This window comes from Amycolatopsis orientalis (assembly GCF_000943515.2).
GTDB classification, from domain to species: domain Bacteria; phylum Actinomycetota; class Actinomycetes; order Mycobacteriales; family Pseudonocardiaceae; genus Amycolatopsis; species Amycolatopsis orientalis.
This window is the reverse complement of record NZ_CP016174.1, coordinates 7,865,869-7,981,211: the sequence shown is the minus strand read 5'-3', so window position 1 is coordinate 7,981,211 and position 115,343 is coordinate 7,865,869. Positions and strand designations below refer to the sequence as shown.

Genomic DNA, 115,343 nt, shown 5'->3' with positions numbered 1-115,343 from the left:
GGTCGCCGGACCGCAACCGGGAAAGCGTCGCCGCGTTACGGCAGGTGGCGGCCACGTAGCCGCCGCCGATCGCCACCGCCGCGTCGGCGGCCCGCGCGTAGAAATCGGCGGCGTTCGCGCCGTAGCCGAGCAGGTCCAGTTGTTCGGCGGCGGCCATGCTCACCGAGATGTAGGAATGCCCGGTGTCGCCCGACTTCTGCAGGATCTCGGCGAGGACGGCGTATTCGTCGAAGGCGCGCGAGGATTCGCCGAGCGCGCGGTAGGCGTCGGCGTACATCCACCGGCAGCGGTGTCCCCAGTCCGGGAGCCCGGCGAGCAGGCCGATGGTGCGGGGTGCGACGTCGAGCACATCGTCGTGGCGGCCGGAACCGTGCAGCGCGGTGACGAGGACGTACCAGTGTTCCGCGGTGTCCTTTCCCCTCGATGCGGCGATACCGAGCGACACGTAGGCGTCGTCGACCGCTTCGGCGAACCGGCCGGTGCCGATCAGGGACATCGCCCGGAGCTGGCGGAGGTGCCCGCGCAGCCGCTCCGGGCCGCTCTCGGGCAGCGTCGACAGCAGGTGCTCCACGAAGACGTCCAGTTCGTCGAGCGATCCCGCGCGCTCGTAGGCGATCCGGGCCTGTTCGACGGCTTCGACGGCCTTCTCGCCGACGTTCCCGATGATGAAGGCGTCGATGGCCGCCCGGGCGAGTTCCACCGTGGGCACCGGATCCTCGCCGTCGCCGTTCCGCAGCGACGCCTCCAGGCACAGCAGGGTGCCGAGGAGCAGGGGATCGCCTGCCGAGCGGGCCCGGTCCGCCCCGCGCCGCAAGGCCTCGTACGCCTCGGGAGTGCGGCCCTGTCCGGAAAGTACGTGCGCCAGCCAGTATTCGCCCCAGCAGGCGGCGACGTCGTCGGTCCCGGCGCGCAGCCGCGCCGCGGCCACCGTCGTCAGCGCGACCCCCGTCTCGGCCTGCTCGTCGAAGACCAGCCAGAGGCCGAGCCAGCATTGGTTGAGCAGGAACCGGACTTCGTCGCCCTGGCGCCGGAATCCGGCGGCCGCGCGGCGCAGCCGTTCTTCGGTGTCGCCACCCTGGAAGAAGATCGCGCGCAGTTCGGCCAGTCGCGGGGCGATCCCCTCTTCGACGGTGCCGATCGCGGCGAGACAGGCCCGCGCCTCGTCCGGTTCGCACCGGTGATTGTGGATTTCGGCCCGGACGACGAGTTCCTCCGCCGACAGGTCCGGCGGCGGCAGGATCGGGACCCGGGGGAGTGCGGAAGGCAGGAGCGGCACGAAGTCCGCGACCGGTTCCGCGGACATCTTCTCCTGGGCGTACTCGGTGAAGTGGGTGCTGCCTTCGCCTTCTCCTTCGTCGAGTTCCTCGGCCTCGACGAACGCCGCCGCCCGCATCCGCCGGTGCAGCAGGCGCAGGGTGAGGCCGTCGTACGGTCCGTTGAGGACGAACCGGATCTCGCCGTATCCGGTTTCTGTCAGCCGCCGCGTGAGCAGCGCCGCCGCGGCGAAGAACTCCAGCCTGCCGACGGCGTCACCGTGATCTCCGACACCGTCCAAAAGCGACAGAAGTTCGAGACCGGTGTGCTCGTTGCCGGTGAGCGCGCAGAACTCCAGCCGCAGCGCGTGATCACCGTAGGGGCGCGCGTCCCCGGTCGAGGCCCTGGTCACCCACCGGTAGGCGGCCGCCGCCTCGGCGTACTTGCCGGCGGCCGCCAGCGGCACCAGCGTCCGGCACAGCCGGGTGATCTCGGCCCCGCCGGCGCCGCCCGCGTCCGCGCGTCGTGGATCCACTTCCATGGTTCTGCCCCCAGAACATGACGTCGACGCCGGATCTTAACTCCCGGACCTCCGTCATGGCCCTGCTTTCGGGGGGTTCGTGGCGGACGGGCGGCGGGCTGGACGACAGGGGGAGAGCGGACTGGCTAGGCTCAGCCCATGTCCGAGACTTCGACGGCCGACGACCGGCTCCAGGTGCTCGAAGCCATCACCGACACCGCTTTGGCCAACCTCGGCCCGGGCAAGGTGATCGCGACGATCCTCGACCGGGTGCGTGAGGTATTCGGGGTCGACACCGCCACCGTGCTCCAGCACGAGCCGGAGGCGCAGGTGCTGCACGCCATCGCCGCCTCGGGGATCGAAGAGGAAGTCTTCCAGGACGTCCGGGTCCCCATCGGCGCGGGTTTCGCCGGCCGGGTGGCCGCGGAACGGATCCCGGTGGTCCTCGACCAGGTCGACGAGACCACCGTGGTGAACGCGCTCCTGCGGGAGCGCGGTCTCCGCGCCATGCTCGGCGTGCCGATGCTTTCCGGCGACGAGCTGGTCGGTGTGCTGCACGTCGGCTCGGTGACGCCGCGTGAGTTCGTCGAGGCCGACGTCGAATTGCTGCGACTGGTGGCCGCGCGGCTCGCGCTGGCTGTCCAGCTCGACGTCTCCGCCTCCGATCGCGCGGCCGCGGCGGCGCTCCAGCGGAGTCTCCTGCCGGGGCGGCTGCCGACCGTCACCGGAATGCAGTTCGGCGCGCGGTACGTGCCGGGTACCGAACCCGGGGTCGGCGGTGACTGGTACGACCTGTTCACCCTGCCGGGTGACCGCTTCGGCATCGTGATGGGCGACGTCGCCGGGCACGGTCTCAACGCCGCCGTGATCATGGGGCGGCTGCGCAGCGCGCTTCGCGCCTACGCCCTCGAATCGGACGACCCGGCGGAGGTGCTGACCAGACTGGACCGGAAGGTTCACCATTTCGAGCCGGGGGCGCTGGCCACCGTCGTGTACGGGCTGATGCCGGCTTCGCGCGACAGCATGGCGATCTCGCTGGCCGGCCATCTGCCCCCGGTGCTCGCGGTGCCCGGCCGCCCGTCGGTGTTCGTCGACGTCCCGGTCGACCCGCCCATCGGCGTCATGGGGCCGAAGCGCCGAAGAACAGTCGTGGACCTGCCGCCCGGCGGCTTGATCGCCCTTTACACCGACGGCCTCGTCGAGCGCCGGGATCACCTGATCGACGTCGGGCTGCAGCGGCTCGCCGACGTGGTCACCGCCGACCAGCCGGGCGCGGTGTGCGCGCGGGTGATGGCCGCGCTCGTCGGCACGACGGCCGCGCAGGACGACATCGCCCTCCTCGTCGCCAGGCGCGAGAGGAAGTGACTCACCGGACCGGGTGGTTCGCGCGGCGGTTCACGGCCGCGAGTTCGACGGTCCTGTCGATCCGCCGCGCCCGGGTCTCCGGCCTCTTCGCCGTCAGGATCCATTCCAGGATCAGCCTTTTCGACGAGGGCGGGAACTTCTCGAAATGGGTGCGGGCGGCCTCGTCGGCGTCCAGCCGGACCCGCAGATCCTCGGGGACGCCTTCTCCGTCGGGCACGACCTGCCAGCGGCCCTTCTCCTTCGCCAGCTCGATCATCGCCTGGCCCCGCGCGGTCATCTGCCCCTCGGCGATCAGGCGGGCGGCCCGTTCGCGGTTGACCCGGCTCCACGAACTCCGGGGATCGCGCGGGGTGAACCGCAGCCGGGAGCTGGTGGCGTCGTTCTTGCGGTGCAGTCCGTCGATCCAGCCGAAGCACAGCGCCTGCTCCATCGCCTCGTGGATGCGGATGCCGGGGATCCCGCTGTCCTTGTGCGGGATGATCAGCCAGACCTCTTTCTCGCTGCCGGCGTTCTCCGCCAGCCAGGCACGCCATTCGGCGGGGGTGGTGGCGGTGAAGGTGGTCTCGTCCATGACCGGGTTCCTCTCGTCGCAGGAGTCTGGGTTCATCATCGGAAGCAAAGTGCTCATCGACTGAGCACTTTTCGAGGAGAGGTGGTCCGAGATGGAGATCTGGGTGAACCCGGCGTGCACCAAATGCCGGTCGGCGGTGTCGATGCTGGACGAGGCCGGGGCCGAGTACACCGTGCGGAAGTACCTGGAGGAACCACCGACGGCGAAGGAACTGAAGGCCGTCCTCAAGCGGCTCGGGCTCGAGCCGTGGGACATCACCCGCACCGCCGAGGCGATCGCGAAGGAACTCGGGCTGAAGACCTGGGGCCGTAAACCCGCTGACCGCGATCGGTGGATCGACGCGCTGGTCAGCCATCCGAAGCTGATCCAGCGGCCGATCATCACCGCGGACGACGGCACGACGGTCGTCGCGCGGACGCCGGAGGCCGTCCAGTCCGTTCTTCCCGGTTGAGGGGTCAGGGCACGAACCGCAGGATGGCGCCGACGCCCTCGGGCAGCCCTCCAGGATCGTCGGTTCATTGCCGATCTTCGGATACCCGCGAGGTCCGGGATGAATCATGGAGCGCACGCAGGCCCGGCAGCAGCGCCAGGATCACCGCCGCCGTCATCGCGAACACCGGCCGCAGGCCCACGGCTTCGGCGAGCAGCCCGCCCGCCGCGCTCCCCAGCGGTTTGGTGCCCCACGCGACGAGCCGGTGCGCGCTGGTGCCCCGGCCCAGCAGGTGGTCCGGGATGATCCGCTGCCGCAGGGAGACGACGATGACGTTCCACACCACGACTCCCGCGCCCCCGGCGAAGAACGCCACGCCGATCACGTACGGATTCGTGGTCACCGCGGGGATCCCGACGAGTACGGCGCCGGTGAGCAGGCTGAGGACCAGCGCCCCGGTGCGGCCGAGGGCGCGCTCGATCCACTCGGCCACGAACGAGGCGGCGAAACTGCCCGCGGCGACGACGGCCAGCAGGAAGCCGTAGGCCTGGTCCGTCAGGCCCATCGGTGACGACGGGCCCACCGCGTAGAGCACGAAGAGGGTGAACATCGCGCTCGTGGCGAAGTTGAACCCGCCGATCATGATCGCCGTGACCCGGAGAAACCGGTTCTTCGCAAGGAAACGCAGTCCTGCGGTGAGATCTTCGCGCACGCTCGTCTTCTGGGTCCTTTCGACGCGGAACGATCCCGGGACGAAGAAGAGCGCGCCGATCGCGACGAGCCAGAGCGCCGAGGGGACCGCGAACGCGGCGAATGCGCCCGCGGCCACGAGGAAACCGCCGAGCGGCGGCCCCGCGAACTCGTTGGCGGTGAGTTCGGCGGCGTAGAGGCGGCTGTTGGCCCGCGTCAGCCTGTCGCGGCCGACGACCTGGGGCAGGATCGCCTGCGCGGCCGTGTCGTGGACCGTTTCGGCGAACCCGAGTCCCAGCGCGACCGCGTAAAGCAGCCAGATCGACCCGAAGCCGAGTGCGATCGCCACCGCGAGTACGGCGAGCAGGCCCGCGCGGAGCACGTTCGCGGTGAGCATGGCGCGACGGCGGTCGACGCGGTCGACGAGAACCCCGGCGTGCAGGGCCGATACCAGCCACGGCAGGGACAGGGCGAACGCCAGTCCCGCGATGAGCGCCGGTGAGCGGGTGAACTGGACGGCCACCAGGCTGAGCGCGACCTTGACGATCCCGTCGGCCAGATTCGACAGGCCCGACGAACTCCACAGCCGCCAGTAGGCGGTCCCCAGTGAGGTCACCCGATCGAGGATCGCACATCGATTGAGAAAACTCCATCGATGACTGTTCTCTCCATCGGTCTAGGCTGGCGGGATGGACGATCAGCTCGCGGCGAGGATCGCGGACCGGCGGCGTGAGGCGACGGCGCGTGAAGCCAAGGCGCTCGGCCATCCGTTGCGGCTGCGCGTCCTGCGGCTCTGCGGTGAGCGGGAGCTGACCAACAAGGAACTCGCCGAGCGGCTCGGCAAGGATCCGGGCACGGTGCTGTACCACGTGCGGCAGCTGGTCGAGGCCGGTCTGCTGGAGCAGGCGCCGGTGCGGACCGGTGCGAGCGGCGCGCTGGAGAAGCCGTACCGCGGCGCGGGCAAGAGCTGGTGGCTGAACGGACCGTTGAACGACGAGGACGAGGACACCCGGTTCGGGCCGATCGTGGCGTTCCAGGACGAACTCCGCGAGGCGGGGCCCGGTTCGGTGCGGATCGTCGAGCGGTTCGCGCTGCACCTCTCGCCCGAGGAGGTCACCGAACTCGACAACCGCATCCTCGACATCCTCGACGAGTACGTGGCCACCGACCACCAGCGGCTCGACCGGCCACTGCTGAACGGGATCTTCCTGCTGCACAGCCTGGCCGAAGACTCGTGAGTGGTAATGACGGTTAGAACCGTCACTACCACTCACGAGGCCGTGGGCACCTGCGTTTACTGGGTCACGCCAGCTTGCTGAAGAACTCCCGGATGTCGCCCAGCAGGAGGTCCGGAGCGTCCTGAGTCGCCCAGTGGCTGCCGCGGTCGAATTCCTGCCAGGACACGATGTTCGCGTGGTCCCGGTCGGCGAATCGCCGCAGCGGCCGGAAGTCGTAGGCGAAGCTCGCCAGGCCGGTCGGCGCCGTCGTCGGCTCGGCGGGGTGCTCGGCGTGCTTGTCTTCGTAGTAGAACCGCGCCGCCGAAGCCGCGGTGTTGGTGAGCCAGTACAGCGTGGCGTTGGTGAGGACGTGGTCGTCGTTCGTGCCCGCCAGCAGCTGCGCGCTCCAGGCCAGCTGCCCGGTCGGCGAATCGGCCAGCGCGTGCGCGAGGTTCTGCGGCGCGCTCTCCTGGAGTTTCGCGTAGCCCGACATGTTGTCGTTGAAGTGCTGCAGGAACTGCAGGTACTCCAGTTCCTGCTCCGTCATGCCCTCGAACTCGGCCGGGTCACCGCTCGGGAACGAGAACAGCTGCGTGACGTGCACGCCGATCACGTGCTCCGGGTCGACGCGGCCGACCTCGGGGGCGACGAACGAACCGGCGTCGTTCCCGTGCGTGCCATAGCGTTCGTAGCCCAGCCGGCGCATCAGCTCGGCCCACGCCTTCGCCGTGCGGTAGCGGTTCCAGCCCTTTTCGTGGGTGGGACCGGAGAAGCCGAACCCGGGCAGCGACGGGATCACCACGTGGAAGGCGTTCGCCGCGTCGTCGCCGTGCGAGCGCGGGTCGGTCAGCCGGTCGATCAGGTCGAGGTACTCGAAGACCGAGTTCGGCCAGCCGTGGGTGAGGATCAGCGGCGTCGCGTCCGGTTCCGGCGAGCGGACGTGCAGGAAGTGAATCCGTTGTCCATCAATGACTGTCGTGAACTGCGGGTACGCGTTGAGCTTCGCCTCCCACGCACGCCAGTCGTAGCCATCGCGCCAGTAGGCGACCAGTCGCTGCACGTATTCGAGGGGCACGCCGTACTCCCAGCCCGGCGTGACCGGTCCGCGCTGCACCCCGTCGGTCACCTGGTCGGCGGGCAGCTCGTTCGCCCAGCGGACTCTGGCGAGGCGGTCGGCCAGGTCGTCGAGGTCGGCCTGGGGGATGTCGATGCGGAAGGGCTTGATCTCGGTGTTCTCGTTCATGAGACCAAGGTAAGGTGCCATTAGGAACACTACGTTCCTAATGAGGAGGCAGGCTCGAAGAATGTTGGAAACTTCGGCAAGACTGCTCCGTTTGCTCTCCCTCCTGCAGACTCCCCGTGACTGGACCGGCACTGAACTGGCCGAACGCCTCGAAGTGAGTGCCCGGACGATCCGCAACGACGTCGAGCGGCTGCGCGCGCTCGGCTACCCGGTGAACGCGACCCGCGGCTCCGTCGGCGGCTACCGCCTCGGCGCGGGCGCGGACCTGCCGCCGTTGCTGCTGGACGACGAGGAGGCCGTCGCCGTCGCGATCGGCCTGCGCACCGCGGCGGGCGGCACCATCGCGGGCGTCGAGGAGACGTCGTTGCGCGCGCTGGCCAAGCTGGAGCAGGTGCTGCCGTCGCGGCTGCGGCGCCGCGTGAACGCCCTGCAGGCGTACACGATCCCGGTGCCCAGGGACGATCCCGGACCACGCGTCGACGCGAAGACGCTCACCGTGCTGACGGCCGCCTGCCGCGACCACGAACAGATGCGTTTCGGCTACCGGGCCCACGACGGCTCGGAGAGCGTCCGCAAGGTGGAGCCGTATCGCCTGGTGAACTGGGGGCGCCGGTGGTACCTGGTCGCGTGGGACCTCGATCGCGGCGACTGGCGCACCTACCGCGTCGACAGGCTGACCCCGCGTGTCCCGATCGGCCCCCGGTTCACGCCGCGTGATCTCCCCGAGGACGTCACGGACCGGGTACGGCGCGGCGTCTCGTCCGCGGCGTGGCGGTATCGGGCGAAGGTCACCGTCGACGCGCCGGCGGAGGAGGTGACCGCGCGGATCAACCCGGCCGTCGGGACGGTGGAGGCGGTCGACGAGAGCACCTGCCTGCTGCACACCGGCGCCGACAGCATCGAGACGCTGGCCGTCCACTTAGGACTGCTCAACGCCCCTTTCCGGGTCACCGAACCCCCGCAGTTGGTCGACTACTTGCGCACGCTGGCCGACCGGTATCGCGACGCGACCCGCGTTTAGTCCTCTGGATGCGGGGGCTGGCGAACCCCCGATCGCGTTTAGCCCGCTAAACGCGATCGGTTTCACCGGGCGAAAGTGGTCAGGAAGCGGTCCCGGAACGCGTTCATCCGCCAGACCGGCGCGTTCCGGTCCGGGTTCAGCCCGTCCTGCCAGTTCCACGCGGCGATCCTGTCCAGTACGGCCTTGTCCCGCGTGACGACGGTGATCGGGACGTCGCGGTCCGCGCCCTCCCCGGCGACGATCGGGTTCGGCTGGTGGTCGCCGAGGAACACGAGCACCAGCTCGTCGTCCCCGTACGTCTCCACGTACGAGATCAGCGAGTTCAGCGAGTAGGCGATCGAGTCGCCGTACGCGGCCCGCACCTTCGCGGGGTCGGTGAAGACCTCCTCGGGCGTCTTCCCCTGCGAGGGCATCGGGTTGTAGACCGAGCCGTCGCCGACGGCGTTCCAGTCCACCATCCGGGGGAGCGGTGTCCACGGCCAGTGACTGGTGACGAGGTCGATTTCCGCCATCAGCGGCGGGTGGCCCGGTTTCGCGCGTTCGGCGCGCTGGAAGGCCGAAAGCGTGAACTGGTCCGGCATCGTGGCGTAGGAGAACGGCGGGCCGTGGTAGCCGATGCCGCGCGAGTCGTAGTACCGGTCGTAGCCGTAGACCTGCCCCTCCGGCCAGTCCTCGGTGTGCGCCGGGACGACGCCGACGGTCTCCCAGCCGGCCCGTTTGAACGCCCCGCCGAGGGTGAACCGGTCGGTCTTGACGAAGTCGTCGTAGCGGTGCTGGCTGTCGACCCAGACGCCGGACTGGAACGTCGAGTGCGCGAGCCAGCTGCCCGCGCTCGTCGTCGGCGACGTCAGGAACGCGCTGCGCGAGCCGTATCCGGCGGTCTTCAGCCGTGCGGTCCCGGCGTCGAGGACGGCGTCGACCTTGGGGGCGATGTCGGAGTCCTGGACGGCCACCCGTCCGTAGCTCTCGACGAAGGTGAACAGAACGTCCTTGCCGCGCAACGCGTTCAGCAGCCCGGACGGCGGAGTGCCGCGGAAGGCGTCGGCACCGACCTCCGCGGCGAACGCCTCCCGGTCGCGGATACCGGCCCGCACCTGCCGGAGGTCGTCGTAGGCGTAGGCGGCGGCGCTGCGTGACGCGAGCGGCTGCCCCGGCGCGAGCTGGACGCCGAACACCGCGCAGCCGATCCAGAGCACGCTGAGCACGGCCACCACCCGGGTCGAGGTGGTGCGGCGGCCGGCCACCACCCGGCTCAGCCGCACCATCGACAGCGCCATGAGCACGACGACCGCCACGGCCAGCAGCGCCAGCCCGAAGAACGACGCGAGCGCGCCGGTCCGGCCGATCGACGTGCCGAGCAGGTCGACGCCGTTGCCGACGACGCCCCAGTCGAACACCGGGTTGAACCGCCGGTTCAGCGCGATCCCGAAGCCGATGTCGATGGCCTTCACCACGGTCAGCAGCCCGAGGACAGTGCCCGCGGTCAGCGCGACGATCCGCCGGGCGCCGTCGCGCAGCATGAGCACCACCGCCACCCCGAGCAGCGCTTCGACCGGGAGCCGCACGAACGCCTCCGGCGTCAGCCTGTCCAGGTCGTTCGGCGCGAGCAGGGCGAACAGCACGAGGACACCTGCCAGGGTCGTCACCGCGCTGGACGCGATTTCGCGGGCGGCCGTCCGATCCCCCGGCAGGCCGACCAGAGCGGGGCGCGTGAAAACCGACAAGGCGGGTTCCTTCCAGGGTGCAGGAGCCTTCATCGGGTTACACGGACGGCGGGCGTTCCCGGTTCAGCCCGATCGCCAGGTGCGCAGCGCCCACCACCAGGCGACGGTGTGCCGCACCTGCGATCCGTCGTCGTCTTCCGGCAGGTCGAGCGACGCCCCGGTGATCTCGCCGAGCCTCCCCAGCCGGTACCGGACGGTGTTCGCGTGGACGTGCAGGGCCGCGGCCGTCTGGTCGAGCCGCCGCCCGTGGTCGAGGTAGGCCAGCGCGGTCGAGACGAGCTGTTCGTGAAAGGCGTCGCCCCGCGTCAGCGCGCCCAGCAGGGCGCCGCCGAGCAGCGCGGCGAGCCCCGGCTGGGCGGCGAGCGCGGTCTCGACGGCCAGGTCGGCCACCTCGTGCAGGCCGCGCGCCCGTTCCCGCGCGGCCGTCGGCAAAGCCATCGCGCACAGGGTGTGCATCCCGCGGACCTCGGTGAGCGGGACGGCGGGGGAGACCACCATGAGGACGTCGTCGCCGAGCGCCGACGGCGTGGGCAGCCGCGGCGCCAGCCCGGCCAGCCGCCCCTCCACCAGCCCGAAGATGCCGCCGGTCCCGCCGAGCCGCCGCTCGACCACCAGCGCCTGGTACGGATCGCCGACGTCGGAGAGCAGGCAGTGGTAGCGCCCGTCCGGGTTCAGCCCGGCGTGCGCGACCTCCTCGGCCGACGGCACCGCCGTGTCGCCGGCCAGCAACCGCCGCAGCAGACGGGCCCGGCTGTCGTGGACCGTGCGGGAGAGTTCGAGTTCGGCTTCGTGGTAGCCGGCGATCACCTGCCGTTCGAGCGCGCGGGTGTTCCGGTCGAAGTCGACCAGTGCCGCCAGCATGACGTCGTCCGGGACCCCGGCCGCCTTGCCGCGTTCGACGGCGATCTCGACCGCGCGGCTGCGGCCGGCCTGTACCCCGCGCAGCAGCGCGGCGATCGGCACGCCCTGCGCCGCCCGGTCGGCGCCGAGGACGGCCGCCGCGGCGTAGTCCTGCTCACTGGTCCCGCCCGGCCGTTCGAACGACGCGAGCCCGGCGGCGAGCACGATCGCGACGTGCCGCCGGTTCTCGTGCACCGGCAGCCGCGCCACCTCCGGCGACTCCGTGCGGGCGGCCCGGACGACCTCCTCGACGACGTCGGCGTCGGCCGCCATCGCCCGCAGCACCTCGTGCAGCAACCGGTGCGCCATCGCCACCGCCTTCCCGCGGCCGGTTGTGACCCGTGCACAACGAACGGCGCGGCCCTTGGCGACCGGCCCCTACCGAGGGTGTCCGATCGGTTGGTTTCCTGTGAGCTACCGAAAGGTAACAGGACTTCGCCGAAGGGTGCGCGTGATGCGGAAACGCCGGTTGCTGAACTTCGCCCTCGTGGCCTGCCTCGCCGTCACCGCACTGAGCTCGGTGCCAGGGACCACGGCGGCGAGTGCCGCCCTGCGGCAGGTCCTGTTCGTGGGCAACAACTGGGAGGGGACCGCGGACGTCATCCGGCCCTCCGGCGACTACGCGAAGATCGCGCGGGTCGACATGGTGCCGGACAAGGACGAGCGGCTCGCCGAGATCTACCTGAACCCGATCAAGCTCGCGTTCTTCCTCGGCATCCGCAACGGCGTCGGCGAGGGCCACGACCAGCTCGTCGACGATCTCTACACGACGCCGGACGGCCGGTCGGTCGTCGCGTCCCGCCCGAGCTTCGCCGACGTCGTCTCGATCGACCTCGCCACCGGCCGCGTCAACTGGCGCTTCCCGGTGTCGGGTTTCCGCTCCGATCACATGGCCGTCTCGCCGGACGGGCGCAGTATCGCGGTGTCCGCCTCGACGTCGAACACCGTCCACGTGCTGAACATCGACACCGGGCAGCAGCTGGGGTCGTTCAAGACCGGCGACAAACCGCACGAGAACACCTACACCGACGGCGGACGGCGGCTCTGGAACAGCTCGATCGGTGACGTGAACACCGCACTCGACGCGCCGTGGCAGGACTTCACCAAGGGCGACCGGAAGCTCACCGTCGCCGACGCGACGACCTTCCAGCAGGTCAAGGTCATCGACATGCGCCAGCGGCTGGACGCCTTCGGCCGAACCGATCTGTCCGACGCCATCCGGCCGATGGCGTTCACCCCCGACGAGTCGAAGCTGTACTTCCAGGTGTCGTTCTTCAACGGCCTCCTGGAGTACGACGTCGCCGCCGACCGCATCACCCGGTCGAAGACGCTCCCGAAGAACCCGAACACCAGTGAGGACCGGACGACCTGGGTCAACGACTCGCGGCACCACGGGCTGTCGATGAGCCCGGCGGGCGACAAGCTGTGCGTCGCCGGGACGATGGACGACTACGCGACCATCGTGGACCGCGCGACCCTGCAGGAGGCGCGGCTCGTGACGGCCGCGAAGCCGTACTGGGCGACGGTGAACGGCGACGGAAAGCATTGCGTCATCTCGGAAAGCGGGGCAGACCAGGTGACCGCGATCGACTTCGCGACCGGCGCGAAGGTGAAGTCCGTCCCGGTCGGCGACCACCCGCAGCGGATCCGGATCGGCCATGTGCCGAACGGCTGGACGGGGCCCGCGGCGCGCTGAGCACGGTCCGCTCAGCGCACGATCTTGGCTCCACTGTGGCACCGTGACGGGAATGAGTCTGCTCCTGGGTCCGTTGCTGCGCCACGTCGACGAGACGTCGGCGACGGTGTGGGTCGAGACCGGCGCCGCGAGCGAGGTCGAAGTCCTCGGCGTCACGGCGAGGACGTTCGAGATCCGGGGCCACCATTACGCCCTGCTTGTGCTGACCGGGCTCGAACCCGGCACCAGCACCGAGTACGAGGTGCGCGTGGACGGCGAAAAGGTGTGGCCGCTGGAGGATTCCGGCTTCCCGCCCAGTCGCATCAGGACGCTGCCCGCGCACGAGTCCGGGGTCCGGCTGGTGTTCGGCTCCTGCCGTAAACCGCACGACGGGGACACCTTCGGCCCGGACGCGCTGGCCGCGTACGCCCGCCGGATGGCCGAGAGCGACGAGACCGAGTGGCCGCAGGCGCTGCTGATGCTCGGCGACCAGGTCTACGCCGACGAAACCACCGATGAGACGCAGGAATGGCTGAAGCGGCGTCGCGACACCTCGAAGCCGCCCGGGACCGAGGTGACGGACTTCGAGGAGTACACCCACCTCTACCTCGAAGCCTGGGGTGAGCCGACGATCCGCTGGCTGCTCTCCACCGTGCCCACGTCGATGATCTTCGACGACCACGACGTCCGCGACGACTGGAACACCTCGCATACGTGGCGGGAGCACATGCGGGCGCAGCCGTGGTGGCAGGAGCGCCTGCGCGGGGCGATCATGTCCTACTGGGTCTATCAGCATCTCGGGAACCTGGGCCCCGCCGAACTCGCCGAGGACTCGACCTACCAGAAGGCCCTCACCTCCGGCAGGGACAACGCCGGCCTGCTCGTCGCCTACGCCGACGAAGCCGATAACGAACGCGACGGCACCAAAGGCGCGCGGTGGAGTTATCGGCGCGATTTCGGCAAGGTGCGGTTGCTGGTCATCGACAGCCGGGCGGGGCGGATCCTGGAGCCCGGCCACCGGGCGATGGTCGACGACGACGAGTTCGACTGGGTCGAGGAGAACGCCGCCGACGCCTGCGACCACCTGCTCATCGGGTCCTCGCTGCCGTGGCTGCTGCCGCCGGTCATCTCCCACCTGCAGTCCCTCAACGAACGGGCCTGCGCCCGCCCCGGGTGGCGGGGACGGCTCGCGGAGAAGATCCGGCAGGCGGGCGACCTCGAACACTGGGCGGCGTTCCGCGCGTCGTTCGACCGGCTCGCCGCGATGATCGCGCGCGAGGGACGACGGGAGGAGCCGCCCGCCACCATCGCGGTGCTCTCCGGCGACGTCCATCACGCCTACATCGCCGAGGCGCGGTACCCCGAACCGGTGACGTCGGCGGTGTACCAGCTCACCTGCTCGCCGGTGCACAACGCGATGCCGCGGCCGCTCCGGCTGGCGTTCGCCGCGACCTGGTCGGCCGGGGTGGCGTCACTCGCGCGCCGGTTTGCGGAGCGAGGCGGCGTCGAACCCGTACCTCTCGCTTGGCGAAAGACGTCGGGACCGCATTTCGGCAATGTGATCGCCACGGTCGAGACCACCGGCCGCTCCGCGGTCACGACGATCGAACAGGCCACCGGCGACGGGCTGACCGAGGTGGCCAGGCAGAGGCTGGCCTGACGCGAACCCGCGCTCGGTAATATCGCGGCGTGACCACCTCTGCCGAAACACTCGAGTTCCAGTCGGAGGCACGTCAGCTCCTGCAGCTGATGATCCACTCGATCTACTCGAACAAGGACACCTTCCTCCGGGAACTGGTGTCCAACGCCTCCGACGCACTGGACAAACTCCGCCTCGAAGCGTTCCGTGACAAGGACCTCCAGGCGGACACCGACGATCTCCACATCGAGATCGAGACCGACCCCGAAAACCGCACCCTGACCGTGCGGGACAACGGAATCGGGATGAGCCGGGACGACGTCGTTGCGCTGATCGGCACCATCGCGAAATCCGGCACCGCCGAATTCCTGAAGAAACTGAAAGAGACCAAGGATTCCGCGGCCTCGCAGGATCTGATCGGCCAATTCGGGATCGGCTTCTACGCCAGCTTCATGGTGGCCGACAAGGTCACGCTGCTGACCCGCCGCGCCGGATCGGACGAGGGCGTCCGCTGGGAGTCCGAGGGCGAAGGCACGTACACCATCGAGACGGTCCCGGACCTGCCGCAGGGCACCTCGGTCATCCTGCACCTCAAGCCCGAGGACACCGAAGACCAGCTCTTCGACTACACCTCGGCCACCAAGATCAAGCAGATCGTCAAGAAGTACTCCGACTTCATCACCTGGCCCATCCGGATGACCGAAGGCGACGAGATCGTCACGGTCAACTCGATGAAGGCGCTGTGGGCCCGCTCCTCCAGCGACGTCACCGAAGCCGAGTACAACGAGTTCTACAAGCACGTCGCGCACGACTGGAACGACCCGCTGGAGACGATCCGCCTCCAGGCCGAGGGCACCTTCGAGTACCAGGCGCTGCTGTTCCTGCCCGGCCACGCGCCGCTCGACCTGTTCATGCGGGAGCGCAAACGCGGCGTCCAGTTGTACGTGAAGCGCGTCTTCATCATGGACGACTGCGAAGCGCTGATGCCGGAGTACCTGCGCTTCGTGAAGGGCGTCGTCGACGCGCAGGACCTCTCGCTCAACGTGTCGCGCGAGATCCTGCAGCAGGACAGGCAGATCCAGCTGATCCGCCGTCGCCTGGTGAAGAAGGTCCTCTCGACCGTCAAGACCCTGATGGCCGACGAGAACCCCTACAAGTACGAGACGTTCTGGAAGGAGTTCGGCCGCGCCGTCAAGGAAGGGCTGCTGGACGACTTCGAGAACCGCACCGCGATCCTCGACATCTGCTCGTTCGCCTCGACGAACGACCCGGAGAAGCTGACGTCGCTGCGCGACTACGTCGAGCGGATGAAGGACGGCCAGGAGCACATCTACTACCTGACCGGCGAATCGCGGCAGAGCATCGAGAACTCCCCGCATCTGGAAGCCTTCAAGGCCAAGGGTTACGAGGTCCTCGTGCTCACCGACCCGATCGACGAGATGTGGGTCGACGCGGTGCCCGGCTTCGAGGAGAAGCAGTTCCAGTCGGTCGCGAAGGGCGAGGTCGAACTCGACTCCGACACCACCGACGAGCAGAAGGAGGAGTTCTCCGGGCTCCTGACCTGGCTGACGACGGCGCTCGGCGAGCAGGTCAAGGAGGTCCGGCTCTCGTCGCGGCTGACGACGTCGCCCGCCTGCATCGTCGGCGACACGAACGACGTCACCCCGACGCTGGAGAAGATGTACCGCGCGATGGGCCAGGAAATGCCGCAGATCAAGCGGATCCTGGAACTCAACCCGGGCCACCCGCTGGTCTCCGGGCTGCGGGACGCCTTCGCGAAGCAGGGCGAGAACGAGGGCCTCGCCGAGACCGCCGAACTGCTCTACGGCATGGCTCTGCTGGCCGAGGGCGGCGAACTCGCCGACCCCTCACGCTTCACCAAACTCCTCGCCACCCACCTCCAGAAAACCCTGTAGCCGTTCCGTGAAGGCCTCCTTCCCTCGGCTCAGCCGAGGGAAGGGGGCCTTCACGCGCTCGAGGCACCAGTGCCTCGCGCTGTCGAGACGCCTTCCGCCGACCGGCCCCGACCTCCCGAGCGGCTCGGACCGCCGGCCCGGACCACGCCTTCGCCCAAATGGCCACTTGCTGTGACTGGTGGCACGCAATTGTGACCGCTAGTGAGGGGTGTGTGGATTTAGAGACGTTCAACGTCTCTAAATCCACACACCCCTCAGCAGCCCTGCGACTTTGCCAGGACCCTGGCGCTAGACGCGGTGAAGGCCCCCTTCCCCGCATAAGACGCCACGAAAGGGCCCTTCACCGCATCGCATGCGGTGAAGGGCCCTTTCGGCTCTACGGCCGGGTACGCCAGAGCACCAGCACGAAGTACGGCGTCCCGACCAGCGCGATGACCAGGCCCGCCGGGATCTGCGCGGGCGCGATGACCGTCCGGCCCAGGGTGTCCGCGACGCTCACCAGCAGCGCCCCGAGCGCCGCCGCCACCGGGATCACCCGGCCGTGCCGTCCGCCGGCCAGCGACCGCGCCAGATGCGGCGCGACGAGCCCGACGAAGGCGACGACACCGATCGCGGACACCGCCGTGGCCGCCAGGATCCCGGACGCCGCCAGCACCACCAGCCGCGACCGTTCGATGCGCATCCCGAGCACTCGCGGGGTGTCCTCGTCGAGGGCGTGCAGGTCGAGTTCCCGGTGCTTCAGCCACAACAACGGCGTCAGCGCGATCAGCGACAGCGCCACGGGCGCGACCTGTTCCAGGGTGCGGCCGTAGGTCGACCCCGAGAGCCACGTCAGCGCCTTCGCCGAATTCCACGGATCGGAGACCACGATCAGCAGCGTGATCAGCGCCATCCCGGCCGACCAGACCGCGATACCGATGATCCCCAGCCGGTCCGAATCCAGCCCCGAGCGCCACGCCAGCCCGTAGACCAGCGCGAACACGACGGCCGCGCCGATTCCGGCGGCGCCCGCGATCTCCCACGCGCCGACCGCCGGGACCATGGTGATCAGCGTGATCGCGCCGAGCCCGGCGCCCGAGGTGATCCCGAGCAGACCGGGTTCGGCGAGCGGGTTGCGGCTGACCGACTGGATCCCGCAGCCGGACACCGCCAGCGCGGCACCGGCGAGCAGTGCGGCGAGAACCCGCGGAAGCCGTTGGTCCAGCACGAAAGTCAGCGCCGTGCCGGTGTTCCCGGTGACCCAGTTCGCGAGGTCGCCGAGCAGCACCACGCGGTCGCCCAGCATCAGGCCCACGACGGGCACCACGGCCAGCAGCACCACCAGCGCGACGGCGACGGCCACGAGCCGCCGCTTCGACCCGGCGACGCCGACCCGCCCCGCCGGTGCCGGACGACGTGAGCCACCGCCCCGGCCGCGGCGCGCCAGCCACACCATCACGACGGCGCCGACGATCGTGGTGACGACCCCGGTCGGCACCCGTACGGCGGCGGCCGACCCCATGACGGCCCGCAGGACGACGTCGGCGCCGAGCACCGTCACCACCCCGACCAGCCCGGACACCGGCAGCAGCACCCGGTGCTTGGCGATCGGCAGCAGCAGCCGCGTGATCACCGGCGCGCTCAGCCCGACGAAACCGACCGGCCCGGCGACGGTCACCGCCGCTGCGGTCAGCGCGACGGTCAGCAGGATCGCGCCGACCCGCGTCCGCCGTACCCGCAGGCCGAGCACGGTCGCGTTGTCGTCGCCGAGGGCGAGGACGTCGAGTTTGCGGCCCATCGCGACGAGCGCCACGACGGCGAGCACCACGATCGGCGTCATCTGCCCGGTCGCCCGCAGATCGGACACCGTCAGCGAACCGCTGCCCCAGGCGAACAGCCCGGACGTCTCCTGCTCGAACATGAGCAGCAGCAGGATGGTCACCGACTGGAGCGCCAGCATCACCGCCGAACCGACGAGCACCAGCCGGGGACTCGCCGAACCACCGCCCGCCAGGCCCAGCACGATCACGGCCGCGGCGAGCCCACCGGCGAACGCCGCCCCGCCCACCGGCACGAGCGGCAGCGAAAGCCCGAACGCGGAAATGGCCATGACGGCGAAATGCGCGCCCGCGTTGACCGCGAGCGTGTCGGGTGAGGCGAGCGGATTCCGCGCCACGGACTGCATTCCCGCCCCCGCGACCCCCAGCGCGACGCCCAGCAGCAACGCGGCGAGCAGCCGGGGGACGCGCGAACCCTCCAGTACCGCGAGGGTCTGCGCGTCCCCGTCACCGAAGATCGCCTTCACCACGTCCAGCGGACCGGACGTCGAAGTGCCCTGGGTCAGATGGAGGCCGGCGAGGACGGCGATCAGCGCCACCAGCGCCGCCGACACCACCGCGGTGCGCACGGCTTGCGGCGCACGCAGGTCCTCGATCATCAGGCGGTGATGGCCTTCACGATCTGGTCGGCGGTGAAGGCGATCGACTTCGGGCCGCCGAAGGTCCATGTCCCGGCCTCCAGCTTGTGGATCTTCTTCGACACCACGAACGGGAGCCGCTGGTACACCGCGTTCTGCGCGAGCCCGGTGGTGAAGACGTCCTCTTCGGACGCGCTGTAGAACAGCACGGTCTTCGGGTCGGTGATCGCGGTCAGGCCCTCGACGTCGGTCTGGCCGAGGCCCCACTGCGGGTCGACCTTGCCGGTCCACACGTTCTTCAGCCCGACGGCCTCGGCGGTGTCGGAGACCAGCGAGCCCTTGCCGAACGGGCGGATGCTGACGGTGCTGCCTTCGAGGTAGCCGTCGGCCATCAGGAACGGCGTGCCCGTGGCGCCCTTGGCCTCGACGGCCTTCTTGCCCTCCGCGAGTTTGGCGTCCATTTCGGACAGTTGTTTGTCCGCTTCGGACTCCTTGCCGACCGTTTTCGCGATCAGCTTGAAGTCCTCGCGCAGCCGGTCGAAGTTCCGGCTCGCGTCACTGGATTTGGTGACCACGACGGGGACGTACTTCTCGATCTGCGGCACCAGGGTCGAGTCGCGTTCCTCGGCCATGATGACGACCTCGGGGTTCAGCCCGACGATCGCGTCGACGCTGGGTTCGTTGCGCTTGCCGACGTCCTTGACCTCGGCGGTCAGCGGGACGGCCTTGTCCCAGACGTTGTAGCCCGCGACGTCCGCGGCGCCGACCGGCATGACCCCGAGCGAGGCGACCATCTCGGCCTCGCCCCACTCCAACGCGACGACCCGCTTCGCCGGGGCCTTCAGGGTGACGGCCTTGCCGCGTGCGTCGGTCACCGTCACCGGACCGCTCGTGGCGGCGGGCTCGCCCGGCGCGGCGGCGGGGTTCTCGGTGGTGCCGCAGGCGGACAGCAGCAACGCCGCCGTCACGAGGAGGGCAGGGGGCAACACTCGCATGGTTCTTCCTGGATCTCTCAGGCGGGCCGGGGCGAATGCCGCCCGAGTGGCCTGCAGTGGACAGCACCCGTGACCGGGTCGTTCGCGACGTGGACGGTGACGCCGTAGGCCTGGGAAAGGTGCTCGGTGGTGAGCACCCGCCCGATGTCACCCGTGGCCACGATCGTTCCCTCGCTCAGCAGCACGACCTCGTCGGCGATGATCGCCGCGTGGTCGAGGTCGTGCAGCACCACGCCGACCGCGACACCCTCGTTGGCGAGATCGCGGACGACGTCGAGGATCTCGACCTGGTAGCGCAGGTCGAGATGGTTGGTCGGCTCGTCGAGCAGCAGCACCGACGTCTGCTGCGCGAGGCAGGAGGCGAGCCAGACCCGCTGGAGCTCACCGCCGGACAGTTCGTCGACACCGCGTTCGGCCATCGGCGTCACACCGGTCAGTTCCATCGCGCGGCGGATCGCGGCGGCGCCGTCGGTGTCCACCCCGCGCCAACCCGAGCGGTACGGATAACGGCCGTAGGAGACGACGTCGCGGACCGAGACCCCGCTCGGCGTGGGCCGGTGCTGGGTCAGCAATGTGACCTGACGGGCGAACTCCTTGCCGGACAACGCGTTCGTGCCCCAAACGGCACGCTCGCCGAGCCGGACGTTGCCCGCGCGGGGCTTGTGCAGCCGCGCCAGTGAACGCAGCAGCGTCGACTTGCCGGAGCCGTTCGGCCCGACCAGCGCGGTCACCGTACCGGCGCGCAGCGACAGGGACACGCCGTCCACCACGGCCCGCTCTTGGTGCGCGAGCACCAGGTCATGGCCGGTGAGCAGCGCGTCTTCCGTAGACATGAGGGCAGCCTAACCTAATGAGATAGCCCGGCCGGTGTCGTGAGTGACACAGCGCGCGGGGTGATTGTCCGGTTACCGGGAGCGCGCGATCCAGAAAACGTCCAGTCGTCGTCCGTAGCCTTCCGAGCGACGAAGGCGGGGGAGACGCATGGAAGGCCTGTACAAACTGCTGTGGGATCGCGTGGACACCAACGCCCGGCGCGCGGTCGACGTCTATCTCGGGGAGCTGCCGGATTTCCGCGTGATGGCCGAGGACGCGGCCGCCCGGACCGCGATGCTGGACTTCGCGGTCCTGCTCAGACGCCGGGAGGCCGAACTCGCCGCCGATGGCGCGGCCTTCGCCGGTGAGGATCTGGCGATGCTGACTGCTTTCGGTGAGCGACGCGGCGCACAGGGCATCTCGCTGGCTTCCGGGCGGCGCGTCCTCGATCTGCACGACGTGCTCACCCTGCGCGAGATCCACGAAGCGGCCGGGTTGCACGAGGTCACCCACGTGACCGAGATGATCGGCTGGCTGCCCGCCAACGGCCTCGCCGGGAAGAAGGCGTACCTCCAAGGGTTCCTGACCGGGCTGCAGCGTGGCTCGTCGTACGTCAAACGGGCCGCGGAACTCGCCGTGACGCTGCTCGACGACGGAGCCGCGCCTCCCGGGCTTCCGGAAAGCCTCGACATGGTCTCCACCGACAGGTACCTGATCACGGTCGTGCGGTTCTCCGGCGGCCCCCTGCCGTCGGGGGAGCGGCGTGAGGAGATCGTCGGCACGTTGCTGAAGCGCCATCGGGTGCCGATGCTCTGGCGTGAGCCCGGCGAGCTGATTGCGCTTTTCCCTTGCGTGGACCCCGAAACGACACGGCAACGCGCGTTGGGCCTGGTCCGCGAATGCGCGGAGGCGACCGGACGGCCGTGCGCCACCGGCGCGGCCACCGGACGCGTTCACGCGCTCCGGGACACCGCCACGCTGGCCCGGCGGATCAGCCGGGTCGCCCCCGTCGAGGCCAGGCCCGCCCGGCTGCCGGTGATGACCGACGTCTTCGTCGAACTCGGTGTCGCCCGGCTGCCCCCGGTCGACGACTGGCTGCGCGGGATCGCGCGGCGGCTGGAGACCGGGCCCGATCTGGTGGCCACGCTCGACGCCTACTACCGGCACGACATGAACCGGCTGCACACCGCCGCGGCGTTGCACATCCACCCGAGGACCCTGGACTACCGGTTCCGCCGGGTCCGCGAACTCGCCGGGCTGGAGCCGGGTTCGTTCCAGGGCGTGCGGGTGCTCGGCGCCGTCATCGCCAGGGTGCTCGCCGGCCGCTGGAGCTGATCTTCGCGACGACCGCCCGCGGTTTTTCCCGAATCCGCGGGCAGGCGAGTCCGTGATCCGGTATCAAGGTGCCGGTCGCGTGAGGACGCGACAGAAACTGGGGATGTAACAAATGAAGAGATTCCGTCACGCGCTGGTCGTTCCGGCCATCGCGGGCCTCATGCTGAGCGGGTTCACGCCCGCCTTCGCGACCATCGATCCGGTCGACGAAACCCTGCCGATCAACTCGACGGGAATTCCCGCGAAGTACGCCGAGCAGCCGATCAACTGGCATCCGTGCGCGGACGACGAGTTGCCGTCCAAACCGCCCGCCGGTGCGGAGAACATCCAGTGCGCGACCTACCTGACGCCGCGCGACTGGACGAACCTCGCCGACACCCGCGATCTCACCATCGCGATCAGCAGGCTGCCCGCCACCGGTACGGCGACACAATCGCTGTTCATCAACCCGGGTGGCCCTGGTGCGGCGGGGCGGATCTGGCCGGTGAAACTGCGCAACCAGCCGCGGGTGCGGGCGAATCAGGAAGTGATCGGCTTCGATCCGCGCGGCACCGGGATGAGCACGACGATCACCTGCGGTGGCGCTCTGGACAACCCCGAGTACCTCGACCCGCGTGACCGGGATCCGGCGAACCTGAGCCGCATTCTCGATGTCACGAAGGAGGCTGTCGGGCTGTGTAAAGAGCGGTCCGGCGACCTCGGGCCGTTGATCACCACCGACCAGACGATCCACGACATCGATCTGCTGCGGGTCCTGCTGAATCGGCCGAAGATCAACTGGGTCGGCTACTCGGCGGGCACCTGGATGGGCGCGTACTACGCCCAGCGCTTTCCGGAGCGGGCCGGGCGGTTCCTGCTCGACTCGCCGGTCGAGTTCACCACCACCTGGCAGAAGGCGTTCGACTGGCAGCCGATGAGCTTCGAGCGGCGCTGGCGTCAGGATTTCCTGCCGTGGATGGCGAAGTACGACAGGCTGTATCACTTCGGCACCACCGCTGACGCGGTCCGGGAGACGTTCGAACAGGTCCGCGCGAAGCTGCGAACGCGTCCGGTCGACTACGGCGGCTTGAAGGTCGGGCCGAACATCCTCGACTCGTTCGCGGCCGAAGGCATTTACGCCAAGAGCCAGTTCCACGGAACGGCGACCATGCTGGTCGACATCCGCACCCTGACCGAGCAGACCGCGTCCGCCGACGAACGGGCCGCGGCGGCGAACCGGATCTCCTCGGCGCGCCGGCACGAGGACGTGCTGATCCCGAGGCTCGGCGCGGCCGCCGCCGAGCCGTTTTCCACCGCGTTCTGGACGATCCGGTGCAACGAGGGCCCGTGGACCGGTGACCGCGACAGCGTCGTCGCGCAGTCACAGCAGTACCTCGACCGGCAGCAGACGTTGGTCGGTGGCAAGTGGATGGTCCAGCCGTGCATCTACTGGGACAAGCCGCGGCCGCCGCTGCCGGTCATCGACGGCAAGGGTGTGCCACCGGTGCTGATGCTGCATTCGGAACACGACCCGGCCACCGCGATCGAAGGAGGCAGGCGCGCGCACGCGGCCTTCGCGGGTTCCCGGATGGTCACCGTCACCGGTGAAGGCGACCATGGCCTGTACGCCACCAGCGGCGCCAACAACAACAAGACGCTGGACAGTGTCGTCCAGGACTTCCTGGCCGATGGTGTGCTGCCACCCGCGGACCTGACCGTTCCGGGGATGCCGCTTCCGGTGCCTCCCGGCGCCTGATCGTTCTATGGCAGGTGAGGCCGCCCTCAGGACAGTGGGACGTCCTGAGGGTGGCCCGCCCGCGCGGCTTCCCGCCTGCGCTTGGCCAGCCGCTTCCCGACGATCCCGTGCCGCGGCCCGAACAGGTACACGAGCGTGAACCCGGCGCCCTGCACCAGCACGATCATCCCGCCGGACGCGGTGTCGAGGTGGTAGCTCAGGTACAGCCCGGTCACCGCCGCGAGCACCGAGAACGACGGCGCGATCACGAGCATGCGGCCGAACCGGTCGGTCAGCAGGTACGCCGTCGCGCCCGGGATGATCAGCATCGCCACCACCAGGATCACGCCCACCACCTGCAGCGCCACCACCGCGGTCAGCGCGAGCAGCCCGAGCAGCGCCGCACCGAGCAGCCGCGGGTTGAAGCCGATGGCGTGCGCGTGCGTGGGATCGAAGGCGTACAAGGTGAAATCGCGGCGTTTGAGCACCAGGAGAGCCAGGGTGATGGCGCCGAGGACGCCGATCTGGATCAGGTCCGCGGTGTCGACGCCGAGCAGGTTGCCGAAGATGATGTGGTTCAGGTCGGTCTGGCTCGGCGTCACCGAGATCAGCACGAGCCCGAGCGCGAACAGCGTGGTGAACACGATGCCGATCGCGGCGTCCTCCTTGACCCGGCTGGTGTCGCGGACCACCCCGATCAGGGCCACGGCGAGGAAACCGAAGACGACGGCGCCCAGCGCGAAGGGCGCGCCGAGGATGTACGCGAGGACGACGCCGGGCAGCACCGCGTGGGAGACCGCGTCGCCCATCAGCGACCAGCCGATCAGCACCAGCCAGCAGGAGAGCACCGCGCAGACCACGGACGCGACGACCGTGGAGGCCAGTGCTCGCACCATGAAGCCGTAGTTCAGCGGTTCGAGGAGGAGGTCGTAGAGGTTCACGCGGGTTCTTCTTCCCGTCGCAGGACATCGAGTCCGAAGGCCAGCGCGAGATTCTCGGGCCGGAGCACCTCGTCGGGGGAGCCGTGCGCCAGCACCTTGCGCATGAGCAGGATCGCTTCGTCGGCGAGGCCGGGCAGCGCGTGCAGGTCGTGGGTGGAGATCAGGACGGCGGCGCCGTCGGCCGCGAGTTCCTTGAGCAGCCGCGTGATCGTGGCCTCGGACCGTTTGTCGACGCCGGCGAACGGCTCGTCGAGCAGCAGGACCCGGGCGCCCTGCGCGATCCCGCGCGCGACGAACGCGCGTTTGCGCTGACCGCCGGACAGCTGCCCGATCTGGCGGCCGGCGAGTTCGGTCAGTTCGACCCGCTCCAGCGCCTGCTCGACGGCTTCGTGGTCGGCCCGGCGCGGCCGCCGGGTGAAGCCGAGATGCCCGTAGCGGCCGGTCATCACCACGTCGCGGACCGAAAGCGGGAACGACCAGTCGACGTCCTCGCTTTGCGGCACGTAGCCGATCGCGCCGGTTTTGCGGGCCCGGGCGGGCGGACCGCCGTCGACCGACACCGTGCCGGTGTCCGGCCGGACCATCCCCATGATCGTCTTGAACAGCGTCGACTTCCCGGAGCCGTTCATCCCGACCAGCCCGCAGACGCGGCCGTGTTCGAGGGTGACATCGACACCGTCGAGCGCGAGGACCTCGCCGTAGTGGACGGTGACGTCTTCGACGCGGATCGCCGCGGTCACGGCTTCGCCCCGGTGAGCGCGGCCACGATCGTCTTCGAGTCGTGGCGGATGAGGTCGAGGTAGGTCGGCACCGGGCCTTCGGGGCCGGACAGGGAGTCGACGTAGAGGACGCCGCCGAACGCGGCACCGGTCGCGGAGACGACCTGGCGCATCGGGGCGTCGGAGACGGTCGATTCGCAGAAGACCGCGGGGACCTTGTTCTGCTTGACGAATTCGATGGCGCGGGTGATCTGCTGCGGAGTGGCCTGCTGTTCGGCGTTGACCGCCCAGATGTACCGCTCGGTGAGGCCGGTGTCGCGTGCCAGGTAGGAGAAGGCGCCTTCGCAGGTGACGAGCGCGCGCTCGTTTTTCGGCAGGCCGCTCAGCGCGCCGGTCATCTCGTCCTGCACCTGCTGCAGTTTCGCCTTGTAGGCGTCGCCGTTGGCCTTGAACACGGCGGCGTCGCCGGAGGAGATCTCGCTGAACGCCTTCACCATGTTGTCGACGTAGATTCCGACGTTCTTCGGTGACATCCAGGCGTGCGGGTTCGGTTTGCCCTGATAGGCGTCTTCGCCGATGGCGATGGGCTGGACGCCTTCGCTGACCACCTTGTGCGGCGCGTCGCTCTCGGACACGAAGCGCGCGAACCAGGCCTCCAGGTTCAGCCCGTTGTCGAGGATCAGATCGGCCTTCGCGGCCTTCTTGATGTCGTCCGGGGTGGGCTCGTAACCGTGGATCTCCGCGCCGGGCTTGGTGATCGACTCGACCCGGAGCTTGTCGCCCGCGACGTTCGAGGCGATGTCGGCCAGGACCGTGAACGTGGTCAGCACGACGGGCCTGCTGTCGCTTTGACCGGCGCTGGGGCCGCCGCACGCGGACAGCACGAGTGCCGCGGCCGCGAGCGCGCTCACGGTCTTGCCGAGATTCGCCATCCCGTGAGTCTAGAGTTCGGTGTGCCGAACTTCCAACTCGCGTGTGCCTTAAATCTCCGTGGTGGTCCGGTCGCGTTCCTTCACCGTTTCCAGCAGGAGCTGGGAGACGTCGCGCACGGTGACGTTCTCGCCACGCTGCTCGCTCTGCCGCTGGACGAGACCGTCGTTCAGCATCACGCGGCAGAACGGGCAGCCGGTGACGATGGTCTCGGCGTCCGTGCCGAGCGCCTCGTCGACGCGTTCGAGGTTGATGCGCTTGCCGATCTGCTCCTCCATCCACATCCGCGCGCCGCCGGCGCCGCAGCACAGTGAGCGGTCGCCGTGCCGGGGCATCTCGCTCAGCGTGGCGCCGGTCGCGCCGACGAGTTCGCGCGGCGGTTCGTAGACCTTGTTGTGGCGGCCGAGGTAGCAGGGGTCGTGGTAGGTCACCGGCCCGGCGTCGACCGGTTTGACCGGCGTCAGCTTGCCCGCGCGGACGAGCCGGTTCAGCAGTTGCGTGTGGTGGAGGACCTCGTAGTGCCCGTCCAGTTGCGGGTACTCGCGGCCGAGGGTGTTGAGACAGTGCGGGCAGGTGGTGACGATCTTGCGCGTGCCCGGCTCGCGGCCCTCGAACACCGCGTTCAGCGTTTCGACGGTCTGCTGCGCGAGCATCTGGAACAGGAACTCGTTGCCGGAGCGGCGGGCCGGGTCACCGGTGCAGGACTCGTCGGTACCGAGGATCGTGTACTTGACCCCGGCCAGATGCAGTAGTTCCGCGGTGGCGCGGACGGTCTTGCGGGCGTTGTCGTCGAAGGCACCGGCGCAGCCGACCCAATAGACGTACTCGACGTCGTCGGCGAGTTCGCCGTCGAAGATCGGGACCTCGAAACCGAGGTCCTTCGTCCAGGCGAGGCGGTCGGAATTGTTCTGGCCCCAAGGGTTTCCCTTGGTCTCCAGGTTCTTGAACAGCACGCCGAGTTCGCTCGGGAACGCGGATTCGATCATCACCTGATAGCGGCGCATGTCGACGACGTGGTCGACATGCTCGATGTCGACCGGGCACTGTTCGACGCACGCGCCGCAGGTGGTGCAGGACCAGAGGACGTCCGGGTCGATCACGCCGAAGTCCTCTTTGGTGCCGACGAGCGGACGCTCTTCGGGAGCTTCCTTGCCGTCGAGGATGTAGGGCGCCTTCTCGAAGAGATGGTCCCGCAGATCCATGATCAACAGCTTGGGGGACAACGGTTTCCCGGTGTTCCACGCCGGGCACTGCGACTGGCAGCGGCCGCATTCGGTGCAGGTGGCGAAGTCGAGCATGCCCTTCCAGGTGAAGTCCTCGATCTTGCCGCGACCGAAGGTGTCGTCCTCGCCGGGATCCTCGAAGTCGATCGGCTTGCCCGCCGATTCCATCGGCAGCAGCGGGCCGAGAGCGTCCGGGAGCCGTTTGGCGGTGACGTTGACCGGCGCCAGGAAGATGTGCAGGTGCTTGGAGTAGAGCACGATGGACAGGAACGCCAGCATCACGCCGATGTGCAGTAGCAGCCCCACGGTCTCCAGTGGTTCGTTGAACGCGGGCCCCAGCGGCTCCAGCAGTTCCCCGACGCCGAGGGAAACCCACGCGCCCGACTCGTACGGGAAGACGCCGACCGCCGCCGACGCGCCGCGGAAGAGGAACATCGTCCAGATCACGTTGAAGATCATGAACAGGATCAGCCAGGCACCGCCGGTGTGCGAGCCGAAAAACCGGGACGCACGGTCTTTGCGCTCCGGGGCCTGCCGGATCCGGATGACCGCGAAGACCGCGAGCGAGACGAGGACCGCGACCGCGATGAAATCCTGCAGGAAGCCCAGTGCCGCCCAGTGCCCGATGAGCGGGATGTGGAAGTCGTGGTCGAACAAGGCGCCGTACGCCTCGACGTACACCGACCCGAGGATCACGAAACCCCAGAACGTGAACAGATGCGCGAGCCCGGGAACGGACCACTTCAGCAGTTTGCGCTGCCCGAAGACCTCGGCCAGATGCGTTTTCGCGCGGACGGCCATGACGTCCGAGCGTTTCTCGTCCGGCTGGCCGGACCGGATCAGCCGGTAGAGCCAGGCGGCGCGGCGGGCGGCGAAGGCGAGACCGACGACGGTGATGAGCAGACCGAGGATGAGACGAACGAGCACGAGTCCTCCGGGGGAGAATCGGCTCAGTGAGAGCCGGTGTAGTACCGGCACGCCTTGCAGGCGTACCGCATTTTGGCCACTCGCCACCGTTTCCGGTAGACCTCGAGATGTCCCGGCCGTGGCGGGTGCACGCCGAGTCTTTGGTGACTTCGCCTTTGGTGGCAGCGGATCCGCCGCCCCGCTTCGAAGAGTTCGGTCGCCAGTCCGAGGTAGGCGCGTCTGAGGGCGACGCCGGTTTCCGTCGTGAGGTTGTCCCGGCAGAACCGGTGCAGGAGGGCGAGGTCCGGCAGGCCGGGCGTGGTCACGCCGGGCAGGTGCTCGACGACGCCGAGGCCGGGATGCCCTGGGGGAAGGGAAAAACGCGTCGGGAGTCCACAATGGACACAGGTGAGCGTGCAACTCAGGCATCGGGTGACATGGCGGATCCGCCGTTCGCGCTGATCCTCGTCGATCACTTCGCGAACGTGCCACCCCATGGAGCCTCCCAAGACCGTGGTGTGTCCTGTGTCACTCTCAATACTGGAGAGTAGGGCTCGCTCCCGGGGCGGCGACAGGTCCAACCGGATGGCGTCGACGCCGCCGGTCGGCGTAACCCCTCTCGCCCCTCGCTCCGCCGCCGCTCTCGCTCCGCATCCAGAGGACTAAATGCGGGCGCAAGGCGGTGCCGCACGGTTGCGCACACCGTGACCCACTCGTAGCCGAAAACAGCCCGCCGGGCGTCACGCGCTGGTTATAGTCCTGACCCGGGGTAATGGGGGAGGGAACGACGGCGATGGGCGGGTTCGTCACCGCGGCTCTGGGGTTCCCGGCCGTGCTCTTCAGCTTCCTGCTGATCGTCGTGATCGGCTACTGGCTGCTGGCACTGCTCGGCGCCGTCGACACCGAAGACTTCGACGGCGGCGACGGGCTCCTGGCGGGCTTCGGTGGGGTCCCGCTGTCGATTTCGCTCTCTTTGCTGATCGCATTCACCTGGTTCGCCAGCCTGGCAGGGACGGTTCTTCTCGATGATCTGGAGCTTTCGACACCTTCGAGGATCGGCCTGGGGACGGGCGTGCTCGTCGTCGCGCTCGTGCTCGGCACGCTCGGGACGAGGGCGGTCATAGTGCCGCTGCGCCGCGTCTTCGGTTCCGCGAAGGAGCCGAGCAGGATGGACTTCGTCGGCCGCGCCGCGGTCATCCGGACCTCGTCGGTGACCCACGACTTCGGCCAGGCCGAGGTCGCCGCCGCCGACGGGTCGACGGCCATTGTGGACGTTCGCCAGGCGGGCGAAGGCAACCTCACGGCGGGGAGCCGCGTAGTTCTCTATGACTACGACTCCGAAGGCGAGTTCTTCTGGGTCGAGTCCTTGGACATCTGAAGCAGAAAAGGAACACTATGGGTGCCATCAGCGTGGGGGCCGGCGTTCTGATCGCCGTGATAGTTGTCATCCTCCTGGTCTTGCTCTTCACCATCACCAGGTTGTTCAAGAAGGTGCCGCAGGGGAAGGCGCTGATCATCTCGAAGGTCCGCCGCGTCGACGTCACGTTCACCGGCGCGATCGTCCTTCCGGTGCTGCACAAGGCCGAGATCATGGACACCTCGGTCAAGGCGATGGAGATCACCCGCACCGGCCGGGAAGGCCTGATCTGCCGGGACAACATCCGCGCCGACATCCGGATCTCGTTCTTCGTGCGGGTCAACAAGACCGTCGAGGACGTGATCAAGGTGGCGCAGGCGATCGGCACCGAACGGGCCAGCCACGAGGCGACCCTGCAGGAGCTGTTCAACGCCAAGTTCTCCGAGGCGTTGAAGACCGTCGGCAAGCAGCTCGACTTCGTGGACCTCTACACCAAACGCCACGAGTTCCGCGACCAGATCATCCGCGTCATCGGCACCGACCTCAACGGGTACAGCCTCGAAGACGCGGCCATCGACTACCTCGAGCAGACGCCGATGGCGCAGCTCGATTCCGCGAACATCCTCGACGCGCAGGGTATCCGCAAGATCACCGAGCTGACCGCGATCGAGCACGTGCGCACCAACGAATTCCGCCGCGGTGAGGAAAAAGAGATCACCCGTCAGAACGTGGACGCCCGGGAGGCGATCCTCGAACTGGAGCGGCGGCAGGCCGACGCCGAGATCAAGCAGCGCCGCGAGGTCGAGACCATGCGGGCGCGCGAAGAGGCGGAGATCGCCAAGGTCCAGGCCGAGGAGCGGCTCAAGTCGCAGGCCGCCGGACTGCGCACGGACGAGCAGCTGGGTATCCAGCACCAGAACCAGCAGCGCGAGATCGAGGTCGCGGGCAAGAACCGCTAGCGCGTCATCGCCATCGAGAGCGAGCGTATCGAGAAGGATCGCCTGCTTGAGGTCATCGGCCGCGAACGCGAGACCGAATTGTCCCGGATCGCCAAGGACAAGGAGGTCGAGACCGAGAAGCGCTCGATCGCCGAGGTGATCCGCGAGCGGATCGCGGTCGAGAAGACCGTGGCGGAGCAGGAAGAGATCATCAAGAAGCTCCGTGTCGTCGAGGAGGCGGAGCGCCAGCGCGAGGCCATCATCATCAGGGCCGAGGCAGAAGCGCAGGAAAGCCTGGTCAAGGACATCAAGGCCGCGGAAGCCGCCGAGGCGGCCTCGAAGCACAAGGCCCGCGAGGAACTGACGCTGGCCGAGGCACGCCAGCAGACCGCCGAACTGGAGACCCGCGCCAAGATCCGCCTGGCCGAGGGGATCCAGGCCGAGGAGGCCGCCGTCGGGCTGGCCGCGGCGCAGGTCAAGGAACGCGACGCCGACGCGCTGGAGAAGGTCGGCCGGGCCGAGGCGATCGTCGCGCGCGAGAAGGCGATCGTGCTCGCCGACGGGATGCGCGACAAGCTCAAGGGCGAGGCCGAAGGTCTCACCGAGAAGGCCGCCGCGATGGCCGCGCTCGACAGCGCCAGCCGCGAGCACGAGGAATACCGCCTGCGCCTGGAAGCCGAGAAGGAGATCCGGCTCGCCGCGCTCAACGTGCAGCGTGAGGTCGCCGAGGCGCAGGCCACGGTCCTCGGGATCGGGCTGGAGAAGGCCGACATCGACATCGTCGGCGGCGAGACGATGTTCTTCGAGAAGGTGATCGGCTCGATCGGGCTCGCCAAGAGCGTGGACGGATTCGTCGAGCACTCCGACGTCGTCCAGACGCTCGGGAAGTCGTGGCTCGACGGTTCGGGCAGCTTCACCGACGACCTGACGAAGCTGGTCGGTTCGGTGAGCACGGAGGACGTGAAGAACCTGACGCTGTCGGCCTTCCTGGCCAAGCAGCTGCAGGCGGGCGGCCCGGACAGCGACAAGCTGCGTGAGCTGCTGTCGATGGCGCAGCGGCTCGGCCTCGCCGACACGTCCGCGGCCGCCCTCGCCCCCGCGAAGCAGTGACGACGACCGAACCGGCGGCAGGAACGGAGCAGCTGGACGCGGGCACCTATGAGGTGCTCCGCGCCCGGCTCGCCGCACAGGCCGCCGAACTGGCCAAACGCGCGGACGAACTCAACACGGCCCGGCTGGGGGTCTTCGGCAGCGCGCAGCTCGCGCTGATCGGCACCGAGCGGATCCGGACCGCGAACAACTGCGTGCCGAGGGACGTCGTCTCGGTCGGCGGGCGGATGTTGTTCGGCTACAACGTCTTCATCGGGCTCAAACCCGAGACGACGGTCGACGACGTCTTCTCACTGCACGGCTTCAGCCACGACGAAGAGGCCTTCCGCTTCGACGACGTGCCGTCCGAAGAACTGCCGGGGCTGTTGCGCGACGAGCAGTTCGTCCGCGACTTCGCCGAGCTGTACCGGTACTACCGGCAGGCGAAGCTGCTGCAGCTGCGGCGGGTCGAGGGCAAGCTGCTCGCGGTGTTCCAGATCGGTCCGCGGACCGAGGACATCCGCGTGCTGCGCTGGGGGATCGCCGCCGACGGCACAGTGTCCTATGTAGACAGCCGGGGTGAACGTGACCACGTCTTCCCGCCGTCGCACGACTTCGAATGGTTCGAGACCAGCCGCGAGCAGCATGTCCTCGGGCGGCATCCGCATATCTCGATCGAGGACGAGGTGTTCGTCGAGACCGTCGGCGGCAACCTGACGATCAAGGTCGAGAACAACACCGAAACCGGCGAGGGCGTCTACTCCGAACCGGTCGACGAGCCACTGCAGAGCCTGGCCGACGCCGAGGTCTCCTACGCCAGGATCGGTCCGCTGATCCTGCTGCGGATGTTGCCCTACAAGGAGACCGAGTACCGGTACCTGGTGTTCAACACCCGCACGCGCGACGTCGTGCGCCTCGACGGGATCGGGCAGGCGTGCCAGCGGCTGCCCGAGGACCACGGGATCATCTTCCCCGGCGGCTACTACCTCGACACCGGTGTCAGCAAGACGTTCGACACCACTGTGGACGGTCTCGAATTCGAGCGCGTGATCCGCTCGCCCAACGGGGAGGACGTGCTCTACGTCTTCCACGCGCGGGCCGAGGGTCGCACGCTTCTCCTGCCGTACAACGTGATCCGCAAAGAGGTCTCGAACCCGATCCCGTGTCACGGGTACTCGCTGTTCGACGACGGCACGATGGTGCTGTTCCGGGCGCTGTCCGACGAGCCGAGCCGCGTGCACCCGATGCAGGTGTGGCGGACGCCGTTCCAGTCCGACACCTACGCCGCGTCGCAGCCGGCCGGGACAGGGCCGCTGGAGCGCGTCGGCAACGCGGATCTGGTCCGCGGGATCTCCGACTGCCTCTCGATCGGCCGGATGGTCGACGAGATGGCGCCGTCGGCGGCGGTGTTCGAGGCCCTGATCGCCGCGTGCTCCCGGGTTTTCGACCACTATCACTGGCTTGGCGAGGCCGAACTCGGTGATCTGCGGTCGCCGCTTTCGGAGGTTCGGGTCACCGCGGAACAGGTGCTCGACGAGTTCGAGACGGTCACCTCGCTCACCGCGCAGGCGGCCGAAGCCGTCGACGAGGCGGCCGCGGAAACCGCGTCGCTCGTGCGCAGGGTCCGCGGCGAGGCACTGAACGCGGCCGACGCGTGGGTGCGGCGCCTCGCCGAAATGCACCGCGCGCGAGGACATCTCGTCACCGTGCGGGAACTGCGCTATGTCGACACCGGCCGCGTGGACAAGCTGATCGCCGACCTCGACACGGAATTCGGCGAGGCCGCGCAGCGGGCCGTGCGGTTCCTGCAGGGCGAGGACGCGTTCACCGGCTACCACGCCGAGGTCGACGGGCTGATCGCCGCCGCGGGCGCGATCTCCACCGTCGCCGAAGCGGTTCCCGTCGCCGAACGGCTGGACGAGCAGTCCGGCGGGCTCGAAGTCCTCACCGACGTCGTCGGCGGACTGGAGATCGCGGACGCCGTGGTGCGGACGCGGATCCTGGAACGGGTCGGCGAGGTCATCGGCGGGGTCAACCGCGCGAGGGCCACCCTCGAAGCGCGGCGAAAGGAACTGCTGGAGACCGAGGGCCGGGCCGAGTTCGCCGCCGAGTTCGCCCTGCTCGCGCAGGCGATCACCGGTGGGCTCGCGGTCGCGGACACCCCCGACCGCTGCGACGAACAGCTCGGCAGATTGCTGCTCCAGCTGGAGAACCTCGAATCGCGGTTCGGCGAGTTCGACGACTTCCTGGTGTCGCTGGGGGAGAAGCGCACCGACGTCTACGAGGCGTTCTCCTCGCGCAAACAGGCGCTGCTCGACGAGCGGGCGCGCCGCGCGGACCGGCTGGTCGATTCGGCGGAGCGGATCCTCGCGAGTGTGACCCGGCGGGTCGGCACGCTCGGTTCGGTCGACGAGATCAACACCTATTTCGCCTCCGACCCGATGGTCGCGAAGCTGCGCAGTGTCGTCACCGAACTGCGTGGCCTCGGCGACCAGGTGCGCGCCGAAGAACTCGAAGGCCGAGTCAAGGCCGCCCGCCAGGAAGCGGGCCGCGCGCTGCGCGACCGGCTCGACCTCTACGGCGAGGGCGGCGAGACGATCCGCCTCGGCCGCAACACCTTCGCGGTCAACACCCAGGACATCGATCTCACGCTGGTCCCGCACGAGGGCGGGATGAAGTTCGCGATCACCGGGACCGACTACCGGTCTCCCGTGCGGGACGAGTCGTTCGAGGCGACGAGGCCGTACTGGGACCAGTTGCTGGTCTCGGAATCGCCCGAGGTCTACCGCGCCGAGTACCTCGCGACGTCGATCCTGCTCGAAGAGCCGGACCTGCTCGACGCCGATCTGCTCGGCGTCGTCCGGCGGGTGGCGGGGGACCGCTACGACGAGGGGTACGCGCGTGGGGTGCACGACCACGACGCCGCCGCGATCCTTTCGGCATTGCTGCGCCTGCGTTCCGCCGCCGGTTTGCTGCGTTATCCGCCCGCCGCGAGGGCGGCAGCGCAACTGTTCTGGGCATTCGGCGCGGAAGAAGCGGCGAAGGGCGCCTGGACGACGCGGGCAGCCTCGCTCGCGCGGGTGCGCGAGGCGTTCGGGCACACCACGGCGATCGACGCGCTGGCACGGGAATTCACCGACGCGATGGCCGAGTTCGCCGAAAACTCGGGTTTGTCGCTCGACTTCGAATTCGCCGGCGAGTACCTGTTCGAGGAATTGGCCGACGCGTCACCCGGGTTCGTCACCAGCGGCGGCGCGCGGACACTGCTCGACAAGTTCCGGCTCGACAGGCGCAGTTTCGCCGAAGACCTGCGCGCGCTCGACGATCTCGCCGATCGTCATCAGCTCGCTGAAGCCTGGCTCTCGTCCTTTGTGGACTCCGCTGGATTACCCGGCGACGAACTGGCGGAGGCCGTCGCGATCGAATTGGCCGACCTGCCGCGCTACGACTCGTCGGCGGAACTTTCGGCCACTGTGGACGGTCTGCTCGGTTCGCATCCGCGGATCGTCAACCGGTCCCTGACCCTGCGGCTCGACGAGACATTGGCCAGGACGCGACGGTTCCGGCGTGACCGGGTGCCGGGCTTCCGCGCGTATCAGCGGCAGCGCAACGAATTGGTGGCGGCCGAGCGGGACAGGCTGCGGCTGACGGAGTACAAGCCGAAGGTGATGAGCGCCTTCGTGCGCAACCGGCTGCTCGACGAGGTCTACCTGCCGTTGATCGGCGACAACCTCGCCAAACAACTCGGCGCGACCGGCGACGCCCGCCGCACCGACCAGTCCGGCTTGCTGCTCCTCATCTCGCCACCGGGGTACGGCAAGACGACACTGATGGAGTACGTGGCGAGCCGTCTCGGCTTGGTCTTCGTCAAGGTCAACGGACCGGCGCTCGGGCACGACGTCACGTCGGTGGATCCGGCGGACGCGCCCAACGCGACCGCGCGGCAAGAGGTCGAGAAGATCTCGTTCGCGCTGGAGCAGGGCAACAACGTCATGTTGTACCTGGACGACATCCAGCACACGTCGCCGGAACTGCTGCAGAAGTTCATTTCGCTGTGTGACGCGCAGCGGCGAATGGAAGGTGTCTGGGAGGGTCGGACGCGGACCTATGACTTGCGCGGCAAGCGCTTCGCGGTCTGCATGGCCGGTAACCCGTACACCGAACAGGGCAAGCGGTTCCGGATCCCGGACATGCTCGCCAACCGTGCGGACGTGTGGAACCTCGGCGACGTACTGTCGGGCAAGGAAGAGCTGTTCGCACTGAGCTACATCGAGAACTCGCTGACCGCGAACACCGTGCTGGCGCCACTCGTCTCGCGCGAACGGTCCGATGTGGACACTCTGGTGCGACTGGCCCGCGGCGACGGTGCCGTCCGGGCGGATCAGCTGAAGCACGCGTACTCGGCGACGGAACTCGAACAGATCCTCGCCGTGCTGCGGAAACTGATCAAGGTGCAGCAGATCGTGCTGAAGAACAACCAGGCCTACATCGCTTCGGCGGCGCAGGCGGACGCGTCCCGTGTCGAACCCCCGTTCCAGCTACAGGGTTCGTACCGGAACATGAACAAGCTGGCCGGCCGGATCGTGCCCGCGATGAACGACGCCGAACTCGAAGCGCTGATCGACGACCACTACGCCGGTGAGGCGCAGACGCTCACCTCGGGCGCCGAGGCCAACCTCCTCAAACTGGCCGAACTGCGCGGCCGCCTGAGCGCCTCGGAGGCGCAGCGGTGGACGGAGGTCAAGGCGGGTTACCTGAGGGCACAGGCGCTCGGCGGGGACGACGAGGACCCGATGAGCCGCGCGGTCGGCGCGGTCGGCCTGCTGGCGGACCGGGTCGGCGCGGTGGAAGCGGCTATCGAGCGGGCTTCGGAGCGGATGGTTGTGCGGGACGTGATGTGAAGGGCTTTCGCGGGAGAACTCCCCATTGCCGGAAAACGGTAACGGCTGTGGTGTGTGCGTGATCGGGAATTGCCGGTGGTCGGTCGTATGTTCGTCGGGTGGATACTTTCAAGGCGCCGGTGGCGCTTCTCGAAGAGCTTACTGATCCTTCCGTTTTGGAGTTGGTCAATGCTTCGGTAGTTTCGTTGGATGACAAGGATTCTGTGGCTGTGGCGCGGGCGGCGTCGGCGGGGATCGCGCGGTTGGAGGCGGTGCGGTTTCGGGCGTTGGCTCAGTTGAGCCGTCATCGTGGGGTGCGCGGAGTGTGGTGCAGGAGGTGGCGTTCGAGTTGTCTCTTGTGGACAGTCACGCGGGTGCGATGGTCGCGGCCGCCGAGGCGTTGACGACGTGGCTGCCGCGGACTCTGGGGTTGATGGAGCGGGGGAGGTTGTGTGGTTTCGGTGCGATGAAGGTGGCTACCGCGACGGCGTGGTTGTCGGATGCCGGTGAGTTGGTGGATCTCTGTCGTCGTGATCATCGGCTCAAGGACGAGCCCGGCTGGAGTTACCGGCTTGGGTCGGATGGGACGTTGACGGTCACCACGCCGACCGGGCACAGCTTCGACAGCACACCGCCGCCGCTTCACGAGCCGCGTCCGCAGGGTCTTTTGGGTGAGGAACCGCCGCCGTTCTGAGCCCTCGTTGCCGGGAAACGGCGACAGCTCAAGCCGGGCTTTCGGGCCGGTGTCCTGATCGGCAGACGCCTCCTGCGAACGGTGAGCACCTCTTGGGCACGTTCCTGGCAGTGACTGGCGTGGCTTGGTTCCTTGCCGGACAGGCCTTTCTGTGCTGCCGGGGCGGAATCCCGTCGTCGAAAAACGGCGACAGTCTAGGTACGCTTTCGCACTCTAGTGTCGAAGTGAATTTCTTTAGCTGTGTTCGTGGCAGTGCCAGTACGGCCGATCTGGCCCTGACGGTTGAAGTTGCGCCGGTTGCTGACCGGCAGGCGTGCTCCGTCGCCGAAAATTGGCGAAAGTCTTCCGTGCCTGAAGCCGAGTCGTTTGCTGTCCAGCAGGCGCACCCCATTGCCGGAAAGCGGCGATAGCTCAGGCTGGCTGCTGCCGGGGTGCTTCCCAGTGGTGGTGGTTCCCTGGCGGACAGTTCTCTTCTGCGCTGCCGAGAGGATCCTGTCGCCGAAAATTGGCGGCAGCTCCTGCGCGCCTGAAGCCGAGCCGTTTCCTGCCAGCAGGGGTACCCCATTGCCGGAAAGCGGCGACAGGTCAAGCTGGCTGCTGCCGGGGCGTCTTCCTAGCGGTGGTGGCGGTGGTGGATGTGGCTTGGTGGTTGGAGCGGCGCCGGTTCCTACCGGACAGTCCGCTGTTGCACCCCCGGGAGAAGATCCCGTCGCCGGATAGCGGCGACAGCGACACCGGGCCGGAGTCCCGTCGCCGAAAATTGGCGACAGCTTCTGCGCGCCTGAAGCCGAGCCGTTTCCTGCCAGCAGGGGTACCCATTGCCGGAAAGCGGCGACAGGTCAAGCTGGCTGCTGTCGGGGCGTCTTCCTGGCGGTGGTGGCGGTGGTGGATGTGGCTTGGTGGTTGGAGCGGCGCCGGTTCCTGCCGGACAGTTCGCTGTTGCACCCCCGGGACAAGATCCCGTCGCCGGATAGCGGCGACAGCAACACCGGGCCGGAGTCCCGTCGCCGAAAATTGGCGACAGCTTCTGCGAACCTGAAACCGAGCCGTTTCCCGACCAGCAGGCGCACTCCATTGCCGAAAAACGGTGACAGTTCGAGCTGCCCCCTGTCAGAGGCGCCTTCCCGGCGATGGCAGCGGTGCTGGACGTGGCTTGGGCGGTTGGAGTGACGCTGGCCCCCTACCGGACAGTCCCCTTCGCACCCCCAGAATAAACTCCCATCGCCGAAAAACGGCAACACCCCTCACCCCACTCACGACTCCAAAGCCGCCATCTGCTCCTCCGTAAGCCGTTCCACCAAAGCAACCGCCCGATACCCACCACCACAAGAATTCACCCGCACCGGCCCGGCGACATGCGGATGCTCCTCCGCCACCCGCAAAGCAGCCGAAACCCGCTCCCCATCCCACCCCAGCGCAGCCGCGAGAGCCGGAACAGACAGCGAGCGTCGAGCGTGCAGTAGGGCGGCCAGTACGGTCAGGGCGTCACCGACGTAGACCGCGACGCGGTCGTCCAGCATGACTTCGTTGATGCGCGCGTGGAATCGGGAGAGATCGTCCATGCGGACCCCGGCGGGGGTGGAGGTGCCGAGGACTTCGGCGCCCTGGCGGGCGATCTTGATCCATTCCTGGTTCGCGCGGACGCTTTCGGCCCAGACCCGCTGGGGCATCTCCTCGTCGATGACGTACTGCTCGCGCCGTCCGGTGCGTTCCCGTTTGAGCAGGGCCTGCGTTTCGAGGTAGCGGACGGCGTTCGAGATCGAGGCGGGGCTCACCTGGAGCCGTTGGGCGAGTTCGGCCGCGGTGTGGACGCCGTCGTCACTGACGGACAGGCATGCGAGCACTCGCGACATCATCCGGGGCAGTCCGGTGGCCACCATCATCTCGGTGAAGTCCGCTTCGAAGCGGCGCACGGCTTCCGGGTCGCGCCCGTAATCGTTCGTGACGACGGGGGCGGCGCGGGGGTGCGGTTTGCGGCGCCGTGCCCGTTCGCCGGTGACCCGGCTCGCTTCGTCGGCGCGGTAGCCGGAATGGCCGCTGTTGCGCGCGACCTCGCGGCTGATCGTCGACGTCGGGCGGCCGAGGCGCCGGGCGATCTCGGCGTATCCGAGGCCGTCCTTGAGCCAGGTCGCGATCAGCCGGCGGTCCTCCAGGGTCAGCCTGCCGCCCGGCATGGGCGCCTCCTGTGCGTTCACTCGCAGGTCAATGCAATGGATCGTTGCATTCATCGACAGCATCGTTGCAACGATTTCCAGAAATCTACCAGCCATTACGTTGAAAAGCACCGGTTATAACTTTGAGCGTCGACTGAATGCAACGTAGCCTTCAGGCATAGCTGAAGATCTGGGAGGAACAGCTGTGACCACGTCAGTACCTCATCTCACGGAACTGCCCCTCGAACGCCCGAAGGGCTGTCCGTTCGACCCGCCCGCCGAACTCGGCCCGCTGCGCGACGAGCATCCGCTCGTCCGCCTGACCTTCCCCGACGGCCACGAAGGTTGGCTCGCGACGGGCCATGCGATCACCCGCGCCGTCCTCTCGGATCCGCGGTTCAGTGCCCGGCAGGAGCTGATGCACACGCCGCTGCCGGGTGCGGCCGCGATGGTGGAGATGCCGCCCGCGCAGCCGGGGATGTTCATCAGGATGGACGGTGCGGAGCACGCGCGGTACCGCAAGCTGCTCACCGGCAAGTTCACCGTCCGCCGGATGCGGCAGCTCACCGAACGGGTCGAGCAGGTGACCGTCGAACACCTGGACTTGATGGAGCGACAAGGAACGACGGCCGATCTGGTGACCGCGTTCGCGCAGCCCATTCCGGCGCTGATGATCTGTGAGCTGCTCGGTGTCCCGTACGCCGACCACGAGTTCTTCCGGCGCAACGTCGCGCCGTTGAACCGGCCGGACGCGCCGTTGGAGGAACAGGAAGCCGCCATCAACGCACTGGGCGGCTACCTCTACGAACTTGTCGTGGCGAAACGGGCCGAGCCGACCGACGACATCCTCGGTGAACTGGCCGCCACCGACCTCACCGACGAGGAACTCACCAGCATCGCGTTCCTTTTGCTGGGTGCGGGCCTGGACACCACGGCGAACATGCTGGCGCTGGGTACTTTCGCGTTGCTGAGCAACCCGGACCAGCTCGCCGTCCTGCGCGAGGACCCGGACAGCATCGACAACGCGATCGAGGAACTCCTTCGTTACTTGACGATCGCGCACACGGGCGTCCGCACCGCGCTCGAAGACGTCGAGATCGGCGGCCAGGTCGTCAAGGCGGGGGAGGTGGTGGCCCTCTCGGCGGGGGCGGCCAACCGCGATCCGCTGAAGTTCCCGGAACCCGACCGGCTCGATCTCCGCCGGAACGCCGCCGGGCACGCCGCTTTCGGGCACGGGGTGCACCAGTGTCTCGGTCAGCAGCTCGCGCGAGTCCAGATGAAGGTCGCCTTCACCGGGCTGCTCGGCAGGTTCCCGGCGCTGCGCCTGGCCGTTCCGGCCGAAGAGATCCCGCTGCGGACGGATTCCGACATCTACGGGGTGTACGCGCTCCCGGTGGCCTGGGGCTGATCGCGATGAGGATCCAAGTGGACCGGGAACGGTGTGTGGGCGCGGGAATGTGCGTGCTGACCGCGCCGGAGGTGTTCGGACAGGACGAAGAAGACGGCCGGGTCCGGTTGCTGGACCCGGAACCGGCGGGGATCGGCGACGCCGCGCAGGTGTGCCCGGCGGCGGCGATCACGGCGGACGGCTAGCGAACCACCCAGGCCAGGGGGTGCCGGGCGGGCACCCCCTGGCACGGGATCAGCCGACTTCCGCGAGAATTTTGCCGCTGTCGGCGTTCCGCACGGCGGTGCCGGCGTAGTTCTGCTGGACCCTCGCCTTCTCCTGGGCGTTGGGGTTCACGTTGGCGCAGCTGACCCCGCCGGTCGAGCCGGACATCAGCGACGAGCACGGCCCGGGCTTCACGTCGGGCAGGCCGAGGCTGTGGCCGAGTTCGTGGGACGCGATCCGGACCTTGTTGTAGCCCTGCTGGACGGCCTGCCTGCCGTACCAGACGGTGACCGTGCCACCCGGGCGGACCGGGCCGAGGGTGGCGCGCGGCCAGCCGTCGTCGGCGACGATCCGGATGTTGACCCGCTGCCCCGGCGTCGCCTTCACGATGCGGACGTTGGTGACGTTGGTGTTCCAGACGTTGACGCCTGCCGCCACCACGTCCTTGAACTCCGCGGCCTGGCTGTCGTCGTAGGTCAGGGTGGTCGCCATGATCTCGGCCGCCCCGGCGGAGGGCGCCGAGAGCAGTGAAAGGGAGAGCGCGGCGCCGGTGAGCACCGCGGCGAAGGTACGTCGAAGCACGTTTTACTCCTCGCGTTAAGGCGTGCTGGAATTGCGGAGCAGTGTCGACACTTTGTTCCGGCGAGAGGGACCTCTGAGTAGTCCTCCGTTGCCTCCGCGTGATGTTAGGACCTGTCAAGGCGGTCACGGAACCCGCCGATAGTCGCCTGTCGTTAACCATGATCTTGACGTGACCGGAAGACTGTGCGGCTATGACGACGGCACGTTTCACCGGACACGAAGAACCCATCCTCGCCGTCGCCGTGCACGGAAACCGGCTGGTCACCGGCGGTACGGACAAGACGGTGCGGGTATGGGACCTGGAGACCGGCGTGCAGCGGTTCGCATTGAGCGGGCACGATCGGCCGGTGCTCGCGGTGGGCATCTCCGGTCAGTACGTGGTCGGCTGCGATGGGGCGACGGTGCGGCGCTGGCGGCTCGCCGGACGCGAGGCGGCCCCCGCGGAGGTCCAGACCACCAAGCGGACGCTCACGGTCGCGGTGGCGAAGGACTTCGCCGTGTCCGGCGCGGGAAGCACGGTCGAGGTCCGGCGGCTGGACGGCGTGACGGTGCGCGGCCTCCGCACCGGCGGCCCGGAGGTCGAATCCGTCGCGGTGACCCCGGACGGCCGGGTCGTGGTCGCCGGCGACGACACCGGCGGCGTGCGGCTGTGGGACGAGGAAGTCGTCACCCACTACCGGTTCGGTGGCGCGGGCTCGGTACACGTGGTCGCGGTTTCGGCCGACGGCGCGCGGGTGCTCTCCGGCGAGGGCGAGACGGTCCGGTTGTGGGGCCGCGAGGGCGATCCCGCCCTCGTCTTCCGTGGCCACGGCGGGGTGGTGCGGGCGCTGGCCTTCAGTCCGGACGGGAAGCTGGTGCTCTCCGGCGATTCCGGCGGCGAGGTCTATGTCCGCGACATCGAGAACCCCGCCGAATACACCCTCCTCAAGGGACATGAGGGAAACGTCCGCGCGATCGCCTGCACCGCGGGCAACGAGAAGATCATCTCGGTCGGGGACGACCGCGCGATCCGGGTGTGGGACCGCTTCGGCAACCAGATCGACGGCACCGGTTTCGTCGAGCCCAAACCGGGCCGGGCACGGCCGCGGATCACGCCCGACGTCGAAAGCGCGATCGATCTCATCGGCTTCCAGGACGACGTGCGCACGCTCGCCGCGGTCATCGCCGACCGTGAGACCAACCCGCCCCTGTGCGTCGCGTTGCTGGGCCCTTGGGGCTCCGGTAAATCGAGTTTCGTGCGGCAGGTGGCGGACCGGGTGGCCGAACTGGCCCGCCGGTCCCGGGGCGACGCCGCGAACAGCGTGTTCGCCGGCGAGATCCGGCAGATCCGGTTCAACGCCTGGCAGTACCACGACGACCATCTGTGGGTCGGTCTCGTGGATCACCTGTTCCGCAACCTCGGCGCGCCCGAGGCGCACGCGGACGCCGACGAGGTCCGTGCCGAACGTGAACAGCTGCGGACCCGGCTCGCGAGCCTGCGGGCCGTCAAGGCGGATTCCCCGCTCACCTGGCGCTGGCGGCTCCTGGTGTCCGGAGTGGACCGGACCGAACGCCGGCGGCGGAGGTTCGCCGTCGCCGGGTACGCGGTGCTCGGCATGCTCGGCCTCGCCGCCGCGATCACCGGCTGGGCCTTGTGGCACAACGCGATCCTCGCCGCGGCGGGGGCCGTCGTCGCGCTCGGCGCCGTGCTGACCCCGGCGCTCACCACCGCCAGGGCCGCGCTCGCGCCGGTGAAGTCCACATTGGACAAGCTGCGGTACGACGTCGAGAAGCGGGCGGAACGGTTCGAGACCGAGGTCCGGGAGACCGAGGAACGGCTCCGGCGGCTGGACGCGGCGACGCGGCTGGGTGAGCTGATCGAAGAGGCGAAGACCGGGAGATACGGGGACTACCAAGGGGTTTTCGCCCGCGTCCGGGACGATCTCACGCGGCTGAGCGCGGATCTGGTGGACGCGCGGAAGGAATGGCAGCTGGCGGGCGGCAAGGGGGAACCGCCGCTGGAGCGGATCGTGCTCTACATCGACGATCTCGACCGCTGCCCGCCGTCGAAGGTGATCGAAGTGCTCGCCGCGGTGCACCTGCTGCTGGCCCTGCCCGCGTTCGTCGTGGTGGTGGCCGTCGATCCGCGCTGGTTGTCGCGCTGCCTCGACCAGCACCATGAGGAGCTGTTCGGGGCCGGGGAGGCGCGACGGGCGGAGTACCTCGACAAGATCTTCCAGATCGTGTTCGCCCTGCGCCCCCTGGGTGCCGCGGCCGACGAGCTGATCGACGTCCTCATGCCGATCGAAGGCCGGGAACCGGAACCGCACGGGCACGAGGAATGGCGGGAGGACGGGGAAGGCGTCCAGCGCGGGGAAAGCGGCGAGCCGGTCGAGGTCATCGTCAAGGAGACGGCCCCGCCCACGTTCTACAACATGCGGCCGGACCGGCTGCGGCTCACCGAGGTCGAACGCGATTTCGTCCACGTGCTGCGGAAACGGCTGAACACGCCCCGGGAGATCCGGAAACTGGTCAACCTCTACCGGCTGGTGCGCATCGGCATTCCCGACGCGGAACTTTCGCGATTCGTCGACGGTCCCTACCGGGCGGTGCTGATCCTGCTGACCCTGCTGGTCGCGGATCCGGAAGCCGCGCGCTCGACCTTCATCGCGCTTTCCGAAGGGGAATCACTGTCCGACGCCTTTCCACCTGAATGGCGGCTAGACGTCGAATCCTTCGATGATCTACAGGTCTATCGGAATTGGGTGGGTACCCTCGCCCGCTTCAGTTTCGAAACCTACGATCTGGTGACCGAGGAAACAGAACCGGGAACCACGTTGTAGCTACACTTGCCCGCTACGACGGCGAGGGGGCGCGCATGCGGAGATCAGGCTGGCTTTCGCTCGCCTTCGGAACGCTGGTCGGGACGCTCGTGATCGTCCTGCTGGCGACGGTCGTCACCGCGCCCTCGAACATGAACAGGGGCGACTGCATCCGGCTGGTCGCCAGTTCCTCCACGGAGAAGGGCGACCTGATCCACGAACTGGCCGAGCGGTACAACAACACCGGCCGGACGTTCGACGGCGGCCGGTGCGCGAAGGTCGAGGCGTTCAAGAAGACCTCGGGTGCCGCGCTCGACCTCCTCGCCGAGGGTTGGAACGACATCGACGCGCAGCAGCCCGAACCCCAGGTCTGGCTGCCGAGTTCGTCGCTCTGGCTCGATCTACTGCGCCAGCGCGGTAAAGGGGACCTGATCGACGACGGCCCGACGACCTCTCTCGCGACGAGCCCGATGGTGATCGCGATGCCGGAGCCGATGGCCAGGCAACTGGGCTGGCCGGAGAAGGGCGTCGGCTGGCGGGACGTGCTCGAGGTGAACCGCAACGGCGGCTGGGCGGCCAAGGGTGCCCAGTACGCGCAATGGGGCAACTTCACGCTGGGCAAGGACAATCCGCGCCGGTCGACCTCGGGACTCGCCGCGACCATCGCGACCTACTTCGCGGCGACAGGCGGGGATTACGGCAAGATCGACACCGCGGACGCCATCCAGTTCGTCCGCGGGATCGAGGCGTCGGTCGCCTACTACAGCGACGATTCGGTGGCCTTCCTCAAGACACTGTACGAAGAGGACCGGAAGCCCACGCCCTACATCAGCGCGATGGCGATGCAGGAACAGATGGTCTACCTCTACAACCACGGCGCGCCGACCGGGGATCCGAAGCAGCTGCAGGACAAGCCCGTCGACCTGAACCGGCCGCTCGTGGCCGTGCACCCGAGCGAAGGCACGATGCTGATCGACCATCCCTTCCTGACCACGGCCAAGGCCACGCCGGACCAGCGGGCGGCGGCGAAGGACTTCTCCGATTTCCTGCGGGAAACCGAACAGCAGGACCGCTTCCGCGATCTCGGCTTCCGCGATCCGGAAGGCAGGAGCAACCCGAAGCTGGCGCAAGGCGCGCACACCGCGGAAACCGGGGAGTCCCGGCGTATCGAGATCCCGACCGGCGAGCAGATCCAGAAGATGCTGGACGGCTGGGAGTACACGCAGCGGCGCGGCCGGATCCTGCTGGTGCTGGACCTTTCCGGATCGATGAACGAACCGTTCGACAAGACCCGCAAGGACAAGCCGTACTCCGAGCGCCGGATCGACCTGCTGAAACCCGCGATCAAGAAGCAGCTGGAATACCTGCATCCCGAAGACCAGGTCGGGCTGTGGACGTTTTCGACGAACGGGTACGAGGAAAAGATGCCGATCGGCAAGGTGAAGGACGTCCGCGGCCCGATGACCACGCTGGTCGAGAGCCTGAAACCGGACGGGGATACGGCACTCTACAAGTCCGTGGTGGACGCCAACGCCAAGATGCGGCGGGAGTTCGACCCGAACGTCATCAACGCCGTGGTGGTGCTGACCGACGGCGTGAACACCGCGGCCGGGACCACCAAGGACCAGATGCTGCAGGCGGTCGACGCCGAGCGCCTCGACAACTCCGTCCGCGTCTTCACCATGGCCTACGGTGCGCAGGCCGACAGCCGCGTTCTCGAGGAGATCGCGCAGAAGTCGAAGGCGCGGCTACAAGGCCGTCGATCCGCAGGGCATCGACAAGATGTTCGTCAACGTCTTCAGTAACTTCTGACATGGCCGGTCCCGACAACCGCCCCTTCCACGCCGTCACCGGAGTGCTCACGGTGATCGCCGGGCTGCTCGGTCACGCGGTGACCCTGCCGCATCCGCAGGCATGGCTCTTCGGCGCCGTCGCGGCCCTCGCCGTGCTGATCCCCGCCGAGGTCGCGTTCTTCGTGTTGAACGCCGAGCGGCCGGTGAAGAAGAGAGAGTTCCGCGCGCCGGAGCCCGACACCGGCTACGACCACTACAGCCTGCTCGGCCGCGCGCTGACGGCCATCGAAAAGGTGCAGCCGGGCGAGACCGAACTCGCGAGCGCCTTCCGGCGCGCGGTGGCGAAACTCGAAGACCGGGCCGGTGACCACGCGACGGCCGTCGTCGAACTGCGGGTGACGGTGAAGCAGACCACCGAGAAGCTGGAACGGCACGCCCGCGACGAGAACCCGGATCCGGTGATGCTCGTCCAGCGGATGATGCTGTACCGGGAACAACTCGAAGACGCGATCGCGGCTGTCGAACGCGGCCAACCAGGCTGAGTCGCGCTGAGTGTTCGGTGCCGAACAGACTACGGCCGTGCGTCATGCTGATCTGACAGCATGCCGTTGATCGGGCGCCGGGTTGTCGAGGGCGTGGAACATGTGGTCGTACCGGTGGAGCACCGGTTCAGCCTGGAGGAGGCCGTGCTGGCGGTGATGGCCGCCAAGAGCACCGTGCGGCCCGCCCCCGGGATCAAGGTCGCTCCGCTGAAGGTGTCAGAGGTACGGTCAGCGTTGCTCTACGCGGCGAAACACGCCGATAGGCGACACCAGATCGTGGACAGCTACTTCGTCGAGGCCGAAGACGGGCCGTTGCACCGGCTTGCCGAGTGGATCAGATCGGAGCTGGTCCGGCTGGGCATCTTCACCGCGTACGACGGTTCCGCCGCCGGATCGGGTGGCCGATTCGGTTACTCTCCGCGATAGGTGTTCACGACTGCCTGGGAGGGTGTTTCGTGGGTTTGGGCCCGGAGGCCGCCGAAGAAAGAGAACGTCCGTTCCTGGAGCGGCTGGACGAACCCGTCCGTGCCCGGCTGCTGGAGATGGGCACCCCGCAGACCTACGAGAGCAGACAGGCGCTGATGCGCGCGGGCGAGCCCGGCGACTTCGTCATGCTGCTGCGGCACGGCTACGTGAAGGTGACCAGTGCCGACCGGATGGGGGCGACGGTCATCCTCGACGTCGGGGTACCCGGTGATCTGCACGGCGAGATCGCGGTGATCGCCGGCGGTATCCGGATGGCCGACGTCGTCGCCATCGAGGAGGTCCATGTCCGGCGGATCGCGGCGAGCGAGTTCAACCGGTTCCTGCTGGACCATCCGTCAGCGATGCGGGAGGTGCTCGTCAGCGTCGCCCGCCGGTTCGTCCTCGCCCAACGGCAGCGGACGCAGTCGTGGAAACCGCAGGCGGTGGCGCGGGTCGCGACGCGGCTGGACTACCTGGTCGACGTCTGCGGGATACGGACGCCGGCGGGCTGGCGGATCGGGATCCCGCTGAGCCAGGACGAACTCGCGCAGTTCATCCCGATGGGCCGGACCATGGTCGCGCAGGCACTGGACAAGCTCCGGAAGGCGGGAGTGGTGGCCAGTTCGCGCCGTGCGATCACCGTCGTCGACCGCGAGGCATTGCGGGTGATCACGGAAAAAGGTGTGACTTAGCTCACTGGCGTTGACCATGGTGAGGTCAGGTTCTGTTCGGTTCCGAACAGAACTTCCGGTGAGGAGTGGGAACACTGCTTCCTGCCGCCAGTTTTCACCGATCAGGGGAGGGGTCGCAGAGATGCAGGTGCTGACCTCAGGCCATTACAACGCGAACACCCATGCCGTGCTCGCCGTCGACATCGTCGGTTCGTCCAAGGCCAGCGATGACCTGCTGGACCCGATGAAGACCGAGATGGAGACGCTGGTCTCCCGCTCCTTCACCGCGGTCGGGCTCGCGCCGGGGGAAGCACGTCACTTCCGGGAGACCGGGGACGGGCTGATGGTCGCGTATCCGGATCAGGCCGTCGGGCAGCTCTGCGAGGTCGTGTTCCATTTGGACCACTTGCTCCGGTCCCGCAACCGCTACGCCCGCGTACCGATGCGGGCGCGGGTGGCCGTCCATATGGGACCGATGGCGGACAATCACCGCTACCACCGCACGTACATCACGCTGACCCGGCTGTTGTGCGCTTCGACCTTCAACGACGCCGTCGGTTACTGGTGCCGTCTCGATCCGACCGGTGACAAGTTCGGCGCCGGGATGATCGTCTCGCAATCGGTGTGGCGCAACGTGGTCGAGCCCTTCGGGGTCGCGTTGATCCCGCCCGCGCGCTGCGGCCGGATCAGTGTCACCACACCGGATTTCGCCGACAGCGCGTGGATCCATCTGCCGGGCCTGGACGCCGACGCCGTACTGGCCGAAGTGAACCCGGCGATGCCGGCGCCGCTCGTGTTCGACCGGGTGAGCCGGTTGTCGACGACGGCTTAGCCCCAGACCGGGCGGCCCGGCTTCCAGGGAGGGAAAGCCGTGTCGTTCGCCGGTTTCTGGCCCGGTACCCCTACGCCGGGCCAGGAACCGGACCCAGCCACCCAAACCTCGTGAGTGGTAATGACGGTTAGAACCCTCATTACCACTCACGAGAGGTGAGTGCGGCTACTGCTTGCAGCGCTTGCCGCTGTTGATGCACTTCACCAGCTGGTTCATCAGGCACTGCGACATGACGTTCGCGAAGTCGTCGTGGTCGGAGCGCGGGTTGTGTTTCTCCTGGTCGAACGCGTCGACCGCGTACTGCCCGGCGGCCTGGATGTTCGGCGGGATGTTGTACACCAGCGTGATCCGCAGCTGCGGCACGTTCTTGAAGCCGCGCGGGCATCGCCCGTCGCGGTCGGAGAACACGATATGCGTGCGGTGGTTGGCGCTGTCGGTGTTCTTCCCGTCCCAGCAGTTCGGGAACGCGTGGACGCGAGCGATCTTGCTGCCCTGCGGGCAGATCGGGTACAGCTCGGTGAGCCGGTCCTCGAAGCCGGTGCAGGTCCAGCTGGGCCGGGCGTTGGCCGGGCCGTTGGTGCTCTGCTTGGCGTCGCCGTAGAGCACGCGCAGGAACTTCGGCATCGCGACGACGCGGCGGGCACCGCCGCTGGTGAAGGTCAGGTCCACCTTTTCGGGGCGCTGGATCTCGCCTTCGTTGTCGCCGACCTCGTTGTTGTCGTTGGCGGGGGGCAGGTCGGCGGCCTTGCCGTCGGACTTCTTCTTCTCGACGTCGCCGCCCGCGTTGACGTTGCTGTTCTCGCCGCCGTTGTCGAGGCCACCCTTGCCGTTCTGCTTCACGGCGCATCCGGCGAGCTGGTCGTCGTTCTTCGCGACCGGCTTGCCCGCCTGCTTCATGCTGTCGGTGATCTTCTTGATCGACGACTTGCGCTTGTTCTTCAGCTCGTCGAGCACCTGGCCGGCCTGTTTTCCTTGCGCCAGCTGGTTGTTCGCGTTGTCGACGTCCGCGTCGATCTTGGTGAGGCCCTCGTTGACCGCGTTCATGGCCTGGTCGGGGACGTCTTCGAGTTCGCTGACCACGTCGGGACAGTCGGCCTGTGGGGAGGCCTCGTCCTTGGCCGCGTTCTTGCGGTCGGCGGCGAGCTTCTCCTCGTTCGCCTTCTCGTTTTCCTCCTCTTCCTCGGTGTTGATCCGGACGACCGGCCAGAAGTAGGCGGACTTGTCGCCGTTCTTGCAGGTGGTGCCCGCGCGCAGCAGGCTCTTGTTGTTCGAATCCGCGTTGGTCGAAAGGTTTCCGACGTAGTCGTGCAGATGCGCGGCTCCATTGCGGACACCGGGCTGCGCGATGAAGTTGTCGCTGTTGAAGTGGCCGTTCTCGTTGCGGCCACAGTCGACGGTGAACGTCCCCCGGGCGCCTCGTTTCGCGAGGTCGAGGTTGACGTTGGTGCCGCGGGGGACCTTCGTGATGTCGATGAAGAAAGACTTGTCCGCGCCGTCGGCCCTGGCCGCGTCGGGGGTTCCGGTCGTGTTCACCACGACGATCCCGCCGACGGCGAGGGAGAGCGCGATGGCGCCGGTGGCGACCTTGGTGCGGCGTGCCATGCGATGGCGGCCGGCGGATCTTTGGTTACGGGGCATGGAATCGTTCACCTCGTTCGGTGTCGTTTCGCGGAGCACGGGGGATGCGCCACCGACGTCGCCGGCGCCACTTACTCCGCGTTGGCTGAAACGGCCCCAGTCCGCACCCGGTTCAAAACGCGATCTCGCCGTTATCCTTTCGTTATCTTCTGTCGAGGTGATGCAAGGCACACGAAGAGCGACGCGAAGCGGTTCACCCGGACAAAAGAAAGACCCGGCCTCGGGGCAGTCGAGGCCGGGTCCGGATCGGGATCGCCGCAGGTCAGACGTCCACCTTGTCCTTCGGTTCGGCTTCGGTGACCGCGGGACGGGTGGGCAGGAAACGCTTGAGCAGCGGGAAGAACACGATCAGCAGAATGATCACGTAGACCACGATCGAGAACGGGGTGTTGAAGAGCCCGCCCAGATCGCCGTCGCTCAGCTGCAGCGCGCGCCGCATCTGCTGTTCGGCGGCCGGGCCGAGGATGACGCCGATGATCGCCGGCAGCACCGGCAGGCCGTAGCGGCGCATCGCGAAGCCCAGCAGGCCGATCACGAACATCACCAGCAGGTCGAAGATGTCCGCGTTGACCGCGTACGCGCCGACGCTGGCGAAGAACAGGATGCCCGCGTAGAGGTACGGCCGCGGGATCCGCAGCAGCTTCGCCCACAGCGGCGCCAGCGGCAGGTTCAGCACCAGCAGCAGCGTCAGGCCGACGAACAGCGAGGCGATCAGGCCCCACACCAGCGACGACTCCCGCTCGAACAGCAGCGGTCCCGGCTGGATGCCGTACTGCTGGAACGCCGCCAGCATGACGGCCGCGACCGCGGTGGTCGGCAGGCCGAGCGTCAGCATCGAGACCAGCGTCCCGGCGGCGGAGGCCGACGCCGTCGCTTCCGGGCCCGCGACGCCTTCGATGGCGCCCTTGCCGAACTCGTCCTTGTGCTTCGAGAGCCGCTTTTCCGTGACGTAGGAAAGGAACGTCGGGATCTCGGCGCCACCGGCGGGCACCGCGCCGAACGGGAACCCGATCAGCGGGCCGCGCAGCCACGGCTTCCAGGTCCGTTTGAGATCGGCGCGTGAGAGCCACGGCCTGCCGACCGGGATCGGCTGATGCGCGTTGCGCCGCAGGTGCGCGGCGACCCACAGTGACTCGCCGACCGCGAACAGGGCGACCGCGACGATCACGACGTCGATGCCGTCGGCCAGATGCAGCGAGCCGAAGGTCAGCCGCTGCTGACCGGTCATCTCGTCCAGGCCGACCAGGCCGATGGTGAGCCCGATCAGCAGCGACGCGACGCCGCGGATCCGGGAGCCGCCGAGCACCGAGGTGACCGCGATGAACGCCAGCACCATGATCGCGAACAGATCCGGCGCGCCGATGTCGACGGCGTGCTTCGCGATCACCGGGGCCAGCACGACCAGCGCGATCGTGCCGAGGATGCCGCCGACGAAGTGCCCGATGGCCGCGGCCGCAAGCGCTTGCGCCCCACGTCCCTTGCGGGCCATCGGGTTTCCGTCGATGGCCGCGACGACCGCCGCGCTCTCACCCGGGGTGTTCAGCAGGATCGACGTCGTCGAGCCGCCGAACATCCCGCCGTAGTAGATCCCGGCGAACATGATGAACGCGCCGGTGGGCTCCAGCCCATAGGTGACCGGGAGCAGCAGCGCCACCGCCATCGCCGGGCCGATCCCCGGCAGCACGCCGATCGCGGTGCCCAGCAGCACCCCGATCGCCGCCATCGCGATATGGGTCGGCGTCAGCGCGGTGCCGAAGCCGTCGATGAGTTGCTGAAGCATCAGAACACCTCCATCAACGGGCCACCGGGGAGCGGGACACCGAGCAGGTTGTTGAAGATCAGGAAGGTCGCGACGGACATGCCCGCCGCGATCAGCGGGTCACGCACCAGGTTGCGGCTGCCGAGGGCGTAGGCCGCGCCCCAGAACAGGATCGCGCCCGAGATCGGGAAGCCGACCAGTCCGATCAGCGCCGCGTTGGCGAGGAAAGCACCGCACAGCAACAGAACCGTGCGCAGGTCGGCGGGGGCGGTGAGGTCGATGTCCTCGCCGCCCTCGGCCTCGCCCTTGCCGCCGCGCAGCACGTCGCGGGCCAGCAGGACGGCTACGATCAGCAGCAGCGAGCCGACGAGGATCGGCACCGCCTTCGGCCCGACCGGTCCGCGCTGGGCGAAGTCGGTGGGAATGCTCAGCGCGTCGGTGAGCACCAGCGCCCCGAGCACCAGAAGTACCACGCTCACCCCGAGTTCGGAGCGCCCTTTCAACCACGTGGTCATGCCAGACCCAGCTCTTTCAGCACCGTTGCCACTCGCGTGTTCTCCTCTTTGAGAAACGAACCGAACTGCTCCCCTGGCGCGAACGCGCCGGTCCAACCGTTGCGCTGCAAGGCTTCCTGCCACTGCGGCGTCTTCTGCAGCCGCTCGAACAGGCCGACCAGCTTCGCGCGGTCCGAGTCGGTGATGCCGGGCGGCGCGACGATGCCGCGCCAGTTGGTGAACTTGACGTCCACACCGGACTCCGACAGCGTCGGCGCGTCGATACCCGGGATCCGGTTCGCGCTGGTCACCGCCAGCACTCGGAGCGTGCCCGCCTGGATCTGGTCGCGATACTCGCCGACGCCGGAGACCCCGAACGCGACCTTGCCGCCGAGGACCGACGCGAGCAGTTCCCCGCCGCCGTCGAACTGGACGTAGTTGACCGCCTTGGGCGCGAGCCCGACGGCCTTCGCCATCAGCATCGGCGCCAGGTGGTCCGGCCCGCCGGGGGACGAACCGCCGCCGACCTGGACCGCGCCCGGGTCCTTCTTCCACGCCTCGATCAGCTGGCCGATGGTCCGGTACGGCGAGTCCTTGCCGACCACGACGATGTCCGACTCTTCGATCAGTTTCGCCACCGGTGTGGTGTCCAGCAGCGAAGACGGCGACTTGTTCGTGAACACGCTGCCGACGACGCCGAGGCCCATGGACATGACGAGTTTGCCGTTACCGCGTTCGGCCACCGTGCGGCCGAGGCCGACCGTGCCGCCGGCACCGGGGAGGTTGAACACCTCCGCGTTGCCGAGCAGGTCGGCGTCCTCCATCGCCTTGGTCGCCGTCCGGGCCGTGATGTCGTAACCGCCGCCGGGCGCGTTGGGCACGAGTACCCGCAACGACCGGATCTGCGAGCCCTCGTCGGCCTCGCTGCCCGGGGTGAGCAACGGTGGCACCAGCAAGACGGCGACGAGCGCCGCCGCGATGGCCAACCAGTTACTGGGCTTCACTGTGATCCCCGCCTCTCTGCCGCGTGGTTGGACATGTTGCACTCGTGTAAACAGAGATGTCCCGCTTGCGGGCCCAATGGTTGTTGTGTTCGTTTTGGTCACACGGAGGTGGCGATGGGTGTCCGGGGTTCCTTGGCCCGCCAGCTCCTCGTGTGGCAACTCGTAGTCGTCACCTGCCTACTGTGCGCGGTAGGCGTCCTGGCCGTCACCCAGGCGGGGAGCAATTTCCGCACCACCGAGGGACGCCGGGTGCTCTCGGTCGCGGAATCCGTCGCCGCTCAGGAGGTCGTGGGCGATCTCGAAAACGGCCCGTTCGAACTCGCCGCGCCCGCGGAGACCGCGCGGAGTCTGTCCGGAGTGGACTTCGTCGTGATCGCCGACGCGGATCGGTACGTGCTCGCCTCGCCCTACCCGGATCAGCTGCGGACCCGGCTCGGGATCGGCGAGAGCACCGTCCTTTCCGGACGATCGTGGGTCGGCGAGCTCGACGGCTCGATCGTGGCGCACGTCCCGGTGCTCGACGAAAAGGGCGGCAAGGTGGTCCGGATGGTCGCGGCGGGCTCGAAGTCGCCCGGTTTCTTCGCGGGCGTGCTCGACTCGCCGGACAACGCCCTGCGGGTGCTGGGGGTCGCGCTGGTGATCGGGGTGAGCGGTTCGCTGCTGCTGGCGCGGCGGGTGAAGAACCAGACGCTCGGCCTGGAACCGCACGAGATCACCGCGCTGGTGGAGCACCGGGAAGCGCTCCTGCACGGCATCAAGGAGGGTGTCGTCGGCCTGGATCCGCAGCACCGGATCACGCTGGTGAACGACCAGGCCCGCGACTTGCTGGGCCTGCCGGAAGACGCGCTCGGAAGGCCGGTCGACGAACTCCTCGATCTCAACGAGCGGATCCGCGACGTGCTCACCGGCCGGGCGACCGGCGCCGACCAGATCGTGTTGCGGCAGGGGAAGGTGCTGACGCTGAACCGGATGCCGATCGACGTGCGCGGCGCCGTCGTCACCCTGCGGGACCGCACCGACCTGATGACGCTGCGGGACGAACTCGACGCCAGCAGGCACGCCACGGACACCCTGCGGGCGCAGGCGCACGAGTTCAGCAACCGGCTGCACACCATCTCCGGGCTGCTGGAACTCGGGGAATACGACGAGGTCCGCGGGTACGTCAGCCGGATCAGCTCGGCGCAGGGGGAGTGGCGGGCGGAGGTCGGCTCGCGGATCGGCGACCCGGCGGTGGCGGCCCTGCTGATCGCGAAGGCGTCGCTCGCGGCGGAACGCGGGGTCGGGCTGCGCATGGCCCCGGACAGCGAACTGGACCGCGTCGAAGACGGGCTGTCCACGGATCTGGTGACGGTGCTGGGAAATCTCGTGGACAACGCGCTGGACGCGCTGGGTGGCGAACAGGGCTGGATCGAAGTCGGCGTATGGCAGGAGGAGGACGAAGTGCGTGTGGAGGTCCGAGATTCCGGGCCCGGTGTCGCCCCGGAGATCGCCGAGGAAGTGTTCGAACACGGCTTCACCACGAAGGCCGCGGCGCACGGCCAGCGAGGTCTCGGGCTGGCGCTGATCCGGCAGGCGTGCGTCCGGCGGGGTGGTTCGGTCGAGGTGCACAACTCCGGCGGCGCGGTGTTCACGGCAAGGCTGCCGCGATGATCCGGGTACTCGTCGTCGACGACGATTTCATGGTCGCGAAGGTCCACAGTGGATACGTGGCGCGCACGGAGGGGTTCGCCGTCGTCGGGGTCGCGCACACCGGCGCCGACGCGATCCGGCTGGCGCGGGAACTGAAGCCGGATCTGGTGCTGCTGGACGTCTATCTTCCCGATCTCGACGGGCTTTCGGTGCTGCGGGAACTCCGCGCCACCGAAGACGTCGACGTCATCCTGATCACCGCCGCGACCGACGTGGAGACCGTGCGGCAGGCGATGCGGGGCGGCGTCCTGCACTATCTGATCAAACCGTTCGAATACGCGTCCCTGCGTGATCAGCTCACCCATTTCGCCACCCTGCACCGGCGGCTGGACCGGCTGGCCGAGGCCGGGCAGGCCGACGTCGACCAGGTCTTCGGCGCCCGGCCGAACGCGAAACCCGTGCTGCCCAAGGGTCTCACCGTGCAGACCGCGCGGCTGGTGGAGACCGCGCTGCGCGGCGCGCCGGGCGGGATGTCCGCGAGCGAATGCGCCGAGGCGACCGGCGTCGCACGGGTGAGCGCGCGCCGGTACCTCGAACACTTCGTGGCGACCGGGCGGGCCGAGGTGAACCTCAAGTACGGCGGGACGGGACGGCCCGAGCGGCGTTACGTGTGGAGCTGACGGGCAGTGGAACGCCGGGCAGCAGATCCTCGTCCGCGGCGCGGAGACGGGCCAGCGGGCCGGTGATCGCGGTGGTGACGACGGCGATCAGCACGATCACCGTGTAGCCGAGCGGGGTGATCAGGCCGTGTTGCAGGCCGACGTTGGCGATGACCAGTTCGGTGATCCCGCGGCAGTTCATCAGCGCGCCGAGCCGCAGCGACTGGCGCCTGCCCTTGCCCGCCAGTGTCGCGGCCCCGGCGGTGCCCGCGAACTTCGAGAACATGGCGACGGCCAGCCCGGCCCCCAGCAACAGCCAGCCCTCGCGGCCCCCGAAGGCGGCGAAGTTCGCTTTCTGGCCCACGCTGGCGAAGAAGAGCGGGAGCAGGACCACCACCGCGAAGTCGTTCAGCTTCGAGCCGGCGCGGGTGACGACGTCCTGGCCGCGGGGGAGGAGCACCCCGAACAGGAACGCGCCGATGACGGGGTGCAGGCCGATGGCGTCGGTGGCGGCGGCGAACGCCACGGCCCCGGTGACCAGGAACGCCGCGATCGCCCGCTCACCGGTGCCGCGCCGTCCGGCCCGCCGCAGCACGGCCGCCAGCGCGGGCCGGACGAGGGCGAACGAGACGATCAGCAGCACGACCGCGATCAGGCCGCGGACGACGACCGTGCCCGGGTCGCCCGCCCCCTTGGCGGCGAGCACGACGGCCAGGATCGCCCAGGCCAGCCCGTCCCCGATCGACGCGACCGCGAGTGCGAGGGTGCCGGTCGGCGACCCCTCGACGCGGTGGTCGGTCAGGATCCGCGCGAGGACCGGCATCGCGGTGATCGAGATCGCGAGCCCGAAGAACACCAGGTACGCCGCGAACGGGACGCCTCGCGGGGCGAACCATTCGCCGACCGAGGCGGCGAAACCGAAGCCCGCCGCGAACGGCACGGTGATCGTGCCCGCCACGACCAGGCCGACGGTCCGCCGGTCGCCGTCGAGCAGATCGGTCCGGAGCTCACTGCCGAGCAGGAGCATGAACACGACCAGCCCGAGCTGCCCGGCGAGATCGATCGTGGTGAGCAGGGCGGGGGTGAACAGCGCGTGCTGCGCACCGGGGGCGAGTGCGCCCAGCAGTGACGGGCCGAGGAGCAGGGCCCCGGCCAGTTCCCCGACCACCGGCGGCTGGCGCAGCCTGACGCACAGCGCGCCTGCCAGATGACAGACACCGAGGACGATGGCCACCACGAGGAGGAACCGGGTGAGCTGCTCGAAGGCGGGCATGACTCTTCTTTCCGTGCGAAGGGATCGGGGCGCTTCTCTCGAATCCCGCATTTAGTCCTCTGGATGCGAGGCGCGCGTCCCCGCGTCTGTCCATAAGGGACGCTTTCGGACGGCGAGGTGTCTGATTGATGTCGATATATACGGTCCTGGGCGGGGTCGTGAGTGGCAATGAGGGTTAGAACGCTGTTTGCCACTCACGACCACGCACCGGGACGCGCCGTATTTGCCTTATCCTGCAATTAGTCCTCTGGTTGCGGGAGCTTGGTGCTCAGGCGGTGACGACCAGTGCGCTGTTGAAGCCGCCGTGCCCGCGGGCGAGTACCAGCGCGGTCCGCAGCGGGACTTCCCGCGGCTGGTCCAGCACCAGGTCCAGGTCCGCGGCGAACGGCGACTGTCCGATGTGGATGGTCGGCGGGATCGCCGAATCGCGAAGGGACAGCAGCGCCGCCGCGACGTCGAGTGGCGCGCCGCCCGCCGAGAGCCGTCCGGTCATCGTCTTCGGCGCGGTCACCGGGACACCGCGGGGGCCGAAGACGGCGGCCAGCACGCCTGCCTCCTCGGCGTCCTGCGCGGGCACCCCGCTCGCGTCCGCGAACACGACGTCGATGTCCGAAGCGTCGAGCCGGGCGTCGTCGAGGGCGAGTTCGATCGCGCGCCGCAGTCCCGGCGGGCGGCCAGAGCCGGGGCGCGGATCGAACGTCGAGGCGTGGCCCGCGATGGCGCCGTACCGGTGCCCTGCCCCGCGTTCCGCCGCGGCCGCCGGGTCTTCCAGCACCAGCAGCGCGCCGCCCTCACCGGGGACACCACCGGAAGCGGCCGCGTCGAAGGGCAGGAACGCCCGCGCCGGATCCGCTTCGGGGCTCACCGTGCCGCTGCGGGTCAGGCACAGCCACGACCACGGGCACAGTGAACCGTCCACCCCGCCGGACAGCATCACCGTGGTGCCGGACCGGACGGCGCGCCGGGCCTTCGCCAGCGCGTCCAGGCCGCCCGCCTGCTCGGCGACCAGCGCCGAACCCGGTCCGCGCATCCCGTGCCGGATGGAGATCTGCCCGGTGTTCACCGGATAGAACCACGCGAACGACTGGTACGCGCTGACATACGCGCCGCCCTTGCTCCACAACGCTTCCAGCTCACGCTGGCCGAATTCGAAGCCGCCTGCCGAGGCCGCGGTGACCACACCGCAGGCGAAGTCCGGCATCCCCGCCGGGCTCACCCCGGCGTCGGAGAGCGCCTCCTCGGCGGCCACCAGCGCGAGCCGGGTCATATGGTCGGTCTGCGGCAGGAGACGGCTCGGCAGATGGTCCTTGGGTTCGAAGTTCACCTCGCCCGCCACATGCGCCCGATAGCCCGACGTGTCGAATCGGCTCACCGGCGCGAGACCGCTGCGGCCTGCCAGCGTCGCCGCCCAGAACTCCTTCACCCCCCAGCCGTTCGGCGCCACCACGCCGAGCCCGGTCACCACCACGGGGTCGCGTTCGTCCTCACCCGGCACCTGAGCGTCCTTTCTCTCGTGCAGCACGGAAGTTCAGTGGTTCTTGACGAAGTCCCACAGGGACTCGGCGAGGTAGGCGACCATCTCCGGGGTGAGCAGTGGATGCACGCCCACCCAGAAGGTCCGCTCGGCGATGATGTCCGAAGTGGACAGATCGCCGGAGACCCGGTACGACCGGCCCTCGTAGGCCGGGTGGCGGGTCAGGTTCCCGGCGAAGAACTGGCGGATGCCGATCTTCCGCGCGTCGAGGAACCGCACCAGTTCGAGCCTGCTGAAGGGCGCGTCGGGTCCGACGGTGATCGCGAACCCGAACCAGCTCGGATCGCTGCCCGGCGTCGGACGCGGCAGCACCAGGTTCGGGATGTCTTCGAGCGCGTCGCGCAGCAGCCGCCAGTTGCGCCGCCGGGCGTCGGCGAACGAGGGCAGCTTCGGCAGCTGGGTCAGCCCCAGCGCGGCCTGGATGTCGGTCGACTTGAGGTTGTACCCCACATGCGAGTAGGTGTACTTGTGGTCGTACCCCAGCGGCAGGGTGCCGAGCTGGTAGGTGAACCGCTTGTGGCAGGTGTCGTCCTCGCCGGGCAGGCACCAGCAATCCCTTCCCCAGTCCCGCATCGACTCCACCACGCGCCCCAGCACCAGGTTGTCGGTCGACACACAGCCGCCTTCGCCGGTGGTGATGTGGTGCGCGGGATAGAAGCTGACCGTGGACAGATCGCCGAAGGTGCCGGTGGTCTTGCCGCGGTAGGTCGAACCGAGCGCGTCGCAGTTGTCCTCGATGAGGAAGAGCTCGTTCTCGTCCGCGATCTGCGCGATTTCCTCGGCAGCGAAAGGGTTTCCGAGGGCGTGCGCGAGCATGATCGCCTTCGTGCGCGGGCCGATGGCCGCGCGGATCTGGTCCGGGGTCGGGTTGTACGTGCCCAGTTCGGAGTCGACGAACACCGGGACGAGCCCGTTCTGCAGGATCGGGTTCACCGTGGTGGGGAACCCCGCCGCCGTGGTGATCACCTCGTCGCCGGGCCGTAGCGAGCGGTCTTCCAGGCGGGGCGAGGTCAGTGCCGCCAGCGCGAGCAGGTTCGCCGAGGAGCCGGAGTTCGTCAGGTACGCCTTGCGCCGTCCCAAGGACTGCGCGAACCGCCGCTCGAACTTCGTGGCGATGGCCCCGGAGGTGATCCGCAGGTCCAGCGCGGCGGCCACCAGCGCGACGCGGTCTTCCTCGTCCAGCACCGAACCCGCCGGATTGATCGGGGTCACCCCCGGCACGAACTTCACCGCCGGACGCTGCTCTTCGTGGTAACTGCGGACCTGATCGAGGATCCGACGGCCTAGCTCGCTCATGCCATGCCCTTTCTCGCTCCGGGTGCGGGCTTCCCGGCAGACGATGAGGCGCCCGGTTCGAGCGCGGGTCCAGCCGTCGCGCTCCATCCGCGCTCGACGCGGCGGACCGAGCATTCGTCGCGTACTGAGCCGAAATCTGAGGAGTGGCGCCATGAAAGCACTCGTGCTGGCAGGCGGAACCGGAAGCCGCCTGCACCCGCTGACCTTCTCCCTGCCCAAACAGCTGATCCCGGTGGCGGGGCGGCCGGTGCTCGAACTCTGCCTGGAGAACATCCACGCGCTGGGCGTGCGCGAGGTCGGACTGATCGTCGGCGACCACGCGGACCAGATCGCCGAGGTGATCGGGGACGGGACGCGGTTCGGCCTGCGCGTCACCTATCTTCGGCAGGATCGCCCCGCCGGGCTCGCGCACTGTGTGCTGCTGGCCCAGGATTTCCTCGGTGACGAGGACTTCGTGATGTACCTCGGCGACAACGTGCTCGTCGGCGACCTGGCCGCCGCCGCGGAGCGGTTCCGGGCCGAACGCCCGGCGGCCCGGCTGATGGTGGCGAAGGTGAGCCAGCCCAGTTGTTACGGCGTGGCCGAACTGGACGCCGCCGACGCGGTGCTGTCGGTGGCGGAGAAGGCCGAGAAACCGCCGAGTGATCTGGCGATCATCGGCGTCTACTTCTTCACCGGCGCGATCATCGAGGCGGCGCGGAAGATCGAGCCCAGCGCGCGAGGGGAACTCGAGATCACCGACGCGATCGCGGCACTGATCGGCGAAGGACTGCCGGTGGTGGCGAGCCGGTTCTCCGGAATGTGGAAGGACACTGGCACCGTCGAGGAACTGCTGGAGTGCAACCGGTCCCTGCTCTCGGAACTGCCGGGCCGGATCGACGGCGACGTCGACGCCGAAAGCGTGCTGCGCGGCACGGTGGTCGTCGAAGCGGGCGCCAGCGTGGTGCGGTCCACGATCCAGGGCCCGGCCCTCATCGGGGCGGGCAGTCAGGTCACCGACAGCCGGATCGGCCCGTCGGTGTCGATCGGCGAGGACTGTGCCGTGACCGGCGCGGGGGTGACCGATTCGATCCTCATGGCGGGCGCGAGTGTCCGCGGACTCGCCGAGGTGACCGGTTCGCTGATCGGGCGGGAGTCCGAATTGGACAGTACGTCGGCACCGTCGACGCACCGGCTGCTGCTCGGCGACCGGTCCCGGCTGGGCCTGACCGCGGGACCGGCGCGATGACCGCGGCCGGTCTGCTCTCCTCGACCGCCGAGCGGTTCACGCGGTCGGCCGAGGCCACCGACAGCCCGATCTCGCCGAACGCCGGGTTCGCGGCATGGTTCGCGGCCCGGTCGGCCGCACATTCCTACACCGTCGAGCGGGTGCCGCTGACGGAACTGCCGGGCTGGGGGTTCGAGCCGGGGACCGGCGACCTGCGGCACACCAGCGGCCGGTTCTTCGGCTTCACCGGCGTGCGGGTGCGGACCGATCGCGGTGACTGGGAACAGCCGATCATCGACCAGCCGGAGATCGGCATCCTCGGCCTGGTGACGCGGGACTTCGGTGGGGTGCCGCATTTCCTCGTCCAGGCCAAGATGGAACCGGGGAACACCAACCTCGTCCAGCTCTCGACGACGGTGCAGGCGACCCGCGGCAACTACCTGCGCGCCCACCAGGGCCTGCCCACCCCGCATCTTGAGCATTTCCTGCCGCCGCGGCCGGGCCGGGTGCTGGTGGACCGGATCCAGGCCGAGCATTCCCAATGGTTCCTCGGCACGCACAACCGGAACATGGTGGTCGAAACCGACCGGTCCGTGCCGATCGGGCCCGACCACCGGTGGCTCACCCTCGGGCAGCTCTGGGGGCTGCTCGGCCACGACAATCTGCTCAACTCCGAGACCCGCACGGTACTTTCGTGCGTTCCCGTAGCCGCTCCGCCCGCGAACACCGGTGACCCGTACCGGGACGCCCTTCGGCGTTCGCTGGCCGGTCCCGGCGTCGACGACGACCTGCTCACCTGGTTCAACGACGGCAAGGGGGCGATGGAGCCGGTCGCCAGGACGTGCGGGCTCGCCGAAGTCGGGGGCTGGCGGCTCGCGGACGGCGGCATCGAGCACGAGAGCGGCCGCCACTTCCGTGTCGTGGGGGTCCGGGTCGAAGCGCCGACGCGCGAGGTGACCCGGTGGAGCCAGCCGCTGATCGAGCCCGCCACGCCCGGGCTGTACGGGTTGCTGGTCCAGCGGTTCGACGGCGTGCTCCGGATCCTGATGCACGCCCGGGCCGACGCCGGCTCCTCCCGGTTCACCGAATTCGGGCCCACCGTCCAGTGCTGCGACCTCGGTGACCGGCCGGTGCCCTTCCGCGCCGAGGTCGTCGCCGAACCGGGACCGGGCGTCGTGCGGCACGACTCACTGCAGTCCGAGAAGGGCGGCCGTTTCCTGAACGCGGTCAACCGCTACCGCGTCGTCGAACTGCCCGCGGACCGGCCGGTGCCCGTCCCCGACGGCTATCGCTGGCTGAGCCTGCGCCAGGCACTCGACCTGATGGCCCAGCCCGATCAGGTCAACATCCAGGCCCGAACCCTGCTCACCGCGCTGCTGAGCACCTGGTGAAAGGAGAAACGATGTCGTTCACCCCGGCCGAATCGGCCTATCTCGACGGCCAGACCTTCGCCCGGCTGGCGACCGTCGGCAAGGACGGCCCGCACGTCGTCCCCGTCGGTTTCCGGCACAACACCGAACTCGGCACCATCGACATCACCGGCCGGGATCTCGCGGCCAGCCGCAAGTTCCGGGACGTGCTGCGCGAACCGAGGGTCGCGCTGATCGTCGACGACGTCCCGCCGGGTTCGCCGCCGTCGCCTCGCGGTCTGGAGATCCGGGGCACGGCGGAGGCGCTGGGCACCGGGGACGCGGCCCTGATCCGCGTCCGGCCCCGCCGGGTCGCCGTCTGGGGGATCGACGCCCACTGGAGCGAGGGCGTCCGGAGCAGGGAACTCATCGTGAAGGAGCACAGCGCGTGATCGGCGAACTGCCCGCGTTCCCCTGGTCGGCACTGATGCCCTTGCGCGCGTTGGCGGCGGAGCATCCCGACGGCATCGTCAACCTCGCCCTCGGCACCCCGGTCGACCCGTCGCCCGCGGTGGCGCGGGCCGCACTGGCGGCGGCGGCCGACGCGCCGGGTCATCCGGCGACCGAGGGCACGCCCGAATTCCGGGAGGCGGCCACCCGCTATCTCAAGCGGCGCCTCGGCGCGGAGGTCGCCGAAACGGCCGTGCTGCCCGCCGTCGGTACCAAGGAGCTGATCGCCTGGCTACCCGCCGCGCTCGGTCTCGGCCCCGGCGACACGGTGGCCTACCCGCGGTTGTCCTTCCCCACTTACGACGTCAGCGCCCGGCTCGCCGGGGCGACTCCGCTGGCGGTGGACCTGACCGCGGGGCCGCCCGCGTCCGCGCCGAACCTGCTCTGGCTGAATTCGCCGTCGAATCCGGACGGCCGGATCCTCACCGCGGCGGAACTTCGCGAATACGTCGAATGGGGCAGAAAGCACGGCGTGCTCGTGGTCAACGACGAGTGCTACATCGAACACGGCTGGACCGCCGAGCCGGTTTCGATCCTGCACCCCGACGTCAGCGGCCCCGGCCACGAGGGGGTGCTCGCGGTGCATTCGCTGTCCAAGCGGTCGAATATGGCCGGGTACCGCGCCGGATTCGTGGCGGGCGACGAACGGCTGGTGCGCACGCTGCTCGAGGTGCGCCGGCACGCGGGACTGATCGTGCCCGCGCCGATCGCCGCCGCGATGACCGCCGCGCTGAACGACGACGACCACGTGCACGAACAACGTCTCCGGTACGCCAAACGCCGGAAACTGCTGCTGGACACCTTGCTCGGCCGCGGTTTCCGCGTCGACGACTCGGCGGGTTCGCTGTTCCTGTGGGCGACCGAGGGCAGGCCGTGCTGGGACACCACGCGGAACCTGGCCGGACTGGGCATCCTGGTGGCACCGGGGGAGATCTACGGCCCGGCGGGGGAGAACCACGTCCGGCTCGCCCTCACCGCCACCGACGAGCGGATCGAGACGGCGGTGACCCGGTTGCGCCGGTGATCACCCGTGTACTCCGATGATGTTACGATTTTGGCTTCACTGAGCCGAAATCCGGAGGCACCGAATGCTGCGAGGGCTGCTGCCGGGCACGACACCGCTGCGCACCTCGAGGGATTTCCGGCTGCTCTGGCTGTCCGGTTTCGTGACGTCGTTCGGGACCGTGCTCACCCTGCTGGCCATCCCGGTGCAGATCAAGGAGCTCACCGGCTCCCCGCTCGCCGTCGGCCTGATGGGCACGGTCGAGCTGGTGCCGATGATCGTCTTCGGTCTCTACGGCGGTGCGCTCGCCGACGCGATCGACCGCCGTCTGATGGTGCTGTTCACCGAAATCGCGCTCGGCCTGCTTTCGGTGGGCCTGCTGCTGAACGTGCTGCTGGACCGGCCGCTGCTCTGGCCGCTCTACGTCGCCGTCGGCGCCGCGGCGGCCGTGGGCGGACTGCAGGGGCCGGCGATGACCGCGATCATCCCCCGGCTGGTGCCGCCCGAGCAGATGACCGAGGCGCTGGCGCTCAACTCGTTGCGCGCCAACACCTCGGCGATCGGAGGTACCGCGGTGGCCGGTGTGCTGATCTCCGTGCTCGGCCTGCGGGCGGCCTACCTGATCGACGTCGTCACCTTCGCGGTTTCGGCGCTGCTCATCTTCTGGGTCCGGCCGCAGCCGGTGGGCGAGCACGCGTCGCCGCCCTCGCTGCGTGCGATGTCCGAAGGTGTCCGTTATGCCCTCAGCCGTCCCCTGCTGGTGGGCAGCTACCTGGTGGATCTGGTGGCCACGGCGCTCGCGCTGCCGTTCGCGTTGTTCGCCTTCCTGGCGTCGGACATCGGCGCGCCGTGGGTGCTGGGCCTGATGTTCTCCGCGACCGCGGCCGGCGGCCTGATCGCGGCGGCGACCAGCGGCTGGTCGTCGCGGATCCGGCGGCACGGCATCGCGATGCTCGTCGCGGCGGCGCTCTGGGGGGTGGCGATGATCGGCGTCGGGCTGAGCCCGTGGTGGTGGCTGACGCTGGTGATGCTCGCTTTCGGCGGTGCGGCCAACTTCGTCGCCGACCTCTTCCGCGGCACGCTGTGGAACCACGTGGTCCCGGACAGGCTGCGCGGCCGCCTCGCCGGGATCGAGATGCTGGTCGGCTCGGCCGGGCCGCAACTGGGTGACCTGCGGGCGGGCCTGTTCGGCGGGCTGTTCGGGATCCGGCGCGCGGTCTGGACCGGCGGGCTGGCCAGCGTGGCGGGCATCGGCCTGGTCGCGGCGGGCGCGCGTTCGCTCGTCCGGTACGAGTACCGGCGGGAAGAGTCGCCGACACCGGCGAACTGACGCCAATGGTGACGCCCGAGGGGCGGGGCGGCGGATCCACCCCTCGGGCGGGTTTCAGGCCGGGACGGGCAGCATGCCGGCGGCCCGCGCCTTGTTCACCGCGTCGATCCGGGAGACCGCGCTCAGTTTCACGAAGATGTTGCGGAGGTGGCGTTTGACCGTGCCGATGGTGATCCGGAGCCGGCTCGCGATCTCGGCGTTGCTCAGCGCCTCGGCGACCAGCAGGATGATCTCCCGCTCGCGGCTCGACAGTCCCAGCTCACGGGGACGCACGATCGACGCGATCCCGAGTCGTGAGGTCACGATGAACACCAGTTCGTGGTCTCCGCTCACCCCGCGGACCACGGAGACCAGGTGCTCCCCCGAAACGTCTTTCGGGAGGTACGCGCTGACGCCGGAGCCGAGGAAGGCTTCCGCCGCTCCCGGCTGTTCACTCTGGCTGAGCACCACCACGCGGTAGCCGTGCCGCTGGCGGAACAGCCGCGCGAGACCCGCCGCCGTGGTCCGGTTCGGGGCCGCTTCCTCCATGCCGTACAGCACGACGTCGACGGGCTGGCGATGCAGGACTTCGATCGCCTGGTCCACGCTGCCCACGGCGGCGCACACGGCGAAGTTCTCCTCGGCGGCGAGGAAGGATTGCAGACCCATACGGAAGACCGGGTTCGGTTCGACGACCAGGATCCTCGTGGCGTTGCTTGCGTACGGCAAAACATCTCCTTCCGGTCAGGAACGAACACGCGGAGTCACTTTCGTGGCCTGTCGGAAGGAATCATTCGGGGCGGAGCCTCCTGCGCCGCGCACCGTTTCTATATGGTTGCTCGAAACCGGATCAACCATTCTCGGAAAATGGTTGGATCGCAATTTTAACCCCCAAGCAATGCCTTCAACCCCAGGAATGCAACTCCCCGTATGCGCTTTTCTATCGGACGCCTCGGGAGGCTCGTAGCTGAGGTTAACGATTCGGCGAAGGCTTGGAATCGGCCATTGAGGTGACCCGGCCGGGCGCCGCGAGTAGTCGTCCCCAAGTGGACAAAGGGGACGAGTGACGCTATTTGGTCTTGGCATTCTGAGTGGTAAAGGACCAGGTAATGTATCCTTTACTCTCTCGTCTGCCTGCTGGGATTCGTCCTCTTGCCCGACGATTAATCGCGAATCGAAGCGGGGAGTCGTACGAGTGCCGAGAGTGATATTCGAATGCTGTTTCGGCTGCTTTCCGTCATGATGCGACGAATGGTCCACAGTGCGGGAAGATTATAGCACGCGAAGTATCCTTGTCGATCGTGGCGAATTCAGGTAATGCGACTCGGGAGTGGCGAAAATTAATCCCGTGAATTAACGGCAAGCGGGTCGATGGTGGCGGAACCATGACGCTTTTCATGCGATTGCTCCCGCTGCGTCCTTTTCGCCTTGCTTCGCAAGTCCGTGAAGGCCTCCTTGAGAGACCCAGAGTCCCTCAAGGAGGCCTTCACGGACTTGAGTCCGGCGGCAGGGTCAGTGCCGAACGGTGGACGGCGTCCTGCCGCGAGGCCGCGCCCAGCTTCGCGACGATGTTGTGCACGTGCCGTTTGACGGTGCCGTCGCTCAGCTGCAGGGTCCTGGCGATCTGCCGGTTGGTCATCGACCGGGCCATGAGCCGGACGATCTCCCGCTCCCGCGGCGAGAGCACGGTGCGCTCACTGGTGAGCAACGAAGGCAGCGAGGCCTGGGGCGCGGAGACGAAGATCCACTCGTCGTTGTGCCCGATCTCCCTGATCACCGAGACCAGGTGGTCGTCGGTGACCTCCCGCGGCAGCCTGCCGCGGACCCCCGGCCGCAACAGCAGCTGCGCCGCGGACGCCCGGGAGTGCCTGCCGACCAGCAGCAGCACCTGCTGGTCGGCGCGCGCGGCCAGGATCCGGTCCAGTTCGGCTTCGACGTCCGCGTCCGGGTCGTCGCTGCCCAGCAGCACGAGATCCGGCAGTTCCCGCATGATCGACGGGGCCGCGGCGGTCGCGTCGGCGGCCGTGCCGACCACCCGCAGTCCTGCGGAGCCGAGCAAGGACTTCAGGCCGCCGCGGAAGACGGGGTTACCTTCGACGATCAGGACGCGTGTTCTCATCGGGCCTCCCGTGCGGTGCGGGACACTAGAGGTCGAGCCGGATCCGGTAGCGGTCCAGCCAGGAATTGAGCCACAGCGCCATCTCCAGTCCGCCGCGGTCGTAGGACCGGCTCTGCTCCCGCAGCGGACGGGCCAGCAGCGCGCGCACCCGTTCCCGGTCCAGCAGCGGCCGGACCGGCGCGTCCGGATCGGCGTCCACCCGCGCCAGTTCCTCCCGGAGCGCCTTCTCGTAGCCGACGTCCAGCGTGGCCGGGTACGGCGTCTTGGGCCGCTCCAGCACCGAACGGGGCAGGAGATCGGCGACGGCGGCGCGCAGCAGGCTCTTTTCCCTGCCGTCGAACGACTTCCACGCCCAGGGCACGGAGAACACGTACTGCACCAGCCGGTGATCACAGAACGGGACGCGGACCTCGAGGCCCGCCGCCATGCTCATCCGGTCCTTGCGGTCCAGCAGGGTCTGCACGAAACGGGTCAGGTTGAGATAGGACAGCTCACGCATCCGCCGCGCCGTCCCGCTTTCCCCAGCCAGGCGCGGAACCTCGGCGAGTGCGTCGCGGTAGGCCCCCTCGCGCCGGGACGGCAGGTCGAGTTTGGCGACCAGACCGCGGTCCAGCAGCGAGGTCCCGCCGAAGTAGCGCGCCGAACCCGAGGTGAGCCAAGGGAAGGTGTCGGCGCCGATCGCGTTCGGGTTGTGGAACCACCGGTAGCCGCCGAAGAGTTCGTCGGCGGATTCCCCGGAGAGGGCCACCGTCGCGTGCTTCCGGATCGCGCGGGAGAGCAGGTACAGCGAGGGCCACATGTCACCCCAGTACGCCGGCGGGAGGTCGACGGCCCCCAGGACGGCGTGCCGGACGGCCGGGTCGGTCAGCTCAGCGCTGTCGAGGAGCACCTCGTGGTGTTCCGCGCCGACATACGCGGCGACCTCCCTGGCGAACGGCGCGTCGGCGCCGCCCCGGACCGCGTCCGGGGTGAACACCGCGGCGGCGTCGGCGAAATCGACCGAGAACGAGCGGATCCTGCCGGTGCTGTGCCGCGCGGCGAGCGCGGTGATCGCCGACGAGTCCAGCCCGCCCGACAGGAGGGTGCACAGCGGCACGTCGGACACCAGCTGGGATTCGACCGCGGCCGAAAGCAGTTCGCGCACCGTGGCGATCGTGGTGTCGAGGTCGTCCGTGTGCTCCTCCGCCTGGAGCGCCCAGTAACGCCGTTGGACGGCTCCGGCGGCGTTGATCCGGAGCGTATGGCCCGGCCGCAGTTCCGCGAGCGCCGAGAACACGGCGTGCCCGGGGGTCTTGACCATGTCCAGCGCTTCGGACAGCCCGTCGGCGTCGACGGTGCGCCGCACCGCCGGATGGGCGAGGACCGCCTTGGGCTCCGAACCGAACAGCACCCCGTCGGAGGTCCGGTGGTAGTACAGCGGTTTGACGCCCATCCGGTCGCGAACCAGCAGCAGTTCCCGGCGCCGGTGGTCCCACACCGCGAACGCGAACATCCCGTCGAGCCGCTCCGCCACGTCCTCGCCCCAGCGAAGGTAGGCATGCAGGACGACCTCCGTGTCGCCGCGGGTGTGGAACCGGTGGCCGTGGCCCTCCAGTTCCGTGCGGAGCGCGGCGAAGTTGTACACCTCGCCGCAAAAGGTGATCGTCGCCAGCGGCCGCCCGTCGGCGTGGGCCGTCATCGGCTGGGTGCTGCCCGCCGGGTCGAGCACCGCCAGCCGCCGGTGGCCCAGCGCCACCGGACCGTCGACGAACAGGCCCTCGTCGTCGGGGCCACGGCACGCCATGGTGGCGGTCATGGCCGCCAGCACGTCCCGGTGGCCCGCGAGATCCCGGTCGAAGCTCGCCCAGCCGGCGATTCCGCACATGTCGTTCCTTTCGGTGGCGCGAACAGGGTCAGCCGACCGCGCGGAGGCGTTCGTTGATCTCCGCGAGCAGCAGTCGCGGCGTCTTCGCGTTGGCGACGATGTCGTCCCCGACGGAGATGCCGTAGTCGCGTTCGACGCGATTCACCGTGTTGAACATGGCGAGGGAGTCGTAGCCGAGTGCTTCGAACTCCATGTCCAGGATGTCGCCGGTGTAGTCGATCGATTCGTCTTCGCCCGCGCTCTCGCTCAGCAGGGCGAGCAGCTTGTCGAGGCTCAGGATGGTGGCCATGGGTACTCCTCGGGAAAGGGTTGTCCGGCCTGGACAGACAACCCTTTTCCCTTTGAGGGCCCTTAGAGCAGCTTCAGAGCGCGGCCGGGGTGGGCACCCGCCGCGGCGGCGGGCCCTGCACCGGCCGGTAGCCGGTGATCTCCGTCGACAGCAGACCTTCGCCGTGGGACAGCCCCGGCAACTGCTGGTCGAACCGGTGTACCTCACCGGTCGGCAGGGTGCCGCCGAGTTCGGCCCTGGCGCCGCGGATGCTGGATTCCGTCACCAGGCCGCCGAATTCGACCAGCCGGGAGAGCGTCGCGCTCACCGCGTCGGCCGGCAGTTCGATCTCGAACCGGCTGACCGGCTCCAGTACCTCGGTCCCGGCCCGCCGCAGCGCTTCGGCGAAGGCCAGCGGGGCGACCTTGCGGAAGTCACCCGCGGCGCTGATCGGACTGAAGTACCCGGTGCGGGTCACCGTCACCGCGCAGTCGACGACCTCCCAGCCGTGCAAGCCCCGCGACAGCGCCATCGCCACCGATTCCTCGATCCCCTTGTGGAACGCCAGCGGCAGGGAGCCGAGTTCGACGTCCAGCCCGAAGGTCAGGCCCGAACCCGGCGCACCCGGCCCGACCCGCAGCCCGAGCGTGGCGAAGAACGGGTTGCGGCCGTCGCCGATCTCCCACACCGATTCGCCGACGCCGGTGGGCCGTTCGACACAGACGGTCTGCGTCCCGGTGAACTCGACGGCGAGCCCGCGTTGCTCGGCGAGGGTCTCCCGGATGACCTCCTTCTGCACCTCGCCGTAGAGCCGCACGGTGATCCGCCGGGTCTCGTCGTCCTGCGCGACGGTGATCAGCGGATCCAGTTCGGCGAGGTCCCGCAGGCCGGCGAACAGGGCCGGGGTGTCCGCCGGATTCACCGGCCGCACCACGGTTTCCAGGCTGGGCGGCGGGAAATGCGCGGCTTCCGACTTGCCCTCCTCGACGCCGATCCGGTCGCCGATCCGGATCTCCTTGAGGCCGCTGACCTTCGCGATCCGCCCTGGTCCGGCCGCGGCCTCGACGGTGTCCAAACCCCGCTCGAAGACTCTCACCGCGGTGATCTTCCCGTCGAAAACGCGTAATCCACCGGGGCCGGGGCGATGAAACCGGACGGTTTCCCGTGCGCGCAATTCCCCGGAGAAAACCCGGACATAAGCGATCTTTTCCCCGGCGTTACCCCGTTCGATCTTGAACACGCTCGCGCGCAATTCGTCGTCGGACGCCGTTTCGGCCGCGCCGCCGAGGAAGTCGCGGATTCCCGCGGTCACCTCGGCGACTCCGTCCCCGGTGCGGGCCGATCCGAAGAACACCGGGGAAACGAGGCCGCGCCGGGTCTGGCGGATCACTTCCGCCCGGTAGTCCTCCGTCGTCAGCGAGCCCTCGTTCTCGAGGTAGGCGGAGAGGAAGGTGTCGCTGTGTTCGGCGAGTAATTCGGCGAGGGCAGGCGACGGCGTGAGCGGTTTCGGCACGCTACGCGCGTCGAGAGTGCCCAAACCGTCCACTTCGGACATCACGACACAACTCAGGCCGAGACGTTCGGTCAGATCCGCGATCAGGCTCTCGTACCGGGCGCCGCCCCGGTCGATCTTGTTCACGAACACCAGGACGGGGATGCGCAGGCGTGCCACGGCGCGCATCAGCACCCTGGTCTGCGCCTGTACCCCTTCCACCGCGGAGACGACCAGGACCACGCCGTCGAGGACCCGCAGGGCGCGCTCGACTTCGGCGATGAAGTCCGGGTGACCGGGGGTGTCGATCAGGTTGACGTGGACGTCGTCGAGCGCGAACGACACGACGGCCGAACGGATGGTGATACCGCGACGGCGTTCCATCTCCATCGAATCGGTCTGCGTGTCTCCGCTGTCGACACGGCCGATCCGGTCGATGACGCCGGCGTGATGGAGCAACCGCTCCGTGAGGCTGGTCTTACCGGCGTCGACGTGGGCGAGGATCCCGATGTTGACGTGCTGCATGGATGAATGGCTCCAGTGCTGTCGAAAGGTCCATACGACTGGGGGACTCGACAGCGCACCTCACACCATTCTCCTTTCAGCGGAACGTCATTCGATTCGCGATCTTACCAGCAGAACACCCCCACCGGTGGCGCGTTCACTCGCCGCGCGCTCGAAGTCCTGTCGAAGGCGGGTTCCTAGCGTCCGAGGTCGAACCGACTCCGGAAGGTAGGCGCGATGCGAATTCTCTTTGTTGCCGCGGCAGGGGCGCACGTCCCGTGGATCGTCCCGCTGAGCTGGGCCTGCCAGCTGGCGGGGCACGAGGTGCGGGTCGCCGTCCGCCCGCTCGGCGTCCAGGCGCTGTCGAACGCCGGGCTGGCGGTGGTCCCGCTCGGTGACGAGAAGGCCATCCAAGAGGCCCAGAACCGGCACGCGGGCCTCGCGTACAAGGGCAGCCCGCGCACCCTCAAGGGCAACTGGGTCACCCAGCCGGATCTGCTCGACCCCGAACTGCGGGTCGACATGGCCAGCCGGATCCTCGCCGCGGCGGAAGGGCAGGCGGCCGACGCCGTCGAGTTCGCGCGGTCATGGAAGCCGGATCTGGTGGTGCACGATTCGGCGGCGACCGTCGGCCTGGTGGCCGCGGCGGCGGCCGGGGTGCCCGCGATCGGCCACACCTTCGGCTTCGCGTTCGGGTTCGACTACCGCGCGCCGGAGCTGACGGCGGTCTACGAACGGCTGTTCACCCCGCACGGTCTCCAGCCGGTCTTCGACGAGGCCTACATCGACCCGTGCCTGCCGAGCCTCCGCGACCCGCACCGCATCCCGTGGGCGCCGATGCGCCTGGTGTCCTACAACGGGCCGCTGATCGAGCCGGACTGGCTCGTGCGGCGGGACGACCGCCCGCGCGTCGTCGTCACCCCCGGCCTCACCACCACGCTGCTGGACAAGCTGATCGGCCGGATCGTCGACGGCGTCGGCGGTCTCGGCGCGGAGGTGATCGTCGCGGTCGACCGTGCCTCGCGTGCGGGCATCGCCGCCCGCGACAACGTGCGGATCGTGGAGAACTTCCCGTTCAGCCTGCTGCTGCCGACCGCCGACGCGGTCGTCCACCACAGCGGCGTCGGCACCGGGATGAACACCGCGTCGAACGGGGTGCCGCAGGTCGTCATGCCGCAGAGCGCGGTGCAGGACTTCTGGGCCGAGAAGATCGTCGGCACCGGCGCGGGGATCTCCGTGCCCGACCCGGACACCGCCCCCGCCGACGCGATCGCCGACGCGGTCGGCGCGGTGCTCACCAAACCCGAGTACCGCGAGAGCGCGCAGGCCCTGCGCCGCGAGAACGAGGCCCAGCCGACGCCCGGCGCGCTGGTCGGGCTGCTCGAAGAGTTCGCGCGGGGAGCCGACGCCTGCAACAGCCCGCTGGTCGTCACGGCGTGAGCGAAGGGAACGAGATGACCGAGTCCACCGAACGCCACGACGTCATCGTCATCGGCACGGGGCTGTCCGGGACGATGCTGTCGTCGATCCTGGCACGCAAGGGTTTCTCGGTGCTGATGCTGGACGGTGCCCACCATCCGCGGTTCGCCGTCGGAGAGTCGACGATCGGGCAGACCCTGAGCGTGCTGAAGCTGATCGCGGCCCGCTACGACGTGCCGGAGATCGCCGATCTGGCGAGCTTCCAGACCGTGCAATCCAAGATCAGCAGTTCGCACGGGGTGAAGAGCAACTTCGGGTTCGCGCTGCACCGTGACGGCGAGGAGCCGGATCCGCGCGAGACCAACATGTTCCGCATCCCGTCGGCGATGGGACAGGCGGCGCACTTCTTCCGCCAGGACACCGACGCGTACATGCTGCACACCGCGATCCGCTACGGCTGCCGTGCCCGGCAGAACTACCGGGTGGACCGCATCGACCTCGGCGAGGACGAGGTCGTCGTGCACGGCGTCGACGGCAGCAGCCATCGCGGCCGCTACCTGGTCGACGCCAGCGGGTTCCGCTCGCCGCTCGCCGCGCAGCTGAACCTGCGGGAGCGGCCCAGCAGGCTCAAGCACCACGCCCGCTCGCTCTTCACCCACATGATCGGCGTCCAGCCCGCCGACGACCACCTCGGCTTCGGCCCGGCGGATCAGCCGCCGGTCCCGTTCAACGAGGGCACCATGCACCACATGTTCGAACGGGGCTGGATGTGGATCATCCCGTTCGACAACCATCCCGGCGCGACGAACCCGTTGTGCAGCGTGGGTATCCAGCTCGACCCGCGCCGCTACCCCGCCCGCCCCGACCTGACCGCGGAGGAGGAGTTCTGGGCGCACGCCAACCGGTTCCCGGCGGTCGCCCGGCAGCTGGCCGGGGCGCGGACGGTCCGGGAATGGGTGCGCACCGACCGGATGCAGTACTCGTCGACGAAGACCGTCGGGCACCGCTGGTGCCTGATGTCGCACGCCGCGGGGTTCATCGACCCGCTCTTCTCCCGCGGCCTTTCCAACACCAGCGAGGTCATCAACGCGCTGGCGTGGCGGCTGATCGAGGCGCTGACCGAGGACGACTTCTCGGCCGACAGGTTCGAGTATGTCGAGACGCTCGAACAGGGCCTTCTCGACTACAACGACCGTCTCGTCAACGGTGCCTTCGTCGCCTTCGAGCACTACGACCTGTGGAACTCCTTGTTCCGTGTCTGGGCGGCGGGCAGTGTGCTCGGTGGCAAGTACGTGCTGAACGCGTTGCGTGCGGCACGGAGCGCCGGGTCCGACGCGCCGCTGCGCGCGCTGGACGACACGAAGTACCCCGGCCTGTGGTGCCCGACGGATTTCTACGCCGAATTGTTCGAGGACGTCGTCTCCGCGTGCGAACGGGTGGACGCCGGTTCGCTCGCCGCGGACGAGGCGGCGGCGACGCTCTCCGCGAAGGTCCGCGCCGCGGACTGGATGCTGCCGCCGCTCGACTTCAACCGTCCCGAGGTCCGGTTCATCGACCCGACCGAGGAACGGATGGCGTTGATCGGTGACTGGGCGGCCGCGCATCCGCGGCCGGAGATCCGCGAGTTGCTCGCGGCTGCCGTCCCGACGCACTGAAGTGCTCACCCGGCCGGCCGCCGGTCCTGCCAGGGACCGGCGGCCGGCCTTTCGTTTCCCTTTGACACGTAAGGAGAACTCGGATGACCGACTATCAGGTGGTGGTCGCGGGCTGCGGCCCCGTCGGCGCCTTCCTCGCCGCCGAACTCCGGCTGGCCGGGACCTCGGTGGTGGTACTCGAACGGCTCGCCGAACCGGATCCGCATTCGCGGGCGTTCCGGCTGCAGACCCGGACTCTGGAGCTGCTCGACCACCGTGGTCTCCTCGGCCGCTTCGAGGCCACGGCGATCAAGATCCCGAAAACGCATTTCGCCGCCATCCGCCCACCGCTGCTGGACCTCGACCGGCTCGACAGCGAGCATCCGTTCACTCTCGGCATCCCGCAGGCCCGGACCGAGGACTACCTCGAAGAACACGCCCGCGGTCTCGGCGCGGAGATCCGGCGCGGGCACGAGATCACCGGGCTCGACCAGGACGACGCGGGCGTCCGGATCGCGGTGAGCGGCCCGGACGGCGACTACGAGCTCACCGCCGGATACCTGGTCGGCTGCGACGGCGGGCGCAGCACCGTGCGCAAACTCGCCGGTATCGGGTTCCCCGGCCGCGCGGGCCAGGTCTCCGCGTTGCTCGGCGATGTCACGCTCGACGCGCCGGACGAGTTCCCGTCCGGGATCCCCGGCACGGTACGCACGCCGGACGGGCTGGTCATGGCCGTCGGCATGCCCGGCGAGGGCATCCGGGTGTTCACCTGCGAATTCGGCCGTGAGGTGCCCGGCAGGGACGTCCCGGTGACGCTGGAGGAACTGCGTGCCGCGGTGCGCCGCGTGACCGGCCGCGACATCGGGATGAGCGAGCCGACGTGGCTGGCCCGGTTCACCGACGCTTCGCGGCTGGCGGACTCCTACCGGAAGGGACGGGTGTTCCTCGCCGGCGACGCGGCGCACGTCCATTTCCCGATCGGCGCGCAGGGACTCAACCTCGGCCTGCAGGACGCGATGAACCTCGGCTGGAAGCTGGGCGCGCGGCTGACCGGCACGGCGGGGGAGGACCTGCTGGACACCTACGACCGGGAACGCCGTCCCGCGGCGGAGCGCGTCATCCTGGAGACCAGGGCGCAGCTGGCGCTGATGGACCCGGCCGAGACCATCGACCCGGTGCGGGAACTGTTCCGCGAACTGCTCGCGATCGAGGAGGTGAACCTGCACCTTTCGCGGCTGCTCACCGGCCTCGACGCGCGGTATCCGGCGCCCGAGGGCGCGCATCGCCTGGTGGGCGGGCTCGTCCCGCCGGTGGCGCTGGACGGCGGGGTGCGGGTGGCCGAACTGCTGCGTTCGGCGAGGCCGGTGCTGCTCGATCTGACCGGGCGGTTCCCGTTGCCGGACGGCTGGGCGGACCGGGTCGAGCGGGTCGAGCACAAGGCGGCTGAGGGGGCAGGCCCCGCCGCGATCCTGATCCGCCCGGACGGGTACGTGGCGTGGGCGGCGGAGGAGGGTGACGGCGACCAGGGCCTCGCCGAGGCGCTGACGGCCTGGTTCGGAACCGCCTGAGCCGAAAGGAAGGCCGCCTTGCCGGTGGGGGATCCGGCAAGGCGGCCTTCTTCATGGGTGTCCTCTGTGGACTGTACACACAGGAGGGACACGGGTCAGGGCTCAGACGTCGATCTCGACGTCCTCGTCGACCTTGATGTTCTTCAGCAGCAAGCTGATCAGGAGGCCGGCGGCGACCACCGGCACGGTCCAGAGGAAGACCTCGGAGATCGCGTCCGCGTAGGCCTGGTGCACCAGCGTCTGGGTCTGCGGCGACAGTGAGCCGAGCGAATCCGCCGAGGCGGTCTTCTCGGTCAGCCCCACCGTGGCCAGCCGTGAGCCGAGCCAGCCCGAGAAGAGCGCGGCCATCACGGCGAAGCCGACCGCGCCGCCGATCCGCTGGGAGAACGTCCCGGCCGCGACCGCGGCGCCCATGTCGGCCTCTGGCGCGGTCACCTGGATCGCCACCAGCAGCGGCTGCATGCACAGCCCGATCGCGATGCCGAACAGCGCCATGTACGCCATCAGCAGGAATTGGCTGGTGTCCGGGGTCATGCTGGCGAACAGCAGGAGCGAAACGACGCCGAGCGCGGTGCCGAGCACCGGGGCCCATTTGTACCGCCGCCACTTGGTGATCAGGTTGCCGCTGACCGTCGAAACCACCATCAGGGCGAGGATGTTCGGCAGCTGCAGCAACGCGGTGTTCGTCGCGGTGCGCCCCATGGCCAGCTGGACGAACAGCGGCACGAAGGCCGGGACGACGGTGGCCCAGGTGTGCACGAAGACGTTGGCCAGGCAGGCGAGCGTGACCGACGAGACCTTGAACATCCGCGGCGGCATGATCGGTTCCGGCGCCGTCAGCTGCCTCGCCACGAACAGCACCAGCAGGACCGCGGACGCGCCGATGAGCAGCAGGATGGTGGAGGAGCCCCAGGCGTACTCGCCGCCGCCCCACGAGGTGACCAGCGTGATCGCCACGACCAGGCCGGCCAGCAGGGCGAAACCGAGGAAGTCGATCGGCCGGTCGGACCGCTTGGGCGGCAGCTTGAGCGCGCGGAAGATCGCCACCAGCGCGATCAGGCCGAGCGGCAGGTTGATGTAGAAGATCCAGCGCCAGGACAGCGCGTCGGTGAGCAGGCCGCCCAGCAGCGGTCCGGCGATCGCGCCGACACCGAGCACACTGCCGAACATGCCCATGTACTTGCCGCGGTCGGCGGGCGGGACGACCTCCGCGATCACCGTGATCGTCAGCACCGTCAACCCGCCGGCGCCGATCCCTTGCACGGCACGGAAAGCCACGAGCTGGAACATGGTCTGGGCCAGTCCGCTGAGCGCGGAACCGAGGAGGAAGGTGCTCAGCGCGAACAGGTACAGCCGTCGCGTGCCGAACATGTCGGAAAGCTTGCCGTACAACGGGGTGGTGACGCCCGCGACGATCACATAGGTGTTGAAGAGCCAGGAAAGGTAGGGAAGGCCGTCGAGTTCGCCGACGATCTTCGGCGCCGCCGTCGACACGATCGTCAGGTCCAGCGCGCTGAGGACCATGCACACCATGATCGAGACGACGATGACGCGGAGCTGACCTCCCTGGAGTCTGCCCGGCTGCGCTTCTTGCTCTGTGGCCATTGCGGTGCCTTCCGATGGATGAGGGCATGGTCGGGCGCCGGCCCTCCGTGCGAAGGGCCGGAAAGTGCGGTGGAGCTCAGAGACCGCGCTCGAGCAGGTCCAGTGCTTCGTCGACGAGGTCTTCGACGGTCTTGCCCGGAACCGACCACGAAGCCCGTGCCGCGCAGTGCATCGCGCCGAACACCGACGTCACGAGCAGGCTCGGGTAGATCGGATGCGGGGAGTCGTCGCCGAGCCGCTCGGTGACGGCGTCGATCAAGGCCGGGAAGATCTCTTCTTCGTCTTCGGGTTGAGCCAGGGTGAGCAGTTCCGGATGCCGTTGCCAGAGTTCGAGTTCCTCCGGCGACGGCGCGTACGAATCGGCGATCTGCCTCGCCACGCCCCGCAACGACCGCAACGGCGATTCGTCCGCGGGCTGGGCGTTGAACAGGTCCAGCAGTTCCTGCGCCGTCCAATTGCTGTCCGGCGTCAACGCTTCTTCCTTGCTGGAGAAGTAGTTGAAGAAGGTCCGCGGGGCGATGTCGGCCGCCGTGCTGATGGCGTCGACCGTCACCTCGCCGGGACCGCTCGCCAGCGCGAGCCGGACGGCGGCCATCTTGATCTCGTGCCGTTTCCGGGCGCGATGACGTTCCCTGCGGGACATGGATTGCACAGTATGCCAACTTTGCACGGTCTGCAAGTTAGGGTTCGGTGAGTACGTCAGCTTCCCGTACCGCCAGTGCTCAGCCTTCGGTGGCATGGGTGAGCGCCACCGCCATCGTGTCCTCTTCGGCGGGCCAGGTGCCGTAGCGGCGTCGCCAGTACAAGAGCGGGCCCCGCGCCTCGTGCGCCGCGCCCTGCGTGATCGCGCCGAGCACCACGACGTGATCGCCCGCCTCCACCGTCTGGACGACCTGGCATTCGGCGTGCGCGACGGTGTCCCACGGCAACCAGGGAAGTCCCGAGCGCGGCTGGGCCTCCCAGGGCACGGAGGCGAACCGGTCGCCGGTGCGGGAGGCGAACAACGCGGAGGTCTCCGCGCTGTTGTCGCGGAGGAAGTTGACCACGAACCCGCCGCGTTCGACCAGTGCGGCGAGTACGGAACTGGCGCGGTGCAGGCAGACCAGCAACAGCGGAGGCTCCTGCGAAACACTGCAGGCGGCACTGCACGTGACGCCGACGGGCGCGCCCGCACTGTCCAAAGTGGTCACCACGGTGACGCCGGAGGGGAACGCGCTCATGATCGACCGGAAGGTCTCCGGATCGACGACCTGCTGGGGGAGTGGGGTTTCCGTCATACCGCCCACGGTGCCCATCCGGTTTCGAGGGTGGGTGGTGCGGGTCTCGTGAGTGGTAATGACGGTTCTAACCGTCATTACCACTCACGAGCCCCAGCACTGCCGCAGCCTTACAACGGCGGTCCGAACCAGGTCCGGAGAGCCGCGTCGAGGCCCACTCCGTCCTCGACGGGATCGCCTGCCCAGCAGACGTATCCGTCCGGCCGGACGAGCATCGCCGGCCCCTCGACCTCTCCTTCGACGACCGCCACCCGGTCCTTCCATTTCTCCGCGGAGGCCCCGGTCAGCACGCCGAGGCCGTCGTGGAAGTACTCGCTGAGCCGCCGGACGCCGTCCGGGGTCCACACGTCCAGATCGGGCATACGCGCCCCGGTGAGGGGATGCTCGCCGGGCAGGTCGTACCGCACGTCGAGTGCCGAGCCGAGGCCGGTGAAGTAGCGGTTGACCTGGTCGATGCGCAGCAGATCGGTGAAGGTCTCCCGGACGGCGTCCAGCCGGGGATCGGGATCGAACAGCGCGCACTGGGTCCGGGTGTTGCGCAACACCGTGCGCCCCACCGGATGCCGCTCGGTGTGGTAGCTGTCGAGCAGCGCGCCGTCGCCCCAGCCGTTCACCACCGCCGCGAGTTTCCAGCCGAGGTTCATCGCGTCCTGCAGGCCCATGTTGAGCCCCGGCCCGCCCGACGGGAAATGCACGTGGGCGGCGTCGCCCGCGAGCAGGACCCGGCCCTCCCGGTACCGCTCGGCCTGGCGGGAGACGTCGGTCAGGCGCGTGAGCCACTGGATCCCGGTCAGGCCGCAGTCGTGGCCGACGAGTTCGGTGATCGCCGCGCGCATCTCCTCCTCGGTCACCGGCTGATCGCGATCCGGCCAGACGTGGTCGTAGCGGAACACCATGGCGCGGTAGACGCCGGGTTCGAACAGCGGCACCGCCGAGAACCACGCCCGCAGATCGCGCCGGATGACGCCGTACGGGCGCAACGGTCCCATGCCTTCGCCCTCGGGCAGCTCGCCCGAGAACTCGCAGTCGGCCATGAGTACGGCCAGCCCCGGTTCCTGTCCGGGGAAAGGGATCCCGGCCAGTTTGCGGGTCCGGCTGCGGCCACCGTCGCAGCCGACGACGTAGCCCGCCCGCACCCGGTATTCCCCGTCGGGTCCGGTGATGGTGGCCGTGACGCCGTCCTCGTCCTGCGCCAGCGCGGTGAGTTCGTGCCCGCGCCGGATCTCGGTGCCCAGTTCCTCGGCGCGTGCGGTGAGGAGGCGTTCCGTGTCGACCTGTTTCTGGTACAGGCCATAGGGATGCCGGGTTTCCAGCGATTTGTAGTTCAGCCCGACCGGCAGACTGGCGAAGTGCCCGCCCGAAAGCAGCGGGGCGCCCTCCAGGAACCGGTCGTGGATGCCGCGCAGTTCGAGGAGTTCGATGCTGCGGGCGTGGATGCCCAGCGCCTTCGAGAACGGGTAGGGCCGTGCCAGTCGTTCGACGACCAGCGGGCGGACCCCGGCCAGCCGCAGTTCGGCGGCGAGCATCATTCCGGTCGGCCCGCCGCCGACCACCAGGACGTCGTAGTCCACTTCGCTCCCTCAGTTCGGTTTGACCGCGATCACGAAGTGGTCGCGCGTGATGGTGTCGGTCCGGAAGGCCCGTTCGTTCCGGAAACCGGCCGCGGCCAGCCATTCCCGGCAATCCTCGACGCTGTACTGCGAGTTGTCGTCGCGGATGATCGCGCTGTTGATGCGCTGCAGCAACGTGTCGAGCCGCTCGTCGGCGCGGTCGATCATCGCGTCGTAGACGACGATCGTCCCGCCGGGCGGGAGTGCCGCGTACGCGCGGTCGATCAGGTCGAGCCGCGATTCGGTGGGCCAGTCGGCGAGGACGTGGCCCAGGATCAGGACGTCCACCGCGGGCATCAGCTGGGTGAAGAAGTCGCCGCCGGTGAACTTCACCCGGTCGGCGACGCCGAGATCCTTGAGTAGTTCGTCCGCCAGCGGCGCCAGTCCCGGCAGGTCGAAGACCTCGCCGGTCAGATGCGGGTGGGCGAGCGCGATCCGCGCCGCGACGTTGCCCCGTGCGCCGCCGATGTCGGCGAAGCTGCCATAGCGGCTCCAGTCGATCTCACGGGCCAGCTCGTCGCCGGTGAATCCGTTGTGCGCGTCCATATGCGCCATCACGTGCCGGGCCTTGTCGAGATCCTGGTACACCGTCGGGTAGGCGGCGGGGCCGAGACCCGCCACCGGGGACGTCGCCTTGCCCTCCCGCAGCGCTTCGGTGAGTTTGCCCCACGCGTGGTAGTGCATGTTCGCGTGCTGTTTGGCGGTGCCGCCCAGATACGTCGGGGCGCCGGGGACGAGGAACTCCGAGGCCAGGTCACTGTTGCGGTAGCCGGTGCCGTCCTTGTCGAGCAGGCCGAGTTCACACAGGACGTCCAGGAATTCCGGGAACAGCCGGTGTTTCACGCCGAGCGCGAGACTGACGGATTCGGCGGTGGCCGGGGCTTCGGCGAGCAGTTCGAACACGCCGAGTTCCACGGCGCTCTGCATCGCCTTCGCCCGGAAATAGGCGGTGTTCAGCTCGATCACCGCTCGGGCACGAGCCACGGCGGTCGTGGTTTCTTCGGGCATGGAAGCACCTTTCCGCTGGCCGGCGCGGTGGGAACCACGCCGTGGACGGCGTTCACCGTGACAGCGCCGGTTCGTGCGGCCGTCGAGCGCGCCGCGTCCAAGGCGAGTCGAAGCCCGTACGAGCGCGGGCGCGCATCCTCGGCCGGTACCAGCGGCAGAGAGAGGTGGCGGATGCGGCGAGCGCGACGAGTGGTGGTGACCGGGATCGGGGTGGTGGCCCCGGGCGGGATCGGCACCCGGAACTACTGGGATCTCCTGACCGCCGGAAGAACGGCCACCAGGACCATTTCCCTGTTCGACGCCGGCCCGTTCCGGTCGAGGGTGGCCGCGGAATGCGACTTCGACCCGGTGGCGGCCGGACTGAGCCGTCGCCAGATCCGGGCGTGGGACCGGACGACGCAGTTCGCCGTCGTCGCCGCGCGTGAGGCGCTGGCCGACAGCGGGCTCGACGGCGCGGTGACGCCCGAACGCACCGGCGTGATGGTCGGTACCGCGTGCGGGATGACGATCAGCCTCGACCGGGAGTACGCGATCGTCAGCGACGAGGGGAGCGGCTGGCTGGTCGACGACCGGCACGGCGCGCCCTATCTGTACGACTACTTCGTGCCGTCCTCGATGGCGAAGGAGATCGCTTGGGAGACCGACGCGCAGGGTCCGGTCGGCATCGTCTCCACCGGCTGCACCTCGGGGATCGACGTCCTGATCCACGCGAGTGACCTGATCGCCGACGGCGCGGCCGACGTCATGGTCGCCGGCGCCTCCGACGCGGCGATCTCCCCGATCACCGTGGCCTGTTTCGACGCGATCAAGGCCACCACGCCGCGCAACGACGATCCGGCGACCGCGTCCCGGCCGTTCGACCGCACCCGCAACGGGTTCGCCCTCGCCGAGGGGGCGGCCCTGCTCGTACTGGAGGAGTACGAGCACGCCCGGCGCCGCGGTGCGCACATCTACGCCGAGATCGCCGGGCACGCGTCCCGCAGCAACGCCTATTCGATGACCGGTCTCCGGCCCGACGGCGTGGAACTCGCCGACGCGATCACTTCGGCCCTGGACATGGCGCGGCTCGACCCGGCCGCCCTCGACTACGTCAACGCGCACGGTTCCGCGACCAAACAGAACGATCTGCACGAAACGGCGGCGTACAAACGGAGTCTCGGACCGCACGCGTACCGCGTGCCGGTCAGTTCGATCAAGTCCATGATCGGGCATTCGCTCGGCGCCGTCTGCGCGCTGGAGGTGGTCGCCTGCGCGCTCGCCATCGAGCATTCGGTGATCCCGCCGACGGCCAACCTGACCGAGCCCGATCCCGAACTCGATCTCGACTACGTGCCGGTGACCGCGCGCGAGCAGCGGACGAACGCGGTGTTGAGCGTGTCGAGCGGCTTCGGCGGTTTCCAGAGCGCGATGGTCCTCACCCGCCCCTGAGCCGAAGGGAACTTTCCCCGCATGTGACGCGGTGAAGGGCGCTTTCCCCACATGCGACGCGGGGAAAGCGCCCTTCAGCCCCTGCAGGTCAGGCGCCTGGTTGCGAAGCTTGGACCCCCGAGCGTGGAGGATTTGGGACGTTCACCGTCCCAAATCCTCCACACTTGAACCCCGCAGGCGCCGCGCGGGGTCACGGCAGGGACTGGAGCAGGTGCTCGGCCGAACGCGGGCGTGCGACGCCGACCAGCACGTCGTGATGCAGCTGGTGCAGGGGCTGTGAGGGTTCGATGCCCAGCTCGCGGTCGAGAGTGCGCTGCAGGCGCTGGTAGGTCTCGAGCGCGTCCGCCCGCCGCCCGACGGCGTGCAGGGCCACGATGAGCTGTTCGTGCAGCCATTCGTCGTACGGATGCGCGTGGGTCAGGAAGCGCAGCTCCGGGATCAGTTCGCGATAACGCCCCAGATGCGCGTCGGCGAGCGTCCGCATGCGCAGCGCGCGCATCCTGATCTCGTCGAGATGGGTGATGTAGGGCGTGAGCACCGGGCCGGCCGGGATGTCCGAAAGCACCGGGCCGCGCCACAGGGCCAGAGCCGCGCGGAGCCGGTCGGCGGCCCGCACCGCGTCACCGGCGACCAGCGCGGCCCCGCCTTCCTCGGTCAGCTTCTCGAAGACGAACGTGTCGATCTCCGACGGGTCGGCGTGCAGTACGTAGCCGGGGGCGCGGGTGGTGATGAACGGACCGGAAAACCTTGACCGGTACCGTTTTCGGAGCTGGTAGATGTAGGTCTGCGCGGTGGTGAGCGCGCTGCGCGGCGGCTGTTCACCCCACAGTTCGTCGATGATGGCGGACCGGTCGACGACCTGGTTCGCCCGCAGCAGCAATTGGGCCAGTGTCCACCGGATCTTGGTGGCCGAAGGCAGGTCGAGTTCTCCGTCGAAGTGGACCTCGAGCGGTCCCAGCAAGGTGAAGATCATGGCTCCTTGCTACCCGCCTCAACCGCGCTTCCGGAAGCGAAATCGCCTTAAGTGGCAGGGAAAACGGGCTCCTCGACGGGTCCGCATCCGTCCGGGGGAACAGTCCGCCTCAACCCCGGGGTACCCCTCGTGAGGCCCGGCGGCGGGGCATCCGGGAATGCCCCGCCGCCCCCTCAGTCCGCGTCGACGAGTGCGACCGCGCGTGCCCAGCCCGCACCCGCGCCCGCGAGCTTCACCGGCAGGCAGCTGACGGTGAACCCGGTCGGCGCGGGCAGCGCGGCCAGGTTGGCCAGCCGCTCGATCTGGCAGTACTCGCGTTCCCTGCCGAGGAAATGCGCCGGCCACAGCACGCCGTCGTCCCCGGTCCGCTGGTACTCGCGGATCATGTGGCCGAACGGCGCGTCGAGGCTGAACGCGTCGGTGCCGATCACCCGCACGCCCAGGTCGAGCAGGAACGCCGTGGCCGACCGGTCGAGCCCGGTGAAATCGGTGAAGTAGGCCGGGGTACCGGACCGGACGTCCGCACCGGTACGCAGCAGCACGATCTCGCCGGGACCCGGGGTGTGCCCGATGTCCGCACAGGCGCGGCGCAGGCGGGCGGCGTCGACCGTGCCGGTGCCCGCGTCGCTGATATCGAGCAGCACCCCCGGCCCGATGAACCATTCGAGCGGTAGTTCGTCGATGTGGCGCGGTGTCCCGTACGACGTCTTCGTGCCGTAGTGCGACGGCGCGTCCACGTGGGTGCCGGTGTGCGTGGTCAGCGTCATCGTGTCGAGGCTGAGCAACTCGCCGTCGGGCAGCACGGCCGGATCGAAGTCGAGCCCGTGGTTGTCCCGCATGCCTTCGGCCATGTGCACGGCGCCTTCGGCCGGGGAAAGCACCTCGTGCACGACGGGGTTCGGTTCCCAGACCTTCGCGTCGACGGGCGTCGAGAGGTCGATGATCCGCACGTCAGACCTCCTCGGTCCGGATGGCTTTCGCCTGCCGCAGGCCGACGTCGCGCAGGACGGTGGTCAGCTCCGCGGTCACCGAACCCTTGGCCGCCAGATGGCCGTCCGGCCTGATCAGCGCGAATCCGCCGGCGGGGATCCCGACCGTGGTCCGCACCGCGCGGCCGGGGTCGGTGAGCGGTTTCGCCCGGCAGACCGGGACCGGCGCCGCCGACAGCGTGCGGACCGAGACGCCCACCCCGTGCCCGTCGATGACGTCGTCGAGCACCGCGGCCACGGCCGAGTCCTGCCCGGCGTCGGCCAGCAGCGTCCACCGGGGGTCGGTGAGTTCCGCGCCGAGCGCGCGCCAGCCGGGATGCGCGGCGGCCTCCCGCTCGGACCAGGCGACGCGGTGGCCCGGCCGCAGCCCGGTCCCGTCCCCGGCGGCCAGGCTGAGCGGGCTGCCGGCGTAATCCAGCGCCAGCCCGGACATGGTGGTCATGATCTTGCGTTCGACGCGCCGCTTCAGCGGCTTCACCAGGTTCAGGAACCCCAAGCCGAGCGGCAGGGCGACCGGGGCCACGGCGTTGCGCAGGGCGATCAGCGCGGTCGCGGTGCGGGTGGTGCGCAACAGCGTCTCGCCGACCGGCGCCCGCTCGTGCTGGTAGCTGTCCAGCAGTTCCTCGCTCGCGTGCCCGCGGATGACGTCGGCGAGCTTCCACGCGAGGTTGTACGCGTCCTGGACACCGGTGTTCATGCCCTGTCCCGACGCCGGGCTGTGCACATGCGCCGCGTCCCCCGCGACGAAGCACCGGCCCTCGCGCATCCGGTCGATCATGCGCTGCTGGATGGTGAACACCGAAACCCACGTGGGCGGCTCCACGCGGACCTCGCGGCCGAGCGCGCGGGTGATCTTGGCCCGGAACCGTTCGGCGACCTGGCGGGGGTCGGCGGACTGGGCGGTGTCGGCGGTGTCGACCAGCCGCCACTTGCCGGGAGCGGGGAACGGCACCATCAGCACCGTGCCGTCGTCGCCGTGGATCCAGTGCAGGCTGTCGCGCGGCAGGTCGGCGTCGAGGACGGCGTCGGCGATCAGCCACGTCTCCGTCGACTCGCCCGCCAGTTTCAGCCCGAGGGCGCGGCGGACCGTGCTGTGCCCGCCGTCGGCCCCGATCAGCCACGGGACGACACAGCGCTCTTCCCGGCCGGAGGCGTGCCGCAGCCAACCGGTCACCTCGTTCGCGTCCTGTTCCAAGCGGGTCAGTTCGACCCCCCATTCGACTTCGACGCCGTGCCCGGCCAGCGCGGTCCGGAGCACCTCCTCGGTGAGGACCTGGTCGATCTGCAGGGTGAAGGGGTACCGGGTGGGCAGGTGGTCGTACCCGCTGCCGAACCGGATCATCGCGCGGCCGTTGCGGTGCATGGTGAAACCGTCGACACGCTGACCTCGGCCGAGGATCTCCCCGGCCAGGCCCATCTGTTCGTAGATCTCGAGGGTGCGGGCGTGGGTGGCGGTCGCGCGGCTGGTCACCGCGGGGCCGTCGGCGCGGTCGACCACGCGGACCCGCACCCCGCGCCGGGTGAGTTCGAGCGCGGCGGTGAGGCCGACCGGTCCCGCACCGGCCACGAGGACGTCTGGGATCTGCTCCATCAGCGGTTCACTCCTTCTCCGGGCAACCACGGGAGAGTCCAAGGCCGGCTTCGATTCCCGGACGCCGCTCGTTCGAGCAGCGGCTCGGCGGTCACTCGAACCGCGGCCGAACGCCTTGCCGCACCGTCGATCCGACCAAGTCCGGAAAGGAGCCGACTCGATGCCGGAAGAGGAGCACGGGGTGGTGGCGGGTCCGCCGCTCGCGGTACTGGGCGCGCTGCCCGGCGGGCCGCGGGTCGAGCAGCTGCTCGAACGGGCGGTGGGCACCGCGCCCGGCAGGCTCGCGGTCGCCTCGCTCACCTACGCCGAACTCGACCGGGCCTCGACCCGGTTCGCGCTGGCACTGCGGGCGATGGGGATCGGACGGGGTGACGTCGTGGCCCTGCCGATGGCACTCGACCGGCGGTTCGCCATCGGGTTCTTCGGGATCGCCAAGGCGGGGGCGGTGAGCGCGCTCGTCAATCCGCTGCTGCGGGAAGAGGCGCTCGCGCACGTGCTGGCGCTTTGCGCGGCGAGGACGGCGTTCGTCACCGAAGGCCAGCACCGGGTGCTCGCGGTGGTCCGCGATCGGTTGCCCGCGCTGGAGAACATCTTCCTGCTCGGCGACGGCGCGGTGACCGGTCTGTCCTCAATGGACGATCTGATGGCCGCGGCCCCCGAGACCGTGCTGCCGGAACCCGCCGCCGGGCCGGACGATCTCGCTTGCCTGCAGTTCACCAGCGGCACCACCGGGCCGGCCAAGGCGGTGCGGCTCAGCCACCGGAACCTCACCGTCAACGCGGCGCAGACCGCGTGGTGCCACCGGTTGTCGGCGGATTCGGTACTGGTGAACCACTTGCCGACCTTTCACCTGATGCACCTGACGATCGGGGTCACCGTCGCGGCCCGGCACGTGCTGTGCCCCGGAGACGATCTCCTCGGGGCGATCGCGACGGCGCGGGCCGAAGGCGGGACGCATTTCTACAGCCTGCCCGTGCGGCTGGCCAGGCTGGCCGCCCGGCCGGAGCTGCCCACGCTGCGGGTGCCGTCGCTCCAGGCGATCCTCTCCGGCGGTTCGGCGATGCCGCCGTCCGCGACGGACACCCTGTCCGCCGCGTTCGGCGTGCCGGTCGTCCAGGGTTTCGGACTGGCCGAGACGGCGCCGTCGACCCACCTCGGCAGTCTCGACCGGCCCAAGACGGGCTCGTCCGGCCCGCCCGTCCCCGGCACGTTCGCCCGCGTCGTCGACCTCGACACCGGGGTGCCGCTCGGACCGGGCGCGAACGGGGAGATCCAGGTCCGCGGCCCGCAGCTGATGCTCGGCTACCTCGGCCGGGACGCGGCCGAGGATCTGCCCGGCGGCTGGCTCGCCACCGGCGACGTCGGCCATCACGACGAGGACGGCTACCTGTTCGTCGTGGACCGGATCAAGGACGTCTTCAAATGCGACAACTGGCTGGTGACCCCCAGCGAGATCGAGAAGGTGCTGCTCCGGCATCCCGGGGTCGCCGACTGCGTCGTCCTCGACCTGCCCCACGAATTCAGCGGGGCGGTCGCGCACGCCGTCGTCGTCCCCTCGGCCGAACCGGCCACGGCCGGGGAACTGGCGACCTTCGTCAACACCCGGCTGCCCTACTACGAACACCTGCACGGAGTCCATTTCGCCGACTCGGTCCACCGGTCGCCGACGGGCAAGGTGCAGCGGCGTGATCTGCGAGAACAGTTGATGGCGAAGACAAGGAGCTAGCGTGTTCATCTTCATCGACCGGATGACCGTGACCGGTGACCTGGCGGACTACCAGCGGATCATCGGCCGGATCTCCGAGCATATGGCGGCCCAGCCCGGTTTCCGGACCCACCGGCTGTACCGGAACTCGAAGAACCCCCTCGAATACGTGGAAATCGCCGAATGGGAGAATGCGGACCTGCACAAGCAGGCCACCGGGCAGCCGGGATTCCGCGAGCCGCTCGGTGAGCTGCTGAAGCACGCCACCGTGGAATTCGCCACCTACGAACAGGTTTCCGGGCACGACGCCGCCGAGGTGACCCGGTGAGCGCGACGGCCCTGCCGCGTTCGGTGCGGCGCTTCCGGGAGCTGTTCCTGAGCGCCGCCTGCGCGGCCGCCGTCCGCGCGGCGGCCCGGCTCGGGCTCGCGGACGCCATCGGCGACGAAGCCGAGCCGGTGTCCACAGTGGCCGATCGGCTGGGCGTGGACACCGGGGCGCTGCGACGGCTGCTGCGAGCGCTGGCCAGCAACGGCATCTTCGCCGAGGCGCCGGACGACGGCTTCGTGCACACGGACATGTCGAAGCTGCTGCGCGAAGACGCGCCCCGCAGCCTGAAGTACAGCGCCCTCTGGGCGACCGAGCCGTGGACGTGGACGCTGTGGCCGCACCTCGACGAGGCCGTCCGCACCGGCGAGCCGGTCTTCGAAGGCTTGCACGGCAAGGACTTCTTCGGCTACCTCCACGCCGAAGCCCCGGAGTCGGCGGAGATCTTCGACCGCGCGATGACGCAGTCGAGCAGGCTTTCCGCGATCGCCATCGCGGACGAGCTGGACCTCTCCGGCGCCGAAGTGGTCGCCGACATCGCCGGTGGCCAGGGGCATGTCCTGGCGACGCTGCTCGAACGCCACCCCGGTCTCCGCGGTGTGCTGTTCGACCTGCCGGAGGTCGTCGCCAACGCCGATCCCCGCCTCGTCGGCGAGGGGCCACTGGCCTCCCGGACCGCGCTCGTGCCCGGTGACTGCCGCCACGGCGTCGCCGCGGACGCGGACGTGTACGTGCTGAAGAACATCCTCGAATGGGATGACGAAAGCACCATCGCCACGCTGCGCGGGATCGCCGAGGGCCGTCCGGGGGCACGGGTGTTCGTGCTGGAGAACCTGCTCGACGGCAGCCCGGAACTGAAGTTCACCACGGCGATGGATCTGTTGCTGCTGCTGAACGTCGGCGGCCGCAAGCACACCAGGGACGGGCTCGCGGACCTCGTCCGCCGGTCGGGGCTGCGCCTCGACGAGGTGCGCCCGGTGAACTCCTATCTCCATCTGTTCGCCTGTACCGTTCCGGAATAGCGGGTCGTGCCCGCCGGTCCCGAGTGGCCGGCGGGCACCTTGCCGAGAGGACGTCGTGTCCGACATCGCCTTCCTGTTGCCCGGTCAGGGCGCTCAGCACCAGGGCATGGCCGTGGAGCTGTACGGTGAGGAACCCGTGTTCACCGCCGTGCTGGACGAACTGTTCGACCTGCTCGGCGCCGAGGGCGCGGCCCTGCGCTGGGACTGGCTCAGTACGGAACCGTTGGTACCGCTGGAAGACGCGTCGAGAGCGCAGCCGTTGTTGTTCGCCGTCGGGTACGCGCTCGGCCGGACACTCATCGCGCGCGGCGTCGTGCCCACCGCGTTGCTGGGACACAGCATCGGTGAGCTGGCCGCCGCCGCGCTCGCGGGGGTCTTCGACCTGCCGCACGCGGCGCGGATCCTGGCCTGCCGGAGCCGCGTACTGGCCGACGTGCCCGCCGGAGGACTTCTCGCCGTCGCGGCCCGGCCCGAAGCCCTCACGCCGTACCTGACCGGTGAGGTGGTGATCGGCGCGTACAACGCTCCCGCGCAGACAGTGCTGGCCGGTCCGGCGGGGCCGCTCGCCGAGGTGGCCGCCCGGCTCACCGGGGCGGGCCTGGTCCACCAGCGCGTCGCGGCCCGGCAACCGTTCCATTCCCCGGCCGTGGCCGAGGCGGCGACCCGATTCGAAGCCGGGTTCACCGCCGCGGACCTGCGTCCGCCGTCGATCCCGGTGTATTCCACGAGAACAGGTTCGCCGGTGACCGCCGACGAGGCCGTGAGCCCGGAGTTTTGGGCCGGACAGCTGGCCGCCCCGGTACTTTTCCGGTCCGCTTTGGACAGTCTGCTCGACGGCGGCGCGCGGACCCTGGTGGACCTGGGTCCGCGCGGGCTTTCCCTGCTGGCCCTGCGACATTCGCGGGTCCGCCGTGGTGGCCACCGGGTGCTCAGCGCCCTGCCGACCACCGCCACCGCCACACTCTCCACCTGGACCGCCCTGCTCGCCTCCCTGGGCTGAAGTCCGTGAAGGCCTCTCGGAGTCATGGGGTTGTTGCAACACCGTCTGATGGAGGGCGGGGTTGTGGTGGTGCGGGTTCATCGGTGGTTGCCGCGGTCGGTGCGGGTGGCGTTTTGGGATCGGGTCCGGGCCGGGGTGGCGGCGAAGCCGGCGGCCCGGGCGGTGGGCTTGTCCCCGACGACGGGGGTGCGGTTGTTCCGGCAGGCTGGCGGGGTGATCGGTAACGCACCCACCCGGCCTGGTCCGGTCCGGTTAAGCCTGGCCGAGCGGGAAGAGATCGCCTGCCTGACCGCGGCGGGGCAGGGGCCTCGCGCGATCGGGCGGGTGATCGGCCGCCCGGCCTCGACGGTGTCACGCGAGCTGGCCCGTAACACCGGCACCTCCGGTGCCTATCGGGCGGTCAGTGCCCAGCACGCGGCTGAGGAACGCGCGAAACGCCCGAAGGTCGCGAAACTGGCCGCGGACGCCTCGTTGCGCCAGGTGGTGCAGGCCGGACTGGACCGGAAATGGTCCCCGCGTCAGATCTCCCGGAGACTGGTGCTGGAGTTCCCCGACCGGCCGGAGATGCGGGTGTCACACGAAACGATCTACCAATCCTTGTATGTCCAGGGAAAGGGTGCGCTGCGCCGCGAACTGACCGCCGCGTTGCGGACCGGGCGGGCACTGCGGATGCCACGCCGTCAGGCCCAGGCCCGCCGGGAACGCACCCCCGGCGGGCTCAAGGACATGGTCAACATCTCCGCCCGGCCCGCCGAGGCCGCCGACCGCGCGGTCCCCGGGCACTGGGAAGGCGACCTGATCCTGGGCAAGGACAACAAGTCCGCGATCGGAACCCTGGTCGAACGCTCGACCCGGTTCGTGATGCTGCTGCACCTGCCCCACGGACGCGACGCCGCCACCGTCGCTCACGCCATGACCGAGATCATCCACACCCTGCCACCACTGCTGGCCAAGTCCCTGACCTGGGACCAAGGCAAAGAAATGGCCCACCACCAGCAGATCACCCTGGCCACCGGCCTGGACATCTACTTCTGCGACCCTCACGCACCCTGGCAACGCGGCACCAACGAGAACACCAACGGCCTGCTCCGCCAATACTTCCCCAAAAGCACCGACCTCACCCAGCACACCCCAGCCGACCTCGCCCGCGTCGCCACCGAACTCAACGGACGACCCCGGGAGACCCTCGGCTGGCACACACCCGCCGAAGCCCTCGAAGCACTACTCTCAGACCAACAAACAATGCGTGTTGCAACCACCATGTGAATCCGCCAGGCCTTCACGGACTTGTGGATACGGTCAGGGCAGGTCGTCGCGCGTCACGAAGCGCGCCTTCACGCGCAGTTCGCCGTTCTCGCGCACCAGGATGTCCCGGCAGACGCAGGTCCGGCGCAGCTGGGGATCCTTGCCCTGGAACGTCGAGAACACCAGCGCGTAGCACGTCGCCTGGAGGTTCCCGTCGGGCAGTTCCTCGACGTCCACCATCCCGTGCCAGTGCCGCCGCTGCTCGCCGGCGGCCTTCTGCTCGGCCGCGGCCTTGCTCATGGTCGCGATCAATTCGGCACGACCGCGCAGCGGTTCCGGCTCGCCGGGGCCGGTGAAGGTGCCGTCCTCGGTGAAGGTGGCCGCCCACTCCTCGGCGGCACCGGCGTCGAGCAGGTGCATGTGCCGCGCGTAGAACTGCTGGACCTCGACATACGGGCTCACGGTGTCTCCTCATCCTCGGTGTCCACCGAGGATCACCCGGCGGCTTCGATTCCCGTTCGCGCGCGAGGCGTCCAGCCCTGCTGGACGTCTGCTCGAAGCCGGGCCGCGATCGTGGGCGCACCCAGCCGACGAGGAATGGAGACAGCAGTGCGGAAATCGATCGTCGAAGACCAGGTGATGGTGGCGGCTCCCGCCGAACTGGTCCGCCAGCTGATCTGTGACGTGACTTCCTGGCCACAGTGGTACCGACCGGCCGTGCACGCCGAATTCCTCGAACCCGACCTGATCCAGCACTGGATGCTCGTCGACGACCACAGTGTGCAGACCTGGCGTGAGCGGCGCCGTCTGTCCGACGACGGCACGCAGGTCTTCGCGGTCCGCGAGGTCGGCGGCGCGCCGGACGTCACCACCTGGACCGTCGAGGAACAGCCGTACGGCAAGACGGCACTGCGGGTCCGGGCGGAGGTCTCCGCCGGCAGCAGGGAGGCCGACGAGGCGATCGCGGACGGGTGCCGCGAATTCCTGGACGCCGTCCGCGACCGGGCCGAGCGGGCGGAGGAACTGGACCGCCTGGTCATCTCCTTCGAGGACCCGCTTTTCGTTTCCGGTGGACTGGAGGACTGCTACGACTATCTGTTCGAGGCGGACAAGTGGCCGGAGCGCGTTCCCCACGTGCTCGCCCTCGATCTGGAGCAGCCCTCGCCGACGGTCCAGTTCTTCGACATGGACACGCGTTCCGCGGACGGTTCGGAGCACACCACCCGTTCGGTCCGGATCTGCCTGAGCGGCAACAAGATCGTCTACAAACAGATCAAACCGCCCGCCACGATGGACGCGCACACCGGCCACTGGACGTTCACCGAGACGCCGGAAGGGATCCTGCTCGGCGCGCGGCACACCTGCACCATCAGGCCGGAGGGCCTGCACCTGCTGGGGGAGGGGACCACCGTCGAAGGCGCCCGCCGGTACCTGCGGAAGGTGCTCAGCGCCAACAGCATGGGCAACCTCCGCCTGACCAAGGAGTACGCCGAGGAGCGCGCCAAATGACCGGGGGAACGCTCGAACCCCGCACGGACGAGGTGCTCGCCGGCGCGGCCGTCTACAGCCGGAAGCCGATCCTCGCCGCTTATGACCTGTGGGTGCTCGGATTCGTGTGCTCGCGGGTGTGGCGCTGCCCCAGCACCCAGATGAAGCGGCTGTACGACCGCAACGTCGACGGGCGGCATCTCGACCTCGGTCCCGGCACCGGCTACTTCCTCGACAAGGCGAGGTTCCCGGTCCCGGATCCGTCGATCGTGTTGCTGGACCTCAACGAAGACGCCCTGCGCCGCACCGGCGCGCGGCTGGCGCGGTATCGCCCCGAGGCCTACCGGCGTGACGTGTTCGAACCGCTCGACCTCGGCGAGGCGCGGTTCGGTTCGGTGGGCTTGAACTTCCTGCTGCACTGCCTGCCCGGTTCGATGGCGCACAAGGCGACGGTGTTCGACCAGGTGCTGCCCTACGTCGAACCCGGCGGCCGGATCTTCGGCAGCACCGTGCTCGCGCGCGGTGTCGAGCACGGCAAGCTGGCGCCGAAAGCGCTGGAATCGCTCAACGGGGACGGCGTGATGAACAACCTCGAAGACTCCTTCGAGGAACTGGACGCCCAGCTGGCCGCGCGGTTCTCGCGCTATCGCTTGTGGGCGCAGGGTTCGGTGGGGTTGTTCGAGGTGACGGTGCTCTGAACGAGGTCAAGGTTCGAGCGTGGAGGATTTGGGACGTTCAACGTCCCAAATCCTCCACGCTCCCCTCACTAGTGGTAACACTTGCGCGCCGCCAGTCACAGCGAGTGCCTTCATGGGCTCCCGGCTGCGTTGAGGGGTGGCGCTGGTGCCTGCGGGGTTCGAGTGGGGAAGATTCCGGACGTTGAACGTCCGGAATCTTCCCCACTCGGGTTGTGCCGGGTTCTGGGGTGCATGTCCCCGATCAAGCTTCGCAACCGGCGTGTCCCGCGTCCATGAAGGAATTGGGACACTCAACGTCCCAATTCCTTCACGGACCGGCTTCGCGAGCCCCGTCAGGCGACGTCCTGGTCCGGCGGCTCCGCGATGGCGACGTCGGCGCGGAGCCCGGCGATCAAGCGGGAGAGCCCGTATTCGAACGAGGCGGCCGGATCCTCGTCGTGGTCGTCCTCGGCGCGCTGCTGTTCGTCGATCGCGCAGCCGAGGGTGTACCGGCTGATGGCGAGAATCGCGTGCGTCGCGTCTTGTTCGGTGAAACCGGCTTCCAGCAACGGTTTGATCAGCGGCGTCATCGCCGAACGTTCGGTGGGGCGGGAGCCGGCGTGCAGGCGGGCGCCGTCCCGGTAGGACAGCAGGGTGCGGCGGATGGTGCGGGCGCGCCGGGTCAGCCACGCGGCCCAGTCGGCCGCCGCGGGATCGCCCAGCGGCGCGAGTTCGTCGTCCAGCATGGTTTCGGCCATCTGATCGAGCAGCGCCTGCTTGCTCTTGAAGTGCGTGTAGAGCGCGGGGCCACGCACGCCGAGCTTCTCCCCGAGTTTGCGCAGGCTCAAACCGTCGAGCCCGACCTCGTCGAGGAGTTCGAGCGCGGCTCGAACGTAGCCATCCCGTCTCACGACCATGCGCACACTTTCGCCCGTCCGCCACGGACTTGACAACTTAACCGAATCTTATCACTGTTAAGATCTTAACGCTGATAAGATTGGCTGGTGGGATGATCGGGTGTCCGGGGGACGAGCGCATCACGCCCGCACTGTGGGGGATGGCGGCGATCCTGACCCTCGGTGGGTTCCTGTCGATGTTCACGTCGACCGTCGTCAACGTCGCGCTCGGCACGATCGCGGCGGAGTTCCATGCACCGCTCGGGACCGCTCAGTGGATCGCCACCGGTTACCTGCTCGCGCTCGCCGCGATGGTGCCGGTGAGCGGCTGGGCGAGCCGCCGGTTCGGGGCGACCAAGCTGTGGCTGGGGTGCGTCGGCTTGTTCGCGCTGTTCTCGGCGCTCTGCGCGACGGCGACGTCGATCGAGGCGCTCATCGTTTTCCGTGTCCTGCAAGGCGCCGCGGGCGGGCTGCTGGTCCCGGCGGGGCAGATCCTGTTCGCGGTGGCGGCGGGGCCGAAGCGGCTCGGCCGGATGATGACCGTGCTGAGCATCCCCATCTATCTCGCACCGGTGCTCGGCACGCTGTCCGGCAGCCTGCTCACCGAAGGACTCGGCGTGTCGGCGCTGTTCCTGGTGAACGTGCCGATCTCGGTGCTCAGCCTGCTGCTGGGCCGGAAATGGCTGCCGAGGGAAAGCCCGGAAGCGGCGCGGTCGCTGGACCTGCGCGGTCTGCTCCTCACCGTGTCCGGCCTGCCGTTACTCGTCTACGGCGCCGCTGAACTCGCCCCGGTCCCGGCGATCGCCGGGGCGATCCTGCTCGCCGTCTTCGCCGTCACCGCGCCGCGTTCGCGGGCCCCGCTGCTCGATCTGCGGCTGTTCCGCGACGGCGCCTTCGCCGCGGCCGCCGCCGTGATCTTCTGCATGGGGATCGCACTGTTCGGCGCGATGATCGTCCTGCCGCTCTACTACCTCGACGTCCGGCACGAAAGCCTCGTCGCCACCGGCCTCCTGACCGCGCCGCTGGCGCTCGGCACCGTGGTGGCGCTGCCCCTCGCGGGCAGGCTGACCGACCGGATCGGTGGCGCGCGGGTGATCTTCGCCGGGCTGATCGTCACGATCGCCGGCACGGTGCCGTTGGCGCTGCTCACCGGATCCGACGGCTACGGATGGCTCTCGGCCGTGCAGATCGTCCGGGGCTGCGGCATCGGGCTGACCACGACCCCGGCCCTCGCCGCCGGGCTGATCCTGGTGGCCAGGGAACGGATTTCGCATGCCATGCCGATCTTCGCCATGCTGCAACGGATCGGTGCGTCCTTCGGGACGTCCATCCTGACCGCGGTCGTCTCCGCGCGGCTCGCCGCCGCCCCGGGCAGCGCAGAGGCCATCGCGGACACCCACTGGTGGATCGTCGGGGTGACCGCGATCGTGCTGATCCCGTCGTGGATCCTCGCCCGCGCGGAGTCCCGGCACCGGGTGTCTAAAATGGACTGAAGGCGGGCCGGTGGGTTTGTTCCCGTCCGGACGCGTCCGGGGGTCCGTGCTGTCCGGTGCGCGCCGCGGCCGTGGCCTTCGGGACACCGCGTGCGGAACGCCGTAGGCTCAGCTGAATGAGCACGGCATCCACCACGGAGCATCCGATGGTCGAAACCCGGCACCAGACCCAGTTGCTCACCTTGCTGCGGGACGAGGGCCCGATGTCCCGGGTCGAACTGGGGGAGCGGCTGGAGCTGCCGCGTGCCCGGGTGGGTGCGGAGGTCACGCGCCTCGCCGAGGTCGGCCTCGTCGAGACGGCGGGTCCGTCGGCGAGCCGGGGCGGCAGGCGTTCGACGCTGGTGCGGCTGGCGGGAGACCTGCGCGTGCTCTCCGTGGACGTCGGCGCGACGTCGGTCGGGGTCGCCCTCACCGACGCTTCGTGCGAGGTGCTGGTGCACACCGTCGAGGACTGCGACGTCCGGAAAGGGCCGCACGCCGTCCTCAAACGGGTCGTGGAGCTGGCGGAGAAGATCCGTGAAGAGGCGCCGGGCAAACTGATCGCCGCCGGGATCGGCCTGCCGGGGCCGGTGAGCTTCGCCGAGGGCATGGCCGTCGCCCCGCCGATAATGCCCGGCTGGGACCGGTTCTCCGTGCGCGACCATCTCGGCGGGCTGCTGCGCTGCCCGGTCACCGTCGACAACGACGTGAACTCGATGGCCCTCGGCGAACGGCACGCCGGGGTCGCCCGCTCCATCGACGACCTCGTGTTCGTCAAGATCGGTACCGGTATCGGCTGCGGGATCGTGCTCGGCGGCAAGGTGTACCGCGGGGTCGCGGGTACCGCGGGCGACATCGGGCACATCCGCCTCGACGACTACGGCCCGACCTGCGCCTGCGGTGAGACAGGCTGTCTCGAGGCGTACTTCGGCGGCGCCGCGCTGGCCCGCGACGGGCTGACGCTGGCGCGCAGCGGCCGGTCGGCGTACCTCGCCGACGTCGTCGCGGACCGCGGCGCGATCACCGCCCAGGACGTCGGCCGCGCGGCGGCGTCGGGCGACTTCGGCGCGGTCAACCTGATCCGCGACGGCGGACGGCGGCTCGGCCAGGTGGTCGCCTCGCTGGTGAGTTTCGTGAACCCGGGCATGGTCGTGATCGGTGGCGGCGTGGCGCAGCTCGGCCATCAGCTGCTCGCCGAGATCCGCAGCTCGGTCTACCGGCGGTCGCTGCCGCTGGCGACCGGGAACCTGCCGATCGTGCTGTCCGAACTCGGCGACACCGCCGGTGTCATCGGTGCCGCCTGGTCGGCTACGGACCGCGCGTTCACGTTGAGCAGCTGAGGTGAGAGGAACTTCGTTGCGCCGCATCGGGATCACCGGGCACTCGAATCTGTCCACGGCCACCGTGCCGTTGATCGCCGATGCTCTTCACCGGACACTTGCCGTGCTGACGGACGAGCCGCTCGTCGGGGTGACCTGCCTGGCTCGTGGCGCCGACCAGCTCTTCGCCCGCGCGGTGCTCGACCTCGGCGGTTCGGTGGAGGTCGTGCTTCCCGCGCAGGACTACCGCGCCAGGAAGGTCGAGCCGGACAACGCGGCCGACTTCGACGAGCTGCTCGATCGGGCGGTGGTCGTCGACACCCTGCCGTTCCCCGAGTCCGGCCGCGAGGCCTACATGGCGGCCAGCGAACGGGTGCTGGGCGGGATCGAGGCCCTGATCGCGGTCTGGGACGGGGGTCCCTCCGGCGGTCATGGCGGGACCGCCGACGTCATCGAGGCGGCGCGTGAACGTGGGCTGCCGGTGACGATCGTGTGGCCCGACGGTGCCTTTCGCGAGTGACACCGCTAGGCCCTCGGCCACGGACCGCGCGTTCACCCTGCGTAGCTGAGGGTAGGCGCCGCAGCGTGTTATGAACGGGACTTTCATTGCAAAATTTGCAATGAAAGTCCCGTTCATAACACGCGGGGCGTCCCCGGGCCGGGTCGGCAGGTGCCTCCCGGCTGCACTGTGTGACGGACCCAAAGGCGCCCTTCAGTGCACGTTGGGCACTCACCTGATTCCGATTAGTAACGTCAAGATCGTACAGACTTTTGCTCAAAAAGTACGAAAGTCTGTACCGATCCGAACGGCTATTCGGGTGACGGGGGGCATTTCTGTCTTGTTGTCACCTTGACGAGTGACAGCAGTCACCCTACTTTCGCTGGCTAAGTAACAAAGTTTGTTACGGCCGATTCGTAAGTGAGGGCAGTGTGGCCGCGACTGAATCCGGGCAGCTCGACCCGGTCAGCCCACGCACGGCGACCGGCGCCGATGGGTTCTCGGCGGGGAAACGTACCTCGAACCTCGCCGCGCTCCTGCGGGCGCTGCGTGCGGGGCCGCTGTCGCGTACTCAGCTGGCGGCGCGCTGCGGGCTCACCAAGGGGGCCGTCTCCGGGCTGATCGCCGAGCTGTCCGAACGCGGTCTCGTCCGCTCCGCCGGACTCAAGGCGGGCGCCAACGGCAGGCCCAGCCAGCTGGTCGAGCTGAACGGTGCCAGCGCGTACGGGCTCGCGTTGAGCGTCGAGGCCGACCGCTTCGCCGCCGTCGTCACGAACCTCGACGGCCGTGTCGTCGCCGAACGGTCGGAGGCCGCGGACGTCGCCGCGCTCGGCCTCCACCGGAGTATGGACGAACTCGCCTTTCTCGCCGGTCAGGTGCTGCGCGACGACCAGCCGGTCGGGGTGACGGTCTCCGTCCCGGGCCTGGTCGACTCGGCCGCCGCCGTGCTGCGGTTCGCCCCGACACTGCGCTGGCGTGACGCCGAGATCGCCGATCTGCTGGCCGCCCGGCTCGGCCTCGCGGCCGACGCCATCGGGGTCGACAACGAGGCCAACCTCGGGGCGGTCGGCGAGTCGGTCGCGGGCGCCGGGCGCGGGGTCCGGGAGCTCTTCTACCTCAGCGGCGGGATGGGCGTCGGCGGCGGGCTCGTCTCCGGGGGCGCGATCCTGCGCGGTGCCAGGGGTTTCGCCGGCGAGGTCGGGCACATCACCGTCGACCAGTCCGGCGAGCAGTGCCAATGCGGCCGGATCGGCTGTCTGGAGACCAAGGCCGGGCTCAACGCGGTGGTGCGGGGCGCCGCCTCGCCGGGCGACCCGCTGCACGACCCCGCGCTCGGCGTCGACGGCCGGGTCGGGCTGCTCAAGCATCGTGTGCAGCGCGGTGACCAGCGCGCGGTCGCGGCGGTCGCGGAACTCGGGGCCGCGCTCGGCATCGCGGTGTCCACTGTGGTCGATGTACTCGACCCGGACGTCGTCGTACTCGGCGGGTACTTCGCCGAGCTGGGTGAGTGGCTGGTCGAGCCGGTGCGCCGCGAACTGTCCGCGCGGCCGCTCGGCCACGAGCCCTCCTGCCGCGTCGAGCCGTCGCCGTTGGGTACCACCGCGGCGCTGCGCGGGGCCGCGCATCTTGCCACAGAACGGCTTTTCGCCGATCCGACCCTCGTCCCATTCGTCGATTCTTCGGAGAACACAGCGGAGGCGCCGGCATGACCTTGCTCTCGGTCCGGGGGATCGTGAAGACCTTCCCGGGGGTCCGTGCGCTCTCTCGCGTCGACTTCGACGTCGAACCCGGTGAGGTGCATTGCCTGCTCGGACAGAACGGCGCGGGCAAGTCCACGCTGATCAAAACGCTCGCCGGGGCGCACCGTCCCGACGGTGGCGAGATCTTCTGGCAGGGCGAGCCGGTCACGTTGCCCTCGCCGGTCGCCGCGCTGAAGCTCGGCATCGCCACCATGTACCAGGAACTCGACCTGGTGCCAGGGCTTTCCGTGGCGGACAACATCTTCCTCGGCCGCGAGCGGGCCAGCTTCGGCTTCACGAGGATCAGCGAATCCCGTGCCATGGCCGCGAAACTGATGACCCGGCTCGGGCATCCCGAGATCGCGCCGTCGACCGAGGTCGGCAAGCTCTCCGCCGCCGGGCAGCAGCTGGTCTCGATGGCGCGGGCGCTCGCCTACGACGCCAAGCTGCTGGTGATGGACGAGCCTACAGCGGCACTGGCGGGGGAAGAGGTCGACAACCTGTTCCGCATCGTCGGCGAACTGACCGCCGAAGGGGTCGCGATCGTCTACATCTCCCACCGGCTCGAAGAACTGCGCCGCATCGGCCACCGCGTGACCGTGCTCAAGGACGGCAAGACCGTCTCCACCGGCCTCGACGCCAAGGAGACACCGACGTCGGATCTCGTCGCGCTCATGGCGGGCCGCAAGGTCGAGACCGTGTTCGGCCCGCGCCACCAGGAACACGTGAACCCGGACAAAGAAGTGCTCAAGGTGGAGAACCTGACCACCGCGGGCGAGTTCGAGAACGTGAGCTTCACCGTGCACGCCGGGGAGGTCGTCGGCATCGCGGGTCTCGTCGGATCCGGGCGTAGCGAGCTGCTGGAGACGATCTTCGGCGCGCGCAAACCGGACGCGGGCACGGTTTCGGTCGACGGCGAACCGGTACGGGCGGGCAGCGTGTCCGCGGCGGTCAAAGCCGGGATCGGCCTGGCGCCGGAGGAACGCAAGAGCCAAGGGCTGCTGCTGGACCTGCCCGTGGTGCACAACGTGACCCTGGCCAGCCTGTCGAAATACGCGACTTTCGGGTTTTCCGAGCGGTCGAGGGAACTGCAGGACGCCGGGGAAAGCCTGCGGCGCCTCGATCTCCGGCCCGCCGACCCGCACCGGATCATCCGGACGCTGTCCGGCGGGAACCAGCAGAAGGCGGTGCTCGCGCGCTGGCTGGTCCGCGGCTGCCGGGTGCTGCTGCTGGACGAGCCGACGCGCGGGGTGGACGTCGGTGCGCGGGCCGAGCTGTACCGGCTGATCGAAGAACTGGCCGCGACCGGGGTCGCGATCGTGCTGGTCAGCAGCGAGATCCCCGAAGTACTCGGACTGTCCGACCGGGTGCTGGTGCTGCGTGAAGGACATGTCCTGGCTGAAAGGCCGTCTGCGGAGCTGACAGAGGCGGATGTGCTCGACGTGATTCTCGAGGGGAGTGCGGCGTGACTGACCAAGCCGAGTCGGTGCGTACGGGAAACGCCGTGGAACCCGTGCCACCCAAAGAAAAGCGACACTTCGCGCTGGACACCCGGTTGCTCGGGCTGACCGGTGTGCTGGTGATCCTGTGCATCGTCGGCCAGGTGACCCGGCCGGACCAGTTCTTCACCGACGGCAACATCTCCACGATCCTCCGGCTGGCCGCGGCCATAGGCGTGGTCAGCGTCGGGATGACCTTCGTGATCATCGCCGGCGGCATCGACCTCTCGGTCGGGTCGATCGTGGCGCTCTCCAGCGTCTGGCTGACCACACTGGCCACGCAGTCCTACGGCCCGTTCGTGATGATCCTTTGTGGACTCCTGGTCGGCCTCGGCTGCGGTCTGGTCAACGGGATCTTGGTCTCCTACGGGAAGATCGTGCCGTTCATCGCGACACTGGCGATGTACGTCTCGGCCCGCGGGCTCGCGGAACGCATCAGCGGCCGCCGCACGCAGGTGGTGTCGGAAGCGGGCTTCCTGGAGTTCTTCCGCGGCGACCTGCTCGGCATCCCGGTGCTGATCTGGATGTTCGCGCTGGTGTTCGTCGTCGGCTGGGTGCTGCTGAACCGCACCACGTTCGGCCGCCGCACGTTCGCCGTCGGCGGTAACGCCGAGGCGTCGAGGCTGGCGGGGATCAACGTCAAGCGGCACACCGCACTCGTCTACGGCGTCGCCGGACTGTGCTGTGGTATCGCCGCGCTGATGGTCGTCGCCCGCACCACCGCGGGCGCCTCGACCAACGGCATGCTCTACGAACTCGACGCCATCGCGGCGGTCGTCATCGGCGGCACCCTGCTCACCGGTGGCCGCGGCTCGCTCATCGGCACCCTGATCGGCGTGCTGATCTTCACCGTGCTGTCCAACATCTTCACGCTCAACAACCTGGACACCGACATCCAGAACATCGCCAAGGGCGTGATCATCGTGCTGGCCGCGCTACTGCAGTTCCGCTCCGTCAAGAAAACCAAGACGAGTACTTGATCACCGTGGATGGAGAATCGTCATGACCGAACAATCCCTGCATCGCCGCCGCTTCCTGCTGGGAGGCGCGGCCGTCGGAGCGGGTGCGCTGCTGACCGCGTGCACCTCGAACGAGGCGCCGGCGCAGAACAACGCGGCCAACGTCGCCAACGCCGGGGCGAACTCGCAGCCCGGAAACCCCGTCACCATCGGGTTTTCGGCGCCCGCGGCCGACCACGGCTGGATGGCGGCCATCACCAAGAACGCCCGCGCGCAGGCGCAGAAGTTCAGTGAGGTCACGCTCAACGCGACCGAGGGCACCAACGACGTCAACCAGCAGATCTCCCAGGTGGAGACGCTGATCAACGCCAAGGTCAACGTCCTGGTGATCCTGCCCTTCGACGGCAAGGCGCTCACCGCCGTCGGCCAGCAGGCGATGGACGCCGGGATCCAGGTGATCAACCTCGACCGCGTCTTCGACACCCCGCTCGCGTACCGCACCTGGATCGGTGGCGACAACTACCGGATGGGCGTCAACGCCGGGAACTACATCGCCAAGCAGATGAAGGCGAAGAACATCGCGAACCCGGTCATCGGCGAGGTCGCGGGCATCGACTCGCTGCCGCTGACCCAGGAACGCAGCAAGGGGTTCAAGGACGCCTTGGCACGTCAGGGTTTCGCGGTCGGCCCTCGTGTTTCGGCGCAGTTCACGCCGGAGTCCGGTGAGCAGCAGACCTCGAACCTGCTGCAGTCCGCGCCCAAACTGGACGCGCTCTGGAACCACGACGACGACCAGGGTGTCGGCGTCATCGCGGCGATCAACAACGCCAACCGCAAGAACTTCCTGATGGTCGGTGGCGCGGGTTCGAAGAACGCGATGAACCTGATCAAGTCCGACGCCGAGCCGCTGAAGGCCACGGTGCTCTACAGCCCGTCGATGGCGTCGAGCGCGATCTCGCTCGCCCGGCTGCTCGGCCAGAACAAGGGCGCGGGCGATTTCGCCGAGCACGAGATCCCGTCCGAGATCACCACGTACTCCGCGGTGGTCACCAAGGAGAACGTCGACCAGTACATGGACGTCGGTTTCGACTCCTGATCCAGCAATCCCGACACACGTAGGCGGACCTAGGAGGGGCATGAGCACGGCAAAGGAAACCATCGGGATCGGCATGGTGGGTCACTCGTTCATGGGTGCGGTGCATTCGCAGGCGTGGCGCAGTGTGCACCGGTTCTTCAGCCCACCGCTGATCCCGAGACTCGCCGTGCTCGGCGGCCGTGACGAAGGGCGGGCCAAGGCCGCGGCGGAGCGGTTCGGCTGGGAAGACGTCGAGACGGACTGGCGCGCGCTGGTCGCCCGCGACGACGTCGACCTGGTCGACATCTGCACGCCGGGCGACAGCCACGCCGAGATCGCGATCGCCGCGCTCGAAGCCGGGAAGCATGTGCTGTGCGAGAAACCGCTGGCCAACAGCCTCGCCGAAGCCGAGGCGATGGCGGAGGCGGCGGCGAAGGCACGTGCCAACGGTGTCCGGTCGATGGTGGCGTTCAACTACCGCCGGGTGCCCGCGCTCGCGCACGCCAGGACCCTGGTCGCGAGCGGGGCGCTCGGCGAGATCCGCCACGTGCGGTCGGTGTACCTGCAGGACTGGCTGTCGGATCCGGAGTCGCCGATGACTTGGCGGCTGAACAAGGACAAGGCGGGTTCCGGCGCGCTGGGCGATCTCGGCGCGCACATCGTCGACGCCGCCCAGTTCGTCACCGGCGAGACCATCACCGGGGTCTCCGCCTTGACGAACACCTTCGTCTCCGAACGGCCCGACGGCCAGGGCGGTACGGGACAGGTCACGGTCGACGACGCCGCGCTGTTCCTCGGCCGCTTCTCCGGCGGGGCGGTGGCGACCTTCGAGGCGACCCGGTACGCGCTGGGCCGCAAGAACGCGATGCGGCTGGAGATCAACGGGGCGAAGGCGAGCCTCGCGTTCGACTTCGAGTCGATGAACGAACTGTCCTTTTTCGACGGTGGCGGTCCCGCCACCGAGGCCGGGTTCCGCCGGATCCTGGTCACCGAACCCGAGCACCCCTACGTCGGGGTGTGGTGGCCGCCGGGACACCTGCTCGGCTACGAACACACCTTCACCCACGAGGTCGCCGACCTGCTGACCGCGATCGGTGAAGGCGCGGATCCCGAACCGTCCTTCGAGGACGGGTTGCGGGTGCAGATGGTCCTCGACGCGGTCGAACGCAGTGCCGCGGAAGAGGCGCGATGGACCGCTGTGCCCGGCGTCACCACGAGGGGAAGTAACTGAGAAGTAGATCCCGCCGAAAGTCGCATGGACATACCTCACTGCGACTAGGTTCGATCCGAAACGTCCGACCATCCGAGGAAGTAAATCGTGGACGTTCCGGATCTTGGAAAGGTGGAGAAATGCCTGCTCACGAGCGCACAGGCATCTGGCTGATCGGTGCGAGGGGGTCGGTCGCCACGACCGCCGCGGTAGGGCTCTTGGCCCTGCGCGCGGGAGTCACGGACGGTGGTGGCTGCGTCACCGAACTGCCCGCGTTCGCCGGGGTTCCGTTGCCGGGCTGGGACGAACTGGTCCTTGGCGGGCACGACATCGCGCACACCCCGCTGGAGAAGCGCGCCGAACAGCTGGCGCACGCCGGCGTGTTCGGGCACTCGGTGTTTTCGGCGGTCCGGTCCGGACTGGCCGAAGTGGACGCCGAGATCCGCGACGGTTACCACCCGGCGGCGCATACCGGTGCCCAGGCCGAAGCCGCCGCCCGGCTCGCCTCGGACATCCGAGCTTTCGCGGACCGGCACGACCTCGCGCGGGTCGTGGTGGTCAACGTGTCCTCCACCGAGGCTCCGTGTCCCCACCTTCCCGAACACGACGACCTCGACGCTCTCGAAGCGGCGCTCGCGGATCCGGCGAGGGCGGTCCTGCCGTCCAGCTCGCTGTCGGCCTACGCGGCGCTGAAGGCGGGAAGCCCGTACGTCGAGTTCACGCCGTCCGCCGGGGTCACCCTGCCCGCGTTGCGGCAGCTCGCCGAGCGGGAAGGCCTGCCGTACGCGGGATGCGACGGCAAGACCGGGGAAACCCTGCTCCGCACCGTCCTCGCGCCGATGTTCAGCGCGCGGGCGCTGAAGGTCCGCTCCTGGGCGGGCACCAACCTGCTCGGCGGCGGCGACGGCGAGACCCTCGCCGACCCGGTGACCGCGAACAGCAAACTGGAATCGAAGGCGCGCGGACTCGCGGCGCTGCTCGGCGAGGAGGTCACCGCGCCGCTGCACATCGACAACGTGCCCGACCTCGGCGAGATCAAGACCGCGTGGGACCACGTGTCGTTCGAGGGTTTCCTCGGCGCGCGCATGAGCCTGCAGTTCACCTGGACCGGCTACGACTCCGCGCTCGCGGCACCGCTGATCCTCGACCTCGCGAGGCTCGTCACCGCCGCGCACGCCGCCGGGCAGAGCGGCGCGCTGACCGAACTCGGCTTCTTCTTCAAGGATCCGCTGGGCAGCGACGAACACCGCTTCGCCGAGCAGACCGCCCGCCTGATCGCCTGGGCGGAGGCTCTGTGAAGGCCGCCGCTGTGAATTCATACGTGGAACTCGTCCGCGCCCCCGCCGCGCTGACGGTGCTCGGTGACACGGTCGCCGGGTCCGCCGCCGCGGGGCTCAAGATGACCGGGCGACGGCTGCTGCTGCCGTTGTCCTCGGTCGCCTTCTACTGGGCCGGGATGGCCCTCAACGACTGGGCGGACCGGAAGCTCGACGCCGTGGAGCGTCCCGAGCGGCCGATCCCGTCCGGGCGGGTGAGCGCCGGCGCGGCGCTCACCACCGGCGCCGCGCTGACCGCGACCGGGCTCGGCCTGGCCGCGCTCGGCGGCGGCCGTCAGGCGATGCGCGTCGCGGTCCCGCTGGCGGCCGCGGTGTGGGCCTACGACACCGTGCTCAAACCGACCCCGGCCGGACCGGTGGCGATGGCGGCCTGCCGCACGCTCGACGTCCTGCTGGGCGCTGGTGGCTCTCCGAAGAAGGCCGCCACCGCCGCGGCCGCCGTCGGCGTGCACACGCTCGGCGTCACGGCGTTGTCCACCGGGGAAGTGCACGGCGCGAATCCGGCGACGGCCCGTGCCGCCTTGGCCACCAGCTGCGCGGCGACAACGTTGGCATTGACCGGACCCGCACGTGGGGGCTGGTATCGCGCGGCCTCGGTGGCGGCCGGTTCGGGCTACGCGGGCCTGGTCGGCCGGGCACAGGCGGACGCCGTCCGCGACCCGTCGGCGAAGTCCGTGCGGTCGGCGACCAAGAACGGCATCCACGGCATGGTCCCGCTCCAGGCGGCGGTCACGGCCAAGGGCTCGGTACTGGGGGCCGCGCTGATCGCGGCCGCGCTGCCGATCGCCCGCAAGCTGTCGAGGAAGGTGAGCCCCACATGACTGTGTTCTCCTTGGGATACGGCACCAACGGCTTCTCCAACCACCGTCTCGACGACGCGCTCGCGGTGATCGCCGACCTCGGCTACACCGGGGTGGCGCTGACCCTGGACCACGACCATCTCGACCCGTTCGCCGACGATCTGGCGCGGCAGGTCGACCACGTGGCGTCCCGGCTTTCGGCGCTCGGCCTGAACCGGGTCGTCGTCGAGACCGGCGCGCGCTACCTGCTCGACCCGTGGCGCAAGCACTCGCCGACCCTGCTGTCGGACGACCCCGCGCTCCGGATCGACTTCCTCGCGCGGGCCCTGCGGATCGCCGGGGACCTCGGCGCGGACTGCGTCTCGTTCTGGTCCGGTGTGTCGATTTTTGACAGCACTGTGGATAACGAAATCGCCTGGTCGCGGTTGCGTGAAGGGGTCGCGGCGGTCTTGGAGCACGCCGCGCGGCTGAACGTGCGGCTGGCCATGGAACCCGAGCCCGGGCACCTCGTGCAGCATCTGAGCCAGGTCCTGGACCTGCGCAAGGAACTGGGCGAGCCGGAGCTGTTCGGGGTCACGCTCGACGTCGGGCACTGCGTCGCCGTCGAGCCGGTCAACGCGGCCGAATGCGTCCGTCTCGCCGGTCCGCTGCTGTGGAACGTGCAGTTGGACGACATGCTGCCGAGGGTTCACGAGCATCTGGAGTTCGGCGACGGGCACCTGGATCTGCCCGGCACGCTCGCCGCGCTGGCGGAGATCGGCTACACCGGGCTGGCCGCGGTCGAACTGCCCCGGCACAGCCATGCCGCGCCGGACACCGCCCGGCGGGCTTTCGAAGCGCTCACCGCGGCGATGCCGCAGACGTGGTCGGCCAAGGCGGAACGCCGGATCCGGGAGAAGCCGTCGGCGATCGGCTCGCTCTTCCCGGCCGTCGGCCGCGAGGTCGGCCGTGAAGCGCTGAGGCCGGAGAGCGATCCGCAGGGGCTGGTCCACGGCACCGTGGACGACCGGGCGCGCGTCCGGCTCGTGGCGGTCCTGGCCGAAGTCCTCGACGACGCGGCGCTGGCCGCCGAGCTGCGGGATCTCTACCGCTACGGCGACGACGCCGAGCGGCGAGGAGTGCTCCGCGCGCTCAACGAGCTGGAGTCCCCGGACGCCGAAGTCACCGATGCCGGGATCCTTCTGGTCGAAGACGCCTTGCGCGCCAACGACATCCGCCTGGTCGCCGCCGCGATGGGTGGCTTCGCCGCGCGGTTCCTCGACGACCACACCTGGCGGCACGGTGTCCTGAAATGCGTTTTCGTCGGCGTCCCGCTCGCCGCCGTCGCGGAGCTCGAAACCCGCGCGGACGACGAGCTGAGGCGCATGCTCGCCGACTTCGCCGACGAACGCAGGGCGGCCGGACGTGACGTTCCCGCCGACGCCCTCGAACTCCTCAAGGAGAACTAGCAGTGCGTATCTTCGATCCCCACATCCACATGTCCTCCCGGACCACCGACGACTACGAGGCCATGTACGCGGCCGGTGTCCGCGCGCTCGTCGAACCGGCGTTCTGGCTGGGCCAGCCGCGCACCAGCGTCGGCTCGTACACCGACTACTTCGACGCCCTCATCGGCTGGGAACGGTTCCGTGCCGCGCAGTTCGGCATCCGCCACCACTGCACGATCGCGCTGAACCCCAAGGAAGCCAACGACCCCCGCTGCCGCGAAGTGCTCGACGTCCTGCCGAGGTACCTCGCCAAGGACGGCGTCGTCGCGGTCGGCGAGGTCGGCTACGACTCGATGACCAAGGAAGAGGACGAGGTCTTCTCTCGGCAGTTGGCGATGGCGCTGGAGCACGACCTCCCGGTCCTGGTGCACACGCCGCACCGCGACAAACTGGAGGGCACCAAGCGCACGCTCGACGTCGTCCGTGAGGCCGGGATCGCGCCGGAGCGCGTGGTCGTCGACCACCTCAACGAGGTCACCGTCAAGCTGGTCAAGGATTCCGGCGCCTGGATGGGCTTCTCCATCTACCCGGACACCAAGATGGACGAGCACCGGATGGTCGAAATCCTGCGCCAGTACGGGCTGGACAACATGATCGTCAACTCGGCCGCCGACTGGGGTCGCTCGGATCCGTTGAAGACCGCCAAAACCGGGCAGGCGATGCTCGACGGCGGCTTCACCGAGGCCGACGTCGACAAGGTGCTGTGGCAGAACCCGGTCGAGTTCTACGGGCAGAGCGGGCGGCTCACCCTCGACCCGCTGCCCGGGTTCACCGGCGAGGCGGCGACCTTCGAGGGCAACTCGGTTCTGCGAGGTGCCCGCAAATGATCTCCTACTGCACGAACGTCCATCCCGCCGAGAACGTCGACGGCATCGTCGCGCAGCTGGAGCGGTACGCGCTCCCGGTGCGTGAGCGGCTGGGCGCCGACCGGCTCGGCGTCGGACTGTGGCTTTCAGCGCCGGTCGCGCGCGGGCTCGCCGAAGACGCCGGGGCGCGCAAGCGGTTCCGTGCCGAACTCGACGCCCGCGGGCTGTCGGTGTACACGCTGAACGCGTTCCCGTACGGCGGATTCCACGACGACGTCGTCAAGCACGCGGTCTACCGTCCTGAATGGACTCATCCGGACCGGGTCGCGTACACGATCGACTGCGTGAACGTGCTCTCCGAACTGCTCGCCGAGGACGCTTCCTACGGCAGCATCTCCACGCTGCCGCTGGCCTGGCGTGAACCGTGGACCGAGCAGGACGACCGACGCGCCACCGAGGCCTTCGCCGAGGTCGTCCGCGCGATCGGTGACCGGCCGATCAAACTGGCCGTCGAGCCGGAACCCGGTTGCGTGCTCGACACCGTGGCCGACGCGCTCGCTTGGCTGTCCGGCCGCGTCGACCCGGAGTACGTCGGACTGTGCCTGGACACCTGCCACCTCGCGGTGTCGTTCGCCGACCCGGCGGCGACCCTCAAGGCGATCGTCGAGTCCGATGTGGACATCGTCAAGGTGCAGGCTTCCGCCGCCCTGCACGTGGAAAAGCCCGCCGAAGCCCGTGAGGCGTTGGCCGCGTTCGCCGAACCGCGGTACCTGCACCAGGTCCGGGAGCTTTCGGGCGGTGTCGTGCACAAGGCCGACGATCTCCCCGAGGCATGGACGGAGTTGCCGGGGGAGGGGCCGTGGCGCGTGCATTTCCACATGCCGCTGCACCAGGCCCCGGCCGCTCCGCTGTCCACCACGACCGACGTCCTGCGCACCGTCGCCGCCGGGTTGCCCGGTGAACCGCATATCGAGGTCGAGACCTACACCTGGAGCGTGCTCCCGGACGCGGGTGACCTCGTCGGCGGAATCGCCGCCGAACTCGAATGGGCACAGGCGAACCTCGTCAAGGAAGGGGTTTCCGCGTGAAGCCGCTGGTCGTCATCGACGTCGTCGGGCTGACCCCGAAGGCGTTGCGGGACATGCCGAACCTGTCCGCCGTCGCCCGCGACGGCTGGCAGGCCGAACTGGGCACGGTGCTGCCCGCCGTCACCTGCAGCGCGCAGTCGACCTTCCTCACCGGGCTCATGCCCGCGCAACACGGGATCGTCGGCAACGGCTGGTACTTCCGCGATCTCGGCGAGATCTTCCTGTGGCGCCAGCACAACCGGCTCGTCGGCGGGGAGAAGCTGTGGGAGACCGCGCGGGCGGCGCACCCCGGCTACACGTCGGCGAACGTGTGCTGGTGGTACGCGATGGGGATGAGCACCGACGTCACGGTGACCCCGCGCCCGATCTACCACGCCGACGGCCGCAAGTCGCCGGACGCCTACGTGCGCCCGCCGGAACTGCACGATCAGCTGACCGGGCAGCTGGGGGAGTTCCCGCTCTTCCAGTACTGGGGGCCGACGGCGTCGCTCAAGTCGAGCAAGTGGGTGATCGGCGCGTCGCGGCAGATCCTGCGCGAGAAGCGTCCTGACCTGTTGCTGACCTACGTTCCGCATCTGGACTACGACCTGCAGCGCTTCGGTCCCGACGCACCGCAGGCGGCGTTGGCGGCGCGGGAGCTGGACAAGGCGCTGGCGCCGCTGCTCGACGACGCCCGCAACGCGGGGGCGACCGTGGTCGCGCTCAGCGAGTACGGGATCACCAACGTGCACCGGCCGGTCGACATCAACCGAGCACTGCGGCGCGAGGGTCTGCTGGAGGTCTACACCCAGGCGGGGATGGAATACCTCGACCCGTGGGCGTCGCGCGCGTTCGCCGTCGCCGACCACCAGGTCGCGCACGTCTACGTCCGTGACGAGTCCGATGTGGAGCGAGTCCGCTCCATCGTCGGCGAGCTGACCGGCGTCGACGAGGTCCTCGACCGGGAGGCGCAGGCCCGCTACGGGCTGGACCACGAACGGGCAGGCGAACTCGTCGCGGTCGCCGAGCCGGACTCGTGGTTCACGTACTACTACTGGCTCGACGACGCGCGGAAGCCCGACTTCGCGCGCGGCGTGGAGATCCACCGCAAGCCGGGCTACGACCCCGCCGAGCTGTTCTTCGACCCGGAGGACAAGTTCGCCAAGGCGCGGGCCGGGCTCAACCTGGCGAAGAAGTTCGCCGGGCTGCGCTACGCGATGGACGTCGTCCCGACCGATCCGCGCTGGGTGCGCGGTTCCCACGGACGGCTCCCGGATTCCACTGAGGACGGTCCGGTGCTGCTGTGCAGTGACCCGGCCTTCCAGCCCTCCGGACGCATCGGTGCGACCGACGTCCACCCGCTGCTGTTGTCGCTGCAGGGCCTGAAATAGGAGGAAAAGCTCCACCCGCACCCCTTTCCTGATCGCCGTCGCTCATCGAAAGGATCGCTACTGCTATGTCCTTGAAACGACGACTAGGCGTGCTCGTCACGTCGATGGTCACCGCTCTGACAGGCGTCGCGTTGCCGATGCAGACCGCATCGGCGCACGAAGCGGCCACGGTGCTCGTGTTCTCCAAGACCGCGGGCTTCCGGCACGATTCGATCCCCGACGGGATCAAGGCGATCAAGGAACTGGGTGCGCAGAACCACTTCGGAGTGGAAGCCACCGAGGACGCGGCGGCCTTCACCGACGCGAACCTCAAGCGTTTCGCCGCGGTGGTCTGGCTTTCCACCACCGGTGACGTGCTGAACGCGGACCAGCAGGCCGCGTTCGAACGGTACGTGAAGGGAGGCGGCGGGTACGTGGGTGTGCACGCCGCCTCCGACACCGAGTACGACTGGCCGTGGTACGGCGAACTGGTCGGGGCGTACTTCAAGTCCCATCCGCAGATCCAGCAGGCGAACGTCAAGGTCGAAGACCATGACCATGTGTCCACTCATGATCTTCCGGCGACCTGGCCGCGCACCGACGAGTGGTACAACTACCGCGAGAACCCGCGCAGCAACGTCCACGTGCTCGCGAGCCTGGACGAGAAGAGCTACCAGCCCGGTGACGGCGCGATGGGCGACCACCCGATCGCCTGGTGCCACGAGAACTCCGGCGGCCGCTCCTGGTACACCGGCGGCGGGCACACCAAGGCCTCCTACACCGAACCGGCCTTCCTCAAGCATCTGGCCGGTGGCATCAAGTACGCCACCAGACTGAGCGCGGCGGGCTGCGCCAAAACCCAGGAAGACCCGGTCGACGCGGACTTCGACCAGATCACCCTGGCCAAGGGCGAGGAGAAGACCGGCGAGCCGATCGCGCTCTCGGTGCTGCCCAACCGCGACGTCCTGCACACTTCGCGCGACGGCCGCGTCTGGTACACCAGCTCGTCGGCGACGACCTCGCTGGCCGGGCAGATCCCCGTCTACAACCACGACGAAGACGGCCTCCAGGGGGTCGCCATCGACCCGGACTTCGCCAGGAACCGCTGGGTCTACCTGTACTACGCGCCCAAGTTGAACACCCCCGCCGGAGACGCGCCGGAGAACGGCACCCCGGCCGACTTCGCCCCGTTCAAGGGCTACAACCAGCTCTCGCGGTTCAAGCTGGGCACCGACAACAAACTCGACATCGCCAGCGAGCAGAAGATCCTGCAGGTCCCGGCCGAACGCGGCATCTGCTGCCACGCGGGTGGAGAGATCGACTTCGACGCGAAGGGCAACCTCTATCTGTCCACAGGGGACGATTCCAACCCGTTCTCCTCCGACGGGTACACCCCGATCGACGAACGCGCCGACCGCAACCCGGTCTACGACGCCCAGCGCAGCTCCGCCAACACCAACGACCTGCGTGGCAAGGTGCTGCGGATCAAGGTCGGCGCGGGCGGCAAGTACACGATCCCCAAGGGCAACCTGTTCCCCAAGGGCACGGCCAAGACCAGGCCCGAGATCTACGCGATGGGCTTCCGGAACCCGTTCCGGTTCGCCGTCGACCGCAAAACCGGCTGGATCCACCTCGCCGATTACGGTCCCGATGCCGGTGCGGCCGATCCGAAACGCGGTCCTGGCGGCACGGTCGAGTTCAACCTGATCAAGAAGCCCGGCAACTTCGGCTGGCCGTACTGCATCGGTGACAACCAGCCGTTCATCGACTACGACTTCGCCACCAAGCAGTCCGGTGCCGCGTTCGACTGCGCCAAGCCGAAGAACACGAGCCCGCGCAACACCGGGCTGACCGACCTGCCGCCGGTCGAGAAGGCGTGGATTCCCTACGACGGTGGTTCGGTGCCCGAGTTCGGCACCGGTCCCGAGTCCCCGATGGGCGGCCCGGTCTACCACTTCGACGCGAAGAACCCCTCGCAGACCAAGTTCCCGGAGTACTTCGACGGCAAGACGTTCGCCTACGAATGGGAACGCGGCTGGATCAAGGAGATCACCGTCGGACCGAACGGTGAACGAGGCGCCATCAAGCCGTTCTTCGACTCGATGGACCTCGTCCGCCCGATGAACCTCGAATTCGGCCCGGACGGCGCGCTCTACGTCCTCGACTACGGCACCGGCTACTTCGGCGGCTCAAAGGAATCCGCGGTCTACCGCATCGACTACACCAAGGGCAGGCGGACGCCGGAGGTCAAGGTCGCCGCGGACAAGACGTCCGGTCAGGCGCCGCTGACCGTCAAGTTCGACCCGGCTGGGACGAACGATCCCGACGGCGGAGCGCTCACCTACGCCTGGGACTTCGACGGAAACGGCACGACCGATTCCACCGAGGCCGCACCGGTTTCCCACACCTACTCAGCGAACGGCCAGTACACGGCGAAGCTCTCGGTCACCGATTCCACCGGGCTGACCGGCTCGGCGAGTGTGGTGGTCACCGTCGGCAACACCGCGCCGGTGGTCACGCTGAAGACCCCGGCCAACGGCAGCGTGTTCAGCTTCGGCGACCTGGTCCCGTTCAAGGTCGAGGTGACCGACGCCGAGGACAACCCGATCGACTGCTCGAAGGTGACCGTCGAATACATCCTCGGCCACGAGGGCCACGGGCATCCGCTGAGCCGGGCGACCGGCTGTGAGGGCACCATCGCCACCCCCGCCGACGAAGGTCATGGCGCGGACGCCAACGTGTTCGGTGTCATCAACGCCAGCTACACCGACAACGGCGGCAACGGCGTGCCGGCGCTCACCGGCGAGGCCGAGTCCATCCTGCAGCCGAAGCTGAAGCAGGCCGAGTTCTACAGCCAGTCCAGCGGGATCGAGGTCGTCGCGCATGCCGGGGCCAGTGGCGGCAAACGCGTGGGCCACATCGAATCCGGTGACTGGATCAAATTCGACCCGGTGAACCTCGTCGGCGTGAGCGGCATCGGCTACCGGGTCTCGTCCGGCGGCGCGGGCGGCACGATCGAGGTCCGCTCGGGCGCGGTGGACGGGCCGCTGGTCCAGACGGTCACCGTCGCCAACACCGGTGGCTGGGACACCTATGCCGACCTCCCGGCCACCGCCATCACAGACCCCGGTGGGACCGGCCCGTTGTTCCTCGTGTTCAAGGGCGGTTCCGGTGGCTTGTTCGACGTCGATGCGATCACCTTCGAGGAGCAATGATGAGTCGTCCGATCACTCTGTTCACCGGCCAGTGGGCGGATCTCCCGTTCACCGAGATGTGCAAGCTGGCCAGCGAATGGGGCTACGACGGCCTCGAAATCGCCTGTTCCGGCGACCACTTCGAGGTCGACCGCGCACTGTCCGAAGAGGACTATGTGCCCGGACGCCTGAAGCTGCTGGCCGACCACGGCCTCAAGGTGTGGGCCATTTCCAACCACCTCGTCGGCCAGGCCGTCTGCGACGACCCGATCGACGAACGCCACCAGGCCATCCTCCCCTCCCGGGTGTGGGGCGACGGTGAACCGGAAGGCGTCCGGCAGCGGGCGGCGAAGGAGATGGCCGACACCGCCCGCGCGGCGGCGAAACTCGGGGTGGACACGGTGATCGGCTTCACCGGATCCAAGACCTGGAAGTACGTCGCGATGTTCCCGCCGGTCTCGCAGGCGGTCATCGACGAGGGCTACCAGGATTTCGCGGACCGGTGGAACCCGATCCTCGATGTCTTCGACGAAGTGGGCGTGCGGTTCGCCCACGAGGTGCATCCGTCGGAGATCGCCTATGACTACTGGACCA

At 69.0% G+C, this 115,343-nt stretch carries 94 protein-coding genes (2 of these 94 only partly in view); 56 read left to right on the top strand and 38 right to left on the bottom strand.

Annotated features, from left to right (window positions below; translation table 11 throughout):
• Positions 1-1,795, bottom strand: the 5' portion of a protein-coding gene (locus SD37_RS34520) for a hypothetical protein (protein ID WP_044856288.1). 257 nt of this gene lie to the left of the window's left edge; only the first 1,795 of its 2,052 coding nucleotides appear in the window; its start codon is at positions 1,793-1,795; the stop codon falls past the left edge of the window.
• A gap of 138 nt (positions 1,796-1,933) precedes the next feature.
• Between SD37_RS34520 and SD37_RS34515 the strand changes: the two genes are divergently transcribed.
• Complete coding sequence (locus SD37_RS34515) at positions 1,934-3,139, top strand: PP2C family protein-serine/threonine phosphatase (protein WP_044856287.1); 1,206 nt, start codon at positions 1,934-1,936, stop codon at positions 3,137-3,139.
• A gap of 1 nt (position 3,140) precedes the next feature.
• Here SD37_RS34515 and SD37_RS34510 read toward each other — a convergent pair whose 3' ends face one another.
• A complete protein-coding gene (locus SD37_RS34510) occupies positions 3,141-3,710 on the bottom strand; it encodes a YdeI/OmpD-associated family protein (protein WP_044856286.1) in 570 nt (189 codons plus the stop codon).
• A gap of 91 nt (positions 3,711-3,801) precedes the next feature.
• On the opposite strand from SD37_RS34510, the gene SD37_RS34505 reads away from it, so the two are divergent.
• Complete coding sequence (locus tag SD37_RS34505) at positions 3,802-4,161, top strand: arsenate reductase family protein (RefSeq protein WP_044856285.1); 360 nt, start codon at positions 3,802-3,804, stop codon at positions 4,159-4,161.
• Between the two features lie 64 nt (positions 4,162-4,225).
• Here SD37_RS34505 and SD37_RS34500 read toward each other — a convergent pair whose 3' ends face one another.
• Positions 4,226-5,446, bottom strand: coding sequence for an MFS transporter (locus SD37_RS34500; RefSeq protein ID WP_201788859.1), 1,221 nt, complete (start codon positions 5,444-5,446; stop codon positions 4,226-4,228).
• A gap of 73 nt (positions 5,447-5,519) precedes the next feature.
• On the opposite strand from SD37_RS34500, the gene SD37_RS34495 reads away from it, so the two are divergent.
• Positions 5,520-6,068: an ArsR/SmtB family transcription factor gene (locus SD37_RS34495; RefSeq protein ID WP_044856284.1), complete on the top strand. Its 549-nt coding sequence runs from the start codon at positions 5,520-5,522 to the stop codon at positions 6,066-6,068.
• A gap of 64 nt (positions 6,069-6,132) precedes the next feature.
• Here the strand turns inward: SD37_RS34495 and SD37_RS34490 are convergent, their stop codons facing one another.
• Positions 6,133-7,290 (bottom strand): epoxide hydrolase family protein, encoded by a 1,158-nt coding sequence (locus tag SD37_RS34490; protein WP_044856283.1) that lies wholly within the window; start codon positions 7,288-7,290, stop codon positions 6,133-6,135.
• A gap of 61 nt (positions 7,291-7,351) precedes the next feature.
• Between SD37_RS34490 and SD37_RS34485 the strand changes: the two genes are divergently transcribed.
• Entirely contained in the window at positions 7,352-8,311 is a 960-nt protein-coding gene (locus SD37_RS34485; RefSeq protein WP_044856282.1) for a helix-turn-helix transcriptional regulator, read from the top strand.
• 62 nt (positions 8,312-8,373) lie between these two features.
• Here SD37_RS34485 and SD37_RS34480 read toward each other — a convergent pair whose 3' ends face one another.
• Together SD37_RS34480 and SD37_RS34475 are read right to left on the bottom strand one after the other, a co-directional pair.
• A complete protein-coding gene (locus SD37_RS34480; protein ID WP_044856281.1) occupies positions 8,374-10,035 on the bottom strand; it encodes an alkaline phosphatase family protein in 1,662 nt (553 codons plus the stop codon).
• A 63-nt stretch (positions 10,036-10,098) separates the two neighbouring features.
• The gene (locus SD37_RS34475; protein ID WP_044856280.1) at positions 10,099-11,244 is read right to left on the bottom strand and encodes an RsbRD N-terminal domain-containing protein; all 1,146 of its coding nucleotides are present in this window, start codon (positions 11,242-11,244) and stop codon (positions 10,099-10,101) included.
• A 145-nt stretch (positions 11,245-11,389) separates the two neighbouring features.
• On the opposite strand from SD37_RS34475, the gene SD37_RS34470 reads away from it, so the two are divergent.
• The 3 genes from SD37_RS34470 to htpG are packed head-to-tail and all read left to right on the top strand — an operon-like array spanning position 11,390 to position 16,165.
• The gene (locus SD37_RS34470; protein ID WP_044856279.1) at positions 11,390-12,631 is read left to right on the top strand and encodes a YncE family protein; all 1,242 of its coding nucleotides are present in this window, start codon (positions 11,390-11,392) and stop codon (positions 12,629-12,631) included.
• 52 nt (positions 12,632-12,683) lie between these two features.
• Positions 12,684-14,270 carry an alkaline phosphatase D family protein gene (locus tag SD37_RS34465; RefSeq protein WP_044856278.1) on the top strand — a complete coding sequence of 529 codons (1,587 nt, stop codon included), beginning with the start codon at positions 12,684-12,686 and terminating at the stop codon, positions 14,268-14,270.
• A 29-nt stretch (positions 14,271-14,299) separates the two neighbouring features.
• Positions 14,300-16,165: a molecular chaperone HtpG gene (gene htpG, locus SD37_RS34460; RefSeq protein ID WP_044856277.1), complete on the top strand. Its 1,866-nt coding sequence runs from the start codon at positions 14,300-14,302 to the stop codon at positions 16,163-16,165.
• Between the two features lie 376 nt (positions 16,166-16,541).
• Here htpG and SD37_RS34455 read toward each other — a convergent pair whose 3' ends face one another.
• From SD37_RS34455 to SD37_RS34445, 3 genes are read right to left on the bottom strand one after another with little or no spacing between them, the layout of a single operon-like run.
• Positions 16,542-18,581 (bottom strand): iron ABC transporter permease, encoded by a 2,040-nt coding sequence (locus SD37_RS34455; protein ID WP_065913042.1) that lies wholly within the window; start codon positions 18,579-18,581, stop codon positions 16,542-16,544.
• Positions 18,581-19,555 carry an ABC transporter substrate-binding protein gene (locus SD37_RS34450; protein WP_044856275.1) on the bottom strand — a complete coding sequence of 325 codons (975 nt, stop codon included), beginning with the start codon at positions 19,553-19,555 and terminating at the stop codon, positions 18,581-18,583. The genes SD37_RS34455 and SD37_RS34450 overlap by 1 nt, the downstream gene beginning before the upstream one ends.
• A 17-nt stretch (positions 19,556-19,572) precedes the next feature.
• Positions 19,573-20,388 (bottom strand): ABC transporter ATP-binding protein, encoded by an 816-nt coding sequence (locus SD37_RS34445; RefSeq protein WP_044856274.1) that lies wholly within the window; start codon positions 20,386-20,388, stop codon positions 19,573-19,575.
• A 148-nt stretch (positions 20,389-20,536) separates the two neighbouring features.
• Between SD37_RS34445 and SD37_RS34440 the strand changes: the two genes are divergently transcribed.
• Positions 20,537-21,703 (top strand): PucR family transcriptional regulator, encoded by a 1,167-nt coding sequence (locus SD37_RS34440; RefSeq protein WP_044856273.1) that lies wholly within the window; start codon positions 20,537-20,539, stop codon positions 21,701-21,703.
• A 112-nt stretch (positions 21,704-21,815) separates the two neighbouring features.
• Positions 21,816-23,438, top strand: a complete 1,623-nt coding sequence (locus SD37_RS34435; protein ID WP_044856272.1) for an alpha/beta hydrolase — start codon at positions 21,816-21,818, stop codon at positions 23,436-23,438.
• A 26-nt stretch (positions 23,439-23,464) separates the two neighbouring features.
• Here SD37_RS34435 and SD37_RS34430 read toward each other — a convergent pair whose 3' ends face one another.
• The 5 genes from SD37_RS34430 to SD37_RS34410 are packed head-to-tail and all read right to left on the bottom strand — an operon-like array spanning position 23,465 to position 28,633.
• On the bottom strand, positions 23,465-24,358 hold the full coding sequence (locus SD37_RS34430; RefSeq protein WP_044856271.1) for a metal ABC transporter permease: 894 nt from the start codon (positions 24,356-24,358) through the stop codon (positions 23,465-23,467).
• A complete protein-coding gene (locus SD37_RS34425) occupies positions 24,355-25,098 on the bottom strand; it encodes a metal ABC transporter ATP-binding protein (protein WP_044856270.1) in 744 nt (247 codons plus the stop codon). The genes SD37_RS34430 and SD37_RS34425 overlap by 4 nt, the downstream gene beginning before the upstream one ends.
• Positions 25,095-26,009 carry a metal ABC transporter substrate-binding protein gene (locus tag SD37_RS34420; RefSeq protein WP_044856269.1) on the bottom strand — a complete coding sequence of 305 codons (915 nt, stop codon included), beginning with the start codon at positions 26,007-26,009 and terminating at the stop codon, positions 25,095-25,097. The genes SD37_RS34425 and SD37_RS34420 overlap by 4 nt, the downstream gene beginning before the upstream one ends.
• 48 nt (positions 26,010-26,057) lie before the next feature.
• On the bottom strand, positions 26,058-28,157 hold the full coding sequence (locus SD37_RS34415; protein ID WP_044856268.1) for a (Fe-S)-binding protein: 2,100 nt from the start codon (positions 28,155-28,157) through the stop codon (positions 26,058-26,060).
• A 23-nt stretch (positions 28,158-28,180) separates the two neighbouring features.
• Complete coding sequence (locus SD37_RS34410; RefSeq protein ID WP_044856267.1) at positions 28,181-28,633, bottom strand: hypothetical protein; 453 nt, start codon at positions 28,631-28,633, stop codon at positions 28,181-28,183.
• 296 nt (positions 28,634-28,929) lie between these two features.
• Between SD37_RS34410 and SD37_RS34405 the strand changes: the two genes are divergently transcribed.
• From SD37_RS34405 to SD37_RS34390, 5 genes are all read left to right on the top strand, one after another.
• Positions 28,930-29,514 carry a hypothetical protein gene (locus SD37_RS34405; RefSeq protein ID WP_044856266.1) on the top strand — a complete coding sequence of 195 codons (585 nt, stop codon included), beginning with the start codon at positions 28,930-28,932 and terminating at the stop codon, positions 29,512-29,514.
• Positions 29,515-29,531: 17 nt separating this feature from the next.
• Positions 29,532-30,452 carry a flotillin family protein gene (locus SD37_RS44010; RefSeq protein ID WP_236725187.1) on the top strand — a complete coding sequence of 307 codons (921 nt, stop codon included), beginning with the start codon at positions 29,532-29,534 and terminating at the stop codon, positions 30,450-30,452.
• A 78-nt stretch (positions 30,453-30,530) separates the two neighbouring features.
• On the top strand, positions 30,531-31,541 hold the full coding sequence (locus tag SD37_RS44005) for a coiled-coil domain-containing protein (protein WP_236725186.1): 1,011 nt from the start codon (positions 30,531-30,533) through the stop codon (positions 31,539-31,541).
• Positions 31,538-36,421, top strand: coding sequence for a DNA repair ATPase (locus SD37_RS34395; protein WP_044856265.1), 4,884 nt, complete (start codon positions 31,538-31,540; stop codon positions 36,419-36,421). The genes SD37_RS44005 and SD37_RS34395 overlap by 4 nt, the downstream gene beginning before the upstream one ends.
• Positions 36,422-36,725: 304 nt before the next feature.
• Entirely contained in the window at positions 36,726-37,094 is a 369-nt protein-coding gene (locus SD37_RS34390; RefSeq protein WP_044856264.1) for a hypothetical protein, read from the top strand.
• A gap of 1,253 nt (positions 37,095-38,347) precedes the next feature.
• Here SD37_RS34390 and SD37_RS34385 read toward each other — a convergent pair.
• Positions 38,348-39,268 carry a helix-turn-helix domain-containing protein gene (locus SD37_RS34385; RefSeq protein WP_044856263.1) on the bottom strand — a complete coding sequence of 307 codons (921 nt, stop codon included), beginning with the start codon at positions 39,266-39,268 and terminating at the stop codon, positions 38,348-38,350.
• Positions 39,269-39,452: 184 nt separating this feature from the next.
• On the opposite strand from SD37_RS34385, the gene SD37_RS34380 reads away from it, so the two are divergent.
• Positions 39,453-40,655: a cytochrome P450 gene (locus tag SD37_RS34380; protein WP_044856262.1), complete on the top strand. Its 1,203-nt coding sequence runs from the start codon at positions 39,453-39,455 to the stop codon at positions 40,653-40,655.
• Between the two features lie 5 nt (positions 40,656-40,660).
• Entirely contained in the window at positions 40,661-40,840 is a 180-nt protein-coding gene (locus SD37_RS34375) for a ferredoxin (protein WP_044856261.1), read from the top strand.
• Positions 40,841-40,889: 49 nt separating this feature from the next.
• Here SD37_RS34375 and SD37_RS34370 read toward each other — a convergent pair whose 3' ends face one another.
• The gene (locus SD37_RS34370) at positions 40,890-41,441 is read right to left on the bottom strand and encodes a snapalysin family zinc-dependent metalloprotease (protein ID WP_044856260.1); all 552 of its coding nucleotides are present in this window, start codon (positions 41,439-41,441) and stop codon (positions 40,890-40,892) included.
• A 191-nt stretch (positions 41,442-41,632) separates the two neighbouring features.
• Between SD37_RS34370 and SD37_RS34365 the strand changes: the two genes are divergently transcribed.
• The 6 genes from SD37_RS34365 to SD37_RS34340 all read left to right on the top strand — a co-directional run bounded on the left by SD37_RS34365 (position 41,633) and on the right by SD37_RS34340 (position 48,545).
• Positions 41,633-44,263, top strand: a complete 2,631-nt coding sequence (locus SD37_RS34365) for a P-loop NTPase fold protein (RefSeq protein ID WP_044856259.1) — start codon at positions 41,633-41,635, stop codon at positions 44,261-44,263.
• Between the two features lie 35 nt (positions 44,264-44,298).
• Positions 44,299-46,047 carry a substrate-binding and vWA domain-containing protein gene (locus SD37_RS34360; RefSeq protein ID WP_236725185.1) on the top strand — a complete coding sequence of 583 codons (1,749 nt, stop codon included), beginning with the start codon at positions 44,299-44,301 and terminating at the stop codon, positions 46,045-46,047.
• A gap of 8 nt (positions 46,048-46,055) precedes the next feature.
• Positions 46,056-46,577 (top strand): hypothetical protein, encoded by a 522-nt coding sequence (locus tag SD37_RS34355; RefSeq protein WP_044856258.1) that lies wholly within the window; start codon positions 46,056-46,058, stop codon positions 46,575-46,577.
• Positions 46,578-46,637: 60 nt separating this feature from the next.
• The gene (locus SD37_RS34350; RefSeq protein ID WP_037307962.1) at positions 46,638-47,003 is read left to right on the top strand and encodes a hypothetical protein; all 366 of its coding nucleotides are present in this window, start codon (positions 46,638-46,640) and stop codon (positions 47,001-47,003) included.
• Positions 47,004-47,032: 29 nt separating this feature from the next.
• The gene (locus tag SD37_RS34345) at positions 47,033-47,734 is read left to right on the top strand and encodes a Crp/Fnr family transcriptional regulator (protein WP_037307965.1); all 702 of its coding nucleotides are present in this window, start codon (positions 47,033-47,035) and stop codon (positions 47,732-47,734) included.
• Positions 47,735-47,855: 121 nt separating this feature from the next.
• Positions 47,856-48,545, top strand: a complete 690-nt coding sequence (locus SD37_RS34340) for a hypothetical protein (protein WP_044856257.1) — start codon at positions 47,856-47,858, stop codon at positions 48,543-48,545.
• Between the two features lie 165 nt (positions 48,546-48,710).
• Here SD37_RS34340 and SD37_RS34335 read toward each other — a convergent pair whose 3' ends face one another.
• The 4 genes from SD37_RS34335 to SD37_RS34320 form a co-directional block, all read right to left on the bottom strand.
• Positions 48,711-50,147: a DUF1996 domain-containing protein gene (locus tag SD37_RS34335; protein ID WP_145926802.1), complete on the bottom strand. Its 1,437-nt coding sequence runs from the start codon at positions 50,145-50,147 to the stop codon at positions 48,711-48,713.
• Positions 50,148-50,445: 298 nt separating this feature from the next.
• On the bottom strand, positions 50,446-51,963 hold the full coding sequence (locus tag SD37_RS34330) for a tripartite tricarboxylate transporter permease (protein WP_044856256.1): 1,518 nt from the start codon (positions 51,961-51,963) through the stop codon (positions 50,446-50,448).
• Positions 51,963-52,457 (bottom strand): tripartite tricarboxylate transporter TctB family protein, encoded by a 495-nt coding sequence (locus tag SD37_RS34325; protein ID WP_037307974.1) that lies wholly within the window; start codon positions 52,455-52,457, stop codon positions 51,963-51,965. The genes SD37_RS34330 and SD37_RS34325 overlap by 1 nt, the downstream gene beginning before the upstream one ends.
• Complete coding sequence (locus SD37_RS34320; protein WP_081736349.1) at positions 52,454-53,422, bottom strand: Bug family tripartite tricarboxylate transporter substrate binding protein; 969 nt, start codon at positions 53,420-53,422, stop codon at positions 52,454-52,456. The genes SD37_RS34325 and SD37_RS34320 overlap by 4 nt, the downstream gene beginning before the upstream one ends.
• Before the next feature lie 132 nt (positions 53,423-53,554).
• Here SD37_RS34320 and SD37_RS34315 point away from each other — a divergent pair, with 132 nt between their 5' ends.
• Complete coding sequence (locus SD37_RS34315) at positions 53,555-55,090, top strand: sensor histidine kinase (protein WP_044856255.1); 1,536 nt, start codon at positions 53,555-53,557, stop codon at positions 55,088-55,090.
• On the top strand, positions 55,087-55,749 hold the full coding sequence (locus SD37_RS34310; RefSeq protein WP_037307982.1) for a response regulator: 663 nt from the start codon (positions 55,087-55,089) through the stop codon (positions 55,747-55,749). The genes SD37_RS34315 and SD37_RS34310 overlap by 4 nt, the downstream gene beginning before the upstream one ends.
• Here the strand turns inward: SD37_RS34310 and SD37_RS34305 are convergent.
• The 3 genes from SD37_RS34305 to rfbH all read right to left on the bottom strand — a co-directional run bounded on the left by SD37_RS34305 (position 55,700) and on the right by rfbH (position 59,831).
• Positions 55,700-57,001 carry a cation:proton antiporter gene (locus SD37_RS34305; RefSeq protein WP_052675160.1) on the bottom strand — a complete coding sequence of 434 codons (1,302 nt, stop codon included), beginning with the start codon at positions 56,999-57,001 and terminating at the stop codon, positions 55,700-55,702. The two genes, SD37_RS34310 and SD37_RS34305, sit on opposite strands and share 50 nt — an antisense overlap.
• A gap of 268 nt (positions 57,002-57,269) precedes the next feature.
• Positions 57,270-58,523, bottom strand: coding sequence for a ketosynthase chain-length factor (locus SD37_RS34300; RefSeq protein WP_145926801.1), 1,254 nt, complete (start codon positions 58,521-58,523; stop codon positions 57,270-57,272).
• Between the two features lie 6 nt (positions 58,524-58,529).
• Positions 58,530-59,831 (bottom strand): lipopolysaccharide biosynthesis protein RfbH, encoded by a 1,302-nt coding sequence (gene rfbH, locus SD37_RS34295; protein WP_044856254.1) that lies wholly within the window; start codon positions 59,829-59,831, stop codon positions 58,530-58,532.
• 151 nt (positions 59,832-59,982) lie between these two features.
• On the opposite strand from rfbH, the gene SD37_RS34290 reads away from it, so the two are divergent.
• The 5 genes from SD37_RS34290 to SD37_RS34270 all read left to right on the top strand — a co-directional run bounded on the left by SD37_RS34290 (position 59,983) and on the right by SD37_RS34270 (position 65,230).
• Positions 59,983-61,059: a glucose-1-phosphate thymidylyltransferase gene (locus SD37_RS34290; RefSeq protein WP_044856253.1), complete on the top strand. Its 1,077-nt coding sequence runs from the start codon at positions 59,983-59,985 to the stop codon at positions 61,057-61,059.
• Positions 61,056-62,429 (top strand): NDP-hexose 2,3-dehydratase family protein, encoded by a 1,374-nt coding sequence (locus SD37_RS34285; protein WP_044856252.1) that lies wholly within the window; start codon positions 61,056-61,058, stop codon positions 62,427-62,429. The genes SD37_RS34290 and SD37_RS34285 overlap by 4 nt, the downstream gene beginning before the upstream one ends.
• An 11-nt stretch (positions 62,430-62,440) precedes the next feature.
• Entirely contained in the window at positions 62,441-62,839 is a 399-nt protein-coding gene (locus SD37_RS34280) for a PPOX class F420-dependent oxidoreductase (RefSeq protein ID WP_044856251.1), read from the top strand.
• Positions 62,836-63,921: a succinyldiaminopimelate transaminase gene (gene dapC / locus SD37_RS34275; protein ID WP_269466163.1), complete on the top strand. Its 1,086-nt coding sequence runs from the start codon at positions 62,836-62,838 to the stop codon at positions 63,919-63,921. Before SD37_RS34280 ends, dapC begins: the two co-directional genes overlap by 4 nt.
• A gap of 64 nt (positions 63,922-63,985) precedes the next feature.
• The gene (locus tag SD37_RS34270) at positions 63,986-65,230 is read left to right on the top strand and encodes an MFS transporter (protein ID WP_044856250.1); all 1,245 of its coding nucleotides are present in this window, start codon (positions 63,986-63,988) and stop codon (positions 65,228-65,230) included.
• Between the two features lie 54 nt (positions 65,231-65,284).
• On the opposite strand, the gene SD37_RS34265 is transcribed toward SD37_RS34270, so the two are convergent.
• From SD37_RS34265 to SD37_RS34245, 5 genes are all read right to left on the bottom strand, one after another.
• Positions 65,285-65,938, bottom strand: a complete 654-nt coding sequence (locus SD37_RS34265; RefSeq protein ID WP_052675159.1) for a response regulator transcription factor — start codon at positions 65,936-65,938, stop codon at positions 65,285-65,287.
• A 757-nt stretch (positions 65,939-66,695) separates the two neighbouring features.
• Positions 66,696-67,328, bottom strand: coding sequence for a response regulator transcription factor (locus tag SD37_RS34260; RefSeq protein ID WP_044856249.1), 633 nt, complete (start codon positions 67,326-67,328; stop codon positions 66,696-66,698).
• Between the two features lie 25 nt (positions 67,329-67,353).
• Complete coding sequence (gene asnB / locus SD37_RS34255) at positions 67,354-69,192, bottom strand: asparagine synthase (glutamine-hydrolyzing) (protein WP_044856248.1); 1,839 nt, start codon at positions 69,190-69,192, stop codon at positions 67,354-67,356.
• Between the two features lie 28 nt (positions 69,193-69,220).
• Positions 69,221-69,481: an acyl carrier protein gene (locus SD37_RS34250; protein ID WP_037308008.1), complete on the bottom strand. Its 261-nt coding sequence runs from the start codon at positions 69,479-69,481 to the stop codon at positions 69,221-69,223.
• Positions 69,482-69,554: 73 nt separating this feature from the next.
• On the bottom strand, positions 69,555-71,477 hold the full coding sequence (locus tag SD37_RS34245) for an elongation factor G (protein ID WP_044856247.1): 1,923 nt from the start codon (positions 71,475-71,477) through the stop codon (positions 69,555-69,557).
• A gap of 216 nt (positions 71,478-71,693) precedes the next feature.
• Here SD37_RS34245 and SD37_RS34240 point away from each other — a divergent pair, with 216 nt between their 5' ends.
• The 3 genes from SD37_RS34240 (at position 71,694) to SD37_RS34230 (ending at position 76,077) form a co-directional block, all read left to right on the top strand.
• Positions 71,694-72,896 (top strand): nucleotide disphospho-sugar-binding domain-containing protein, encoded by a 1,203-nt coding sequence (locus SD37_RS34240; RefSeq protein WP_044856246.1) that lies wholly within the window; start codon positions 71,694-71,696, stop codon positions 72,894-72,896.
• 14 nt (positions 72,897-72,910) lie between these two features.
• Entirely contained in the window at positions 72,911-74,530 is a 1,620-nt protein-coding gene (locus SD37_RS34235; RefSeq protein ID WP_044856384.1) for an NAD(P)/FAD-dependent oxidoreductase, read from the top strand.
• An 83-nt stretch (positions 74,531-74,613) separates the two neighbouring features.
• Positions 74,614-76,077: an FAD-dependent monooxygenase gene (locus SD37_RS34230; protein WP_044856245.1), complete on the top strand. Its 1,464-nt coding sequence runs from the start codon at positions 74,614-74,616 to the stop codon at positions 76,075-76,077.
• Positions 76,078-76,179: 102 nt separating this feature from the next.
• On the opposite strand, the gene SD37_RS34225 is transcribed toward SD37_RS34230, so the two are convergent.
• The 5 genes from SD37_RS34225 to SD37_RS34205 all read right to left on the bottom strand — a co-directional run bounded on the left by SD37_RS34225 (position 76,180) and on the right by SD37_RS34205 (position 81,577).
• Positions 76,180-77,682: an MDR family MFS transporter gene (locus SD37_RS34225; RefSeq protein ID WP_044856244.1), complete on the bottom strand. Its 1,503-nt coding sequence runs from the start codon at positions 77,680-77,682 to the stop codon at positions 76,180-76,182.
• A 76-nt stretch (positions 77,683-77,758) separates the two neighbouring features.
• Positions 77,759-78,325 (bottom strand): TetR/AcrR family transcriptional regulator, encoded by a 567-nt coding sequence (locus SD37_RS34220; RefSeq protein ID WP_052675158.1) that lies wholly within the window; start codon positions 78,323-78,325, stop codon positions 77,759-77,761.
• Positions 78,326-78,404: 79 nt separating this feature from the next.
• Positions 78,405-78,959, bottom strand: a complete 555-nt coding sequence (locus SD37_RS34215) for a flavin reductase family protein (RefSeq protein WP_044856382.1) — start codon at positions 78,957-78,959, stop codon at positions 78,405-78,407.
• Between the two features lie 110 nt (positions 78,960-79,069).
• A complete protein-coding gene (locus SD37_RS34210) occupies positions 79,070-80,530 on the bottom strand; it encodes an FAD-dependent monooxygenase (RefSeq protein WP_044856243.1) in 1,461 nt (486 codons plus the stop codon).
• Positions 80,531-80,539: 9 nt separating this feature from the next.
• The gene (locus tag SD37_RS34205; protein WP_044856242.1) at positions 80,540-81,577 is read right to left on the bottom strand and encodes a methyltransferase; all 1,038 of its coding nucleotides are present in this window, start codon (positions 81,575-81,577) and stop codon (positions 80,540-80,542) included.
• A gap of 171 nt (positions 81,578-81,748) precedes the next feature.
• On the opposite strand from SD37_RS34205, the gene SD37_RS34200 reads away from it, so the two are divergent.
• Positions 81,749-83,005, top strand: coding sequence for a beta-ketoacyl-[acyl-carrier-protein] synthase family protein (locus tag SD37_RS34200; RefSeq protein ID WP_044856241.1), 1,257 nt, complete (start codon positions 81,749-81,751; stop codon positions 83,003-83,005).
• Between the two features lie 190 nt (positions 83,006-83,195).
• Here SD37_RS34200 and SD37_RS34195 read toward each other — a convergent pair whose 3' ends face one another.
• The 3 genes from SD37_RS34195 to SD37_RS34185 form a co-directional block, all read right to left on the bottom strand.
• Positions 83,196-83,978 carry an AfsR/SARP family transcriptional regulator gene (locus SD37_RS34195; RefSeq protein ID WP_052675155.1) on the bottom strand — a complete coding sequence of 261 codons (783 nt, stop codon included), beginning with the start codon at positions 83,976-83,978 and terminating at the stop codon, positions 83,196-83,198.
• 173 nt (positions 83,979-84,151) lie between these two features.
• A complete protein-coding gene (locus SD37_RS34190; protein ID WP_044856240.1) occupies positions 84,152-84,928 on the bottom strand; it encodes a cyclase family protein in 777 nt (258 codons plus the stop codon).
• A 1-nt stretch (position 84,929) separates the two neighbouring features.
• Positions 84,930-86,558, bottom strand: coding sequence for an FAD-dependent oxidoreductase (locus SD37_RS34185; RefSeq protein WP_044856239.1), 1,629 nt, complete (start codon positions 86,556-86,558; stop codon positions 84,930-84,932).
• A gap of 160 nt (positions 86,559-86,718) precedes the next feature.
• Here SD37_RS34185 and SD37_RS34180 point away from each other — a divergent pair, with 160 nt between their 5' ends.
• From SD37_RS34180 to SD37_RS34160, 5 genes are read left to right on the top strand one after another with little or no spacing between them, the layout of a single operon-like run.
• Entirely contained in the window at positions 86,719-88,284 is a 1,566-nt protein-coding gene (locus SD37_RS34180) for a class I adenylate-forming enzyme family protein (RefSeq protein WP_052675154.1), read from the top strand.
• A gap of 1 nt (position 88,285) precedes the next feature.
• Complete coding sequence (locus tag SD37_RS34175) at positions 88,286-88,591, top strand: antibiotic biosynthesis monooxygenase family protein (protein WP_044856238.1); 306 nt, start codon at positions 88,286-88,288, stop codon at positions 88,589-88,591.
• The gene (locus SD37_RS34170; RefSeq protein WP_065913038.1) at positions 88,588-89,610 is read left to right on the top strand and encodes a methyltransferase; all 1,023 of its coding nucleotides are present in this window, start codon (positions 88,588-88,590) and stop codon (positions 89,608-89,610) included. Before SD37_RS34175 ends, SD37_RS34170 begins: the two co-directional genes overlap by 4 nt.
• Before the next feature lie 55 nt (positions 89,611-89,665).
• Complete coding sequence (locus tag SD37_RS34165) at positions 89,666-90,610, top strand: acyltransferase domain-containing protein (RefSeq protein ID WP_044856237.1); 945 nt, start codon at positions 89,666-89,668, stop codon at positions 90,608-90,610.
• A 48-nt stretch (positions 90,611-90,658) separates the two neighbouring features.
• The gene (locus SD37_RS34160; protein WP_418189834.1) at positions 90,659-91,876 is read left to right on the top strand and encodes an IS30 family transposase; all 1,218 of its coding nucleotides are present in this window, start codon (positions 90,659-90,661) and stop codon (positions 91,874-91,876) included.
• A gap of 33 nt (positions 91,877-91,909) precedes the next feature.
• Here the strand turns inward: SD37_RS34160 and SD37_RS34155 are convergent, their stop codons facing one another.
• Complete coding sequence (locus SD37_RS34155) at positions 91,910-92,317, bottom strand: nuclear transport factor 2 family protein (protein WP_037308033.1); 408 nt, start codon at positions 92,315-92,317, stop codon at positions 91,910-91,912.
• Positions 92,318-92,464: 147 nt separating this feature from the next.
• Between SD37_RS34155 and SD37_RS34150 the strand changes: the two genes are divergently transcribed.
• Both SD37_RS34150 and SD37_RS34145 read left to right on the top strand, forming a co-directional pair.
• Positions 92,465-93,364 (top strand): SRPBCC family protein, encoded by a 900-nt coding sequence (locus tag SD37_RS34150; RefSeq protein ID WP_201788858.1) that lies wholly within the window; start codon positions 92,465-92,467, stop codon positions 93,362-93,364.
• Positions 93,361-94,041, top strand: a complete 681-nt coding sequence (locus SD37_RS34145) for a class I SAM-dependent methyltransferase (RefSeq protein ID WP_201769660.1) — start codon at positions 93,361-93,363, stop codon at positions 94,039-94,041. Before SD37_RS34150 ends, SD37_RS34145 begins: the two co-directional genes overlap by 4 nt.
• Positions 94,042-94,373: 332 nt before the next feature.
• Here SD37_RS34145 and SD37_RS34140 read toward each other — a convergent pair whose 3' ends face one another.
• Positions 94,374-94,937, bottom strand: a complete 564-nt coding sequence (locus SD37_RS34140) for a TetR/AcrR family transcriptional regulator C-terminal domain-containing protein (protein WP_044851352.1) — start codon at positions 94,935-94,937, stop codon at positions 94,374-94,376.
• 92 nt (positions 94,938-95,029) lie between these two features.
• On the opposite strand from SD37_RS34140, the gene SD37_RS34135 reads away from it, so the two are divergent.
• From SD37_RS34135 to SD37_RS34060, 16 genes are all read left to right on the top strand, one after another.
• Complete coding sequence (locus SD37_RS34135) at positions 95,030-96,409, top strand: DHA2 family efflux MFS transporter permease subunit (protein WP_044851351.1); 1,380 nt, start codon at positions 95,030-95,032, stop codon at positions 96,407-96,409.
• Positions 96,410-96,525: 116 nt separating this feature from the next.
• Positions 96,526-97,728 (top strand): ROK family transcriptional regulator, encoded by a 1,203-nt coding sequence (locus tag SD37_RS34130; protein WP_044851350.1) that lies wholly within the window; start codon positions 96,526-96,528, stop codon positions 97,726-97,728.
• Position 97,729: 1 nt separating this feature from the next.
• Positions 97,730-98,227: a hypothetical protein gene (locus SD37_RS34125; RefSeq protein WP_418189794.1), complete on the top strand. Its 498-nt coding sequence runs from the start codon at positions 97,730-97,732 to the stop codon at positions 98,225-98,227.
• Between the two features lie 410 nt (positions 98,228-98,637).
• Positions 98,638-99,915, top strand: a complete 1,278-nt coding sequence (locus SD37_RS34120; RefSeq protein ID WP_044851348.1) for an ROK family transcriptional regulator — start codon at positions 98,638-98,640, stop codon at positions 99,913-99,915.
• The gene (locus tag SD37_RS34115) at positions 99,912-101,414 is read left to right on the top strand and encodes a sugar ABC transporter ATP-binding protein (RefSeq protein ID WP_044851347.1); all 1,503 of its coding nucleotides are present in this window, start codon (positions 99,912-99,914) and stop codon (positions 101,412-101,414) included. The genes SD37_RS34120 and SD37_RS34115 overlap by 4 nt, the downstream gene beginning before the upstream one ends.
• Positions 101,415-101,449: 35 nt before the next feature.
• Complete coding sequence (locus SD37_RS34110) at positions 101,450-102,424, top strand: ABC transporter permease (RefSeq protein ID WP_418189833.1); 975 nt, start codon at positions 101,450-101,452, stop codon at positions 102,422-102,424.
• A gap of 22 nt (positions 102,425-102,446) precedes the next feature.
• Entirely contained in the window at positions 102,447-103,499 is a 1,053-nt protein-coding gene (locus SD37_RS34105) for a substrate-binding domain-containing protein (RefSeq protein ID WP_044851346.1), read from the top strand.
• A 40-nt stretch (positions 103,500-103,539) separates the two neighbouring features.
• Positions 103,540-104,709: a Gfo/Idh/MocA family protein gene (locus SD37_RS34100; RefSeq protein ID WP_044851345.1), complete on the top strand. Its 1,170-nt coding sequence runs from the start codon at positions 103,540-103,542 to the stop codon at positions 104,707-104,709.
• Between the two features lie 119 nt (positions 104,710-104,828).
• The gene (locus tag SD37_RS34095; RefSeq protein ID WP_044851344.1) at positions 104,829-105,986 is read left to right on the top strand and encodes an inositol-3-phosphate synthase; all 1,158 of its coding nucleotides are present in this window, start codon (positions 104,829-104,831) and stop codon (positions 105,984-105,986) included.
• A gap of 11 nt (positions 105,987-105,997) precedes the next feature.
• Positions 105,998-106,846: an SCO3242 family prenyltransferase gene (locus SD37_RS34090; protein WP_044851374.1), complete on the top strand. Its 849-nt coding sequence runs from the start codon at positions 105,998-106,000 to the stop codon at positions 106,844-106,846.
• A complete protein-coding gene (locus SD37_RS34085; protein WP_044851343.1) occupies positions 106,843-108,273 on the top strand; it encodes an EboA domain-containing protein in 1,431 nt (476 codons plus the stop codon). The genes SD37_RS34090 and SD37_RS34085 overlap by 4 nt, the downstream gene beginning before the upstream one ends.
• A 2-nt stretch (positions 108,274-108,275) precedes the next feature.
• Positions 108,276-109,139 (top strand): TatD family hydrolase, encoded by an 864-nt coding sequence (locus tag SD37_RS34080; RefSeq protein WP_044851342.1) that lies wholly within the window; start codon positions 108,276-108,278, stop codon positions 109,137-109,139.
• The gene (gene eboE / locus SD37_RS34075; protein ID WP_044851341.1) at positions 109,136-110,206 is read left to right on the top strand and encodes a metabolite traffic protein EboE; all 1,071 of its coding nucleotides are present in this window, start codon (positions 109,136-109,138) and stop codon (positions 110,204-110,206) included. Before SD37_RS34080 ends, eboE begins: the two co-directional genes overlap by 4 nt.
• Positions 110,203-111,576 carry an alkaline phosphatase family protein gene (locus SD37_RS34070; RefSeq protein WP_044851340.1) on the top strand — a complete coding sequence of 458 codons (1,374 nt, stop codon included), beginning with the start codon at positions 110,203-110,205 and terminating at the stop codon, positions 111,574-111,576. Before eboE ends, SD37_RS34070 begins: the two co-directional genes overlap by 4 nt.
• A gap of 104 nt (positions 111,577-111,680) precedes the next feature.
• Complete coding sequence (locus tag SD37_RS34065) at positions 111,681-114,770, top strand: ThuA domain-containing protein (RefSeq protein WP_044851373.1); 3,090 nt, start codon at positions 111,681-111,683, stop codon at positions 114,768-114,770.
• Positions 114,770-115,343 carry the 5' portion of a sugar phosphate isomerase/epimerase family protein gene (locus SD37_RS34060; protein WP_044851339.1) on the top strand. 431 nt of this gene lie beyond the right edge of the window, so only the first 574 of its 1,005 coding nucleotides appear in the window; it begins with the start codon at positions 114,770-114,772; its stop codon lies off the right edge, out of view. The genes SD37_RS34065 and SD37_RS34060 overlap by 1 nt, the downstream gene beginning before the upstream one ends.

What these genes read in the sequence shown, in the direction of transcription:
- SD37_RS34515 (WP_044856287.1), top strand. Translation starts at nt 1,934, where the DNA reads ATGTCCGAGACTTCGACGGCCGACGACCGGCTCCAGGTGCTCGAAGCC.
- SD37_RS34510 (WP_044856286.1), bottom strand. Translation starts at nt 3,710, where the DNA reads ATGGACGAGACCACCTTCACCGCCACCACCCCCGCCGAATGGCGTGCC.
- SD37_RS34505 (WP_044856285.1), top strand. Translation starts at nt 3,802, where the DNA reads ATGGAGATCTGGGTGAACCCGGCGTGCACCAAATGCCGGTCGGCGGTG.
- SD37_RS34495 (WP_044856284.1), top strand. Translation starts at nt 5,520, where the DNA reads ATGGACGATCAGCTCGCGGCGAGGATCGCGGACCGGCGGCGTGAGGCG.
- SD37_RS34490 (WP_044856283.1), bottom strand. Translation starts at nt 7,290, where the DNA reads ATGAACGAGAACACCGAGATCAAGCCCTTCCGCATCGACATCCCCCAG.
- SD37_RS34485 (WP_044856282.1), top strand. Translation starts at nt 7,352, where the DNA reads ATGTTGGAAACTTCGGCAAGACTGCTCCGTTTGCTCTCCCTCCTGCAG.
- SD37_RS34475 (WP_044856280.1), bottom strand. Translation starts at nt 11,244, where the DNA reads ATGGCGCACCGGTTGCTGCACGAGGTGCTGCGGGCGATGGCGGCCGAC.
- SD37_RS34470 (WP_044856279.1), top strand. Translation starts at nt 11,390, where the DNA reads ATGCGGAAACGCCGGTTGCTGAACTTCGCCCTCGTGGCCTGCCTCGCC.
- SD37_RS34465 (WP_044856278.1), top strand. Translation starts at nt 12,684, where the DNA reads ATGAGTCTGCTCCTGGGTCCGTTGCTGCGCCACGTCGACGAGACGTCG.
- SD37_RS34455 (WP_065913042.1), bottom strand. Translation starts at nt 18,581, where the DNA reads ATGATCGAGGACCTGCGTGCGCCGCAAGCCGTGCGCACCGCGGTGGTG.
- SD37_RS34450 (WP_044856275.1), bottom strand. Translation starts at nt 19,555, where the DNA reads ATGCGAGTGTTGCCCCCTGCCCTCCTCGTGACGGCGGCGTTGCTGCTG.
- SD37_RS34445 (WP_044856274.1), bottom strand. Translation starts at nt 20,388, where the DNA reads ATGTCTACGGAAGACGCGCTGCTCACCGGCCATGACCTGGTGCTCGCG.
- SD37_RS34440 (WP_044856273.1), top strand. Translation starts at nt 20,537, where the DNA reads ATGGAAGGCCTGTACAAACTGCTGTGGGATCGCGTGGACACCAACGCC.
- SD37_RS34435 (WP_044856272.1), top strand. Translation starts at nt 21,816, where the DNA reads ATGAAGAGATTCCGTCACGCGCTGGTCGTTCCGGCCATCGCGGGCCTC.
- SD37_RS34420 (WP_044856269.1), bottom strand. Translation starts at nt 26,009, where the DNA reads ATGGCGAATCTCGGCAAGACCGTGAGCGCGCTCGCGGCCGCGGCACTC.
- SD37_RS34410 (WP_044856267.1), bottom strand. Translation starts at nt 28,633, where the DNA reads ATGGGGTGGCACGTTCGCGAAGTGATCGACGAGGATCAGCGCGAACGG.
- SD37_RS34405 (WP_044856266.1), top strand. Translation starts at nt 28,930, where the DNA reads ATGGGCGGGTTCGTCACCGCGGCTCTGGGGTTCCCGGCCGTGCTCTTC.
- SD37_RS44010 (WP_236725187.1), top strand. Translation starts at nt 29,532, where the DNA reads ATGGGTGCCATCAGCGTGGGGGCCGGCGTTCTGATCGCCGTGATAGTT.
- SD37_RS34385 (WP_044856263.1), bottom strand. Translation starts at nt 39,268, where the DNA reads ATGCCGGGCGGCAGGCTGACCCTGGAGGACCGCCGGCTGATCGCGACC.
- SD37_RS34375 (WP_044856261.1), top strand. Translation starts at nt 40,661, where the DNA reads ATGAGGATCCAAGTGGACCGGGAACGGTGTGTGGGCGCGGGAATGTGC.
- SD37_RS34365 (WP_044856259.1), top strand. Translation starts at nt 41,633, where the DNA reads ATGACGACGGCACGTTTCACCGGACACGAAGAACCCATCCTCGCCGTC.
- SD37_RS34360 (WP_236725185.1), top strand. Translation starts at nt 44,299, where the DNA reads ATGCGGAGATCAGGCTGGCTTTCGCTCGCCTTCGGAACGCTGGTCGGG.
- SD37_RS34355 (WP_044856258.1), top strand. Translation starts at nt 46,056, where the DNA reads ATGGCCGGTCCCGACAACCGCCCCTTCCACGCCGTCACCGGAGTGCTC.
- SD37_RS34350 (WP_037307962.1), top strand. Translation starts at nt 46,638, where the DNA reads ATGCCGTTGATCGGGCGCCGGGTTGTCGAGGGCGTGGAACATGTGGTC.
- SD37_RS34340 (WP_044856257.1), top strand. Translation starts at nt 47,856, where the DNA reads ATGCAGGTGCTGACCTCAGGCCATTACAACGCGAACACCCATGCCGTG.
- SD37_RS34335 (WP_145926802.1), bottom strand. Translation starts at nt 50,147, where the DNA reads ATGGCACGCCGCACCAAGGTCGCCACCGGCGCCATCGCGCTCTCCCTC.
- SD37_RS34330 (WP_044856256.1), bottom strand. Translation starts at nt 51,963, where the DNA reads ATGCTTCAGCAACTCATCGACGGCTTCGGCACCGCGCTGACGCCGACC.
- SD37_RS34325 (WP_037307974.1), bottom strand. Translation starts at nt 52,457, where the DNA reads ATGACCACGTGGTTGAAAGGGCGCTCCGAACTCGGGGTGAGCGTGGTA.
- SD37_RS34315 (WP_044856255.1), top strand. Translation starts at nt 53,555, where the DNA reads ATGGGTGTCCGGGGTTCCTTGGCCCGCCAGCTCCTCGTGTGGCAACTC.
- SD37_RS34310 (WP_037307982.1), top strand. Translation starts at nt 55,087, where the DNA reads ATGATCCGGGTACTCGTCGTCGACGACGATTTCATGGTCGCGAAGGTC.
- SD37_RS34305 (WP_052675160.1), bottom strand. Translation starts at nt 57,001, where the DNA reads ATGCCCGCCTTCGAGCAGCTCACCCGGTTCCTCCTCGTGGTGGCCATC.
- rfbH (WP_044856254.1), bottom strand. Translation starts at nt 59,831, where the DNA reads ATGAGCGAGCTAGGCCGTCGGATCCTCGATCAGGTCCGCAGTTACCAC.
- SD37_RS34290 (WP_044856253.1), top strand. Translation starts at nt 59,983, where the DNA reads ATGAAAGCACTCGTGCTGGCAGGCGGAACCGGAAGCCGCCTGCACCCG.
- SD37_RS34285 (WP_044856252.1), top strand. Translation starts at nt 61,056, where the DNA reads ATGACCGCGGCCGGTCTGCTCTCCTCGACCGCCGAGCGGTTCACGCGG.
- SD37_RS34280 (WP_044856251.1), top strand. Translation starts at nt 62,441, where the DNA reads ATGTCGTTCACCCCGGCCGAATCGGCCTATCTCGACGGCCAGACCTTC.
- SD37_RS34270 (WP_044856250.1), top strand. Translation starts at nt 63,986, where the DNA reads ATGCTGCGAGGGCTGCTGCCGGGCACGACACCGCTGCGCACCTCGAGG.
- SD37_RS34260 (WP_044856249.1), bottom strand. Translation starts at nt 67,328, where the DNA reads ATGAGAACACGCGTCCTGATCGTCGAAGGTAACCCCGTCTTCCGCGGC.
- asnB (WP_044856248.1), bottom strand. Translation starts at nt 69,192, where the DNA reads ATGTGCGGAATCGCCGGCTGGGCGAGCTTCGACCGGGATCTCGCGGGC.
- SD37_RS34250 (WP_037308008.1), bottom strand. Translation starts at nt 69,481, where the DNA reads ATGGCCACCATCCTGAGCCTCGACAAGCTGCTCGCCCTGCTGAGCGAG.
- SD37_RS34245 (WP_044856247.1), bottom strand. Translation starts at nt 71,477, where the DNA reads ATGCAGCACGTCAACATCGGGATCCTCGCCCACGTCGACGCCGGTAAG.
- SD37_RS34240 (WP_044856246.1), top strand. Translation starts at nt 71,694, where the DNA reads ATGCGAATTCTCTTTGTTGCCGCGGCAGGGGCGCACGTCCCGTGGATC.
- SD37_RS34235 (WP_044856384.1), top strand. Translation starts at nt 72,911, where the DNA reads ATGACCGAGTCCACCGAACGCCACGACGTCATCGTCATCGGCACGGGG.
- SD37_RS34230 (WP_044856245.1), top strand. Translation starts at nt 74,614, where the DNA reads ATGACCGACTATCAGGTGGTGGTCGCGGGCTGCGGCCCCGTCGGCGCC.
- SD37_RS34225 (WP_044856244.1), bottom strand. Translation starts at nt 77,682, where the DNA reads ATGGCCACAGAGCAAGAAGCGCAGCCGGGCAGACTCCAGGGAGGTCAG.
- SD37_RS34220 (WP_052675158.1), bottom strand. Translation starts at nt 78,325, where the DNA reads ATGTCCCGCAGGGAACGTCATCGCGCCCGGAAACGGCACGAGATCAAG.
- SD37_RS34215 (WP_044856382.1), bottom strand. Translation starts at nt 78,959, where the DNA reads ATGACGGAAACCCCACTCCCCCAGCAGGTCGTCGATCCGGAGACCTTC.
- SD37_RS34205 (WP_044856242.1), bottom strand. Translation starts at nt 81,577, where the DNA reads ATGCCCGAAGAAACCACGACCGCCGTGGCTCGTGCCCGAGCGGTGATC.
- SD37_RS34200 (WP_044856241.1), top strand. Translation starts at nt 81,749, where the DNA reads ATGCGGCGAGCGCGACGAGTGGTGGTGACCGGGATCGGGGTGGTGGCC.
- SD37_RS34195 (WP_052675155.1), bottom strand. Translation starts at nt 83,978, where the DNA reads ATGATCTTCACCTTGCTGGGACCGCTCGAGGTCCACTTCGACGGAGAA.
- SD37_RS34185 (WP_044856239.1), bottom strand. Translation starts at nt 86,558, where the DNA reads ATGGAGCAGATCCCAGACGTCCTCGTGGCCGGTGCGGGACCGGTCGGC.
- SD37_RS34180 (WP_052675154.1), top strand. Translation starts at nt 86,719, where the DNA reads ATGCCGGAAGAGGAGCACGGGGTGGTGGCGGGTCCGCCGCTCGCGGTA.
- SD37_RS34160 (WP_418189834.1), top strand. Translation starts at nt 90,659, where the DNA reads ATGGAGGGCGGGGTTGTGGTGGTGCGGGTTCATCGGTGGTTGCCGCGG.
- SD37_RS34145 (WP_201769660.1), top strand. Translation starts at nt 93,361, where the DNA reads ATGACCGGGGGAACGCTCGAACCCCGCACGGACGAGGTGCTCGCCGGC.
- SD37_RS34140 (WP_044851352.1), bottom strand. Translation starts at nt 94,937, where the DNA reads ATGGTCGTGAGACGGGATGGCTACGTTCGAGCCGCGCTCGAACTCCTC.
- SD37_RS34135 (WP_044851351.1), top strand. Translation starts at nt 95,030, where the DNA reads ATGATCGGGTGTCCGGGGGACGAGCGCATCACGCCCGCACTGTGGGGG.
- SD37_RS34130 (WP_044851350.1), top strand. Translation starts at nt 96,526, where the DNA reads ATGAGCACGGCATCCACCACGGAGCATCCGATGGTCGAAACCCGGCAC.
- SD37_RS34115 (WP_044851347.1), top strand. Translation starts at nt 99,912, where the DNA reads ATGACCTTGCTCTCGGTCCGGGGGATCGTGAAGACCTTCCCGGGGGTC.
- SD37_RS34105 (WP_044851346.1), top strand. Translation starts at nt 102,447, where the DNA reads ATGACCGAACAATCCCTGCATCGCCGCCGCTTCCTGCTGGGAGGCGCG.
- SD37_RS34100 (WP_044851345.1), top strand. Translation starts at nt 103,540, where the DNA reads ATGAGCACGGCAAAGGAAACCATCGGGATCGGCATGGTGGGTCACTCG.
- SD37_RS34095 (WP_044851344.1), top strand. Translation starts at nt 104,829, where the DNA reads ATGCCTGCTCACGAGCGCACAGGCATCTGGCTGATCGGTGCGAGGGGG.
- SD37_RS34085 (WP_044851343.1), top strand. Translation starts at nt 106,843, where the DNA reads ATGACTGTGTTCTCCTTGGGATACGGCACCAACGGCTTCTCCAACCAC.
- eboE (WP_044851341.1), top strand. Translation starts at nt 109,136, where the DNA reads ATGATCTCCTACTGCACGAACGTCCATCCCGCCGAGAACGTCGACGGC.
- SD37_RS34065 (WP_044851373.1), top strand. Translation starts at nt 111,681, where the DNA reads ATGGTCACCGCTCTGACAGGCGTCGCGTTGCCGATGCAGACCGCATCG.